The organism is Rhizobium tibeticum (assembly GCF_900110205.1).
GTDB classification, from domain to species: domain Bacteria; phylum Pseudomonadota; class Alphaproteobacteria; order Rhizobiales; family Rhizobiaceae; genus Rhizobium; species Rhizobium tibeticum.
Genome location: NZ_FOCV01000002.1, coordinates 111,648 through 222,103, shown reverse-complemented (window position 1 = coordinate 222,103; position 110,456 = coordinate 111,648). Strand labels below are relative to the sequence as shown.

Genomic DNA, 110,456 nt, shown 5'->3' with positions numbered 1-110,456 from the left:
CCGACCGCGATGCAGGCGCCCGCAAGCGCAGTGCCGACGAAAAGCAGCGGAACGGATGAAAGGCCGCGCAGGCCCGTCCCGAGCGCCAGCAGGACGAGGACCGCCAGAAGCGCGCGCTCCGCTCCGATCCGCTGGGCAAGCCGCGGCGCCAACGGCGAAAAGGCGCCGAGGCAGACGACGGGCAGGGTGGTCAGCAGGCTGGCGCCGAGGGACGAAATGCCGAGTTCGGTCTTGATTTCGGGCAGCAGTGCCGAGGCGCTGGAGAAGACAGGACGCAAATTGAAGGCGATGAGGACGAGGCTGACCCCGAGGAGAAAGCGTACCGCGGCGCTGCTGCCCGCCGGTGGCTGCGGCTGCGGTACGCTGTCCGCTTCGGCATCGATGAGCTGTTCATCCGCGAGGTCGTAGACGTGTGCGGAATCCTGAAGGGGCGTGGTCATGAAAGGAGCATCCGGTCGAGAGCGCTGATGATCGGGGCCATGAAGCGGCGGACTGCCGCATCGGCCTGTTGCGGATCTCCGGTCGCGATCGCGTCGATGATATCGGCATGCGCCCGCATGTCCGGCTCGGGAATCTCGTCGTCCAATGTCGCCGCGATCGTCTCTGCAATGGAGGCGGAAAAGAACTGATAGATTTCGATCATCGCGCGGTTGGCGGAAGCCGCAATGATCGCCTTGTGGAAGGCAAGATCGCGTTCGACGAAGACGCTTCTGTCGCCGCCTTCGAAATTGCCTCGCTTGGCCAGAAGCGCCCGCAACTCCGCAATGATCTCAGGGGTTTGCCGTAGTGAGGCAAGCCGCGCCGCTTCGACATCGAGCGCGCACCGGGCTTCGAAGAGATCGCGCAGACCGGCGCGACGCGCCATTGTGAGCGGCAGCCGTGTGTCGGTGGTCGAGAGCACGTAGGTTCCCGAGCCCTGCCGAGTTTCGAGGAGGCCTTGCGACACCAGCACCCGGACGGCTTCCCGTATGGTGCCTCGGCTAACGCAGAGCATTGATGACAGCGTTGCCTCGTTGGGCAATTTCTCGCCAACGCCCCATCGCTTTCCCAGTATCTCGGTGCGGATCGCCTCAATGGCCGTGTCCGCAAGTTTCGTTTTTGCAAGTGGTTGCATTGCTCATATTCATAAAGTCATCAGATGACTTTATGAATAATCCGGGAACATCGCCTTCGTCAATCCTGTGATGAAAAATGAAAAGGGCCGCTTGAGGCGACCCTTTCCATGAGTTTTGGCCTGCAATTGGCCGGACCGTCAAAGCGATCCCAGGAAGGTGGGCTTAGAGCGAGGGCTGCCTCGCTTTCATCACCACTTCCATGCCTTTTACGAGGTCCGAAATCTCATTAGACATTGGATCACCTTCCTTTCGTTCTGTTGAAGATGGGTAAAAGGTAGGATGATTCGCCGGAGATGCAAGAAAAAACGAGAGCCCAAGTGCTCTGTATCTTCCTTGGAAGCGGTGTCTAACTTTACGGCCACCGGCAATACGCCAATATTTACAACGATGTCCTATGCACTGCCGCAGCGCGCAAACATTGCGGCAGGCAACTGTGGATTAAGCCGGCTCAGTGTGCGGCCTTGATGAAGGTGCCGTTCTGCAGCTCTCGCATCGCCTGCATGATCTCCTCTCGAGAGTTCATGACGATCGGCCCATGCCAGGCGACCGGCTCCTCGATCGGCTTGCCCGAAACGAGCAGGAAGCGGATGCCTTCGTCGCCGGCCTGTACGGTGACTTCATCACCGCTGTCGAAGACGACGAGCGTCCGGTTACCGGACATGTCGCGAATGTTGACCTCCTCGCCATTCACTTCCTTCTCGACACGGACGCCGAACGGCTTGGAGGCGTCGCGGAACGTGCCGGAGCCTGCGAAGATATAGGCAAAGGCGTTGCGATAGGTGTTGACGGGCAGGCGCTTCTTCTTCCCGGGCGGCACCGAAACATCGAGATAGATCGGTTCGGCCGCTACCCCGTCGACGGGGCCCGCTTTGCCCCAGAAATCGCCGCAGATCACGCGAACGGCCGTACCGTCGTCATCGACCACGACGGGAATGTCGGCGGATTTGACGTCCTGATAGCGTGGCGCCGTCATCTTCAGCGACGAGGGTAGGTTGGCCCAGAGTTGGAAGCCGTGCATGCGTCCGGCAAAATCGCCCTTCGGCATTTCCTGGTGCATGATGCCACTGCCGGCCGTCATCCACTGGATGTCCCCGGCGCCGAGCAGGCCTTGATTGCCTAGGCTGTCGCCGTGCTCGACCGTGCCGGCGAGCACATAGGTGATCGTCTCGATGCCGCGGTGCGGATGCCAGGGAAAGCCGCGGATATACTCGGCCGGATTGTCGTTGCGGAAATCGTCCATCATCAGGAACGGATCGGTCATAGACGGATCCCCGAAACCGAAGACACGATGCAGCTTGACGCCGGCGCCTTCCATGGTCGGAGTTGCGGTGCTCATATGCTTTACGGGACGGATCGACATGGCATCCTCTCGAAGGGTTCGACTTGCCGGGACTATACCGGCGAGCCCGCATGCGCGAAATCAGCCGCCGCGCGAACGCACTGTTCACAAAAGAAGATGTCGCATTGCGCAATTTGATCGCCGTGACCGTCAGAAATTTGTCATCTTCCGCCTGCAAGCCTGAAAATCGTTCAGGTCGTATTAACCATCGGATTCGACAATCAACGTCGCGTTTCAGCATTCTCCCGCCTCCAACAACGCGGGTTCCGGAGTGGAAAGAGCATGTGTCGCTGGGCAGCCTATCGCGGAGACCCCCTCTATCTGGAGGAGCTGGTGTCCTCGCCCGCACACTCCCTGATCGAGCAGTCACATTGCGCCACCCGCGCCAAGACGCCGACCAACGGTGACGGCTTCGGCATCGCCTGGTATGGCGACCGTCCGGAGCCGGGGCGCTATCGCGACACCTTGCCGGCTTGGTCGGACTGCAATCTCAAGAGTTTGGCGCGGCAGATCCGCTCGCCGTTATTTCTCGCGCATGTGCGGGCGGCCACGGGCGGCGGCACCCGGCGCGACAACTGTCATCCCTTCACCTTCGGCAACTGGTCCTTCATGCACAACGGTCAGATCTCAGGCTTCGAACGCCTGCGCCGCCCCATGGAAGCCATGCTTGACGACGAACTCTTCAACGCACGCGGAGGGACGACCGATTCCGAACTGATGTTCCTGCTTGCCCTGCAGTTCGGCCTGCAGCAGACGCCAATGGCTGCGATGGCGGAGATGATCCGCTTTGTCGAAAGCCTTGCCGAAAACCTTCTCGGATCGGTGCTGTTGCGCTACACGGCGGCCTTCTCGGATGGGAAGGCGCTCTACGCGATCCGCTATGCGACCGACCGCAAGGCGCCGACGCTTTATGCATCACCCCTTGGCAAGGGTTACTGCCTGGTGTCCGAGCCGCTCAACGACGACGTCGATGCCTGGGCTGAGATCCCGGACGGGAGCGCCATCACGCTCGGCGAAAATGGCCTCGATATTGCGCCGTTTCGTCCGGTGCAGGCAGTCGCAAAAACCGTCCCGGTTGCAATCACTGCTTGAGCCGCTCGGCGACCATCGCCGCGAGCCTCGTCGCAACCTCTTCCTTCGCTAGATCCGGCCACTGCTCGATGCCGCTGTGGGCGACGATCCTCACCCGGTTGCGAACGCCGCCCATGATGCCCGTTGCCGGCGAAACATCGTTGGCGACGATGATATCGGCACCCTTGCGGTCAAGCTTCGCCTTGGCGTTGCTTTCGACATCCTGCGTCTCTGCCGCGAAGCCGATCACCAGCTTCGGCCGCATCGTATGATGGCCGACCGTCTTCAGAATATCGGGGTTCTCCGTCAGTGCGAGGGTCGGAATGGATTCGCCGGGATGTTTCTTGATTTTCTGGTCGGCAGCCGATGCCACGCGCCAGTCGGCGACGGCCGCAACCATCACGGCGACATCGGCGGGAAGTGCGGCAAGAACGGCGTCCCGCATCTGGTCCGCCCGCTCGACATGAATGACCTTGACGCCAAAAGGATCCGGAATGGAGACCGGCCCGGAAACGAGTGTCACGTCCGCCCCAAGCGCGGCAAGCGCCGCGGCGATCGCGTGTCCCTGGCGGCCGGAGGAGCGATTGGCGATGTAGCGCACAGGGTCGATCGGCTCATGCGTCGGCCCGGAGGTGACGATCGCCTTGCGGCCGGCAAGCGGCTTCGGCCGATCATGGAGCAAGGCTTCCGCGGCGGCGACGATCTCGAGCGGTTCGGCCATCCGCCCGATGCCGGCTTCGCGGCTCTCGGCCATTTCGCCGGACATCGGTCCGATGAAACGGATGCGGTCGCCGCGCAGCGTCTCGATGTTGCGCCTCGTTGCCGGATGCGCCCACATATGCGGGTTCATGGCAGGGGCTGCGAGCACGGGCCGATCGGTCGCAAGCAGCACGGTCGAGGCAAGGTCGTCGGCAAGTCCGTTCGCCATCTTGGCAAGCAGGTCTGCTGTCGCCGGCGCGATCAGGACGAGGTCGCAATCGCGCGCCAGCCGGATATGGCCGACATCGTGCTCGTCCTGACGCGAGAAAAGATCGGTGAACACATGGTCGGCGGCGAGCGCCCCGACGGCAAGCGGCGTCACGAATTCCTGCGCACCCTTGGTCATCAGCGGGCGCACCGATGCGCCTCGCTCCCTGAGCCGTCGGATCAGATCCAGGCTTTTATAGGCAGCGATCCCGCCTGAAATGATGAGGAGGATGCGTTTGCCGCTGAGAACCATGGCGTTCGTCCATCGAATATCTGATTGCAAGAAACCCTAAGCCTTTGGGGAATAATAAGCAATCGGCAGCGCCGGCCGATCGGTCGCAGTGACAACGCCGTGCTGCTGTGGCAAGGAGCGAAGCATGGGGACCATGCGTAGCATCTTGCGGGATCAGGTGTCGGCCAGCGCTGTCGCGCTGCTGGTCGCTTGTCTGCTGCTGATGCAAGGGCTGCTGACTGGCACTGCGCAGGGCGCCAGGGCGGCATCCGCCGTCGATCCCTTCGAGATCATTTGCTCTTCGAGCGGACACGGTTCCGTCGATGATGCCGGACATGACAATTTGCCGGCCAAGAAAGCGCCGGAGTGCCCGTGCGGCGCGCTCTGCCGTTTGGCATCGGCTTCCACGCCGGCCATTCTTCTTGGGCAGGCGGGACCGCTTTACGTCGCAGTCGAGACTGCGATCGACACAACGATCCGAACCGATGCTGTCTTTTCGCCTGCCTTACGCGGGCGGATCGCCGAACCCCGTGCACCTCCCGTCACTGCCTGACGTCCTCGTTTCGCCGTCGCGCGTATTGCGCAGAGGCCCGATTCTTACGTTGGGAGACATTCATGTCCGATCTTACCATCGGTCGCGAGAGCGTCGGCGCTTCGGTGCGCTCCGCCTCCGACCTCTACCGCGCCGTCTGGCGCTGGCATTTCTACGCAGGCCTTCTCGTCCTGCCTTTCATGATCACGCTGGCGATCACCGGTGGCCTCTACCTCTTCAAGGATGAGATCGATGCGGTGATCCATTCCGATCTCAAGCGCGTCGAGGTGCAGCAAGGCGCAAGCCGGGCTGCGCCTTCGGCAATCGTGGCCGCCGCCCTTGCCGCCCACCCGGGAACGCCGATCAAGTTCACCGACCCGGCCACGCCGGATGCCACTGCTGAAATCACGGTCGGGACGGAGAAGGAAGGCAAACTTGCCGTCTACGTCAATCCTTACACGGCGCAGGTGCTGGGCGAGCTGCCGGATCGGGGCACAGTCACGTGGACTATCCGCTACCTTCACAGCCTCAAATACTTCGGCAACTACGCGCGCATGCTGATCGAGGTCGCCGCCGGCTGGTCCATCCTGCTCGTCGCCACCGGCATCTTTCTCTGGTGGCCGCGCCGGCAGACCGGCGGCGTTCTCTCCGTTCGCGGCACGCCAAAGCGGCGGGTGTTCTGGCGGGACCTGCATGCTGTAACCGGGATCTTCGTCGGCTTCTTCATCGTCTTCCTGGCCATCACCGGAATGCCCTGGTCCGGTGTCTGGGGTGGAAAGGTCAACGAATGGGCGAACGGCAACAACTTCGGCTATCCCGCAGGTGTGCGGGTTGCCGTGCCGATGTCTGGCGAACATCTCGATCATGTCGCCAAGACCTCCTGGTCGCTGGAACAGGCGCAGGTGCCACAGTCTGCTGCTGGGAACGCGCATCATTCACAGACGATTGGTCTCGATGATGCCGTCGCCACCTTCGACCGTCTTGGCCTACATCGAGGCTACGCCGTCAACATACCAACCACAGCAGATGGTGTGTTCTCCGGCTCGGTCTATCCCGACGATCTCTCGCAGCAGCGCGTCGTGCATCTCGACCAATATACCGGGAAGCCGCTGATCGATATGAGTTATGCCGACTATGGTCCGCTGGGGAAATCGCTTGAGTGGGGCATCAACACCCATCTCGGCCAGCAATTCGGGCTCGCGAACCAGCTGGTGCTGCTCGCCGCCTGCTTGGCGGTCATCCTGCTTGCGGTTTCGGCCGCCGTCATGTGGTGGAAGCGACGCCCGGCGAGATCGCTCGGCGTTCCGCCGATGCCTGTAGACAAGCGCGTGTTCTGCGGCCTGATCGCGATCCTTGCCCTCGGTGGGATCGTTTTCCCGCTGGTCGGCCTGTCGTTGATCGTCATGCTGGCGGCCGATTGGGTCTATCTCAGAACCAGGAAGCAGCGCTCGGTCTGAGCCAGCAGAGGCGCTCGGCCGGGCGCCTCTGCTCTATCCGATGATCTCGATGCAGAAGTCGATGAAGGCTCTGACCTTGGCAGGCACATGCCGGCGCGAGGGATAGAAGGCATAGAGCGGGAATGTCTCGTCTGACCAGTCGGGAAAGAGGTTCACGAGCTGTCCATTGTTCAGATAGCGTGTCATCCCGAGCGAAAAGACCTGGGCGATACCGATCCCGGCGAGGCAGGTCGCCAAGGTCGTGCCGGCATCGTTCACCAGAATGCGGCTGCGGGTCTCGATCGAGACGGCTTCGTCACCGCGCCGAAGCTCCCATCCGAAAGGCCTACCGGTTGACGGGTCCTGGAACTGGATACAGGTATGCTCGCTCAAATCGCGAGGGCGCTGCGGCCGACCGTAACGCTCGATATAGGCGGGAGCGGCGATCGTGATCACGCGCGTCTGCATCAACAGGCGCGAAATCAGCGACCTCTGTGCGGGCTCACCGAAGCGCACCGCGACGTCAATGCCGTCAGCGACAAGATCTCCGATTTCATTGCGGGTGATGATCTCGATCTCGATATCCGGGTAACGATCGAGGAAAGTGCCTAGCTGCGGACCAAGTACGAGACGTGAGAAATATGGGTCGACATTGACGCGCAGTCGGCCGCGCATCGCCTGTCGGGCACCAGCAGCCGTCTGCGCGGCCTCTTCGATACCGCTTAAAAGCGGAGCCACTTGTTCGTAGAAGCGTGCGCCGTCGTCCGTCAGCCGCATCGTGCGTGTCGTTCGGTCGAGCAGCCGCAAGCCGATCCGTCCCTCAAGCCGGGCAATGGCGCGGCTGACGCCCGATGGGGATAGGCCCATGGCCTCGGCCGCCCGTGCGAAGCTGCCACTCTCGATTACGGCGGCGAGTACGCTCACGCCATTCAATAGTCGTCCGTCAAACATCGCCCGTCCGTGATTTTGAGTCACCAATCATGTGACAGAAACGCGCTTCAGTCAAAGACCGTCAAAAGACATGATCGGCGCGAACAGACCACCGGCCAAATGGTGGTGAAGACATCAAAGGAGTTTAGCCATGTTTGTGATCACCGGAGTAACAGGGCAGGTCGGAGGCCTCGTGGCCCGGCATTTCCTGGAGGCGGGGTTGCCGGTGCGCGCCGTCGCGCGCAATGCGGAGAAAGCCGCGGAATGGAAGGATAAAGGCGCGGAACTGGCACTGGCCGAGATGACCGACGCCGATACGCTCGCCAAGGCTTTTGCCGGCGCCGACGGCGTCTTCCTGCTCATCCCGCCGATCTTCGATCCGACGCCCGGCTTTGCGGAGGTGCGCGCTGTCATTGCAGCTCTGAAGGCCGCGCTTCTCAGCTCTCGTCCTGCCAAGGTCGTCTGCCTCTCCACCATCGGCGCGCAAGCCACCGAGCCCAACCTCTTGAGCCAGGTCGGTCTCGTCGAACAAGAACTATCCGCTCTGCCAATGCCGACCGCCTTTCTGCGTGCAGGGTGGTTCATGGAGAATGCGGCCTGGGATGTCGCGACGGCGCGGGAGACCGGCGTCGTCCCGAGTTTCCTTCAGCCGCTTGATCATCCATATCCGATGGTTTCGGTCTTCGATGTCGGCGCCAAGGCGGCGGAATTGCTGCTGCAGGAGTGGGCGGGCAAGCAGGTCATCGAGCTGATGGGGCCAAAGCGCGTCACGCCGAACGATATCGCCGCCGTCTTCTCGTCGGTCCTCGGCAAACCCGTCCGCATGGAGCCGGTCGCCCGCGACACCTGGCAGCAGCTCTTCATCAAACAGGGCATGAAGAACCCAATCCCGCGCATGCGCATGATCGATGGCTTCAACCAGGGCTGGATCCGGTTCGAGGGCGAGCCGGCGAAGGGCACGACGACGCTGGAGATGGCCATCCGCCGCCTCGTTGACGCTGGCCGATGAACAGCCGAAAGGCCGCGGAGGAGAGGACCCGCGGCCTTTCTCATGCATCCTCTGGTGGGTTTCGGTCCTCAGAGGTTGCTCATTCCGCCATCGATGACGAGCTCGCTGCCGACGATGTAGGCAGCCTCATCGGAGGCGAGGAAGATGATTGTCTTGGCAACTTCGCCGGCATCGCCGAACCGGCCGACCGGGATCTGCGACTGGATCTGTGCGGCCATCGCCTTGGAATCGGCTTCCGACATGCCAAGCTTGTCGTAAAGCGGGGTTGCGATCGGGCCGGGGCTAACGGCGTTGACGCGAATGCCGCGGCCGATGAGTTCTCCCGAAAGCGTCTTTGCCAGCGTCAGCAGCGCACCCTTGGTAAGGGCGTAGACACTCGAATTCGGCATGCCGATATGGGCGTTGATCGAAGTGTTGAGCACGATCGAAGCCTGCTTCGAAAAGACCGGGAGCAGCGCCTGAATGAGGAAGAACGGGCCCTTGACGTTGATCGCGAGCGACTTGTCGAAGGCTTCCTCGCTCCACTGCTCGAGCGGGCCGAATTCGGCCACGCCGGCATTGACGAAAAGAATGTCGAGATGGCCGAAGGCGTCCTTGATTGCGTTCGCGACAGCCTTCTGGCCGGCGGCGTTGCCGGCATCCGCCTGGATGACCAGCACCTTGTCGCCGAACTCGGCGCGGGCTGCCTCGACGCTCTTGGCGCTGCTGCCGGTGATGGCCACACGAGCGCCTTCGGCGATGAATTGACGGGCGGTTTCGAGGCCGATGCCGCTGGTGCCGCCAGTGATGAGGGCTGTCTTCTTCTGTAAGCGTGCCATTGTCGTGGTGTCCTTGTGATCGCGGGTTGGGCCAGCGCCCTTTGATGTCTTGGAGAATGCGATGAAAAGTCGGCTGCGATACTCGGCTCTTTTCCGGAAAGCTACTTAGTCAGAGCGGATGATCTTCGACGTCAGGTGCGGGTGATCGAAGCACCGCCATCGACGAGCGAGGCCGTGCCGGTGACGAAGCTTGAGTCGTCGGAGGCGAGGTAGAGCACCGAGCGGGCAAGCTCATTGGGGGCTGCAACGCGCTTCAGCGCATGCAGGTTTGTGATGAAGTTCTGCTTGTCCGAGGTATCGTTCATCTCACGATACATGTCGGTATCGACGGCGCCCGGCAGGACCGCGTTGACGCGGACGTTCTGCTTTCCGAATTCGGCGGCGAGGGCCTGGGTCAGGCCGATGAGGCCGGACTTGCTGGCGGCATAGGCGGCAACACCCGGGAAGGCGAAGCTGTAGCCGACGAAGGTCGAGGTGAAGATCACCGAGCCGCCGCCATTCTTTTCCATCTGGCCGATCTGGTGCTTGGCGGCAAGGAACGAGGCCGTCAGGTTGATCGTCAGTGCTTCGGCAAAACCGGCTTCGGAAACACCGGTGCTTGGGCCAGCCTCGCCAAGCGTGCCGGCATTGTTGAAGGCAACGTCGAGCTTGCCGTAGCGATCGACGGCGGTTGCGACCAGCGCCTTGTGGTAGTCTTCCGAGCGGACATCGCCGGCAACAGCAGCGGCCTGCCCGCCAGCTGCCTTGATCTCTTCCACCAGGCTTTCGAGTTCGGCCTGGCGGCGGGCGCCGACCACGACCTTTGCGCCTTCGGCGGCGAACAGCTTGGCCGTTGCGCGACCGATGCCTGAGCTTGCGCCGGTGACGATGGCGACTTTTCCGTTCAAGCGGTTCATTGTTCCATCCCCAGTGTTGGGTTGGGGTGGCGTTTGCCGCCCCGTTCGATGAGTGGAAGATGGCATTTTCCTTTCGTTCGGATTAGTCTCCAGATAACGGAACTTGAATTCGGAATTGCCGAACGATGATCAGGGTTGAGGGAATAACGGCCTTCGTGGCCGTCGTGGAATCGGGCTCCGTCAGCGAGGCCGCCCGGCGCTTGCGGCTCTCAAAGTCGGTTGTCAGCGAACGGCTGGCGGAACTTGAAAGGTCGCTCGGGGGCGTGCTCCTGCATCGCACCACGCGGAAGCTCACGCTGACGCAAGACGGCGCGGCCTTCCTGCTGCGGGCGACGCGGATCGTTCAGGAGATCGAGGAAGCCACCGCCGAGATGGCCGTGCGCCGCGGCACGCTGTCCGGCCCACTGCGCATCGCCGCCCCGGTCACCTTCGGGCGGATGCATCTTGGTCCGGCCCTATACCCCTTTCTGGCCGAGCATCCGGAGATCCAGCTGGTGCTCGACATTGACGACCGCCGCGTCGATGTCTCCTCGGAAGGCTATGACGCGGTGGTTCGTCATGGCCCGATTGTCGATTCCCGACTGGTGGTGTGGAAGCTCAGCCGCAGCCGCCGGATTCTGGTCGCTTCTCCAGCCTATCTCGACCGCCATGGCACGCCGAAGACCCTCGCCGATCTCGACGAGCACAAGGGTATCTTCTACACTAATCGCGGCGTCGCCGACTGGCGCTTCCAAACGCCGGATGGTGCGATCGTCGTGCGCGCCAGCCAGGCTGTCGGCATGAACAACGGCGACATGATCCGCGATGCGGCGATTGCGGGCCTTGGCATCGCGCTCCTGCCGGCCTTCATCGCCGGCCCGGCAATCGGCGAGGGAAAGCTTGTAGCGATCGATGTCGGCTACAGGCCGGAGGCGGAGTTCATCTACATGGCCCATCCCGAGGGTCGCAATCCTTCGGCCAAGCTGCGCGCCGTGGCGCAGCATCTGCGCAAGACCTTCGGCGACCCTCCTTACTGGGACCCGGTAGACTGATCAGATTAGGCTCATCAGGTTGGCCGCCACGAGGGAGCGCTGTGCCTTGAGCATCGCAAGCCCCAGGCGCGCCACCAGCGGTGGCCCCTCGATTGGCCGGTAGGCGACCCCGTCGAGCGCCAGATGGGCAATCGAGGCAGGCACGATCGACACGCCGAGATCGGCGGCAACAAGATTGACGACCGACGGAATCTGCGGCGCCTCCTGCGTCACCACGAGCTCGAAGCCGGCATCCCGGCAACCACGCACGATATCGTCGTAGAGGCTGAGGCCGACCGTGCGTGGAAACAGGATGAAGGGCTCGCCTGCAAGCGCCGAGAGCGGCACCTTTTCGTATGTCGCAAGCGGATGGTGCGCGGGAAGCGCGATCAGCATCGGCTCGTCCGCCAGCCGTTTCAGCCTGACGTCCTTGGGATCCTCCAGCCCTGGCCTGATGAAGGCGACGTCGATCTCCTGCCGCATCAGCTTCTCCATCAGCCAGTTGCTGTTCATCTCCGTCAGCGACAGGCTGACATCGGGCCATTGCCTGCGAAAGCGGCGGATCGTGCCGCTGACAGCTGTGTTGAAGGCCGAAGATGCCGTGAAACCGAGTGCGAGCCGGCCGGTCTCGCCCCGGGTTGCGCGCTGGGCGGCAAGCTTCGCCTTCTCGGCAGCCACAACGGCAGCCCGTCCTTCCGGCAAAAAGGCGGTGCCTGCCTCGGTCAGCTCCGCGCCATGCGGTACGCGATGAAACAGCGCCGCCCCGATCTCGTTTTCGAGATCGCGTATCTGCTGGCTGAGCGGCGGCTGGCCGATGCCGAGCTTGGCGGCCGCGCGGGTAAAATTCCCCTCTTCGGCCACGGCCAGGAAATAGCGGATATGGCGCAGCTCCATCGGTATCTCCAAAACCTATCAAGAAGGTCAGTTTCATATATTGGACAAATGATGAGGCGCTGGCTAGATCAAAAGGCGTGAAAGGTTGGTGCCCCATGCCACGCGCCGCAGACAAGCCGCTTGACGCCCCCGAAATCCGCTCTCATCCAAATCTCCATGTCGTGCGAACGACGGCGGAAGCGCAGGACGAGCAGTTCCTGCTGCGTGGCACGTCCTCCTATCGGCGCGCTAGCCTCGCACTTTTCCTCTCGGGCTTTGCAACGTTCTCGCTGCTTTATTGCGTGCAGCCACTGATGCCGATCTTTGCAGAGGATTTCGGCATCAGCCCGGCCGCTAGCTCGCTGTCACTTTCCCTATCGACCGGCTTCCTTGCCTTCGCGATCGTCTGTGCGGCGACCGTCTCCGAAAGCTTTGGCCGCCGCAGCCTGATGTTCGCCTCGCTGCTCGGGGCGGCCATTTGCACCATCGCTTGCGCGCTCGTGCCGAGCTGGCACGCCCTGCTTGTCATCCGTGCTCTGGAAGGGCTGCTGCTTGGCGGCGTGCCCGCCGTCGCCATGGCCTACCTCTCGGAAGAAATCGATCCGCGCGGCCTTGGTGCCTCGATGGGTCTTTACATCGCTGGCAATGCGTTCGGCGGCATGGCCGGACGCGTCGTCACCGGCACGCTTGCCGAGTTCTTCTCCTGGCGCGTCGCGCTGGGCGCGCTTGGCATACTGGGTCTCGCCGCCGCAATCGGCTTCTTCCTACTGTTGCCCGCATCGCGCAATTTCACGCCGCGCAAGGGTTTCGACGCCCGCTTTCACCTGAAGGCCTGGGTCGGCCATATCAGCAATCCGGCCTTACCATTGCTCTTCGCCATCGGCTTTCTCGCCATGGGCACATTCGTTACGGTTTACAATTACATCGGCTTCCGCCTCGTTCAGGCGCCCTACAATCTTAACCAGACCGAACTCGGCCTGATCTTCACCGTCTATCTGTTCGGTATTGCCGCATCCTGGATCGCCGGCTTGCTGGGAGATCGCATTGGCCATTTCGTCGTCCTGCCTGCCGGTATTGCGGTCGCAGCCGCCGGCATCGCCGTCACTTTGTCATCCTCTTTACCGTTGATCGTCCTCGGCATCGTGCTGCTGACATCAGGCTTCTTCGTTGCGCACTCCGTGGCGAGCGCCCTTGTCGGTCGTCTTGCCCGTGGCACCAAGGGTCACGCCTCCTCGCTCTATCTGCTGTCCTACTACTTCGGCTCCAGCGTTGCAGGTTCCGTAGGCGGCTACTTCTGGGGCGCTGATGGCTGGAATGCTGTCGTGCTCTTCGCACTGGCGCTGCTCGCCTTGGGTATGATTGCAGCCCTCGTTGCCGCACGGCTGGCAAAACGGTAGGATTAGGCATGATCCGCATTGATCACCTCGATCACCTGGTTCTGACGGTCGCCGATATCGACGCGACCTGCGGATTTTACGCGCAGGCGCTCGGCATGACCGTCGAAACCTTCGGCGACGGGCGCAAGGCGTTGACGTTCGGCAGCCAGAAGATCAACCTTCACCAGCATGGCCACGAATTCGAGCCCAAGGCGAAGCAGCCGACCCCGGGCTCGGCCGACCTTTGCGTCATCGCCACCACACCACTGGCCGATGTCATCGCGCATCTTCAATCAAAGGGTGTGACAATCGTCGAAGGACCTGTCGATCGCACCGGTGCGGCCGGGCCGATCCGCTCCGTCTATATCAGGGATCCGGATGGCAATCTGATCGAAGTGTCGAATCCGAAATCTGAGGCGTGAAATAATAAGTCGGCTATACGTTTTTCAGTGTACGCCGGGGCTGAAACCCTCTCATGCCGCTCCACAAATACCAGAAAACGGAGATCAGGATGATCACGCCCCCGATAATCGTCGAGATATCAGGCGTCTCGGAGAAGGCGAGCCAGACCCAGAGCGGGCCGAGCACGACGTCCAACAGCCCGATCAACCCGGCCTCGCTGGATGGAATATAGCGGCCGCCGGTCATGAAGAGCCGATAGGCGATCCCCGATGTCGTCGACCCGAAAACGGCAAGCACAAGGATTTCCTGCAGGCTCGGCATCGCATGAGACATCAAGGGCAGGCAGAACAGCACGCAGAAGCCGGATCCGAGCGCATTGACCGGCGCCAGCCGCAGCGCTGGGTAGCGTCTTGCCGCAACAAGCAGGATGCTGAAGGTCACCGTCATCAGAAACGCCAGGGCGTTGCCGGCGATGTCCTGAGGTCTCGCGCCGAAGCCCGCGACGATCAGGACGCCGACGAAGGCGATGAGGCTGGCGATGAGTACACGCCTGCTGATCGTCTCCTTCAGCCAGACATAGGCGATCCCCGCCGCGACGAACGGAACGGTTGCGTAGATCGCCAGCACGTTGGCAACGGTCGTCAGCTTCAGCGCGCTGACGTAGCCGTACATCGAAGTGGCGGCCATGAGCCCGTAGAGCGGATAGAAATAGAACGGCACCTTGCCCGGCTCAGCGCTGATCCGCTTCTTTGCAAAAATGATGACCGTCAGCGCCAGCCCGCCAAACAGAGAGCGCCAGCCGAGCACGGTCCAGATATCGAGATCGAGCGCCCGGACGAAGAGCCCCGCGGTGCTCCACATGATCGTAGCGATGCCGACGAGGAGCATACCATAGGTGCGGGGCTGCATGGCGAGGTCCGTTCGTTGGATGGGCAGCGTCGAATCGACATCCGATGTCTATCAGATACGCACGACCGGCGATCGATCCGTTGCGCCACGCCATAGCGTAATCCGGCACGTCCGACGCCGGCGCCGCAAGCCTATCCCAGCCGAATGTATGGAATGTCCTTCTTCGCCACTTCGTCCAGCGCCTCCTCGTAGCCCGCATCCGCATATCGCATGACGCCGAGCGCCGTGTCGTTGGTGAGCGCATGATCCAGGCGTTCGTCGGCGGCATCAGTGCCGTCGGCAACGACGGTGACGCCGCAGCTCGTCATGTAGCCGGCATAGCCGCCGCCGCCGGAATGAACCGCCACGAGATCCGCCATCGAGGAGCAGAGCATCATCGCATCGATCAGCGGCCAGTCGGCAATCGCGTCGGAGCCATCCTTCATCCGCTCGGTCATGATGTTTGGATGCGCCATCGCCCCCGCATCGAGATGGTCGCGCGAAAAGGCGACCGGTCCCTTCAGCTCACCGCTTGCGACCAGTTCGTTGACGCGGCGGGCAAGCGTCGTGCGTTCGCCGTGCCCGAGCCAGGCAATGCGCGCCGGCAGTCCCTCGAAGGGCACATGCTCGCGCGCCAGCCGGATCCAGTTGGTGATGATCTTGTTCTCGGGGAAGATTTCGAGCAGCAGATCGTCGATGCGGGCGATGTCGCTCTCCTCGCCCGACAGCGCCATCCAGCGGAAGGGGCCGATGGCGCGCGCAAAGAGCGGCCGCAGATAGGCCTCGGTGAAGATCGGAATTTCGAAGGCGTTGGCGACACCACCCTCCATCGCCTGCGTACGGATCAGGTTGCCGTTGTCGAAGACCTCGGAACCCCTCTCCTGGAAATCCAGCATCGCCGTCACGTGCTGCACGATCGAGGCGCGGCTTGCCGCCATCAACTGGCCTTGGCCGTCGTCGCGCAGTTCGCGAACCTGCGTAAGGCTCATGCCTTTCGGCACGTAGCCATAGACGAGATCGTGCGCGGAGGTTTGGTCGGTGACGATATCGGGCACGATACCGCGCCGCGCGATTTCGGGATAGATCTCGGCGGCATTGCCGACGAGGCCGACCGATAGCGCACGTTTCTCCTTCACGGCGGCATCGATCATCGCAAGGGCAGTGTCGAGATCCGGCGCGATCTCCTGCAGGTAGCCGATCTCCTGTCGCTTCTTCGCGCGCTCGGGGTCGATGTCGACGCAGAGGATCGCCGCGCCCGCCATGCGGCCGGCAAGCGGCTGCGCGCCGCCCATACCGCCGAGCCCCGCCGTCAGCACGAAGCGCCCCTGGAGATCGCCGCCGAACCGGCGCTCGGCAATGCGCATGAAAATCTCATAGGTTCCCTGGATGACGCCCTGACTGCCGATGTACTGCCAGGCGCCGGCGGTCAACCCGCCCCAGCAGATCAGTCCCTTGCGCTGTAGCTCGTAAAAGACCTCGGCCTTCGCCCATTGCCCGACGATGTTGCAGTTCGCCATGATGACCAGCGGCGCCTTTGCATGCGTCTTGACGAGACCGATCGGCTTGCCGGACTGGATGAGCAGGGTCTGGTCCTCGTCCATTTCGGTCAGTGCCTTGACGATCCCCTTGTGCGCCGCCCAGTTGCGGGCCGCCTTGCCGAGTGCGGCATAGACGACGAGATTGTCGGGATCCTCACCGACAGAGAGAACATTCTCCAGAAGCCGCAGCAGCGCCTCCTGCCGCCAGCCCTTGGCGCGCAGCTCCGGGCCGCCCGGGATCGGAAATTTCGGATGGCGTGGATTGGACTTCGGCATCTGGTCGTTCCTCTCATGTCAGTCTTCTTCGGGGCTTGCGGGCACTTGCGTCGCGTTCACTTGGCGGGGAGTGAGCGCACAAACGTCATAGCGGCCTCCAGAAGACGGTGCCGCATATCGTCATCGCCATAGACGTCGGCTCCGACCCTGACCCAACCCTGCATGGTGCGGCCGCGGAGAGCATCTGCGCTGCGCCGGGCAAGCCGAGCGCCCAGCCGTCTTTGCCTTTACCGAGACGGACCAGCATGCCGTCCTCGCGGGCGCCGCAGAGCAGGTTGCCGTCGAGCAGGAAGGCTCGGCCGCCGAACATCGGCTTCTCGCTGAGGCCGGAAATAGTGCCCAGTTCCTCCCTCAGCAATTCCTCCAGCCCGACGTCCCGCGCCATGGCGTCACGCCTTTGCCGCGAGCGCGTAGCGAGCAAGCTCGATGCCCATCGCTTTTTCCACCGGCGGATAGACGGTCGGATCGAGGACGCTGGCCGACAGCGGAATGATGCTCATCGGCACATGCAGGATGAAGACATGCATGCCGTCCTTCAACTGGCCGACGCTCAACGGCTCGCCCTCGGGAGAGAGCGTTGTGATGACCGAGGGGAACGTCGCGATACGCTTGCCTTCGATGTCGTCGACGGCCATGTACTCGTTCATCACATGCATGGTCACCGCCTTGTCGCCGGAGCCGACGACGATCGTGCCGATGTCGAAGGCCTCCTTGGTGTAGACGACGTCCTTCTTGGTGATGATGCCTTCGGCGAGGACATGGCCGCCGGTCGTCTTGCAGATGGCGTCGATCACAGCCGACCCACCGATCTTCTCGGCTGCGATGATCGCTTCACCCAGCGCCAGCGCCATCGAAATACCGCCGAGCGCTGCATGGGTGCGGACGTAGGAGGCACGCAGCGGATTGCGGCAGCTGGCGATGAAGCCGCCCGACTGGTCGGAAGCCGCCCGCAGGATCGGTGAAATCTTCGCCGTGGCACCCTTGACGACAAGCTCGATGTAACGGTTCTCGGCGCGGTTCCCGCCGACCGCCGTCTGGATCATCCGTTCCGGCGAGCCTGCCATGCCGATCGAGCCCATGTCGCCGGTCGGATGTGCGCGGATATCGCCCACGGCATCCACGACCTTGGTTCCGAGAATGGCGGAGGGCAGCCAGCCGTTCAGCGTCGACGACCTGCCGTTTTGGCCGATGATCAGGCCGGACAGTTTCTCGCCTAGCTCTTCCTGCAGCAACTGCACGGCCTTCACATAATCGATGCCCTGCATTTCCCAAGGCGTCGTGGAGGCCGGCGCACCGATCGCGGCGGCCGTGGCGATCCAGTCGTCGTCCCGCAGTTCGTCGATCGACACGAGTTCCGGCTTGCCGACATTGACGGCGGCATAGCCTAGCATTCGGCCATGGTCGGCCCAGCCGCCGCCGCCGGCGGCATAGACGGAACCGCCCTTGACGGCCGCCTCGACGTCCTTCTCAACGAGTATGCGTCCCATCAGGCATCCTCCTGCTTCAAGCTCTTGTCCATGTCTATGACGGCTTCGAAAAGCACTGCCGCGCCAAGCGCGATGTCGTCGTTTTCCGCCCATTCGTCAGCCGAGTGGCTGCGCCCTTCCTTGCACGGCACGAAGATCATGGCGGCAGGCGCCACCTTTGCAATCCAGGCCGTGTCGTGACCCGCGCCGGATGCCATGCGTCGGTGCTTTGCGCCAACGCTCTCGCAGGCCCTTTCGAGCGTCTTCAACAGTCCGGCGTCGCTCGGCGTCGGATAATTATCCGAGACCCGCATTGGGCTCTTGATCGAAACTCCGTAAGTAAGGGCTAACTTTATGACGTGCGCATCCAGCCATTCGCAGAAGGCTTCCATGTCGTTGCGCACTTCCGCGCGTCCGTCGATCAAGAGCACGACCTTCGACGGAACGACATTGGCCGCATTCGGCTCGATCCGGAATTCGCCGACAGTCGCCGCAAAATGACCTGGCGTCTTCGCCCGCGCGGCCGCCGCATTGCGGATATCGAGAACCAATTGCGCAGCAGCGACCAACGCATCCGAACGGCTGTCCATCGGCGTCGTGCCAGCGTGGTCCGCGCGTCCCTCCACGACAATTTCGATCCGGGTGATACCGGCGATCGCGGTCACGATGCCGATATCCTTCTTCTCGTTCTCGAGCACCGGCCCTTGCTCGATATGCAGTTCGAGGAAGCCCTTGAGATCGGGTCGCTCCTGCGAGGGCAGCGTCGAGGCGTCGCCGCCAACCTCTGCGATTGCCGACGCCAGATCACGCCCTTCCGTCACGCGGGAAAGCCAAGCTTCCGGCAACTGTCCCGTCATGCCCCGGCTGCCGATGCAAGAGACGCCGAAGATGCTGACCTCCTCGGCAAGGAAATCGACGATCTCCAGGTCGTGATCGAGCTCGATGCCCTGATCGCTCAGCGCACGGGCGACTTCCAGCGCCGTCACCACCCCGGCAATGCCGTCGAAGCGGCCACCATCCGGTACGGTATCCGAATGCGAACCCACCATGATCGTGCCGAGTCCGCTGTGGGCACCCTGTCGTTTGCCGATCAGGTTGCCGGCGGCATCGATCCGGGTCTCAAGGCCAGCGGCCCGCATGCGCGCTGCGATGTAGGATCGCCCCTCGAGAAAAAGCGGCGAGAAGGCGCGGCGTGTCCAAGGCCGGCCAGGGTTGGTAATCTCGGCCAGAGCGTCGATATCCTCCGCGATCCGACCGGCATTGACGGGCAGGTTTCGGCTCATGGTGCGGCTCCGGCGATCACCTGCCTTGAGAGCGGACGTACAAATTGGCCGGTGCCCGGCTCGGCCAGCACGGTCGCGCCATCGGTGATCTTCCTGCCGCGCAGATAGGTCGCGGAGGCCGTCCAGGGGAGACGGATGCCGTTGTAAGGGCTCCAGCCGACCACGTTGTTGCCGCTCGCGGCTGCGTCATAAATTGCTTCACGTGGCTCAAGCACCACGATATCGGCATCCTTGCCGGGCGTCAGTGCGCCCTTGACGTGATCGAGGCGGAAATGCTTTGCCGGGTTTTGCGCCATCAACTTTGCCGCCCAGGTCAGCGGGATACCGCGCTCGCTCGCGCCCTTGATGAAGAGCGGCACCATCACTTCGAGCCCCGGCACGCCGGAGGCGTTTGCCAGCATATCGGGATTGGTCTTGCGGTTTTCGGACCAGCTCACGTGATCCGTCGAGACGAGCCAGACATTGCCCTCGGCGACCTTGCGCCATAGCGCCTCGACTTCGGCGCGCGGGCGGATTGGCGGGTTGATCTTTGCCTTGCCGCCGAGGCGTTTGACGTCGTTTTCCTCGTCCAGCGTGAGATAGTGGATACAGCACTCCACGGTCGCTTCGTAGCCGTCGCGGCGATAGGCCCGGGCAATGTCGTAGCCGCGCCCGAGCGAGCAATGCACCACGTGCGAGGGGCATCCCGTATTGGCGCCCGTCTCGAAAATCGTGTGCATGGCAAGCAGTTCGGTGATCGGCGGCCGGGAGAGCCCGTGCGCCCGCCAATCCGTGATCCCGCTCGCCTTCACGCGATCGATATAGGTGCGAACAGCCTCGTCATCCTCGTTGTGCACGCCGGCCGTCAGTCCTGTCGGCGTGATCGCGGCAAAGCATTCGTCCAGCAGGGCAGGGGGAATGCGCGGGAAGCGCTTCGGATCCGTGCCGAACGTCGAAAACTTGAAGGCGGCAACGCCAGCCTCCACCATCTCGGCGATGCGCTTGGCGCCGTCCTCAGGATCGACCGTGCCGTAAAGTGCAAAGTCAACGCGCGCCTGCGGGCCAGCATGCGCGATCTTCTTCTTCACGGCTTCCGCCGAGCAGACGAGATTGCCTTCGTCGTAAGGCATGTCGACGATCGTCGTCACGCCGCCGGCGGCGGCCGACCGCGTCGACCAGATGAAGTCTTCCTGACCCTTCTGCGACAGTGAGTGCACCTGCGCGTCGATTGCTCCGGGCAGGATTAATGCCTTGCCGAGGAGATGGCGCTCGCGCGCAGCTGGCGGTACACCGAGGCCGACTTCGGCAATCTTGCCATCGTGGACGGCAACGTAGCCGGCTTCCAGAATGCGTTCCGGCAAAACGACCGTGCCTTGCAGAACGAGATCGAAATCAGCCATGCCGCTTTCTCCGTGGCGAATATTGAAGGGATCAGATGGCGACCGGTTCCTGGGTCAGACGCTGCTCGATCCGCTCCAGCGAGCCGAGTGCAAAGAAATCGTCGAATGATGCGATCGGCACCTCTTCGATGAGCTTGGACATGAAGGCGCCGGAGCCAAGCTCTTCCTCGATCGCTTCCACCTCAGCAGAGAGCGGCCGGTCGACCGTGTAGAAATCCGCATGTTTGCGAACGACGTCGTAGAGCATCCCTCCGACGCCCTTCGGCTTGTCGCCGAGTATATCCACGGCCTGCGCCGAAAGCAGCGCCTCGAGGGCGGCAAGTCGCATCAGAGCGCGCATCTGGCGCTCAAAACGCTCGATCACGAGCGGCAGGAACGCTGCCTCGTCCTCAAGGCCGGCCGCGACCACCAGCGACTGCGCAGACACCGGGTTCGACATCGATAGCACGCGCGAGAAGATCTCGCCGGCCAGTTTGATGATCGGGCCGAAACCTGTTGCGATGCGGCCGGGCGGCACTAGATTGACGGGTAGATCGCGCCGCTGGCCGTTGCCGAGCAGGACACAGCGGTTGAAGGCATTGCGGGCCGCGTGCGCCATGCACAGAGCCGCCGATTCCAGCAGGATCGTCACATCGAGCGGCAGCGACCCGCCCGAGGTCATGACGCGGCCCTCGACGACGACAGGGTTGTCGTCGGAACGTCCGGTGGCGGCAAGGATCTTGTGTCCGGTCGTCAGCAGGTTCTCGATGACCGCACCGAATACCTGCGCGACCATGCGCAGGCTCAAAGGGTCCTGCACGTGGGTCTTGATCGGCCACTGCCAGGCGTCCGAAGCATTGCAGAGCCAGGAGCCGATCAAAGCTTCCCGGGAGGTGCCGACATGGCGAACGGAAAGCCACGGATCTCGGGAGGCCCCAAGGGCGCCTGACGCCATCATCCCGGAGGCCAGCAGCACGCGAATGGAGGCGGCGGCATTGCGTGTCGCATCCGCTGCAGCCGCGAAGCTCACGGCGTTGACGCTGAGCGAGGCAAGGCTGTCGCGCGGGGCCATGGTAAAGGGCTTCATACCAGCTGCCGCGAAGGCGTCGGCAGCCTGCATGCGCTTGCCGCGATAGACGGCTTCCCCGACGCCGGTCAAGACGGCGCCGATCTGTCCCATGAGGCCGATATCGGCGCAACCAATGGACCCGGTGCGGCGGACGACCGGAATGATGTCCACCGCGAGCATGCGCATGTATGCATTGACGAGTTCAGGTGTACACCCGACCTGCCCCGTCAGAGCGGTGTTGATGCGGATGGCCATCGCGTTGCGCACGACGGAGCATGAAAACGGCGTCCCGGTGCCGAAGTGATGCGCGCGCACGAGCCCGAGACTGAAGGCGTCCAGGTCCTCCGGGGACCACTCGACGTCTTTCATGGCACCGACGCCGGTGGTTGCCCCGTAGACGGGCATGCCAGCCTTGATCGCGTCCTCGACAATTCCACGGGCGATCTCGACGCGGGCCATACCCGTTGCCGAAGCGGAAAGCGCCACCTTGCCCGATCCGATCCTCACCATCTCAGCAAAGCTCAGCGGTTGTCCGGAAAGTTCGATGCGGGGGCGTTCATGCTTCATCTGCCGTATCTCCTTGAAAAGTGAGACTATGCGACGGCGCTATTCGATGGGATATCCCAAATATTGAACACAACATGCATTTGCATGCGATGATCAGGTGACCACCCAGGCTATATAGAGAAGGGCGAGCGCGATAATCCAGAGGGCGAACCGACCGGAGCGATTGTGACGGGCTTCGGATTTGCCGATCGCTTCGGCCGTTTCCGCATCGAAACGCAGTCCATGCTCGCTCATGTGCAGCAGTTGATGGTGAAACTTCTCGGTCTTGGCCGCAATCTCCGGCGCGGCTTCTGCAAGCTTGACCGCTGCCTTCAACCCGTCCCTGAGGTCGGTGACGATACGCTTCGGGCCGAGATTGTTGCGGATCCAGTCGCCGACGACTGGTTCGGATGCCTTCCACATGTTGAAGCGTGGATTGAGCATGCGCGACACGCCTTCGACGACGACCATGGTCTTCTGCAGCATGACCAGTTCCGGCCGCGTGGCCATGTCGAACAGTTCGGTCACCTCAAACAGCAGCGTTAGCAGCTTGCCCATCGAAATGGTTTCGGCCGGCTGTCCGTGGATCGGCTCGCCGATTGCGCGGATCGCCTGCGCGAAGCTCTCCACATTGTGATGGGCGGGGACATAGCCGGCCTCGAAATGGACTTCCGCGACCCTGACATAATCGCGGGTGATGAACCCGAAGAGAATTTCGGCAAGGAAGCGGCGCTCTTTTTTGCCCAATCGTCCCACGATTCCCATGTCGACGGCGACGATGTCTCCATGCGTATCGACAAAGAGATTCCCGGGATGCATGTCGGCATGGAAGAAGCCATCGCGCAGCGTGTGGCGCAGGAAGGACTGGATCAGCGTATCGGCAAGGCGATTGAGATCGTGGCCGGCGGCGCGCAAGCCGTCGACGTCGGACATCTTCACCCCATCGATCCACTCCATGGTGATCACGTCGCGGCCAGTGCGCTCCCAATCCACCTTCGGCACGCGGAATCCGGGGTCCTTTTCAGTATTCTCGGCGATTTCGGAAAGGGCCGCAGCCTCGAGCCGCAGGTCCATTTCGACCTTGGTGGTCTGCTCCAGGGTCTTCGTCACTTCCACCGGCCTGAGGCGGCGGCTTGAAGGCATGAAGCGCTCCTGCATGTGGGCGACGAGATACATCGCCTCGATGTCGTGCGAGAAGCGCTGACGCACGCCGGGGCGGACCACCTTTACGGCAACCTTCTTGCGACCGGACAGTGTATCGACCTCCGCCGGATGCACCTGGGCAATCGACGCTGCGGCAATCGGCTCGCCGAAGCTTGCGTAAAGGTCTTCGATCGGGCGGCCGAGCGAACTGGCGATGCTCGCCTTGGCCGCCGCCGGCGGGAAGAATGCCATGCGGTCCTGGAGTTGCGATAGGTCGTCTGCAAATTCGACGCCAACGACATCCGGGCGCGTCGCCAGGAACTGGCCGATCTTCACGTAGGAGGGGCCCAGCCGTTCGACGGCCTGCGCCAGCCTGTCGCTGCGCTTCTTCGATTTCGAGCGGTTGCGCGCGAACAGGCCAACAAAGGACTTGGCAAGGCCGATCGAGGGCGGAAGATCTTCTGACGGCAAGGCGGAAATGACGCCTTCGCGCACGAGAATCCAGCCGACGCGCCAGAGCCGGAAATATGCTCCCAGAGCACTCATGCCGGATTGCCTGCCTGCGAAAGCGCGCAGGTGAACGGTGTACCTCGAACCATTCGTCAGAGCTTCCAGCCGGAGTGGAGGGCTGCAATGCCGCCGGTATAGTTTGTGAAGCTGACGCGCGAGAAACCGGCGTTGCGGATCATCTCGGCGAAGTTCTCCTGGTTGGGGAATTTGCGGATGGATTCGACGAGATATTGGTAGGGCTCGGCCTCGCCGGTGATTACCTTACCGAACTTCGGAATGGCGTTGAAGGACCAGCTGTCATAGACGCGGTCCAGCAACGGCATGTCCACTTCCGAGAATTCGAGTACCAGCAACCGGCCGCCGCGCTTCAGCACGCGATGGGCTTCGCTCAGCGCCACATCGATGCGCGGCACGTTGCGGATGCCGAAGGCAATCGTGTAGGCGTCGAAGCTGTTCGGCTCGAACGGCAGATCCTCCGCGTTGGCTTCGACGAAAGTCAGATTGTCGGAGAGCTTCTTTTTGGCGGCGCGCTCGGCGCCGACGGCCAGCATGGAGCCGTTGATGTCGAGTACGGTCGCATGTGCCTGCCGGTTCGAGGCTTCGACGATGCGCAAGGCGATGTCGCCGGTGCCGCCGGCAACGTCCAGAACCCGGTAGCCTGGCTCCCTGCGTGGATTGAGCGCCGCAATCATCGCGTCCTTCCAGACGCGGTGCATGCCGACCGACATAACGTCGTTCATGATGTCGTAGCGCTTGGCGACTTTGTGAAAGACGTCGTTGACGAGACCCTGCTTCTCACCACCGGCCACGTCGCGGAAGCCGTAGGATGTTTCCATGCCGCCTTCGGCGGAGGTACGGCTTTCTGACATCGAAAATACTCCATCTATCTGAAATCGGCGCGGCAACCATAGCGAACTGACGCGCGCGACGCTATCTGTGGACCACGCTCAAAGCCGCGGTACCTTGGCGCTATAGCGCACAACGCCCGTGGTGGAAACATGTTAGATATAGATGGGTTAAGATGCCGGAATTGCCAGAAGTCGAAACCGTCAGACGCGGGCTTGCCCCCACCATGGAGGGCGCGCGAATCGCCCGCCTGGAGCTGCGACGCAAAGACCTGCGTTTCCCTTTTCCCGATGGTCTCGAGGCACGGGCGACGGGCCGCCGCATCGTCGCGCTCGGCCGCCGCGCCAAATATCTGCTGATCGATCTCGATGACGGCACCACGATCATTTCGCATCTCGGCATGTCGGGCTCCTTCCGCATCGAGGTGGGACAGCTTTCTGATATGCTGGGCGAATTCCATCGCCACGGCTCGAAGGATGAAAAGCACGATCACGCCATCTTCCACCTGGAGGGACCGAAAGGCGCCAGCCGCGTCATCTATAATGATCCGCGCCGTTTCGGCTTCATGGATGTGGCACAGCGTTGCGAACTTGATCTCAATCCCTTCCTCTTCGGCTTAGGACCGGAACCGACAGGCAACGAACTCAGTGCCGCCTATCTGGCGGAACGCTTCGCTGGCAAGGCGCAGCCTCTGAAAAGCGCGCTGCTCGATCAGAAGAATATTGCCGGGCTCGGCAATATCTATGTCTGCGAGGCGCTTTGGCGCGCGCACCTGCTGCCGACGCGTGCCGCGGCGTCCATCGTCACGAAATCGGGTAAGCCCAACAAGCAGATGGACTTGCTTGTCGCCTCGATCCGCGACGTCATCGCCGACGCCATCAAGGCGGGCGGCTCGTCGCTGCGCGACCATATCCAGACGGATGGCTCGCTCGGTTATTTCCAGCATTCCTTCGCTGTCTATGACCGCGAAAGTCTACCTTGCGGCAACCCGGGCTGCGGCGGTACCGTCGCCCGCATTGTCCAGGCAGGGCGCTCGACCTTCTATTGCCCGGCCTGTCAAAAGTAACGGGAGGATTGTCCATGGCCTACGAAACGCTGATCGTCGAAACCCGAGGTGCGATCGGGCTGATCACATTGAATCGCCCGCAGGCGCTGAACGCCCTGAACTCGATGGTGCTGAAGGAACTTCTTCAGGCCTACGAAGCCTTCCAGGCCGATGACGCCGTCGGCGCTATGGTCCTGACCGGTTCCGAGCGCGCATTCGCCGCCGGTGCCGATATTAAGGAAATGCAGCCGCTGGATTATGTCGATGTCTACGGCCGCGATCTGATGAGCGGATGGGACGACGTTGCCAAGGTGCGCAAGCCTGTAATCGCCGCCGTCAGCGGCTTTGCGCTCGGCGGCGGCTGCGAGCTTGCAATGATGTGCGATATCATCATCGCTTCGGAGACTGCCAAGTTCGGCCAACCCGAGATCACACTCGGCGTCATCCCTGGTATGGGCGGCTCGCAGCGGCTGACGCGCGCTGTCGGCAGATATAAGGCCATGGATCTGATCCTCACCGGCCGCCTGATGGACGCTGCCGAAGCCGAACGCGCAGGACTCGTTTCGCGCGTGGTTGCGCCCGAACGGCTGCTGGACGAGGCTCTGGAGGCTGCCGCCAAGATCGCCTCGCTGTCGCGTCCTTCCGTGCTGATGGCGAAGGAGGCCGTAAACCGCGCACTGGAGACCACCTTGGAGGAGGGTCTGCGCTTCGAGCGTCGCCTTTTCCATAGCCTCTTTTCCACCGAGGACCAGAAAGAAGGGATGACGGCCTTCATCGAAAAGCGTAAGCCTGCCTTCAAGAACCGCTGAGCCTTGGAGAAAGGCGGCGTTTCCTTGAAAATGCGCGTTGACGTGGGTCGGCTTTAGGGTTATATGCCCGCCCACGGTTCGGGAAGCCACTCCGGTTTTCCGATTATGCTCCCGCATTGCTGGATTGAGTGGCCGCAGGGCCCGCGGTGATGACGGAGTTTGTTCGAATTCTTAGAGAGGCATCCATGGCCAATACAACTTCGGCGAAAAAAGCGACCCGCAAGATCGCCCGCCGTACCGACGTCAATAAGGCTCGTCGCTCGCGCGTTCGTACGTTCGTTCGCAAGGTCGAAGAGGCAATCGCATCTGGTGATGCTGCCAAGGCAAAGGAAGCATTCCTCGCCGCGCAGCCGGAACTGGCTCGCGCTGCAGGCAAGGGCGTCCTGCACGCCAACACGGCTTCCCGAAAGGTTTCGCGCCTGGCGGCTCGTGTGAAGGCTCTGTCGGTTTCTGCGACCGCATAATCTTTCATTAACAGACGCACCATTATGATTAGCCCGGCAACTTTGTCGGGCTTTTTCGATTCCGCCGACTGGCTTCCGTATGGTTAATTCGGCGACGATTTCATGTCGAGCGTGTGACACGAAAAAGGCAATAAAAACAAACACTTGTTGTAGGATACTTCAGGTGCGCTCGACTCGGGCCCTACAATCTGCGGTCTGAGCAGAGTCAAGAAGCTTTTTTATTTTTTTCTTTTTATGCGTGTCAAAAATGCCCGCGGGACGAATCTCCTTGATTCAAAAGCGATTCTTTTTTGACACGGATGTGACGCCCAAAGACTGCCCCCCGAGTCAACGGCCCGCTCTTAATTTTGCGTAAAATTCATCGTTGATTCCCGCATTCGATCCTGCCTAAATGCCGATCAACAAGGGGTCCAGACATCACCTGTGAAGGCTTGGTCTGAAACTGCCACGTCGGCAGGACGATGAGCCTGTGCCACTTGTTACGGAAGCCTAAGCCTCCGGTTTTTCACGCAGTTGAGCATTTTTGACCGCGACGTGGCTGTCGCGGAACGGTGATTTTTTGTGTGTTGGTTGCACGCGTTGCGTGAAACCGGAATGGGGAAGAGAAGTCGTGGCAAGACGACTGGACGCCAGCTGACGAGGAGCGGCATCCAGTCCGACAGAAGGCAGTCGACGCCGCATGAGGCGGGCTCGCGCTTTCTCGGAAAGTCTTGTGAGTGGGGCAGTATTTGAGTGAACCGGCAGGCGAGTGGCTCATGAGGGTGCCACTTTCTGGTCATAGCGGGGAAATAATCGGGCGACGAACAAAGTCGGCCGACGAATGGAAGGCGGCATGATGCAGATGAATACAATGACGGCGGATGCCCTGGATAGCGGGGACAATGAACCGCAGGCGTTTGGCTCTATTTGCGCTGGAGCGGCAGGGGAAAAGGGAGACATGAAGCATGGTGTACTTTTCGAGCGTGTCAGCGCCCGCCTGAAGGCGCAAGTCGGTCCGGATGTCTACGCAAGCTGGTTTGCGCGGCTGAAGCTGCATTCGGTTTCCAAGAGCGTCGTGCGCCTGACGGTGCCGACAACTTTTCTGAAGTCCTGGATCAACAACCGGTATCTTGAGTTGATCACCAGCCTGTTTCAGGCCGAAGACTCCGAAATCCTGAAAGTCGAAATTCTCGTGCGCACGGCAACGCGTGGCGTTGGTAAACCGGCTGAAGCGCCGGTTTCCCCAGAGCCTGTTGCCGCCGCGCAGACGCGCCGCCCGGCGGCGCAGCATGCCGGCCAGATTGCGCAGCAGGCGGTATCGTCCGCAGCCGCTGCCCGTCCGGCAACTGCCGGCCAGCCGCTCTTCGGCTCGCCGCTGGACTCCCGCTTCACCTTCGACACCTTTGTTGAGGGCAGCTCCAACCGCGTAGCACTTGCTGCTGCCAGGACGATTGCGGAAGCCGGGCAGGGCGCTGTCCGCTTCAATCCGCTCTTCGTCCATTCCAGCGTCGGCCTCGGCAAGTCGCATCTTCTACAAGCGATCGCTAATGCCGCGGTTCAGAACCCGCGCGCCCTGCGCGTCGTCTATCTGACGGCAGAGTATTTCATGTGGCGCTTCGCAACAGCGATCCGTGACAATGATGCCTTGACCCTGAAGGACTCGTTGCGCAACATCGACCTTTTGATCATCGACGACATGCAGTTCCTGCAGGGCAAGATGATCCAGCACGAGTTCTGCCACCTGCTGAACATGCTGCTCGACAGTGCCAAGCAGGTCGTGGTCGCTGCCGACCGCGCTCCCTGGGAGCTAGAATCGCTCGATCCACGCGTCCGCTCGCGGTTGCAGGGCGGTGTGGCCATTGAGCTCGACGCGCCGGACTACGAGATGCGTCTCGAGATCCTGAAGCGTCGCCTCGCCGCTGCTCGCGTCGAGGACCCGTCTCTGGAAATCCCGGCCGAACTGCTGAACCATGTTGCGCGTAACATCACGGCAAGCGGCCGCGAGCTGGAAGGTGCTTTCAACCAGCTGCTTTTCCGCCGCTCCTTCGAGCCGAACCTGACGGTCGAGCGCGTCGACGAGCTTCTTGCTCATCTGGTTGGCTCGGGCGAGCCGCGCCGTGTCCGCATCGAGGACATCCAGCGCATCGTCGCACGGCACTATAACGTGTCGCGCCAGGAACTGGTCTCGAACCGCCGCACCCGCGTCATCGTCAAACCGCGCCAGATCGCCATGTATCTGTCAAAGACGCTGACGCCGCGGTCGTTCCCGGAAATCGGCCGTCGCTTCGGCGGTCGCGATCATACGACCGTGCTGCATGCCGTGCGCAAGATCGAGGAACTGATAGCCGGCGACACCAAGCTTTCGCATGAGATCGAGTTGCTGAAGCGCCTGATCAACGAATAGTCGGGCAATCTTCTGTGCACGTTTGACGGCCGGGCATTGCTCCGGCCGTTTTCTTTTGCGCACAATCTTCTGTACGCTGGAATGGCGCAAATGCGCCACGTGGCCACAGGGGGAGCCGATGAGTTTCGACAGGATCGCTGTTCTCGGACTGGGCAAGATCGGGCGGTTGGCTGCAACGCTTCTGCATGAAGGAGGGTTCGACGTTCTAGGCGTCGACCTGCAGGCGCCGACGGAAGGCCTGCCGTTCGAATGCAGGAGTGGCGACATCTCCGACCCCGCCGTCATCGGTGAACTGTTGTCCAGCGTTGAGGCCGTGCTTTCCTGCCTGCCCTATCACCTCAACATCGGCCTTGCGCGCGCCGCCCACCTCGCAGGGATCCACTACTTCGATCTGACCGAAGACGTGCCGACGACAAACTTCATCATCGAACTGTCCAAGACGGCACGTGGCCTGATGGCGCCGCAATGTGGCCTGGCCCCCGGTCTCGTCGGCATTGTCGGATCGAGCCTTGCGGAAGGCTTCGACAAGTGCCGTTCCATTCGAATGCGGGTCGGCGCTCTACCGCAGCACCCGACCGGTCTCCTCGGCTACGCGTTTAACTGGTCGCCCGAAGGGGTGGTCAACGAGTATCTGAACGACTGCGAAGTGATCGAGGGAGGCGTTCGCAAGCTCGTCTCGCCGATGGAATGGCACGAGACGATCTATGTCGAGGGCGTGAAGCTCGAAGCTTTCACGACGTCAGGAGGCCTCGGAACCATGTGCGATACGCTGCTCGGAAAGGTCGAGAACCTCGACTACAAGACGATGCGCTATCCCGGCCACATGGATCTGATGAACTTCTTCTTCCATGAGCTTTTGATGCGCGACAGGCGCAAGCTTGCCGGCGAAATCCTCACCAACGCCAAGCCTCCGGTCGAGGACGATGTTGTCTACGTCCACGTCGCAGCGGAGGGCACGGAGAACGGCAACCTCCGCCGCAAGGAATTTGTGCGCGCCTATTATCCGATCGAGATAGCCGGCACCCGCCGCACGGCGATCGCCTGGACGACGTCGGCCTCGGTGGTTGCCGTCATCGAGATGGTGCGCGACGACCTGCTGCCGTCCACGGGCTTCCTGCATCAGGAATACATTCCGCTGGAGATGTTCCTGAAAACTCCGACAGGCGGCCTCTTCGAGACCAGCGCGCCAGCTCGCTAAGTGGTTAGGCTGGTCCAATAGGCGCCCTCGAAGGGGACGGCCGCGAAGCGCTCGTTGAGCTCGGCGAGGCTGTCGGCCGGATCGACGTCGCCAAAGAGGTCGGGCCTTACCCAGGATGCGACGGCTTCGGCGGCGAGCACGTTCAGCGGCACGGCATTGAAGAAGTTCCACATGCCGTGCACATTTCCCTCGCGCACCGCTTTCAGCGGGGCAAGGCTTGGTGCCTTGACGGTCTCCTGGAGCGACTGCCGCGCTTCTGCGGGATCGACCCCGGGACCGATCGAAAAGACGGTGTAGGTGCCGCCCGGCGAGCCGGTGGCGACATAGACGTCCGGTTCCGCGGCGATGATATATTCTGCCGTCACGGGTCCGCCCTGTGGCGGCAGGTTCTTGTCGGCGATGTTGCGCCCGCCGGCAAGCGTGATCAATTCACCAAGGCCGGTGCGACCGACCGCCCAGCTGCCACGCGTTGTGCTTGGAAAGGCATCCATCAGCACGAGCGGCCCATCTTCGCCTTTCCCGACCGCCCTCGATTTGATGCGGTCCACCCTTTTTTCGAAGAACCGAGCATAGTTTTCCGCTTGCTGATCACATTCCAGAACGCGACCGAGGAGCCGAATGTCCCGCGGCGTGCTCTTCAGCGGATCGAGATTGAAATCGACAATGATCACGGGCACGCCGATCGATTGCAGATACTCGATGGCACGTTTGCCCTGCTCGCCTTCTGCCTGCCACATACCCATGACCGCAAGGTCGGCCTCCAAGGAGAGGGCGGCTTCGAAGGACATGCCATCCGCCTGCCCATTGCTGACAAGCGAGACCTTGTCGAGGGCCGGAAATTTCTTGCGAAAAGCATCGTAGATGAACGGGTTGTCCGTCTTCATGTCGGTCGCCCAGCCTGCCAGCAGGCTCACCGGATCCGGGTGGATCAGCGACAGCGCGAAAAGATTGAAACCCGTTCCGAGGATGATCGACTTCGGCTTCTTCGCAATCGTCACCATTCGACCGACGGCATCGGTCACGGTCAGTGGCCAGCGCGTCTCTGCCTTCAGAGCCGGCGCGCAAAGCGCAGCAGACGCCGCAGCGAGAAAGCCGCGTCGCGTGATCGTGGACGGGATCATTGCACGTTCCTCTGGCTGGGAAGAGCACAAAGTTTGCCACAGCTCTGGACGCCGGGCAGCATGTAGCGCAGGCAGCATATCTTCCGCCGGGCGACGCGCTCGCCGTCTTCCTCGACATATCGGACGCTGCCGCACAGAGGGTTGACGCCGCCGTCCGGCAGGCAGCCGCGGACGAACACCGCCAGATCGGGGCCTTCGGGCGGCCGCGTCAACCGCAGCGCGTAGTCGAGGTACACAGCGGCATTGTTCCAGCACAGCTTGGCCGAAATGCCGGAGGCGTTGAGCTTCGTCACGGCCTGTGGAAGATGCTGTTCCAACAACGGACCAATGGCTTCGAAACCGTCCTCCGCGCCATCCTCAGCATTCCGGCCCCGGTGCGGCACGCCGAATGCACGCGGCAGGCCATTCTCCTGCACTGCGATGGTCATCCCGTCGAAGGCGACCGGAAGCTCCTGCGCGGCGAGGCGACGGGCCAGCACATAGGGAATGGAAAGGGCGGAGAAGTAATATAACGACCACATCGACACGACGGCGCGCCTGTCGCTGTTGCCGCAGGTCTCGGCGTAGCGATCGATCGCCTGTTTGAACCCGCCGTCGCCGAAGAAGAGCGGCAGCGGTACCGCGTCCGGCAGGTCGGTGGAGAGCGCCATCTTCTCGTTGCACCACGCATGCTCGCCGGCAAAGGCCGGCGAGAGGACCGAGGCGCTGTCGCCCGGATCAACCACATGATGCTGCGCGCTCGCCATCAACTCACCATGCGTAGCGCAGGCTGCCGATCACGGCGCGGCCCTGGTCGCGGTAGCAGAAGCCGGCCGAGCAGACGGGCTCGCGGCGGTCGAACAGGTTGGTGGCGTTCACCTGCAGGCTCAGGCCCTCGTACTTCTTGTCGAGCGCGGCGAAGTCATAGCTCAGGGCAGCGTCGACAAGGATGCGGGAGACGTTCTGCGCCGTGTTGTTGTCGCTGGTGTAGCTCTTGCCGAGGTACCGGGCACCGAGGCCGACGCCGAGACCGTAGATCGGACTATCCTCCTGAAACCTGTAGTTTGCCCAGAGCGAAGCCATGTGCCTCGGCACCGACGAGACGTAGTTGCCGACTGTACCGGTCGTGCCTTCCAGAATCTCGGCGTCGGTGAAGGTGTAGGACGCAACCAGTGACAAGCCGGTGTCGAGACTCGTGTTCGCTTCGATCTCGAAGCCCCGGGAGCGAATCTTGCCGCGCTGCACCTGTATGTTTTCCGGCCCGGTCGGCAGGTTCACAACCTCGTAGTAGAGGCTGTTTTTCTGGTCGATATTGAACAGCGCTGCCGTGATCAGCGTATTGCTATCAGGCAGCAGGTACTTGACGCCAATCTCCTCCTGCTCGCTTTCCGTCGCCTGGAAGGGTTGGCCGGTCTCCTTGTTGATGCCAGCATTTGGTGCGAAAGCCGTCGAGTAGCTGGCATAGGGTACAACGCCGAAATCCGTTTGGTAGCCTAGGCCGATGCGGCCGGAGAATGCCCTGTCGTTTTGCGTGATCGTGGTCAGCGCATTGGTGTTGAGGTCGGTATTGTCGGTGTCCGTGGAGACCCAGTCGTAGCGACCACCGACGGTCAGTATCCACGCGTCATAGCGGATCTGGTCCTGCAGATAGGTGCCGACCTGCCACTGGTCCTGGATGGAGCGCGTATCGAAGTCGATAGGAGCAACATGAGCGCCTGCCGTCGGATTGGTGGTGTCGAGCGGTGGCGACACGCCACGGCCATCGAGCGAACGCCAGCGCAGCCTAGTCAGGTCTAGACCTGCAAGCACTGTGTGGTTGACCGCGCCCGTTTCGAACTGAGCTTCCAACTGATTGTCGATGGCGAAGGCCGTCAGCCGCTCGTCAAACGTGCCGGCGCTGCGCTCAAGCAGGTTCGGATTGACGGCGTTCGGCGCGTAGGCGAAGGCCCAGTCGGCGTCGATGCTCAGCGTCGAAATGCGGGCGTTCTGACGAAAGACGAAGACGTCGTTTACTCGATGCTCGAATTCGTAGCCGATACGAGCCTGGTTCTGGATCGAATCGTTGAAGGCCGGATTGCCCGCGAAATAGTCCGTTACCTTGCCGGTTGGATCGTTGTAATAGGCCGCCGTGCCGCCGGTCTTGGTTCGGGAATATTCGCCGAGGATGGTCAGTTTCGTGTCCTCGTCCGGCTTCCACATGAAGGCTGGCGCAATATAGACGCGGTCGTCGGGAACGCTGATCTGCTCCGTATTGGCGTCGCGATAGAGGCCCGTCAGGCGATAGTAGAAGGGGTCCTCATTGTTGACGGGGCCGGAGAGGTCGAACCGGCTCTGATAGCGCTGGTCGGTACCATACTGCAGCTGACTTCGTGAAAAGGCTCTTCCGTCGGCCGCTTGGTGATGAGGTTGTAGAGACCGCCGGCACCTGTTGCCCCATACAGTGCCGAAGATGGGCCACGCAGGATCGAGACTCCTTCGAGGCCGTACGGCTCGGTCTTGAAGAGTGACGAGCCTGCGCCCGGCTGACGAAGGTTGTCGCGGAAGATCCCGGTATAGGTCACGTCGAAGCCGCGCACCGAGAATGAATCGAAACGCGGGTCGAAGCCATAAGCGCCGACGCGTGTGCCCGGCGTGTACGCGACCGTATCCAAAAGAGATTGCGGGTCGCGATCCTTCAGCTGCTGTTCGGTCACTGAGGAAATCGACTGAGGCACCTCGATGAAGGGCGTGTCGGTTTTCGTGCCCGTCGCGCTGCTCTTGCCGACATAGCCATCCGCTGGATGACGCCGCCGCTGCCGCCATTGACGATAATATCCTCAAGAACCGTCGCGCCATCCTGCTGCTGTCCAGCCGCATCCTGCGCTGCGGCGGGTGCGAGAAAATGGACGATTGCCAAACCAGTCAATGCCGACGTGGACAGGATTCGCGAGGAAAATCGGAGACTATTCATTGGCTTACCATACCGGTCATACGCATTTCAGGATTTATGTGGAGTGTAATAGTCAAGAAAAATCCCAAAGGAAACCCGGTTTCATGATAAAAATACTCCACTTTTTGATCGGCATGGCAAATCCGCCACAGTCAGGTCAGCCTTGCGCCTCTGACAGCAGCCACCGGCGGAAGGCGGCCGCCGCCGGCCGTTCGAGCGCAAGCCCGGGATAGACGAGGTGGAAGGCAAGCCGGCTTGCAATGCCAAGCGGGAAGGGCGTGACCACCCTTTCTTCCTTCAGGTCCCGCTCCAGAAACGAGCGCCGCATCAGGGCAAAGCCCAGCCCGGCTATCATCGCGTCATAGGCTCCATTGCCATGCATGAAGACCGGTCCACGCGACGGGTCGACTCCTGTCGCGCCGGCTGCTTCCAGCCAGAGCTGCCAGTCATGGCGATAGACGTCATGGATCAGTTGGAAGCCGGCGAGCGCGTCCGGCGAGGGATTGTCGCCGAGCTCCACGGCAAGCCTTGGCGTGCAAACCGGCACCAGCTCGTCATCCACGAGGCGTTCGCTGATCAGGCCGTCATAGCCGCCGAGTCCGTGGCGGATTGCAAGGTCGATCCTGTCGCGCTGAAAATCGAGCACGCGGTGCGACGCGCTGATGCGGACGTCGATTTCGGGATGCATCGCCTCGAAGCGTCCGAGACGCGGCACGAGCCAGTAGGTTGCAAATCCCGCCGTGCAGGTGACGTTGAGGACGGCGCCGCGTCCGCGCGCCGTGATCGCCGCCGTCGCCTCCCTGACGAGGCGGAATGCTGCCCTGAGCGTCGAAAAATAGTCCGCACCCTCCACGGTCAGAGCTAGTGCGCGCGTCTTCCGCTCGAAGAGCTTGACGCCAAGCGAGGATTCCAGATCGCGGATCTGCAGACTGACGGCTCCCGGCGTCACGTTGAGCTCTTTGGCCGCCAACGTCATGCTGAGGTGTCGGGCGGCCGCTTCAAAGGCTCGAAGGGCCGAAAGGGAGGGAAGATAATCGCTCATGGTTTAGCTCAACTATATCATGGATCGAGAAAGACTCGTTTGTCGCAGGACTGGCATAGCAATAATATCAGTGTGAAAGCCGCCGTAAAAGCTCCGTCGAGCTGAGCGATGAACGAGAATAAATCAGGAAAAATGCGTGAGCGCCGCGCAACAATCGGGTGGCGGCAGCCTGTACTGACATGTAGACCGGTCGCAGGCTGATCAGGGAGAAGACGATGCAGCAGAAACAGATGGGCTTTGCCGAGTGGGGAATGTTGCTGGTGCTCTCCCTGCTGTGGGGCGGATCCTTCCTCTTCAACGGCATTCTGGTGAAGAGCCTGCCGCCCTTTACGATCGTCACGGGTCGGGTCCTGATCGCCGCGCTGGCACTGAACCTTATTGTGCGGGCGACCGGCCATGCCATGCCGCGTGACGCCAGGTCCTGGGCGCCCTTCTTCGGCATGGGCATCCTCAACAATATGATCCCGTTCTGTCTCATCGTCTGGGGCCAGACGCATATCGCAAGTGGCCTCGCCTCGATCCTGAATGCCACAACGCCGCTTTTTGGCGTCGTCGTCGCGCATTTCCTGACCGCGGATGAAAAGATGACCGGCAATCGCCTGCTCGGCGTTCTCGTCGGCTTTGCGGGCGTCGCCTATATGATCGGTTTCGACGTGCTGCGCGATCTCGGGTCGAACGTGCTGGCGCAGCTTGCGGTACTCGGCGCTGCGCTCTCCTATTCCTTTGCCGGGATCTTCGGCCGGCGCTTCCGCCAGATGGGCATGGCGCCGCTCATTCCCGCTGCAGGACAGGTCAGCGCCTCAACCGTCCTGATGCTGCCGATCGCGCTCATCGTCGACCAGCCGTGGACATTGGCCTCTCCTTCATCGGAAACCTGGATGGCGCTGTTCGGCCTGGCCTTGCTTTCGACGGCGATCGCCTATGTGCTGTTCTTCCGCATCCTGGCGACTGCCGGTGCAACGAACCTGATGCTCGTGACCTTCCTGATTCCGGTCAGTGCCATCCTGCTTGGCGCAGCCATTCTCGGCGAGCAATTGCAGGTCAAGCATCTGATCGGCACGGCGATGATCGCGATCGGCCTTGCGGCGATAGACGGGCGATTGTTCGCTCTTGGGCGAAAGCGACCGGCCTAGCAGGCGAGATCGGCGACCACGGAATCGAGGATCAGCATGCCTGAGGGCGTGCAGCGCAGGCGAGAGTTGCCGATCCGCTCGATAAAGCCATGCTCCAAAAGAAACTCTTCCCGCTTCGGGTCCAGGTCGCGGCCCGAAAGCTGCTGCCAGCGGGAAAGGTCCACGCCTTCCTTGAGACGCAATCCCATCAGCAGCAGTTCGTCGGCCTGCTCCTCATAGCCGAGTTGCTCCGTGTCCAGCATGCCGTGTCCATCGCGCTCGACCCGATCCAGCCAGCTCTCTGGCTTGCGCTCTGTCGCAGTGGCAATCTTCATGGAGCCACGCGTCAGTCGCCCATGGGCACCGGGGCCGATGCCGGCGTAATCGCCGTAACGCCAGTAGGTGAGGTTGTGCCGGCTCTCCGCGCCCGGACGCGCATGGTTGGAAACCTCGTAGGCGGGCAGCCCTTCGCCGGTGGTGATTTCCTGCGTCGCTTCATAGAGCAGCGCCGATTGGTCGCCGTCCGGAACGACAAGCTTGCCGGCCTTGTGAAGCCCGAAGAACGGAGTGCCTTCCTCGATCGTCAGTTGATAGAGCGAAAGGTGATCGACGGCGTAGGAAAACGCCTCCTTCAACTCGCGTTCCCATTCGTCGACGGTCTGGTTCGGGCGCGCATAGATCAGGTCGAAGGACATGCGCGGGAAGATGTCGCGCGCCAGCTTGATCGCCTTCAGCGCATCGGCAACGTCGTGCAGCCGTCCGAGAAACTTCAAATCGCGGTCGTTGAGTGCCTGGACGCCGAGCGACACGCGATTGACGCCGGCGGCACGATAGCCGCGGAAGCGTTCCGCCTCGACGCTGGAGGGGTTTGCCTCCATGGTGATCTCGATCCCATCGGGCACGTGCCAGTGCTTGGCGATACCGTCGAGAATGGCCGACACCGTGGATGGTTTCATCAACGATGGCGTGCCGCCGCCGAGGAAGATGCTGGTCACCGTCTTTGGCCCGCTCATCTGGCGCACCGTCGCCATCTCCTTCAGGAAGCCCGCGCTAAAGCGTTCCTGATCCACCGGCTGGTGGCGGACATGGCTGTTGAAATCACAGTAAGGGCACTTGGCGGCACAGAACGGCCAATGCACGTAGACGCCGAAGCCGGGTTCGCCGGTATCGGGCAGAAGAGCGGCATAGCGCATCAGATCAGGCTGTTCCAAAGTGTCCACTTGCCCTTAGGCTTCCAGGCAGGTTTCGACGAAGATCTTGAAGGCGCGGGCGCGGTGCGACAGTGCTTCTGCGTCGCCGGGCTTCCAGCCGTGCTTTTCTTCCGCGCTCATCTCGCCAAAGGTAGTCTCATAGCCCTCGGGTTGAAAGACCGGATCGTAGCCGAAGCCCTGACTGCCGCGCGCAGGCCAAACGACGGTGCCTTCGACTTCGCCGCGGAAAAGCTCCGTGTGGCCGTCCGGCCAGGCAAGGCAGAGTACGCTGACGAAACGCGCAGCGCGCTGCGCCGGCTTCGAAGCGCCGACCGTTTCCAAAGCCGCCTCGACCTTCTCCATCGCCATCGCGAAGTCACGCGTGCCGTCGGGTTTTTCCGCCCAGTTGGCGGTGTAGACGCCGGGATCGCCGCCGAGTGCATCGATAACGAGGCCGGAATCGTCCGACAGCGCCGGCAATCCAGAGGCTTCGGCGGAGGCGAGCGCCTTGATCGTCGCGTTTTCCTCGAAGGTCGTGCCGGTCTCGTCAGGCTCCACGAAATTCAACTCGGCGGCCGATTTCGCCGTGAAGCCGAACGGACCGATGAGGTCCTGGATTTCCCGGATCTTGCCGGCATTATGGCTGGCAACGACGATGGTCTTCGTTTCGAGCTTGCGCATGACTGTCCTATTCGATGCCCCAGATGCGGGCTTCGGCGCATTCGAGGCTGTTGCCCGCCGGGTCGCGGAAATAGATCGATCGGCCGCCCTGCGGCCAGGTGACTTCGGATTCGATGGCGACACCCCCGGACGTCAACCGGGCTGCAATCGCATCGAGATTTTCCCCGCAAACGCGGAAACAGGCGTGTCCTGCACCGGTCGTGCCGTGCGGGGGAACCTGCAGGGAGGTGGGCGAGGGAGGCTTGATGGTTTCCTGCGGGTTGAAGAGCAGCAACACCCCGGCACCGCAGCGAAAGAAGACATGTCGGTTGCCGCCCCGCGAGATCTTCGAAAGTCCGAGAATGCCTTCATAAAAGGCTTCGGCCTTGTCGAGATCGTCCGCATAGAGCGCCGTCTCCAGCATGCCTTCCAGCATGTCGTTCATCCGGCGACGGCCTGCTTCTGCATCGCGACGAGTTCGGCGATGCCGACCTTGGCGAGGGCCATCAGCGAGGCGAATTCCTCGTCTGTGAAGGGCGTGCCTTCAGCGGTGCCCTGGATTTCAACGATGCCGCCGTTGCCCGTCATCACGAAGTTCGCGTCGGTCTCAGCCGAGGAGTCCTCGAGATAGTCGAGGTCAATCACCGACTGGTTGGCGAAGATGCCGCAGGAAATGGCCGCGACGTGGTCCTTGAGGACGCGTTCGACCTTGAGCATGTTGCGGCTTTCCATCCACTTCAGGCAGTCGTAAAGCGCGATCCAGGCGCCGGTAATGGACGCCGTACGCGTTCCGCCATCTGCCTGGATGACGTCGCAGTCGAGCGTGATCTGGCGCTCGCCGAGTTCCTTGAGGTCGACGACAGCGCGCAGCGAACGACCGATCAGGCGCTGGATCTCCTGCGTACGGCCGCCCTGTTTGCCGGATGCGGCTTCGCGCTTCATACGCTCGCCGGTGGCGCGCGGCAGCATGCCGTATTCGGCCGTGACCCAACCCTTGCCGGTGTTGCGCAGCCATGCCGGAGGCTTCTCCTCGATGCTCGCCGTGCACAGCACATGCGTATCGCCGAACTTCACCAGACAGGAGCCTTCCGCGTGCTTGGAGAAATTGCGCTCGAACGAGACCTTGCGCATCTGGTCGGTTTTTCTTCCTGAGGGCCGCATACTATTCTCCTGAATCATGATGTCGAAGACCGCGAGCGGTTTTCGGAAGATCACGCGTGCTTATGTTGTTGAGAGCTTCTACGATCGGCAGCGTCCATTTGCAATTTCCCTTTTGCCGCTGCGGGGAGATTGGCTATATTTTGTCGGATCATCGTCAGCACGGGTACGCAAGGGTTCATGGAGTTCAGATCGACGTCGGTTTCAGATGCAGTGGCTGCGCTGGATGAACGCTCCAAGGAAATCTTTCGCCGCATTGTCGAGGGCTATCTGGAGACGGGTGAACCGCTCGGTTCGCGCAACCTGTCGCGTATCCTACCGATGTCGCTGTCACCCGCCTCCGTGCGCAACGTGATGAGCGATCTGGAAGAACTTGGCCTCATCTATTCGCCGCATGTCAGTGCCGGCCGTCTGCCGACACAGGTCGGCCTGCGCTTCTTCGTCGACGCCTTCATGCAGGTCGGGGATCTCTCGGCCGAGGATCGCGCCAACATCGATCGCCAGGTGCGCGCCGAAAGCCGCGACAATCCGATGGAATTGATGATGAACGAGGCAAGCCGCATGCTCTCGGGCATTTCGCGCGGCGCCGGGCTCGTCATCACCTCGAAGAGCGATCCTGTTCTCAAGCACGTCGAGTTCATCCGCCTTGAGCCGACCAAAGCGCTTGCGGTTCTCGTCGGCGATCACGATCAGGTCGAAAACCGCATTATCGAGCTTCCGGCAGGGGTGACGTCATCGCAATTGACCGAGGCCGCCAACTTCCTCAACGCACACATGACCGGCCAGACGCTGCCGGAACTGCGCAATCAATTGAGTCGACTGAAGGACGATGTCCGCCTCGAACTCGATGCGCTATCGCAGGATCTCGTCGAGCGCGGCATCGCCGTCTGGTCGGGCAGCGCCGACGAGGGCAAACCGGCCCAGCTGATCATTCGCGGCCGCGCCAATCTGCTCGCCGATCTCGCCGGCGCCGACGATCTCGACCGCCTGCGCATGCTGTTCGACGACCTCGAGAAGAAGGACAGCCTGCTGGAACTTCTCAACCTCGCCGAAAGCGGGCCGGGTGTACGCATTTTCATCGGCTCGGAGAACAAGCTCTTTTCACTTTCCGGTTCGTCGCTGATCGTCGCGCCCTATCGTGACGATGACGACCGCATTGTCGGCGCTGTCGGCGTCATCGGGCCGACGCGGCTCAACTACTCGCGCATCGTACCGATGGTCGACTATACCGCCCAGCTGATGACGCGGTTGTCACGCGGCTCGAAGTAGGAGGACTACTCCGGGAGCAGGTCGTCCGAGCCGCCCATCTCCGCAGGCATGTCTTTGTATTTTGGCAGGCCGTCACGGATATGCAGCACGCTTTCCTGATAGTTCAAGTGCAGCGCTGGAGCGTAGTCAAGATCGGGCAGAAGTGCCGCGTAAACGTCGGTGACGCCCCAGGTCGGGTGCTCGGTGTAGAGGTGCCCACCGCAAAGCTCGCAGAACTTCCGCACGCTCGTATCGGACCTCTGGTAGCCTTCCACGTGCTCTCCGCCTTTGGTGACATGGACGGCCTGCGGCTGCCAGAGCGTGAAGGCGTTGACGGGTCCCGCCGACCAATGCCGACAGGAGGCGCAGTGGCAGTAACCCATAGCCACCGGGTCTCCGGTGGCGACGATCTCCACCGCACCGCAAAAGCAGCGCCCCGAATACGTTTTCTGATCGCCCATGGTGGTCGCTCCCTGACCTGGATGAGGTCGAAGCACTATTGATTCAGTTGCGCCTAAAATGAAAGAACTTTAGCACGGCCAAGTCAAGCTGGGCCCCGTGGGGCAGACCCGGCAAGGTTGCCTACAAGTCATGCTTTTCGGTCACGCAGACTTGATTTTTGCCCGTCAAAGCTCGATATCGGGCACATCCTAAAAGACACCAATCACCGGAGAACGTCATGACTGACGAAACGACGAAGAACGGACCCGACGCCGCCGCGGCCGAAGCCGCCGCGGACGCCGCCGCAAACGTCGAGAACGAAGCCGCCGCCGAAGCCAGCGCAAAGCCCGATCCGCTGGAACTGCTAAAGTCCGAGAATACAGAGCTGCGCGACCGCTATCTGCGCCTTGCCGCCGAGATGGATAACCTGCGCCGGCGCACAGAGCGCGAAGTCAAGGACGCGAGGACTTATTCCGCCGCGGGCTTTGCGCGCGACATGCTGGCCGTTTCGGACAACCTGCGCCGCGCCATCGATGCGATCCCTGAAGAAGCCAGGGCTGCCGCCGATGCCGGCCTGACGACGCTGATCGAAGGTGTGGAGATGACGGAGCGCTCGATGTTGTCGGCGCTTGAGCGCCACGGCGTCCGCAAGCTGGAGCCGGTCGGCCAGAAGTTTGATCCGAACTTTCACCAGGCCATGTTCGAAGTGCCGAACCCCGATGTGCCGAACAACACCGTGGTTCAGGTCGTTCAGGCCGGTTACACCATTGGTGAGCGCGTTCTGCGCCCCGCCATGGTCGGCGTCGCCAAGGGCGGGCCGAAGCTCGTCGAACCCGAAACGAATTCCGTTTTCGACCAGAAGGACGCCTGATCTCTCAGGCGCCCGAAAGCCAATCTGAACATCAGATGCGGGCGAAACGTTCGATCAGCAGATCGAAGAAGCCGTCCGCATCGACATCGCGCATGACCTGCGCATTGCGCTTGCGGTCGGTCACGTGCCACCAGTCGACGACGGTCATGCCGGCCGTCAGCTCAGACTTCACCTCGATCTCGACATTGCAGGTTCGCCCCTTGAAAAGCTCCGGCTTCAAGAGGTAGGCGATAACCGTCGGGTCGTGCAACGGACCGCCGTCTGAGCCGTATTTCTCGACATCGAAGCGCTCGAAGAATTCCAGCATCTCGACCATGGCGATCGCCGGGCGCGTACCGAGATCGGCCATGCGCTTGACGCGATCCTTTCGGGTCAGAAGCTTATGCGTGACGTCGAGCGGCATCATGACGATGGGGATGCCAGAGCGCAAGACGATATCGGCTGCCTCGGGATCGACGTAGATGTTGAACTCGGCGGCCGGCGTGATGTTGCCGCCTTCGAAGAAGCCGCCGCCCATCATCACCAGTTCGCGGATGCGCGGGATGATGTCGGGCGCCTTCTGGAAGGCCATGCCGATGTTGGTGAGTGGCCCCAGCGTGCAGAGCGTCACCGTGCCCTCAGGCTCGTTGCGTAGCGTTTCGACGATGAAATCCACGGAATGCTGCGGCTGTAGCTGCATAGTAGGCTCATCGAGAACGGGACCATCAAGCCCGGTCTTGCCATGCACGTGCTCAGCGGTCACCAGCTTTCGCGCGATCGGTTTGGCGGCGCCGGCAAAGACCTTGGTATCGGTCCGGCCACAGAGCTCGCAGACGATGCGCGCATTGCGGCTGGTGTAAGAGAGCGGCACATTGCCGGCGACCGTGGTGATGCCGAGCACGTCGAGCTCTTGCGGGCTGCCGAAGGCCAGCATGATGGCCGCGGCGTCGTCCTGGCCGGGGTCGGTGTCGATGATGATCTTTCTAGGGTCTGCCATTGCGATCGCTCCGTCCTCGTGGTGCGCGTTTTCGTGGCATGCACCATTTGTTTATATTCCCGTCGCAAATCGGCGCAGCCGGTACGGGCAGGTTTTGATGCGAGGCGGCGCTTGCTTTGTCAAGGTCGGACCCCTTGCGGGCTCTCTGGGAGCGGGCGCCGATATCTGCCTTGCGCCCGCGTGAGGCAATTCCCATATTGGAAGCGTCCGGATGCTGTCTTTCAGGTCTGGCAAGGTCGCTTGAATCAAGGACTTGGAGACGATGAGCCGTATGACGCCTTTCGCGAGCCCTCTGCTTTTGGGCTTTGACGCCATGGAAAAGACGCTGGAGCGCCTTTCCAAGGCCAGCGACGGATACCCCCCCTACAATATCGAGCGCGTCGCCGCCGATCGCGCGTCCGGTGATCCGGAAAGGCTGCGCATAACTCTTGCCGTCGCCGGATTCAGCGAGGAGGAGCTCGACGTTTCTGTCGAGGAAAACCAGCTTTCCATCCATGGTCGCCAGATCGACCAGGGGGAGCGCGACTACCTCTATCGCGGCATCGCCGCGCGTCAATTCCAGCGGACTTTTGTTCTGGCCGATGGGATGCAGGTTTTGGGCGCTTGCCTCAAGAATGGGCTGCTCGCGGTGGATCTCATCCGTCCGGAGCCAAGCCGTATGGTGAAGAAAATTAACATTTCGGTCTCACAGTAGGACAACGGCGCAACTTGAGCCGTTGGTCCCTTCTCGTGGAGGTACAGGAATGTTGATGAAAGAAGCCAATTCGCATCTGACCAAAACCGAACTTGCCGGTATCGGCAACGGCGAGGTCGCCTACATCCGGAAAATGCGGTCTGAGGAAGTATCCAGATGCTTCCCCGAGGCACCGGATATCGATCCGAGCGTTGACCTCTGGGCGCTGTTCGGCGCCGATGGCACGCCGATCCTTTTGACGGACAACCGCTCCAGCACCTTCTTCAAGGCTGCCGAGGATGAGTTGAAGACGGTGAGCCTGCACTAGGGCAGGCTCAGACCCGCTTGAACGTTAGATAGGCGGAGGATCTGCCCTCGCGCCGCGCCTTGGCCTCGTAGCGCGTGCTCGGCCAGCCCTCATAGGGCGTCAGCCAGTCTGCAGCATTCTGTGCCAGCCATTCGAAACCGCCATGGTCTCGGCATTTCAGCAACGTCCAGTTAACGTAAGTGTCGATGTCGGAGGCGATGCAGAACAGCCCGTCTGGCTTCAGCACGCGGTGAAAGCGATCGAGATTGGTCTTCGACACGAAGCGGCGCTTCCAGTGCTTTCTCTTCGGCCACGGATCCGGGTACAGCAGATCGATCTGGTCGATCGAGGCGTCAGGCAGCCAGTCCAGCAATTGCGTCGCGTCGTCGTTGTAGACACGGACGTTCTTGGCGCCCGCCTTGTCGACGCTCGTCAGCAGCTTCTGCATGGAATTGATGAAAGGCTCGACACCGATAAAGCTGGTGGAGGGCATTTCCACGGCACGATGGATCAGATGTTCGCCGCCGCCGAAACCGATTTCCAGGCGCAGCCTGTCTGTCGGCACCGGAAAGAGGGTCTTCAGCGGCTCGGGCGGAGCCGCTGAAAGATCGATGAGGAACGCCGGAAGCAGGGTGTTCAGTCGCTCTGCCTGATGCTCGCGCAGAGCCTTTCCCTTGCGGCGACCGAAGAAGGCTTCGGTCGCGCGTCCGCGGCGTTCCATGTCGGTCATGCCGCTTCCTTGACCTTGACGGCGTCCTTGAGCGCCTTGACGAGGTCCGTGCGCTCCCAGGAGAACGAGCCGTCGCGGCCAGCCTTGCGGCCGAAGTGGCCATAAGCCGAGGTTTTGGCGTAGATCGGCTTGTTGAGGTCGAGGTGACGGCGGATGCCGGTCGGCGACAGATCCATGTTCTTGCGGATCGCGGCTTCGACCTGGTCTTCCGTCACGCCCTTGCCGGTTCCGTGCAGGTCGACATAGATCGACAGCGGCTGTGCGACGCCGATGGCGTAGGAGAGCTGGATCGTGCAGCGGTCGGAAAGACCGGCGGCAACGACGTTCTTCGCAAGATAGCGGGCCGCGTAGGCAGCCGAGCGGTCGACCTTGGTGGTGTCCTTGCCGGAGAACGCGCCGCCGCCGTGCGGAGCAGCGCCGCCGTAGGTGTCGACGATGATCTTGCGCCCGGTCAGACCAGCGTCGCCATCAGGGCCGCCAATCACGAACTTACCGGTCGGGTTAATGTACCACATGCAATCGTCGGCAATCGGCAGCTCGCCGAGAGCCTCGCGGATATAGGGCTCGACGACCGCGCGAACCTTCTTCGAATCCCAGCTTTCGTCGAGATGCTGGGTGGAGAGAACGATCGACGTGACTTCCGCAGGCTTGCCGTTGACGTAACGCACGGTCACCTGGCTCTTGGCATCGGGGCCGAGCTTTGCGACGTCGCCGTCGCCCTTCTTGCGGGCAGTTGCCAGTAGCTGCAGGATCTTGTGGGAGTAGTAGATCGGTGCCGGCATGAGATCCGGCGTTTCCTTGCAGGCGTAGCCGAACATGATGCCCTGGTCGCCGGCCCCTTCGTCGCCCTGCTGGTCGGCGGCATTGTCGACACCCTGGGCAATGTCGGCGGACTGCGAGTGCAGGAGCACGTCGATCTTGGCCGTCTTCCAGTGGAAGCCGTCCTGCTCGTAGCCGATGTCCTTGATGGCGCGGCGGGCGGCGGCCTTGAACTTCGAAGGGTTGATGACGTCTTTGCCGTCTTTGTCCTTCTTCATCAGGCTCGGCGGCAGGCGCACTTCACCGGCGATCACGACGCGGTTGGTGGTTGCCAGCGTCTCGCAGGCGATACGCACGCCCCAGGGGTTGACGCCGGTCTTGGCGGCTTCGCGGTAGACCAGATCCACGATCTCGTCGGAGATCCGGTCACACACCTTGTCCGGGTGACCTTCGGCAACTGACTCGCTGGTGAAAAGGTAATTCGCGCGCATTCCGGGATTCCCCTCAAAGAACAAAAGCTGCGTAGTAGGTACCCAGTTCGCGCGGGAAAAACAAGCGTAGAAGGACATAAATATATCTTTATATCTACGGGAAAGTGGCAAATTATGCCCAAAAAACGCCAAAAAGCGGCCGTTGCGACCGCTTTCGTTTTGCTCTGAATTTTGAAGTGGCTATTATTCGCTATCAGCTTCGGCAGCGAGTGCCTTCACCAGTTCGACGACTTTACGGCGAACCTTGGGGTCGGTGATCTTCACGAAGGCGCGGTTGAGTTGGAGCCCTTCGGACGACGAAAGAAAGTCGACAACGTAGTTCGAGCTCGAGGCTTCCGCCATGCCGGACAGGCCGGAGGATTGGTCGCCGGGTGCGTCTTCAAAGAAGAAGGAAACCGGAACGTTCAAAATGCTGGAGATGTTCTGGAGGCGGCTGGCACCGACGCGGTTGGTGCCTTTTTCGTATTTCTGGATCTGCTGAAAGGTGATGCCGAGGCTCTCGCCGAGCTTTTCCTGGCTCATTCCGAGCATCGTTCGGCGAAGGCGAATGCGACTACCAACATGGATGTCGATGGGGTTCGGCCTCTTCTTGTTCTCAATCATGGTCCTGCCCTAACAATAATTTTCAACCTTGTTCAAACCGGCATGCCCAAACCCATCCCCAAAACGCCACGTTGCAAAGTCTTCATCAACCACCTTGAAACATACGCTAAGAACGCCGATCCCAACCACTATGCAATTTTAGGGGTTTTCGGTCAATTCTGCTTGAAAACAAAACCTAAACGCGAAACCAACGCAATTGCAAACAGAAGTGTTTCCAGCAACCAGAAGTAAGTTTGGCGTGGGTAGCCTGGATCGCGATGCGCGCCGAAGCCCTCAATGGTTGCGTCGACGAAGCCCGTTTCGTTGAGGCCGAGACCGGCAATGACCTCGCCGCGGGCGTTCACGACGGCAGAAATACCACTGTTGCCGTTGCGAATCAGCGGCAGGCCGGTCTCCACGGCGCGCAACCTGGCCTGCTGAAAGTGCTGGTAGGGCCCGGGTGTCGCACCAAACCACGCATCGTTGGTGACATTGAGGATGGCATTGGCCACGCCAAGGTCGCCGGTCATCTCATCCGGGAAAATGATCTCGTAGCAGACGAGCGGATAGAACTTGATCCCGGTCGGCAAGGTCAGCAACTGCCGCGTGGCGGCCGGCGAAAAGCCGCCCGGCATCTCCACGACGTTCTGGATACCGAAATCGTCTAGTATGCTTTCGAACGGCACATACTCGCCAAACGGCACGAGATGCACCTTGTCCGCGGCGCCGGCGATCTGCCCACGGCCATCGATGACGTAGATCGAATTGTAGTAACGTGGCGGATTGCCGGGCCCCATGTCCTCGACCCGGACGGCGCCGGCAATCAGGATCTGGTTGTCGTCGAGCGCGTCCGCGATCCGGCTGAGCGCATCCTGGTTGTCGGTCAGGATGAAGGGAATGGACGTCTCCGGCCAGACGATGATGTCGGGCTTGCGACCGCCATCCTTCGGCGGCTCGACGGAGAGTTTCAGGTGCTTCTCGAAGATCGCGGCGCGGTCGGCGTCATTGTCCATCTTCGCCGTCTGTTCGATCATCGGCTGAACGAGGCGGATGACCGGGCTCTTGGAGTCCGGCGCCGATGCAGGCTGTGGGCCAAAGAGGATATAGGCGCCGTAGCCGATATGTGCGGCGAAAAGCAGGGCTGCCAGCGAGAGGCCGAGCTTCGCGCCCTGGCGGGTGCCGAGGAGCGCGGGAGCCGCGAAGATGAAGACCGAGAGCGAAGTAATGCCCATGATGCCGATGACATGCGCCGATTGCATCATGAGCGGCACGGGCGTCATTCCGTAGCCGACGGCGTTCCAGGGAAAACCGGTGAAAAGTATGCTCCGCAGCCACTCGAGCAATCCGAAGCTCGCGGCAAGCGCCGCAATCCGCCCCATGCCATCGGACCACATGGTACGCGCCAGGGCGGCAGCAACGCCATAGAAGATCGCGAGCACGGCAGGCAGGCCGAGGATCGCCAGCGGCAGCGCCCAGGCAAAAGCCTCGGCATCGATCATCAAGGCATGGCCAAGCCACCAGAGACCGGCGACGAAATAGCCGAAGCCGAAGAGCCAGCCGACGGCGAAGGAAGGCCATAGCCGGCCGATCAAGCCGCTCTCAGGAGCGGCAGCCGAGCCGTCGATCAGCCAGACGAGCAGCGTGAACGACACGAACATGGCAGCAAAGAAGCCGAATGGAGGCAGCGCCAGAACGCCGACAGCGCCTGCAAGGGCGGCCAGTGCAACCCTCTTGCCCCCCCAGGCCAGGATAACCCTGTCTGCAAGCCGCTCCATGCGCACTCCCATCAAGCTGCGAATCAACCCGACCGCAGTCTTTCAAAAAAGCCGCCGTTTGTCGTGCTTTGCGGCGATCAGTTTGTCGTGGGAGCGTCTGTTTGCCGCTCTTCGCTGTGATCCGCGCCGGAGGTGCCGTCGCCGTCGATCTTGATGCGGCGGCGGATGGCCTGGCGCTTACGGGTAATCCTTACGCGCTTGATACGGCGCGGATCGGCATCGAGAATATGGAACTCGAAACCGGGCATGGCCTGCACGACCTCGCCACGCACCGGAATGCGCCCAAGCTCGGAGAAGATCAGGCCGCCCAGCGTGTCGACTTCGTCGACCTGCTCAGTGATATCGAAGTCCGGTCCGATCGCTTCCGCGATCTCCTCCAACTCGACGCGAGCGTCTGCGACGAAGATGTCTTCGGACACGCGCTTGAACATGACTTCTTCGTCGTCGTGCTCGTCGTCGATGTCGCCGACGACCATTTCGACGATGTCCTCGTGCGACGCCAGACCATCGGTGCCGCCGTATTCGTCGATGACGAGCGCCATCTGCGTGCGATTGACCTGCATGCGGCGAAGGAGATCCGAAGCAAGCATCGACGGCGGAACGAACAGGATCTTGCGAATGATGCCGGCCTCTGAAAGCGTCTTCTGCAGGTCAACGCGGCTGAGGTCGAAATTCGGCTTCGCGGAGCGCGTCGGCTTCTGTAGGTGCTCGGGGGAAACCTCGACCAGAGGCTCTGCCGGCTTGAGGGTCTTGGTGCTGCCGCGGCGCTTGTTGCGCGCCTGCTTGGCAACGTAGGACAGAAGATCGCGGATATGCACCATCCCGCGCGGGTCGTCGAGCGTATCCGCATAGACCGGCATGCGCGAACGGCCGGATTCCTCGAACAGGATCATCAGTTCGCCGATGGTGATGTTCTGATCGACGGCTTCGATATCGGCGCGGGGCACCATAACGTCGGCGACACGCACCTCGCGGAAGCGAAGGATATTGTGCAGCATCGCCCGTTCGTCAGGCGAAAAGACGTCGCCGTCGGCCGCGTCGGTCATCAGCGCATCGGCAATGTCCTCGCGAAGGCGCGAGCCCTGCTGTGGTCTCAGGATGCGCGCTGCACGCGACCAGAAGGATTGGGATCGTCCGGACTGCCTACTACTACTGCCACCCTCGTCGGAAGAGGAGGATTGGTCGGCGTCCTTGGCCTCAGGGGCCGGTCTCGTCGTAAAGTCGCTCATGGTTCCATTTTAAGGTCTTGACCCTCGTATGGGTCAGATAGGCCGAGTACCGCCAAAATGCGAGTCTCGAGCCCCTCCATTATCTCGGCTTCAGCGTTATTATTATGATCGTAGCCGAAGAGATGCAAGAAACCATGCACCATCAGATGCGTTAGATGGTCGTCAAAGCTCTTTTCAAGTTCAGCTGCCTCTCGCTCGACGGTCTCTCTTGCGATGATGATGTCGCCGAGCATCGGCCCCGGCACCTTGCCCGGCTTCACCGGGAAGGCGGGAAACGAAAGCACGTTGGTCGCCTTGTCCTTGCCGCGCCATTCCGCGTTGATGTCCTGGATCGAGGCATCGTCGGTGAAAACCAGCGAGACTTCTGGGACCATCTTGGGAAACGGCTGCTTCTGGCCCTCGCGAAGATAGGTCGCGGCCGCTTCCAGTACGCGATCCGCCAATGCATGCAACGCATCTTCGGAGGGCCAGTTGCCCTCCTCGATGCTGATCTGGATATCGAGTTCCGCCATCAGCTCTGCCGGCTATCCTCTTCGGTATCCGTTGCATAGGTGGAATCGTAGGCCCTGACAATGCGCCCGACGAGCGGATGACGCACAACGTCCGTATCCTTGAAGCGTACGATCGAGATACCCTCGACGCCGTTCAGCAGTTGGAGCGCTTCCACGAGGCCAGATTTGACGCCCCGCGGCAAGTCGATCTGGCTCGGGTCGCCGGTGACGATCATCCGCGAATTCTCGCCGAGACGTGTCAGGAACATCTTCATCTGCATCGACGTGGTATTCTGCGCCTCGTCGAGGATAACGGCGGCATTTGCGAGCGTACGGCCACGCATGAAGGCGAGCGGCGCAATTTCGATGACGCCGGCGGTAATGGCGCGATCGACCTTGTCGGCCGGCATCATGTCGTAGAGTGCGTCATAGAGCGGACGAAGATAAGGATCGACCTTTTCCTTCATGTCGCCTGGCAGGAAGCCGAGACGTTCGCCGGCTTCGACCGCCGGGCGCGAAAGAATGATCTTCTCAACGACGCCGCGTTCCAGGAGTTGAGCGGCGTGGGCGACGGCGAGATAGGTCTTGCCGGTACCGGCCGGACCGCAGCCGAATACGAGTTCAGCGCGTTCCAGTGCCCGGAGATAGGCATCCTGGGTCGGCGTACGGGCGATGATGGTCTTCTTGCGCGTGGAAACCTGGGCCATCGTCAGCTTGGCCTTCTTCTCCATCGTCGGCAGGCTCAACTGATCGTCGGCGGCCACGGCCATACGGATCGCGCCTTCCACGTCGGAACGTTCGACGCTGCCGCCTTTCTGGAGTTTCTCGTAGAGATAATCGAGGGTGCGCCGCGCCTGGTTGGTGGCGACGATGTCTCCGGAAATGACGACGGAATTGCCCCGCGCTCGGGCGTCGATGTGCAGACGCTCTTCAAGGAGCTTGAGGTTCTGGTCGAACTGACCGAACAGTTCACTGGCGAACCGATTGTTCTCGAACGTCAGAATAAAGTGATTGGCGTCGCTCGCAATGCGTGGGTGGCGCGGTGAAGAAGAAACCAATTCTTGTCCGTTCAAGCGGTCAGGCTCCTTGGGTTAGACCTCAGCCTCTGCAATCTCGGCAAACAGGCTGTTGGTTCCGGTTCCGGTGATTCGCACATTAACAATGTCACCGATTTGCAATTCTTTTGCATCAACATTCACGGACTGAAGCCAGGGAGAACGGCCGATAAGCTGTCCTGGCATGCGACCGGGCTTTTCGAGCAACAGTTCGATCGTTTTTCCGACACAGGAAACGGCAAATTCCTGCTGCTGCTTCAGAAGAAGCGCCTGCAGGCGTTCCAGCCGGTCTGCCTTGATTTCCTCCGGCACCTGGTCCTTTAGTTCCGCGCCGGGCGTGCCCGGCCGTGTCGAGTACTTGAAGGAGAAAGCCTGCGCATAGCGCACCTCCTCCACCAGGCGTAGTGTATCTTCAAAATCCTGGTCTGTCTCCCCCGGAAAGCCGACGATGAAGTCGCCGGAGAGAGCGATATCAGGGCGGGCCGTGCGGATGCGGTCGACCAGCGTCAGATACTCGGCGGCCGTATGGCGTCGGTTCATCGCCTTCAGGATGCGGTCGGAGCCGGCCTGCACCGGCAGATGCAGGTACGGCATCAGCGCGCGCAGATCCCGGTGCGCCTCGATCAGCCGATCGTCCATGTCTCGCGGATGGCTGGTCGTGTAGCGCAGCCGCGCAAGCCCGGGGATCTCAGCCAACCGATAGAGCAGATCACCGAGGGTCCATTCCTGACCATTGGCGCCGACACCATGCCAGGCGTTGACGTTTTGGCCGAGCAGCGTGATCTCGCGCACGCCCCCTTCGACGAGCTTCTGCGCTTCCTCGACGATCTGGCTGACCGGCCGCGACACTTCCGAACCGCGCGTATAGGGCACGACACAGAAAGTGCAGAACTTGTCGCAACCTTCCTGAACGGTGAGGAAGGACGTTACGCCGCGCGAGCGGATTTTCTTGCTCTCGGCGATCGGCAAATGCTCGAACTTGTCTTCGAGCGCATATTCGGTATCGACGATGCGCTGCCCTTCCTTCGCCTTGCGCAGCGCTTCCGGCAGGCGATGATAGGTCTGCGGCCCGATCACGACATCGACGGCGGGCGCACGGCGCAGGATTTCCTCGCCCTCGGCCTGCGCCACGCAGCCGGCAACGCCGATCATGAACTCCCGGCCTTCCCTGTTGCGTTCCTTCTTCATATCGCGCAGACGCCCGAGCGCCGAGTAGACCTTTTCAGCAGCCTTCTCACGGATATGACAGGTATTCAGGAGAACGAGGTCGGCCTCTTCCATGTTTTCCGTGGGCTCGTATCCGTCGCGGGCGAGGGCGTCGCTCATGCGCGTCGAGTCATAGACGTTCATCTGACAGCCGTAGGTCTTGATGAATACCTTGCGGTTGTTGCTGCCATCGCGGAGATCGGTCTCCGGGGCCTGAAGAAGGGCGCTGTCCTGGGTCATGGGCGGCTATTTAGTGGTTTTTGCTGCGCTAGAAAAGGAAATCTTGTCTTACGCGGCGTCGCGGCCGCGCAGTGCCGCGCCAAGCATGGCGCGGATGCGTCGTGCAATCGTCGCGCTGACTTCCTTGCGGTTGCTGTCGCCGCGATATTCGACCGCGTCGCCGAAGCAGACGTCCACCTCAAAAGCGCCGCATCGCAGCATATCCTTCAGGTGCGGGAGCATCTCCACGTCGCCGGGCCAGGAGGCGAGCGGGCGATGATAACGCCCCATCGGCAAACCGTGGACGCCGGTATAGGCAACCGCGACCGGTTGGATTACGACAGCGCCCGTTGGCGAAGCTGGAATCGCCATCGCGGCTGCGCCGAACAACGAGGATTTGACCTCCAGAAGCCGGTTCCCATCCGAGGTCGTGCCCTCCGGAAACAGAACGACGATCTCGCCATTCGCCATGCGGGTCGCAATCTCATTCGCCTGGTGGCCGGTCTTACGCTTTTCCTCACGCACCACGAAGACGCTCTTCTGCAGCTTCGCCAGCGTGCCGAAAATCGGCCAGTCGCGCACTTCGATCTTGGCGATAAACGCAACGTCGGCGACAGCAGACAGCACCATGATGTCCATCCACGACGAATGGTTGGCGCAAAGCATCAACGGTCTGTGCGTTTCCATCTTGCCACGGACGCGAATGCGGATGCCAAGGCAGAAACAGAGAATGCGATGCCAGATGCGGGGCAGCCAGCGGCGCAGCTTCCAGTCGAAGCGCAGCGCCAAGAGCTGCCAGGGCATGAGCAGGATGCTGGCAAGGAGAATGACGATGCCGGCGAGGCCTATGCGCAGCCAGGCGATCAAAGCGAAGACTCCCCAGCTGCGATCATGGCCTCAGCGCTCGTCCTTCTTGAGCGGAATGCCGTAAAGTTCCAGCCGATGGTCGACCAGCTTGAAGCCGTGTTCGCGGGCGATGCGTTCCTGCAATGCCTCGATCTCGGGCGAGTGAAACTCGATGACGACACCCGACTTGAGGTCGATGAGGTGGTCGTGATGCTCTTCCGGCACCGTCTCGTAGCGCGAGCGGCCGTCTCGGAAGTCGTGGCGTTCTATGATGCCGGCGTCCTCGAACAGTTTCACGGTGCGATAGACCGTGGAGATCGAGATCTTGGCATCGACCTTCACCGAGCGCCGATAGAGTTCTTCCACGTCAGGGTGGTCGGCGGATTCTTCGAGAATGCGCGCGATCACCCGGCGCTGCTCGGTCATGCGCATGCCGCGTTCAGCGCAAAGCTCCTCGAGGGTCTTGGCGACGTCAGTCATGGGCTGCCTTCCGATAGTCAACGTTCAAGCAACGGACTAACGAAGAACGCGCTTCATGACAAGCGCTGTGGAAACCGCGCCCTTGGCATCCTTGTAGTATCCCCTGCGTTCGCCGACTTTCTCGAAACCGAGCTTGCGGTAAAGGCCGAGCGCCGCAGCATTGCCGTCATCGACCTCCAGGAAGATGCTCTCGCCGCCGCGCGCGTGTGCTTCGCGCATCGCGGCCTGCATCAGCCGCCAACCGAGGCCGGCGCGTGCGACCTTCGTCTGCACGGCGATCGCCAGGATTTCCGCCTCGCCGGCGACCTGGCGAGCCAGCACGAAACCGGGCAACGGCTTCTTGAGGAATGCATTGGTCTGGCGTGCCACGAAGCCGAAAACGGTGTTCTGGCTGAGCAGGCTGTAGAACTCGCCATCGCCCCATGGGCGGGCGAAACGTTCACCGTGCAGAGCCGCGACGGCGCGGCAATCATCGGCATCCATCGCGACGATTTCGAATTCCGGCTTCAGCGTCAAATAGGATTCCAACATGGTCATACTCGCGCAATTGCAAACCCGGCCTGGGGCTTGGCGTCGGGTCCGCGCAGATAAAGAGGCTTCGGTTTTCCCGCAGAAGGATCAGAGGCGGCGCCGAGGCGCGCCACGATGGAAATCGGGAAATGGTTGGCGTGATCGCCGGTCGTGTCCGGCTTCAGGAACGGCGTGGCGGAACCGATGATTTCGCCTTCGAATGTCGCGGCGAACGCCTGCGCTTCCTCGACGGTGACGGCACGCGCTTCATCAAGCGGCTCGCCGCCGGCATCGAAGGCCTGCAGGTAGATTTCATTTCGCTTGGCATCCATGGCGGCGAGCACCGGGTGCTTCGGCGTCTTCAGCCGCTGCGCTTCGGCCATCACCGCAAGCGTGGTGACGCCGACGGCCGGAACGCCGAGCGACAGCGCAAAGCCGCGCGCGGCGGCAACGCCGACACGAATGCCGGTGAAGGAGCCTGGACCGATGGTGACGGCAATGCGATCGACGGCCGAAAGCGCCGCGCCCGCTTCATTCAGCGCGCGATCGATGATCCCCATCAGATGCTCTGCGTGCCCCTTGCCGATCATGTCCGATGCCTCCCCCAGCATCGTATCCCTGCCGCTGTCATAGAGAGCGGCAGCGCAATCCACACCTGCGGTGTCGAGCGCCAGTATGATCATGGCATCAATTTCCGAATAAAGCGTTCCTGAGCGTCCATACATCCACCCTGCCGCGCTTGCAAATGCTGCGCCAGAATGAATGCCGGAACGGGAGTGTCGTCGTCAGGCGGCGACCACTTCCTCGACTTCCGGAACGAAATGGCGAAGCAGGTTCTGCACGCCATGCTTCAGCGTCGCCGTCGACGACGGGCAGCCGGAGCAGGAGCCCTTCATGTTGAGATAGACCTTGCCGTCCTTGAAGCCACGGAAGGTGATGTCGCCACCATCCTGCGCAACGGCCGGACGCACGCGCGTGTCCAGCAGCTCCTTGATCGTGAGGACAATCGACTCGTCGGCTTCGTCGAAGAACTCGCCGCCGGCATCGAGGTCCTCGGAAAGAACCGAGGCGTCGCCCATGACAGGCTTGCCCGACATGAAATGTTCCATGATCGAACCGAGGATCGCCGGCTTCAGGTGCTGCCACTCGGCATCGTCCTTAGAGACGGAAATGAAGTCGTAGCCAAAATAGACACCGGTCACGCCCGCAATCTCGAACAGCCGAGCAGCAAGCGGCGAAGCCTGCGCTTCGTCGGCGCTACGGAATTCGGCCGTGCCGTTTTCCATCACGACCCGGCCCGGCAGAAACTTCTGCGTGGCGGGATTCGGCGTGGCTTCGGTCTGAATAAACATCTCGCTCTCCTGCGGCGGGCAGTAGCCTAAGCCGTCTTTAGAATTCTTCAAAAGAGAAAATAAGCCGATTGGCAACTCTATTCAAGAGACTGGTACTCAAGAAATCGCTTTATGCGAGAGCATCCAGTTCCTCGTCGGTCAATGTATCAGGCAGGACCGTGACAGGGATGGGAAATGTCGCGCCACGCCCGGCGATCGACGACACCAGCGGTCCTGGACCTTCCTTGGCCGAGCTTGCGGCAAGCACCAGGATCGCAATATCGCGGTCTTCCTCGATCACGGCGTTGATCTGCTCGGTGGCGCTTCCCTCGCGGATGACGATCTCAGGGTCGATGCCGATCGTTTCGCGAACCACATGCGCCGCCTTGGCGACCACAGCCTCGGCCTCCTCGCGCGCCTCGGCGCGCATGATCTCCTCCACCCCCAGCCACTGCTGGAAGTCGCCCTCCGGAATCACGTACATCAGCACAAGGCCGCCATTCGAGTTCTTGGCGCGCCGGCCCGCATAATGGACGGCGCGGGAGCATTCGGGCGTATCGTCAATGACCGCGATGAATTTGCGGCGATGACCTTCGAGCCGGGAGAGTCGTTTCGATACCATGGCGCGGACTCTGACACCTGAACCCGAAAATTTGCAAGCCCTCGTTTTTGATCCTGGAAGGATCGCCTGCGCGCGGGCCGCGTCAGGCCGGAACCAGTCCATAGAGGCGCATGATTGCCTTCACATGTTCGATATCGGGCTTTCCCTGAACGTTGATGGCCAGGGCCATCTCCTCGAAATACCGCCTGCCGATCAAGCCGGGCGTCATGGTGATCAAAGCCTTGGCGGTTTCTCCGTGCAGGTTCTCGTGGGTGTGGACATAGCCGCGCGGAATGAACAGGGTTTGCCCCGGTGCGATGTCGTGTTTGCGCCCGTCCAGCGTCGTCGTCATCGTGCCGGACAATCCGTGGATCACTTCGTCGACGTCGCGGTGATAATGAGCGGCCGGGACACGTGCCTGAGGCGGGACCGTGAATTCGAACATCACCAGACTGCCGGCACTCTGATCCTCGTCGATCAGAAGCCGGATCTCCATGGCGCCGATCTGGATGAGGTTGCGATCTCGCATCGAAGCCTCCTGGCGGTCCGTTTCCAAAAGATTACGCCGCAGGTCCGGGTTCGACAAGTCCGGGGCTGCAAGCCGCCCCGGAAAGGCTCGTGAGGCCGTATCTCAGTACAGGAAGCCGACGATGTCGCGCACTTCCTTCATCGTCACCTCGGCGCGTGCCCGTGCCCGTTCGCCGCCGTTGCGCAGGATCGCGTCGATGTGGCTGGTGTCCGACATCAGGCGGCGCATCTCGGCGGTGATCGGCGAGAGCACGTTGACGGCGAGATCGACGAGCGCCGGCTTGAAGACCGAGAACTGCTGGCCGCCGAATTCGGCAAGCACGTCAGCCTTCGACCTGTCGGCGAGTGCTGCATAGATGCCGACAAGATTGTCGGCTTCCGGCCGACCCTTGAGACCGTCGATCTCGCCAGGCAAGCCTTCCGGATCGGTCTTGGCCTTGCGGATCTTCTTCGAGATCGCGTCCTCGTCGTCCATCAGGTTGATGCGCGAAAGATCGGATGGATCCGACTTCGACATCTTCTTGGTGCCATCGCGAAGCGACATGACGCGCGGCGCCGGGCCATCGATCAGCGGCTCGACCATCGGGAAATAGGCATGCACCGGCTCATTGCCGACGGTGATGTCAATGCCGTAGTCCGTCTTGCGGATGTGCCCCGCATAGTCGAGGTTGAACTTCATGGCGATGTCGCGGGCGAGTTCAAGGTGCTGCTTCTGGTCGTCGCCAACCGGGACATGCGTGCCGCGGTAAACGAGAATGTCAGCGGCCATCAGGCTCGGATAGGCGTAGAGGCCGAGCGAGGCCTGCTCGCGGTCCTTGCCGGCCTTGTCCTTGAACTGCGTCATACGGTTCATCCAACCGAGGCGCGCGACGCAATTGAAGATCCAGGCGAGCTCGGCGTGCTGCGGCACGGCCGACTGGTTGAAAACGATGTGCCTTTCCGGATCGATGCCGGACGCGATAAAGGCGGCGGCGATCGAACGGATCTGGTTCGGCATGTCCTCATGGACGAGCTGGGCCGTCAACGCGTGCATATCCACGACACAGTAGATGCAGTCGTTGCCCTCCTGCAGCGCCACGAATTTGCGGATCGCACCGAGATAGTTGCCAAGATGGAGATTGCCGGTCGGCTGGACGCCGGAGAAAACGACTTTCTTGAATTCGCTCATTATGTCCTCGATTAGGCTGGTGGAGGGCCCCAGGGTTTGTAACCCATGTTGCTAACGGGCGCGCTTATGCACGCGGAAGACAGGGCAATCAAGGGGTTCAGCCTGCGGCGTGTTCGATCAGGTCGAAGGTGTTGCCGTAAGGATCCGAAAACACGGCGACCGTCCCATAAACCTCGTGCCGCGGCGCCTCGAGAAAGTGCACGCCCTTGGCCAGCATCGATGCATGGTCGCGGGCAAAATCGTCGCTCTTGAGAAAGAAGCCGACGCGCCCGCCGGTCTGGTTGCCGATCGCCGCCTTCTGCTGGGCGTTGGCAGCCTGCGCAAGCAAGAAGGCTGCGCCGTCGCCGCCCTTCGGCTTGACCACCACCCACCGCTTGCCCTCGGGCTGTCTATCGTCCTGAAGGCAATCGAAGCCGAGCGCGCCGCAATAGAAATCCTTGGCGCGGTCGTAATCGTCGACGACAAGGGTCACGAGGAAAAGCGATTGGGACATTGTGGCTCCGATTTGTGGCGTCGTGTTGTTGCCAAGGGCGGGTGATCGGTCAAGGGGCGGTTTGGTGAACACGTCTTTACCTTCATACGGTCGTTCCGGCCCGTGGTTCGATCCTGCATTGCACTCGGACCGGGCTCTGGAAATTGCGTCGCCAGAGGAAAAAGCATATGGCCGCTTCCCAACCCCGGATGAAGGAGCTTGCGTTCTCCATCATCCAGCGCCGGTCCCGTCCCGCCGCAACACCTTGCCGTGTGACCGAAGATGGCACGGCACGATTGCAGGAAAGCGCCGTAGGGCGGGGAAAACCGGTGACGAATTTCCTCTATGCGAATTTCCTCTATGAATGTCTCTCGCAAATTTACGAAAGGGAACTTTATACTACTTTTGAGGTACTTCTCACCTGCCAATTAGCAGTAGAATATGGTGATGTTCCGTAACGGAAGGTAAACAATTTCACAAAAAGGCCATTTTTAGGGAGAGCGTTCCATCCGCCAAAGGCTGCGCCGGCTGCTCCGGCGTATTTCGAGGGGAGGGAACCATGCAGTCCGCATTTTCCATCGCACTCGCCGGCCTGTTCTGTCTGTCGTGTTTCGACAGTGCCGACGCCCAGAATGTCAGAAGAGTGACGATACCGCCGCTCAAGCATAAGGAAACGCTCGCCTACTCTCTGCAGACCGTCAGCGTTCAGGCGAACTGCTTCCCGCCGCAACTCCGCGGCATTCTTGCCTATATCGCCACTAAGACCGGCCGCCGCCCGATCGTAACCTCGGGGTTGCGGGCGCGCGGGCGATCACACTCCCAACATCGCCATTGCGCGGCCGCCGATATCCGAATCCCCGGCGTATCGGAGCGAACGATCATTGCGATCGCTGCGTCGGCGCCAGGGATCGGCGGGATTGGCCGTTACTGCAACGGCATCGTCCATGTGGACATAGGTCCCAAACGACGATGGACCTACTGCTGAGGTCTAGCGCTAGCCGTCCACTTTTGCGGCGGGCTTGCGGTTCAGGTTGCGCCGGATCATGCCGAGGTTTGCGCCACCGATCAGGAACGCCGTCGCGAAGTAAACGGCCATGGCGATGATGATCAGAAGGCCGAGTGTGCCGACCTTCGTCGCCAGGTGTGCGCCTGAGGCAAGCCACGGCTCCCACCGGTGCTGCAGGTACATGATCACGCCCCCCATCACGGCTGCGGACACGACGAGCAGCGCCGTGCGTCGCGCCAAGGCCCATTCCCAGGTGAGGTGACCGCGGCGCAGCAGCGTGGTGAAGAGAAGTACGGTGCTGATCCAGCCTGCCGTCGCTTCTGCAACCGCAATGCCGGGAGCGCCGAGAAACGGAAAGAGCGTCAGCGCCGTCGCGCAGTTGACGCCAACGGCAACAGCGGAAAAGCGCATCGGCGTCTTGGTGTCCTCGCGCGCATAGAAGCCCGGCTGCAACGCCTTGATCAGCACGAAGGCAGGTAGGCCGATGCCGTAAACGGCGAGGATGGAGCCGACGATCGCGGTGTTTTCCTGATGGAAGGCGCCGCGCTCATAAAGCACGCGGATGATCTCATCGGAGAGAATCCAGAGTGCAAAGGCGGCCGGGATGGTCAGGAACAGCACGAATTCGATCGACCGGTTCTGCAGGTTTCCGGCCTCGCGCAGATGGCCGCCCTTCAAGGCACGCGCCAATTCCGGCAGCAGCACCACGCCGACCGCGACACCGACGACGCCGAGCGGCAGCTGGTAGATGCGGTCCGCATATTGAAGTGCGGCGATCGCGCCTTCGCGTGCGGAAGCGATCGCCTGCCCGATCATCTGGTTGATCTGGGTAATGCCGCCGGTGACGGCGGCAGGGACTGCGAGGATCAGCAGCCGCTTGACGTTTGGCGTGATGCGGGGAAAGCGAAGGCCGATGCTCATGCCGGCATGCAGGACGCCGAGATAGACGACGACGAGTTGCAGGATGCCAGCTACGAGCACGCCCCATGAGAGGTACCAGGCGGTCTGAAGCGGTTCGGCGCCGATATAGAGCGAATAGAACAGCGCGCCAATCATCACCACGTTGAGGAAAATGGGCGCAATGGCTGCGGCGAAGAAATGATGCAGCGAGTTCAGCATCCCACTCATCATTGCCGTCAGCGACATGCACATGAGATAGGGGAACATCACCGCCGCCATGCGCACGGTGATCGAGAATTTTTCCGCATCGTCGGCAAAGCCCGGCGCGATGACGAAGCGCACGAGCAGCGGCATGCAGAGCTCCATGACGATGGTGATGAGCAGCAGCACGGAAAACAGCACGCCGAAGACTTCCTCGGAGAAGCGCTTGGCGCCGTCGATGCCGTGCGCCTCGATCTCCTTGGCAAAGAGCGGCACGAAGGCGGCGTTGAACGCGCCTTCGGCAAACAGGCGACGGAAGAGGTTCGGAAAGCGGAAGGCGGCGTAGAAGACGTCGGCCATCGGACCCGTGCCGAGCGCGGCCGCCATCAGCGTTTCACGGGCAAAGCCGAAGATGCGGCTGCCGAGCGTGGCGCCGCCGACGGTGGCAAATTTCTTGACGAGGCTCATGCGTTTGGGCTCATGCGGGCGAATCCGCCTTCTTTTCTGTTTGCGTCGCGGCGCGAGCCGTGGTCGGCGGCGCGATGATGCCGGAGGGCATGCGCTCGCGCAGCTCGTCCTGCTCCTCGGCCATCACCGCCTTGAGGCGCGCGGTGATGTTCGAGCGCTTGCTGTCGCCCGAAATCTTCTGGCCGACGAGGTCGGTCACGTAGAAGGTATCGATGACCTTCTCGCCGAAGGTGGTGATGCGGGCCGACTGAATATCGAGCGAAAGATCCGAGAGAACCGCCGTGATTTCCGACAGCAGGCCTGTCCGGTCGAGGCATTCGACCTCGATGACGGTGAATTTGTTCGACAGGCTGTTGGAGATGTTGACCGACGGGGGAATGACGAAGGCCTTGCTCTTTTTGCGGTTCTTGGTGCGGGTCGCGATCACTTCTGGCAGGCGCTTGCGGCCGGAAAGCACGTCCTCGATCATCCGCCCGATGGTGCCGGCGCGACGCAGCTCGTCGGCATCGTCCTTGAATTCGCGGCTGACATGGATTGTGTCGAGCGCGCGGCCGTCCGAGGTCGTGAAGATCTGCGCATCGACGATGTTGGCGCCGGCCGCAGCGCAAGCGCCGGCGATGACGGCGAGCAGCCGCGGATGGTCAGGCGATAGCACGGTTATCTCGGTGATCGCATGGAAGCTGTCTGTGCGCACCATGGTCGCCAGCGCCTGACCGGCCTTGTCGGCCTGGCGGATGAAGCCGGCATGACGCACCTGGTCCTCCAGGGGAACGGAGAGCAGATAGGGCTGATAGTGCAGCTTGCTGTAGATCTTGCGGTCCTTCTGGCTCCAGTCGGAGAGCGCGTTGAAGAGTGCTTCGGCTGCGAAGTTGGCGCGCTCCTTGCGAGACACCTCCGAGAAGCCACCGGCAAGCAGCAGTTCGGTTTCATAGTAGAGCGTGCGCAGCAGCTGACCCTTCCAGCCGTTCCACACGCCCGGTCCGACGGCGCGGATGTCGCAGATCGTCAGGATCAGCAGCATCTTCAGGCGTTCGAGCGACTGCACGACATCGGCAAAGTCGATAATCGTCTTGCGGTCGGTGAGGTCGCGGGTCTGGGCGACCATCGACATCGCCAGATGTTCCTGGATCAGCCAGACGACCATCTCCGTCTGCTTCTGCGACAGGCCGAAGCGGGCGCAGAGCTTGCGAGCGACACGGGCGCCGGCGATCGAGTGGTCTTCCTGGCGGCCCTTGGCTATGTCGTGCAGCAGCACGGCGACATAAAGCGCCTCGCGGTCCTCGATGCCGGGCATCAGCTTGTTGGCGAGCGGATGCAGGTCGTCGGCCTTGCCCTTGTCGATCTCTGACAGCACGTCGAGGGTGCGGATCAGATGCTCGTCCACCGTATAGTGATGGTACATGTTGAACTGCATCATTGCGACGATCTTGCCGAATTCTGGGATGAAGCGGCCGAGCACGCCGGCTTCGTTCATCCGGCGAAGGATCAGCGCCGGATCGCGTTTCGAGGTCAGGATCGACATGAAGAGGCGGTTTGCCTCGTCGTTTTCGCGCAGATTGTTGTCGATCAGGCTGAGCGAGCGGGTGACGCGCTTCAGCGCATCGGGATGGAATTCCAGGCCGTTGATGTCGGCGACGTGGAAGAGGCGGATGATGCTGATCGGGTCGCGCTTGAAGACATCGGGGCTGGCAAGTGCGATGCGGCCGCGATCCTCGACGAACTCGGTGCTGCCGGCGATCTTGCGGCTGCGATGCGCAAAGCGGCTGATGACGCCGGTCAGCCCCGGCGTCGACTTCGCCTGCTGGTCTTCGAGTGCCGCGCAGAGAATACGCGTCAGATCGCCGACATCCTTGGCGACGAGGAAGTAGTGTTTCATGAAGCGCTCGACGGCCGAAAGGCCGGGCCGCGAGTGATATCCGAGTGCCTCGGCAATCTCGCGCTGGATGTCGAAGGACAGCCGTTCCTCTGCTTTTCCGGTCAGGAAATGCATGTGGCAGCGCACCGCCCAAAGGAAGTCGTCCGCCTTCTGGAAGACGTGGTACTCGTGCCTGGAGAGAACGCCGAGCGGCACAAGCTCGGCCGTGTCGCGGACATGGTAGTAGTATTTCGAGATCCAGAAGAGCGTATGGAGGTCGCGCAGGCCACCCTTGCCCTCCTTGACGTTGGGCTCGACGAGATAGCGCGTGTCGCCGGCCTTGCGATGCCGTTCGTCGCGCTCTGCAAGTTTGGCGGCGATGAATTCCGGGCCGGTGCCGGTGACGATTTCCTTGTCGAAGCGCGACTCCAGTTGCGTTTCCAGCGCGCGCAGGCCGCAGATATAGCGCATCTCGAGGATCGCCGTGCGAATCGTCATGTCGGACTTCGACAGCGCGATGCACTCTTCCAGGGTACGCGTGGCGTGGCCGACCTTGAGGCCCATGTCCCAGAGGACGTAGAGCATGAATTCGACCGCCTTGTGTGTCTCCTCCGCCGGTTTCGGCTGGAACAGGAACAGGAGGTCGATGTCGGAACCCGGGGCCAGCGTATCGCGGCCATAGCCGCCGACAGCGGTGACGGCGAACTTGTCCTTCTGCTGTGGGAAGACATGGGTGCAGACGAATTCGTAGAGAACCGTGATGATTTGGTCCTGTAGCCAGGAGATGCGGCGGGCGCAATTGATGCCGCTGCCGTCGGCCAAGAGCAGGGTGCGTGCCTTCTGACGACCCTCCCCGCTTGCCTTCTTGAGAATGGCCAACAGATCGGATCGCATGACGTCAGGCCGCGTTTTGTTGGCCTCCGTCACAGCGTCGCACATCGTCAGCAGATAGTCGGTGTCGAGGATATCGGAGAAATCGATGTCGTTCGTCGTCGCCATGCGCGGGGCGGCTTCCTGTTCGCGCGGCACAGCTGCTTCTTGCTGCGCCTCTCGTTTCGTCTGCATGCGCTATAGCCTCTTTGCCCGCCGATGACACGGGCTTTCATACTGCAGAACCTTTAATTTTGGCGAAAAGGTGTTGCCGCGTCCGAAACCGCCTGCATGCGGCAATCAGGCCGCCACCTGCGCCTGCACCGAATAGAGCACCTTGCGCGTCTCGCTGGCGATCTCCTCTAGCGTCTCGCGGTCACATTCTCGGTAGCCAGCCTTTGCGACACAGGAGGAAAGCTCCAGAATCCCGGCACAACAGCGGATGATCTGGAGCAGGCCAAAGGGTGAGGCCCAGCCGCGTGGATTGCCGCGCTCGTCCGCAAGCCGCAATGCTTCGAGTGCGCTGAAAATCGCCGCAAGCCTCTGCGTCTCGTTGAATAGCCGGTCCATGAACATCGGCTAGCTCCGCTGCAGCTTCTTCTTGAGGTCGTAGAGTGCCTCCATCGCCTCGCGCGGGGTCATGTCATCGAGGCTCATGCCCTTCAACGCTTCTTCCACCTTCGACGGGCCGCGACTAGCGTCCTCGCGACGCACCGCCACCTGAAACAGCGGCAGGTCGTCGATCAACTGGCTTGCCGGGTTCTTGCGGTCGGCGTCCTCCAGGCGCGTCAGCACGTCGCGGGCGCGCGCCACGACGGAAGCCGGCAGGCCGGCAAGCCGGGCGACCTGGATACCGTAGGAGCGATCGGCAGCACCCGGACCGACCTCGTGCAGGAAGATCACGTCGCCATCCCATTCCTTCACCCGCATCGTCGCGTTCGATAGCCGGGCAAGTTTTTCGGACAGCACGGTCAGCTCATGGAAGTGGGTGGCGAAGAGGCCGCGGCAGCGATTGGCCTCATGCAGATGCTCGACGGCTGCCCAGGCGATGGAAAGACCATCGAACGTTGCCGTGCCGCGGCCGATTTCGTCGAGGATCACAAGCGAGCGGTCGGTCGCCTGATTGAGGATCGCCGCCGTTTCGACCATCTCGACCATGAAGGTCGAGCGGCCGCGGGCAAGGTCGTCGGAGGCGCCGACGCGGGAGAATAGACGGTCGACGATGCCGATATGGGCGGAGGTCGCCGGCACGAAGGAGCCCATCTGCGCGAGGACCGAAATCAACGCGTTCTGGCGCAGGAAGGTCGATTTACCGCCCATGTTCGGGCCGGTCAGCAACCAGATCGCGCCATCCTTGCCGTCGGCGACAGGCGACAGATCGCAATTATTGGCAACGAACGGGCCCGACGATTGGCGTCGCAGCGCCTGCTCGACGACGGGGTGGCGTCCGCCCTCGATCGCAAACATCTTCGAGGCATCAACCAGCGGCCGGCTATAGGCCTGCTCGTCGGCAAGGAGGGCAAGGCCGCTGGCGACGTCGATGATTGCCAGCGCCCGGGCTCCCGCCTTGATTGCTTCCGCTTCGGCGACGACGGCGAATGTCATGTGGTCGAAGGCGGCGAGCTCGATTGCGAGCGCCTTGTCGGCAGCGTTTGCAATCCGACTTTCGAGGTCGGCAAGCTCGGTTGTGGTGAACCGCATCGCATTCGCCATCGTCTGGCGGTGGATGAACCGGCCCTTGGCTTCGGGTGTATCGGTCAGCGGTCCGGCATTGCCGGCGGTGACCTCGATGAAGTAGCCGAGGATGTTGTTGTGCTTGATCTTCAGCGACTTGATGCCGGTTTCCTCGGCATATTGCAGCTGCAGGCCGGCGATGACACGGCGGGACTGGTCACGCAGCGCCCTGACCTCGTCGAGCTCGGCATTGGCGCCATCGCGCAGGAAGCCGCCGTCGCGCTTCAACAGCGGCAACGCGTCGCCGAGCGTTTCCGAAAGCAGCGCTGCGAGACTGGAGGGGAGGACCTGGAGGCTCGAAAGCGCAAGTCTCAGCTCTTCCGGCAGCAGGGCTTCGGCCAGCAATCGGGCGAGATCGCCCGCCGCACTCAGGCCCTGGCGGATGGCGGCGAGGTCGCGCGGCCCGCCACGGTCGAGCGCGAGGCGCGAGAGCGCGCGCGGCATATCGGGCACATGCTTGAGGTGGTGGCGCAGGTCGCCACAGAGCGACGGCTCCTCCATCAGGAAGCCGATCGAATCCAGTCGCTCGTTGATGCGCGCAGGGTCGGTCAGCGGCGACATCAGCCGCTCGGCAAGCAGCCGCGCACCGCCGCCGGTCACGGTGCGGTCGATTGCTTTCAACAGAGAACCATTGCGATCGCCTGACAGCGTGCGGGCAAGTTCCAGGTTGGCGCGGGTCGCCGGATCGATGAAGAGCGTGGAAGCGGCGCTCTCGCGCTCCGGCCGCCCAAGCGGCGGCCGTTCGGCGATCTGCGTCTTCTCGACATAGGCGACGGCTGCAGCGGCAGCGGCAAGCTCGGCGCGCGAGAAGGTGCCGAAGCCGTCGAGCGTCGAGACACCAAAATAACGTGCAATCCGCCCTTCCGCTGTGGCGCTGTCGAACAGCACGGCCGGCTGCGGAACGGCGGTGCGGCCGAGCACGTCGAAGACAGGCTTCAGCTCGGGATCGTGAAAGATCGTGTCCGGCACGATGAGTTCGCGTGGATCGATGCGCAGGATATCGGCAAGCAGCCGTGAGCCTTCGGTCTCGGCGAGCCGGAAAATGCCCGTCGAGATATCGATCCAGGCAAGCGCCAGCAACGGCTCGGCGCTGCCGCGAATCCGGGTGAGTGCCATCAGATAGTTCGATTCCGACGGCGAGAGCAGTTTTTCCTCGGTGATCGTGCCCGGCGTGACAAGGCGAACGACGTCGCGCTTCACCACCGATTTCGAACCGCGTTTCTTGGCTTCGGCGGGGTCTTCGACTTGCTCGCAGACGGCGACGCGGAAGCCGAGGGCGATCAGCTTCTGCAGGTAGTCGTCGGCTGCATGCACCGGCACGCCGCACATGGCAATATCCTGCCCCATATGCTGGCCGCGCTTGGTGAGCGTGATGCCGAGCGCGCGGGATGCTTCCAGCGCATCCTCGAAGAACAGCTCATAGAAATCGCCCATGCGATAGAACAGCAGCGAGTCAGGGGTGTTCGCCTTGATCTCGATGAATTGCTCCATCATCGGCGTCGCCGATGCACGGCTTTCTTCCGTAGCAAGCTCGGCAGCCGAAAAGGCTTCTCTTTCAGTGTCTATTCGTTCGTTCACGGAGATGCAGTTTTTTTCCAAAAAAGAGGTGCCAACCCTAGCCGCCCGCCGCTATAGATGACAACCGCGATTGAGGAAGAGCAAGGCGTCACCCACAAGACGTTGGAGGAAAAATGCCCGATACCGAGAAGAAGCAGCGGCCGGTTACATCAGTGACCGACAACGAGGCTCTTGAATTCCATGCCATGGGACGGCCCGGAAAGCTGGAGATCAACGCCACGAAGCCGATGGCGACCCAGCGCGATCTGTCGCTTGCCTATTCGCCGGGCGTTGCCGTTCCGGTGAAGGCGATCGCCGCCGATCCGGCCACGGCCTACGACTACACCACGCGCGGCAACATGGTCGCGGTGATCTCCAACGGTACGGCTATCCTCGGTCTCGGCAATCTCGGTGCAGTGGCCTCCAAGCCGGTCATGGAGGGAAAGGCGGTGCTCTTCAAGCGCTTCGCCGACGTCGATTCCATCGATCTTGAAGTCGATACCGAAAATGTCGACGAGTTCATCAACTGCGTGCGCTTCCTCGGTCCGTCCTTTGGCGGCATCAATCTCGAAGACATCAAGGCGCCAGACTGTTTCATCATCGAGCAGCGCCTGCGCGAGCTGATGGACATCCCGGTTTTTCATGACGACCAGCACGGCACGGCGATCATTGCTGCCGCCGGTCTTATCAACGCGCTGGAGTTGACCGGTCGCGACCTGAAGACGACGAAGCTCGTCTGCAATGGCGCGGGTGCGGCCGCGATCGCCTGCGTCGAGCTCATCAAGGCCATGGGCTTCGTGGCTGAGAACATCGTCCTTTGCGACACCAAAGGCGTGATCTACCAGGGCCGCACCGAAGGCATGAACCAGTGGAAGTCGGCGCATGCGGTCAAGACCAAAGCGCGCACGCTCGAAGAGGCCATGAAAGGCGCGGATGTCGTGCTCGGCCTTTCGCAGAAGGGCGCCTTCTCCGAAAAGATGATCCGCTCGATGGCGGACCGGCCGATCATTTTCGCCATGGCCAATCCGGATCCGGAGATCACCCCGGAAGAGGTCGCCCGCATCCGCGACGACGCCATCATGGCGACCGGTCGCTCCGATTATCCGAACCAGGTCAACAACGTCCTGGGCTTCCCCTACATTTTCCGCGGCGCTCTGGATGTTCGCGCCACCACGATCAACGATGCCATGAAAATCGCCGCCGTCCAGGCGCTCGCGAACCTGGCCCGCGAAGACGTGCCGGATGATGTCGTTGCCGCCTACCAGGGCAACCGCCCGCGCTTCGGCGCCCAGTACATCATTCCGGTGCCGTTCGATCCGCGCTTGATCTCTGCGATCCCGGTTGCCGTGGCACAGGCCGCCATTGACAGCGGCGTCGCCCGCAGGCCGATCGCCGACATGGCCACCTACGCCCGCGAACTTTCTGCCCGTCGCGATCCCATCGCCTCGACGCTTGCAAGCCTTTACGAGCGCGTTCGCCGCCGTCCGAAACGGGTGGTCTTTGCCGAAGCCGAAGAAGAACAGGTCATGCGTGCGGCAATGTCCTATGCCAACCAGCAGCTCGGTACAGCGATCCTGCTCGGCCGTGAGGACCTGATTCACGCGACCGCCGAACGCGCCGGCATCGATCTCAACCGGCCGGGACTGGAAATCGTCAATGCGCGTATTTCCACCCGCGTCGACGTCTATATCGACTATCTCTATGCGCGCCTGCAGCGTAAGGGCTACCTGCATCGCGACGCCCAGCGCCTGATACACCAGGATCGCAACCACTTCGCCGCGTGCATGGTGGCGCTTGGCGATGCGGACGGGATGGTCACCGGCATCACCCGTAACTATTCGACCGCGCTCGAAGATGTGCGCCGCTGCATCAACATGAAGCCGGGGCATCAGGTGATCGGTGTGTCGGTTGCACTTTGCCGAGGCCGCACCGTCTTCGTTGCGGATACTGCCGTCCACGACATGCCGTCGGCGGCAGAACTTGCCGACATCGCCGTGGAAGCGGCAGGCTTCGCGCGCCGCATGGGTTATCAGCCGCGCGTCGCCATGCTTGCCTATTCGACCTTCGGCCATCCATCCGGCGAGCGCTCGGAGCGCGTGCGCGAGGCCGTGAAGATCCTCGACAAGCGCCGCGTCGATTTTGAGTATGACGGCGAAATGGCCGCCGATGTGGCGCTGAACCGCAAGGTGATGGAGCAGTATCCGTTCTGCCGCCTGTCCGGCCCGGCCAACGTACTCGTGATGCCGGCCTTCCACTCGGCCTCGATCTCCACGAAGATGCTGCAGGAACTCGGCGGTTCGACTGTGATCGGCCCGATCCTCGTCGGCCTCGACAAGGCGGTTCAGATCACCTCGATGGGCGCGAAGGATTCCGACATCGTCAATATGGCCGCGATCGCAGCTTATACGGCAGGATCGTAAACGGAGGCGGAGCGGGAGGCAGCCTCTCGCTCCATCTTTCCGTCGGTGGAAAATCAGCTCGCGAACCGCCCGGCATCGGCGCCGTAATAGTTCAGGTAGCGATCGGAAATGCTGGCGATCGGCAGGACGATCAGAACGTCTGTCGTATTGAAGGCCTTGTCGACCACGGCAGTCGAACCGACCATCGCGCCGAGGCGGAGATAACCCTTGATCAGCGGCGGTAGCGCCATCAGCGCCCGCTTCGGGTTGACCGCTTCTGCCGGCATCAGATCCATGTCACGGGCAAGGTGCGGAAGCGCGGTTACGGCCCACTCATCCTTGGCGGCAACGTTGTGATGTAGGAAGGACAGCGCCAGAGCATGGCTTTCCGGGTGGATGCCCGGGAAGGAGGCGCAGCCGAACATGGCACTCATGCCATGCTTCAGCGCATAGGCCCAGTTCCCCTGCCACAGGAGCTCGACGGTGCGCTTGGTGCGGTAGTCGGGCAGCACGCAGGAGCGGCCGAGTTCCATGAACCGCTTATCCGGGTGGCGGGCAAGCAGCTCGTCGATGGCGAATTCCGAAGCCGAGTAAAAGCCGCCGTTCGCCATCGCGACTTCCTGTCGCAGCAGGCGATAGGTGCCAACGATCTGGTCCTCGCTGTCGCCCTCGATCGAGCGATCGAGCACGAGCAGATGATCGCAGAACGCGTCGTAGGCATCGAAATCGCGCTTGCGGCGCATGGCTTCCGGCGAAAGCTGTGCACCCATCTCTTCGACGAAGACTCGGAAGCGGACGGCCTGGGCGGCATCGATCTCGCTGGCCGTGCGGGCAAGGCGGGTCTCAAGACTGCCGATACGGCCGAGGATATCGCCTTCCTTCGGCGCAAGCGGGCTCGACGGCCGATGGACCTCGGCGACGGCACTATTGAAAGCGTCTACTGACATGGCGATTCTCCCGTTGCCGGCTTTTGACACGCCATAAAACACTTATATGCGACAGGAAAGTGACATCATACAACCGCCACACGCAAGAAGCGTGCCGGTTGTTTGATGGCTACCGCGCTTCCGCGCGGCGGGCCGAAAGCGCAGCAACAGCTTGGACTTCCGTCAGCAACCTTATCGGGTCAACCGGCTTTACCATGACGCGGTTTGCACCATTCAGCAAGACTTGTCTACGGGATTCGTCGCGCTTGTCGGCGGTCAGTACAATGATCGGGACGGGCGGAACATCGAGTCGGCGCTCATGGCCGCGTAGCCGGCCAAGCATATCGATACCGTCGCCGCCCGGCATGGAAAGATCGCTGATCACGATATCGGGGCGCACGCTTCGCTCTGATAGCGCACGGTCGAGAAGCGTTTCGAAATGTTCGACGTGCTCGACGGTATGGCCGGCCTTTTCGAGCATTGCCCGAATGAGCATAGCGTTGATCGGGTCATCTTCCGCGAGCAGAATGCGCAGCCCGCCCTGGAGCCCGGCTTCGGGGATGGAGACGCTGAACCCGGGCTGGTTGTCGTTCAACGCATCGCGCTTTTCCATCCCGCGCATCCGCCCACGCAGCACGTCGATCAGCGACTGTTCGCGCAGCGGCCGTATCAGCCAGGCGTCGAACAGGTCGAGGGGATGGGCGTTGCGCTCTTCGGGGTTGACCAGGAAGATCTTGCGCAGACCGAGTGCCGCGATCTCGGCACGGTCGGCGAGGTGGTCGGCGAACTCTGCCGACATGCGGTGGTCGACGATGATGTCAGTCGGCCGGCGGCCGCGCGACGCCATGGCGAGCAACATGTCATGCGCGCTCGTGCCATCTGTCACCAGGTGGCAATCGCCGCCGAGCGTTGCGATCGTCTCTGATATCGCCATGCGCGCCGCACCGGCAGGCGCCAGCAGCAGCACGACGCTGCCGGCAAGCACGGCGTTGTGGCGACCACGGCCTTCCTCCGGAATGTCGATCGGGAACCGGATGCTGAATTCGCTGCCGGTTCCTTTCTCGCTGGCCACCGTAAGCGAGCCGCCGAACTCGCGCATGATACGGGCGGAAATCGAGAGGCCAAGACCCGTCCCGGCGCTCTTCTCGATCGGCGTTCCACCCTGCTCGAACTCGCCGAAGATGCGGTTCTGTTCTTCCGCGGTCATGCCGGGCCCGGTGTCGGTGACGCTGATCAGGACGTCGTTGCCCTGCAGCGATGCCCGCACGAAAACGCCGCCCGCCTGCGTGAATTTCACGGCGTTGCCGATGACGTTGAAGAGGACCTGACGCAGGCGCGCCGGATCGAAGCTCATGAGTTCCGGCAACTCGGAAGAAACCGTCGCCCCGATCTCGATACCTTTTTCATGGGCGCGGTGGGCGAGCATTTCGACGACGCTCTCAAGCAGCTTGCGAAGCGATTCCGCCCGCGGACGCAGCTGGAAACGACCAACCTCGATAGTCGAGAAGTCAAGAAGGTCTTCGACCAGCTGTGTCAATGCATAGCCGGATTGGCGGATGCCTGTGAGATAGTTCTGCTGTTCCTGCGTCAGTCGGGTTTCGGTCAGCAGATGCGTCATGCCGAGGATGCCGGATAGCGGCGTGCGGATCTCATGGCTGACGGTGGCAAGCAGGCGCGATTTGGCGGCACTGTTGTATTCGGCTTTCTGCCGGGCCTCCTCGCGGGCTTGTGCCGTCAGCCGTTCTTCGGTGACATCGCGAGCGATACTCTGGAGCAGCAGCCGTCCGTCGGCCGGGTCGCGGGTAACGACATCACGCCAGAAGTAGATGCGCTGGCCCTCGGGTGTCGAAATCTCCACCTCGAAGCGATGCGGCGCCGTGCCGGGACGAAAGGCGATGCCGATTTCCTCACAGGTTAGCCCCTCGGGATTGAGCCGGCCCGTCAGCCGACGAAACGCCTCATTGGTGCCGACGATGCGCCGATCCATGTGGCGCGTGACGGTAATGTCGCCAAGCGCGTCATGGATATCGGCAAAGAGAGCCGCACCCTGGGTCCATGCAGAGGAGACGCCGGTGGGGTACTTCCTCGAACTTCTCTGCCTGGCGGTCGAAAGGATTGCGAGAAGCACGATAAAGGCAAGTGCGGCGACGCCGAGGCCGATCGAAAGCAGCAACGGCCCCCCCGCCTGCGCCATGGCGACAAGGACAGAGCCGGCAACAAGTCCAAGGCCGCCCAACCACCATGACAGAAGCTTGCGGCCCACGCGGTTGCGTTGGACTTGCGGAGAAACGAACTCGGTTTGATAAGCAGCAGCATCCGAACCCCGCTCACCTTCGCGATGAGCGGTAGGCCACCCGAACGCGGCGGCAAGCCTTTCGTGCAATTGACCGAGACCTTGCATGGCCGCCGGATAACATGGCGGCGGTTCCAAATGCCTTCAGCAAACCGCTAAGATTTTAACGGTCTGCGTTTTTAGGTTGTATCAGCTCATCCAGAATCACGCATCCCGCGCCGATGGTGATAAAACTGTCGGCCAGGTTGAAGACGGCGAACGACCATGTTTCGGTATGAAACAGGATGTAGTCGATCACGTGACCGTAGAGGAAACGATCGATCAGGTTGCCAAGCGCGCCGGCGATGATCAGCGCATAGCCGAGATGGGCGAAGGTGCGTTGCTTGCCGGTGCGATGCCAGAGCCAGATGACGAAAGCGACGATGATCAGGCGCATGCCGACGATAAACCAGCCATCCATGCCCGACAGCATGGAGAAGGCGACGCCGAGATTGTAGGTCCGGTAGAGGGCCAACATCGGGATGAGATGCACCGGCTCCTGCAGCGGCAGCGTATGGTCGACGACGATCTTGACGATCTGGTCGAGCACGACGGCGATGATGATGAAGACCAGGATCGGCAACGGGCGGGCAAACAGTGTGGGGCGTTCTAGCGTCTGTTCGGTCATTTGGCCTCGTCGAGTGAGAGGAGATGGCGCCGCGCCTCGAACAGCATGACGGCGCTCGCGACGGCAAGATTGAGCGAGTCGGCGCGGCCCTGCTGCGGAATGCGTGCAAGCGCGTCGGCTTCCTTGGCAAGATGCTCTGGCAGGCCGGACTGCTCGTTGCCCATCAGGATCACGATGGGCCTCTTCTTGTAGTCGATCGTCCGGTAGTCGACCGAGCCTGCCAGGTGCGTCGCGACGACGGAGACGCCGGCATGTTTCTTCCACGAAATGAATTCTTCCGGTGTCGCGCGGGCGACGGGAACGGCAAACACCGAGCCCATGGTGGCGCGCACCGTTTCCAGCGAGAAGGGATCGGTCGTCTCGCCGACAAGGATCACGCCGGAGGCACCAGCAGCATCGGCTGTGCGGATGATCGTGCCGAGATTGCCGGGGTCGCGCACGCGGTCGAGGGCGATCCAGGTCTCACCCTGCTTCGGGTGGATCTCGCGGAGGGGCTTCCAGCGGCTTTCGAAGATGCCGACCACCATCTGCGGATTGTCGCGCCGGGTGATCGAGGAGATCACCTTCTCGCTGACCTCCAGCACCAGCCCGCCGGAGGCGACGGTCTTTGTCGCCATCTGCTCGACCAGCGGTTTGCCCTTGGCGGCCTTGGCGTAAACCAGCGTGCGGATCGTCCAGCCGAGCTCAATCGCATCGATCACCAGCTTCAGTCCCTCGGCCATGAAGGTGCCGCTCTCTTCGCGCGACTTCTTGTTCGTCAGCGCCTTGATGTCTTTGATGATCGGATTGGCGAGCGAAGTGACCTCTTTGACGTGCCCGACCTTATGCGGGCCGTGGCCCCGGTGTTCATGGCTCATTTCGGCACCCAGCGGGAGAAGAGGGAGGTGGAGAGTGCGCGTCCCGGCGCTTTGCCGTCCAGTCCGGCCTCGCGAATGACGAGCTCGCCGGATTCGACGGCCCCGCCGGCGCCGCGCATCGTCTCGCGCATCAGTTCATGGATCGAATAGAAGCTCGCCCGGATCGAATAGGCCGTGAGCACCAGCCCAACCGCCTTCGCAGACAGGATCTCGCGGCAGATATCGAGCATCAGCGGCAGATGCTCGAAGAGATGCCAAACCTCGCCATTCGGTCCGCGGCCGAATTTCGGCGGGTCGGTCAGGATGATGTCGTAGCTGTTACCACGGCGTTCCTCGCGCAGGATGAACTTCATCGCGTCCTCGCAGATCCAGCGGATCGGCGCCTTCTCCAGCCGGCTCAGCGCCTGGTTTTCGCGCGCCCAACCGATTGCCTTCTTGGAAGCGTCCACATGCGTGACCTCCGCTCCGGCGGCTGCCGCAACCAGGGAGGCGACACCGGTGTAGCCGAAGAGGTTCAGCACCTTCAGCGGCCGCCCGGCGGCCTCCACCTGCTGCTTCATCCAGGTCCAGTGGACGATCTGCTCGGGAAAGACGCCGACGTGGCGGAACGACGTGAAGCGGCCGTAGAAATCCACACCGAGCAGATTGAGCGGCCAGGTCTCGCCGAGCGCTTCCTTGGGAAAGCGCCAGCGCCCTGTGCCTTCCTCGTCGGTATCGCCGGTGAAGACGGCATCGACCTTTTCCCAGACCTGCTTTGGCAACGATGGCTGCCACAGCGCCTGGCCTTCCGGGCGCACGATCCGGTAGGGACCGTATTGCTCCAGCTTTTCGCCGTTGCCGCTGTCGATCAGATGGAAGTCGCCTGCGCCAAGGGATTCGAGGATGACGGGCACGCGTTCGGCCGGACGCTCGCCCGTACGCGCCATCAGCGGCCGGTCGATGGCGACAGGCACGGAGGCCGGTTCGCGCACCTTCTCACGGGCTGGCGCGGGCTTCGCCGGGCGTGTGCCTCGATCGTCGGCGCGGCGTGCGCCGGAGGGGCCGGCGGCGGATTTCAGGCCCGGCCGGCGTTCTTTCTGTCTCACGTGATCTTCCGCGTGTTTCAATTTGATAGAGCCCGTGCAAATAGCATTCCGTTTCACCTTGGCAAAGCGCTTTCCGGCTGTGATAAATTGAGGCAGGTCGAAATGGGAGGATTTCGGATGGACTTGACCGGCGAAGAACGGATTACCGCTCCTCGGGATGTCGTATGGGCAGCGCTCAACGACCCTGAGGTATTGAAGCAGTGCATTCCGGGCTGTCAGAGCCTGGAGATGAAATCTCCGACCGAGCTGACAGCGGTGGTGAAGGTCAAAATCGGTCCGGTTTCTGCAACGTTCAACGGCGAGGTCTTGTTATCCAACATCAAGGCGCCGCAAAGCTATACGATCTCGGGCGAGGGCAAAGGCGGTATTGCCGGTTTCGCCAAGGGGGGCGCCGATGTGGTGCTGAAGGACGACGGCGGCGAGACGGTCCTGCAGTATGAGGCAAAAGCCCAGGTTGGTGGCAAGATCGCGCAGCTCGGCGCGCGATTGATCGACTCGACATCCACGAAGCTGGCGCAGCAATTCTTTTCCAGTTTCAACGCTGCCGTCAGTGCCAAGGCCGCAGAATAAGGGTCCGAATTGACAGATTTCTCCGTCCAGACGAAGCCACAATCCGTAGAGTGGACCATCAGATCGCCACGTCAGTCGGATTTGGAGCGACTTGCCGACATATATCTGGCTGTCCGCCGCGAGACCTTCGTGTGGGTTGATCCCGCCAGCTTCCGCCACGAGGACTTCAAAGCCCACATGCAGGGCGAACATCTGTGGCTCGCAGAGGCACCGAACGGCGAGGCCGCAGGTTTCATGACACTGTGGGCGCCGGACGATTTCATTCACATGCTTTATGTCAGCAAATTCTGGCGAGGGCAGGGGATCGGCGCTGCCCTGCTTGCGGCGCTGCCGGGTTGGCCACATAAAAAGTATCGGCTGAAATGCCTGGTCAAAAACGATCGCGCGAACGCCTTTTATCGCTCCAAGGGTTTCATCGTCACGGGATCGGGCACGTCAGCGGAGGGCGACTATGAAGAGATGAGTTTCTATCCGGCCGTCTAGCATCGTTCTTCAGCTTGGCAGGCCTATTGCAGTTGCGGCTTCCTCAGAAAAGCGTTGCGATCGGCGGACCTGATGCGCAGCCACGCCTCACGGCCGTCGCGCAGCACCCGCATCGGGATTTCCGCGCCGGCCGGGCCGCTGCTCCAGACCTTGCGGTAGAAATCGGCAAGGCCATCGACTTCGCCATCGCGGATCTCGGAAATGATGTCGCCTCGCCGCAAGCCGGCCTGAGCCGCCGGGCTTCCGTCAGCCACGCTCATCACAACCACATCGCCGTTGCTCTCCGCGGAAAAGGCTCCGAGCCACGGTCGCGGCGGCTTGTTGACGCGGCCGCGCGTCATGAGGTCATCGAGAATTGGCGGAAGCAGGTTGATCGGCACGATCATGTTGATATCGGCAATCTCGTCGTTCTGGCTCATCTGCAGGCGCAGTGAACCGATCCCGAGCAGCTTTCCTTCGGCATCAATGAGTGCGGCCCCGCCCCAGGACGGGTGGGCGGGTGTGGTAAAGATTGCCTCATCGAGCAGATATTCCCAATAGCCGGCGAACTCCTGCTTTGCCACGATCCTGGCTTCCACGAACTGGCCGATGCCATCCGCCAGCACGACAGGGTCGCCGAGGCTGGCTCCGGCGCCATCACCGAATTCCAATGCCGGTAGGCCGATATCCCCCAGCGCCTGAAGCAGGCCGAACCCGGTCTCCTGGTCATAGGCGAGCGGATGGGCTGCGATGACGCGCCCGTCAAGCGTGGTCAGCCAAACTTCCTCGGCCTCGGTGATCAGGTAGCCGATGGTGAGGACCAGTCCGGATGGCTTGATGACGACGCCGCTGCCTTCCCGGCGGGTGCCGAGCGTGCCGGCTGTAAAGGCATCTTCCGGAATTGAGGAGCGAACGGCCACGACTGACCGCAGGATTTCGTCGATATTCATGGTCTCATCCTCGCAAGGCGCGGGGCGTGTGTCGCGAAACGACTGTGCCTAGCAGATGTGCACTGGGTTCTATTTTATATAGCTATGAAGCTGGGTCTATGGCTGCAAGTGCTTGCTCGGCCTTATTTCAGCCTGTGCGCCACGCTCCGGTTTGTCGACGCGCTCCAACCTTTAGGCCCTGGCTGGCGCGTCACCTCGACGGCAGCTGCCCCGCAATTTCCTCGGCCCGCGTCTTGTGGCGGTCCGCCTCGGTCTGCCAGCGAACGGCTTCCTTGGCTTCGGTGCGCGCACGCTTGCGGTATTTTCCCTGGGTGAGCCAGGTCGCAGCAGACCCGACCAACATGCCGATGATCAGCGTTATGAAAATGAACACGAAGAACGGCGCCGACAGGGAAAGGACCTGGTCATCCGGCCGGAACGGATTGAAGGCGAGCGTCACGATTTGCCTGTTGGCGACGCAGAAGATGATGAAGATGATTCCAAGTGGCAGAAAAATCAAAAGGTTGGTGATCTTCTTCGCCATGCTCGGCCTCCGTATTTCAGCGCGCGCCGTCGTCGACGCGGCGCTTTGATCTGGTCAGCAGGATAGTGGGCCAAGAGCCAAGTTCAAGTGCGGGCTTGCCGCAGGCTGCCATGCAGGCGAGGATCAATCCTCTTCGTCGGCCTGTCCCGGGTTGAGGCGCTCGCGCAGTTCCTTGCCGGTCTTGAAGAAGGGAACCCACTTCTCCTCGACGAAAACGGTATCGCCGGTACGTGGGTTGCGGCCTGAGCGGGACGGGCGGTTCTTTACCGAGAACGCACCGAATCCGCGCAGCTCGACGCGGTTGCCCGCCGCAAGCGCGTCGGTGATCTCGTCGAGCACCGCGTTGACGATATTCTCGACGTCGCGATGGTAAAGATGCGGGTTGCGGGCTGCAACTATCTGCACCAGTTCGGACTTGATCACTTTCGCCCCCTTAAATTATTGATTTCTTATCAGTCATGGCCAACCTGCCAAACTGAAAGGAGCCCGTCAAGGAGCAACTTTTGCGGCAGGATTCCACCGAGATCGCGAGCCTTGGCAAGATCGTCGTAGCCAAGCAGCGTCAGGATCTGAGACGCGCTGTCTGCGAGCAGGAATGACGTGCTGCTCTTCTTGTCCCAATCGACCTCAGGCAAGCTCTTGCTGACCTTGCGTGTCTCAAGGTAGGCCCTGATATCGTCAGCCCCGCCGATCTGGTCGATCAGCTTGACCTTGAGTGCCTGGCGGCCCGTGAAAATGGTGCCATCGGCAAGCTTCTGCACGTCCTCGCGCGGCAGCTTGCGGCGCTCGGCGACCAGATCGACGAACCACCCATAGCTGTCAACAATCATATTGTTGATCATGGCCTTGGCCTCGTCGCTCGCCGGATGGAATGGCGAGGGCTCGGCCTTTAACGGTGAGGATTTGATCTCCTCGATTGAAACGCCGATCTTGTCGAGCAGCGGCTTGACCTGCGGATATTGGAAGATCACCCCGATCGAACCGGTGATCGAGCTGTCTCCGGCAATAATCATGTCGCCGGCGGTCGCGATCATGTAGCCGGCGGAAGCAGCCAGCGTGCGCACGTCGGATACAACAGGTTTCTTGGCGGCAATGGCGCGGATCGCCTTGAAGACCCTCTCGCCGCCATAGGTCGTGCCGCCGGGTGAGGAAATGGAGACGACGACGGCCTTCACCGCGTCGTTCTTTTCAATCTTTTTCAGCCGCTCCAGCAGCTCGTCATCATCGGTGATCAGCCCGGAAATGGTCACATGGGCGACGTGCGGCCGGCTGGTTGCTATGTCGCCAAGGAATACCCGGTAAGCAGCGAAGCCCAATACCACGAGCAGCAATACCGCGACGACGCGCCAGAAACCGACCTTGCGGCGAAGCCTGCGGCGATCGGCGATCATCGAACTGTCCATTCATTCCTCCAGGGGGTGGCGAGCACGCGCGATCCCGTAAATCTAGGGCTCCTGCGCCGTTCGGACACGTCGATTTACCATGCGTCGGCGCCTTTGTTGCTTGTTGCAGAAAAAAATCCATATTGGCAAGTCAGTGTAATAATGCGAAACGAACTGTGATCGGGCGCGGCAATGCCTATATACGCTGCCCGATCACCGACACGGACCAGGTTTATGCTCAATACATTGAACACCAGCGGAAGGGCTGACTACGTGAGGCCGCAGCAAAGCGCCTATGGCGCTGCGCGCTTCCATTCCGCACGTGTACGCCGCCTGAAGATCATACTTCCGATCGCAGCCGTTGCGGTGTCGCTGGTCTTCATTGGTGTTTCCGTAATTCGCACCTACCTGCCGGAGAACATCAAGATCGAGGGTGCCAAGATCGAGAACGGCAAGGTGGTGATGGAGAAACCCGCGATCTCGGGCCGCAATTCGGATGGAATCAACTATTCGATGTTGGCCGAGCGGGCGCTTCAGGATATCAAGAATCCCAACCTGATGACGCTTGAGAAGATCAAGGCCGCAGTACCGATGAAGGACGATCTGATCGCCCGCGTCGAAGCGACGGCTGCAGACTACGACCGTGCGACCGACAATCTCGATGTCAAATCCCCCTTTGTCATCCTTTTGAGCAACGGGCTGACGGCCAACTTCCAGAGCGCCAAGGTTGACATCAAAGGCGGGAAGCTCACGAGCGAGGATCCCGTAAGTATTCAGAAAGATACTGCTTCTATTGTTGCGCAGTCGATCAAGATGACGGATAAGGGGCGGACGATCACATTCGAGGGGAATGTACGCATGAATGTCGATCCCTCCACCATTCACAAACAGGGCACTTAACAGCCGGGTCACCATGACAAACGATTGTCGCATTTCTACCCGCAAGGCGGGAGCAGTATTCCTCAATGGCGCGGTGGCGCTGCTGCTGTTGGCCGGAGGCGCATTGGCGCAGGCAACGACCAGCCAGATGGACGGCCTGAAGCTGAACAGGGACGAGCCGATCCAGATCGAGAGCGACAAGCTGGAGATCCACGATCAGGAACACACGGCCGATTTCACGGGCAATGTGAAAGTGGTGCAGGGCAAGACGACGCTGCAGGCCGGACATATGACGGTCTACTACAAGCCGAAGGGCGGCGACGCGAATGCGGCCCCCGCAGCCGGCGCCAAGGACGCTTCAGCGTCGATTTCATCGGGCAACACTGATATCGATCACATCATCGTGACGGACAAGGTGTTCCTGAACTCGGGCACGCAGACAGCCACCGCCGATAACGGTTCTTTCGACATGGCCAAGCAGCTTTTCATCCTCAAGGGCGAAAAGGTTGTCCTTACCGATGGACCGAACGTCTTTACTGGTTGCCAGCTGACGGTGCACATGGAGACGGGACAGGCACAGCTGGATAGCTGCGGGGGGCGCGTCCAGATTCAGCTTGATCCGAAGTCACAGAAACAGAACTGACCCCGGCCTTACCACGTGAAGTTATTCTCGCTATCGACCATGTCCGGCAGGTCCGGCCCCCAAGCGGCTGCTGAGACCCCCGCCGGTGACAAAAGCCGTTACCAGGGCACGCTGATTGCGCGCGGTCTGACCAAGACCTACAGCACCCGGCGTGTCGTGAACGGCGTGTCGCTGGTCGTTCGACGCGGCGAGGCCGTTGGCCTGCTGGGTCCGAACGGCGCCGGCAAGACGACCTGTTTCTATATGATCACCGGGCTTGTGCCCGTTGACGAGGGTACGATCGAGATCGACGGCAATGACGTTACGACGATGCCGATGTATCGCCGTTCGCGACTGGGCGTTGGCTACCTGCCTCAGGAAGCCTCGATCTTCCGCGGTCTGACTGTTGAAGAAAACATTCGCGCGGTTCTGGAAGTGCATATCAACAATAGGGCTGCGCGCGAGAAGAAGCTCGATGAACTGCTCGACGAGTTTCACATTCGTAAGCTGCGCAAGAGTGCGGCCGTGTCGCTTTCCGGTGGGGAGCGTCGCCGCCTCGAAATCGCCCGCGCGCTGGCGACCGATCCTACCTTCATGCTCCTCGACGAGCCGTTCGCGGGCGTCGATCCGATCTCCGTCGCGGACATCCAGCATCTCGTTCATCATCTGACGGCGCGCGGCATCGGCGTGCTGATCACCGATCACAATGTGCGCGAGACTTTGGGGCTGATCGACCGCGCTTATATCATCCATGCTGGCGAAGTCCTGACGCATGGTCGTGCCAACGACATCGTCAACAATCCGGAAGTGCGCCGCCTCTACCTGGGCGACAATTTCAGCCTTTGACGCGCTCCGGCGCCGCGGAAATTCACCTTCTGTGACAGTTCCGCTTGACCAAATAGAATAAAAAAGCAATTTTTGGGCCAACTTGGATTTCCGTGGCCTGAGCCCGTGACAGGACGCGGTTTCCCGGAGGAGACGAACGGGAGTTTCGCGTCCGCTATGGCACTGTCGGCCAATCTTTTCCTGCGCCAGAACCAGTCGCTGGTGATGACACCGCAACTGATGCAGTCCATTCAGTTGCTGCAAATGACGCATTTCGAGCTGACGCAGTTCATTGCCCAGGAAGTCGAAAAGAACCCACTATTGGAACTTCCGTCAAACGACGCGGACGCAATCACCGAGCGCGGAGGCGCGGAGGATGAGGCCTATGCACCGCAGGTGGAAGAACCCGGCGATGGCGGCTACGACAGCCGAACCGAGGTTTTGTCGGGCGACTGGTACGAGAGCGGCAATACCGGCGGTGCAAGTCGCCTCAGCGACGAACTCGATGCCAACTATGCCAACGTCTTTCCCGATGACGGCGTCCCGCAGCGCGCCGACGCTCCAGAGTTGATCAGCCAGTGGAAGTCAATGCCCGGCAACGGCGAAGGGGCAGAAAGCTACGATCTCGATGATTTCGTTGCCGGTCAGATCTCGTTGCGCGATCACCTTGCCCAGCAATTGCCCTTTATCTTGCCCGATATGTCCGATCGCCTGATCGCCCAGTACCTCGTCGATCAGCTGGACGAGGCAGGCTATCTCCAGGGCGATGCGATGGAAGCTGCCGATAGGCTGGGCGCGAGCGTCGACGATGTCGAGCGCGTGATCGCCGCCTTGCAGACCCTCGATCCGCCCGGCGTTTTCGCGCGCAACCTGGCCGAATGCCTGGCGATCCAGCTTCGGCAGAAGGACCGCTTCGACCCCGCCATGCAGGCGCTGGTCTGCAATCTCGAGCTTTTGGGGCGGCGCGATTTCGCCACGCTGAAGCGGCTTTGCGGCGTGGATGAAGAAGATCTGCTCGATATGTTGGGCGAGATCCGCCAGCTCAATCCGAAGCCAGGCGCGGGCTTCGAAGCCGGAATGTCGGAGGCGATCATGCCCGACGTCGTCGTGCGCGCAGGCTCCGACGGCGGCTGGTTGGTCGAGCTTAATCCCGACACGCTGCCGCGCGTTCTGGTCAATCAAGCGTATTTTTCCAAAGTCACGAAGAGTGGTGACGATTACGCCTTTCTGTCGGAATGTCTGCAGACCGCCAACTGGCTGACCCGGAGCCTCGATCAGCGTGCCAAGACGATCATGAAGGTCGCAAGCGAGATCGTTCGGCAGCAGGATGCCTTCCTGATGGACGGTGTCGATCACCTGCGACCGCTCAACCTTAAGACGGTGGCCGACGCGATCAAGATGCACGAATCCACCGTTAGCCGCGTGACATCGAACAAGTATATGCTGACGCCGCGGGGTCTCTTCGAGCTCAAATATTTCTTCAGCGTCTCCATCAGTGCCGTCGAAGGCGGCGACAGCCATTCGGCCGAGGCTGTGCGCCACAAGATTCGCGCCCTTATCATGCAGGAAAGCCCGGATGCCGTGCTCTCCGATGACGATATAGTGGATATCCTGAGGAAGGGCGGCGTCGATCTTGCCCGCCGAACGGTCGCGAAGTACCGTGAGGCAATGAATATCGCTTCGTCCGTCCAGCGCAGGCGGGAGAAGCGGGCCTTGGCCAAGGTCGCGGGCTTTTGATTGTCGTGTGCGGCGACCAATGCGTGTATTTCCGAGTTCTAATGAATGTGTCTGTTGACATTTTGGTAACTTCTGGCTAGAAGCGCGCCGCAATTGGCGCTGTGGACAGCGTTGGAAGTTATCCCCATCATCCTCAGGGCGCCTGAAGCCGGGAACTTCGGCCGATCTTGCTTGGGATCGCGCGAAGTGCTTGGATGAGGGTGAGCCTTGGCGTAAACTGGTACTCGCAAACCACTATAAGAAGGGAAACTCCATGAGTGTGCGTGTATCCGGTAAACATATGGAAATTGGTGACTCGTTCCGTCAGCGGATTGAGGACCAAATCGGTGTAGCCGTCACGAAATACTTCGACGGAGGGTATTCTGGTCAGGTGATCGTGCAAAAGGCCAACGCCCGGTTTTCCGCCGACTGCAAGCTCCATCTCGATAGCGGAGTTGTGTTGCATGCCGCCGGAGAGGCGATGGATCCGCAGTTGGCCTTCGATGCCGCTTCCGAACGGATCGAGAAGCGTCTTCGCCGCTACAAACGCAAGCTGAAGGATCACCACTCCGGAAATCACCAGAATGGTTCTGCAGAAGTCGCGTACACCGTCATGGATGGGATGTCGGACCAGGACGACGAGATTCCAGACGACTTCGCGCCGGCGATTGTCGCTGAAAGTAGCAAGCAACTGAAAACAATGTCGGTAGCGACCGCCGTGATGGCGCTCGACATGACGGACGAGCCGCTGTTGCTGTTCCGTAGCCCCGGCAAGGAACAACTAAACATCGTTTATCGTCGCCATGACGGTAACATTGGCTGGATTGATGCAGCCAGCATCAAAAGCTGAGATCAGGCGATGGGCGGCAGTTAGGCTGCCGCTCTCCCTTTCTTGGCGCAGAAGGAAAATAAAATGGCTTTGGCAGATTTGCTGCAGCAAAATGCGATCATTCCCGCCCTCAGGGTAAATTCCAAGAAACAACTCCTCCAGGAATTGGCTGCAAAGGCGTCGAAAGTCACAGGACTTTCGGAGCGGGAAATTTTCGATGTTGTCCTGCAGCGCGAGCGCCTGGGCTCGACCGGCGTCGGAAACGGCATCGCCATACCGCACGGCAAACTCGCAAGCGTCCACTCCATCGTCGGCATCTTCGCACGTCTCGATCAGCCGGTGGATTTTGAGGCCCTGGACGATCAGCCCGTCGATCTGGTGTTTCTGCTCCTCGCACCGGAAGGCGCAGGCGCCGATCACCTCAAGGCTCTGTCGCGCATCGCCCGCGTGCTGCGCGACCACGATCTCGTCGCCAAGCTGCGTGCGACCGACTCTGCTTCGGCGATTTATGCGTTCCTCAACGAGGAACAGACCTCCAACGCAGCTTGAGCATTCAATATTCCAGTAAAAAGGCGGCTGATTGCTCAGGCGCCTTTTTTCGTTTCAAGCCATCGGACTCGGCTTAGAACTCTTCCCAATTGTCCTGGGCGAGCGCGGCCGCACCGTGCGCCTGAGGAACCGCGCGGCGTGGTGCTGGCGCGGCTGCCGGGCGATAGGCTGGTGCCGCGCTCGGCGCGCGCATCTGCTGAGCTGTGGAGCGAAGCGCCGAAGCCTGGCCCATGCCGGATACGCGAAAGCGCGTCACGAGTTGCTTCAGGGTCTGGGCTTCATCGTTGAGCGTCACGCTGGCGGCCGTCGACTCCTCGACCATGGCGGCGTTCTGCTGGGTAACCTGGTCCATCTGGTTCATGGCCTGGTTGATCTCCTTCAGGCCAATCGCCTGTTCGCTGGCTGATGCCGAGATCTGGCGGATAAGGCCATTGATGCCCATGACCTGCTCGGAGATCTTGTGCAGCGTATCGCCGGCGCGACCGACCAGATCGACGCCTTCCTTGACCTGCACGGCCGAGGTGTTGATGAGCGTCTTGATCTCCTTGGCGGCATTGGCGGAACGCTGTGCCAGCTCACGGACTTCCTGTGCGACAACGGCGAAACCCTTGCCGGCTTCACCGGCACGCGCGGCTTCGACGCCAGCATTCAGCGCCAGCAGGTTGGTCTGGAAGGCGATCTCGTCGATGACGCCGATGATCCGCGAAACCTCGGTGGACGACTGCTCGATACCCTTCATCGAAGCGATCGCCTTGCGCACCACTTCGCCCGACTTTTCCGCATCCTCGCAGGCGAGGTTGACGTTGTCGGCAGCTGTGCGGGCGTTCTCCGCGCTGGAATTGACCTGCGCGGTGAGCTCGTTGAGGGCGGCTGCGGTCTCCTCCAGGCTTGCTGCCTGCTGCTCGGTGCGCTTGGCGAGATCGGAGGCGCTGCCACTGATTTCGCTCGTGCCCGAGCCGATGTTCACGACGCTGAGGTTCATCGTGTTGATGGTTTCTTCGAGGCTTTCCAGCGCCGCGTTGAAATCCTGCTTCAGCTTGGCGTATTCGCCCGGGAAGTCCTCGGTAATGCGGTGGCCGAGATTGCCCTCTGACAGTTCCGACAGGCCGGAGCCGACGATCGAGACGATGTGACGCTGCAACGTAATCGACTGATGCCGCTCGGTTTCCGACCGACCGCGCTCAGCTTCGGCTGCATCACGCTGGCTGTTTGCCTCGGCTTCGAGGCGCTGCGTGTCGGCGAGCGCAAAGCGGAAGCCTTCAAGGGCCTTGGCCACGGAGCCGATCTCGTCGGCGCGGTCCTGACCGGCGACCGGCTGTTCGTAACGGCCGTCGCTGAGTGCCTTGACGCTGGCAACGAGACTGCCGATCGGGCGCTGAACGAGGAAGCGGACGGCGAGATAGAGCGCGAGCATGACGGCTGCGAGCACGAGGATGCCGGCGGCGACCATCATGAAGGTCTGATCCTGAACGGGCGCGTTGATGGCCGTGTGCGGCACGTCGACGAGGATGACCCAGGCCGTGTTCACATCGGGCAGGGCGAAGGGATAGACGACGCGGTCGAACGGCTCGTAGCCATCAAAGGTCAGATTTTTAACGACCGATGGCTGCAGCGTCGAGAGCGCGCTCTTCACCGCATCCGCGCCTTCGCCGTCATAGTCCTTCATGGAAAGCTCGGCGATTGGCGCGACGATCCATTTGCCGGTCTGTGAAAGCAGCGTGACGCGGCCAGAGCCGAAGGGATGAAGTGTCGAGAGCTTGTCCCGGAGCGCCTTCAGGGAGATATCGACGCCACTGACGCCGATCAGCTTGCCGCCCGACATGACCGGGTAGGCAATCGAGGTCATGGCCGTATTCTCGCCGGTCGTCGTCTCGGCATAAGGCGGCGACAGCGCGCCCTTCTTGCTTTCCGCGGCGAGCGCATACCAGGCGGCCTTGTAGTCGGACTCGAAGGTCGAGAAGGTGAAGCCACCGTCCTTGCTCTTCGTCCAGTACGGGTTGAAGGTGCCATCCTTGGCTGCGCCGAAATCGACCTTGCCGGCCATCAAAGGCGACTGGCCGTCGAAGGTGTTCGGCTCTTCGGCAAACCAACTGCCGAAGGCGAACTGGTTGCGCTCGACGTTTGCCTTCAGCATGTCTAAAACGGCCTTGCGGTCGAGATACTTGCCTTCCTGACCGCGGCCGATCGTGCCGGCCATTGAGCGTGCAGCCCCTGCCAATTCGCCAACGGAGGAGGCGACCTCGTTGGCGATCGCCTTCGCCTCCAGATTAGCCTGATCCATGGTGAGCGTCTGGACACGGTTGCGCGTCTCACCGATGAGGAAGAAGTTCGAAACGAGGAGGACAAGGGCGATGGCAATGCCGGTAATGAGAATAAGCTTGGCTGCAAGCGACTTCATGCGAAAGATGAACATGGATTCCTCGGGGAGCAAGGATGTGCCGAACGGGGCATTCATCGGCACAGGGGACGAAGGCGTCGCCCCCTCATGGAGCAGCCGTTGCAGAAGCCGGCCCTGAGAGAGGTCCGGTGATGGCTGAAACATCGCCGGAAATCTCTTAAATTTGAATGAAATCCAAAGAAAATCGAAGGTATCCGCGCCAAGCTGCCCAGGCATGCCGCCGTGAGAATTGCTTTATAGCTTGTTTGCGACTTCGGCGCTGGACGGTATCGATGGCTGCGCACCTTGCTTGAGGCAGGCGAGCGAACCGGCGACCGCTGCTCGGCGTAGCGATGCCTCGAAATCGAGACCTTCGTCGAGGCTTGCGGCGAAGTAGCCACAGAAGGTGTCGCCGGCGCCGACCGTATCGATCGGCTCGATCTTCAGCCCCTTGGCACGCGAGATAGCGCCATCGCGGATTGCGATGACTCCGTCTGCACCGAGCGTCACGATCAGGGTTTGCCCGGTTTCGGCATTCAGACGCTTCAGCGCGGCCTCGCGATCGTCGGGCCCCATGGTTTCCTGGCCGGCAAGGCGCTCGAACTCTGTTTCATTCGCAATCACGATGTCGGCAAGACGGCCGAGGCGTGCAGCGTCGTCGATCAGCGGCGCAAGGTTGAGCACCGTCGTGACCCCCTTCGCCTGGGCGCCGGCCAACGCGCGCTCCACGGCTGGAACCGGCACCTCGAGCTGCAGCATCAGAATGTCGCCTTTGTTCATCGCTGCTATCGCTGCGTCGGCGTCGGCTGGCGTCATTGTGCCGTTCGCACCGGGCACCACCGCAATCATGTTCTCGCCGTCGCCGCCGACGAGGATCAGCGCGGTTCCGGTCGGCCCGTCGGCCTGCTTGACGGTTTCAAGCCCCGTGCCGGCCTCCTTCAGCAATGTGAGCGCCGCCTCTGCAAAGCCGTCCCGACCGACAGCCCCTGCCATATGAACGGTGCGCCCGGCGCGTCGCGCGGCAAGCGCCTGGTTGGCGCCCTTGCCGCCCGCCGCCGTCGAGAATCCATTGCCAGCGACCGTTTCGCCGGGTTTAGGCAAGCGCGCAGTGGTGGCGATGAGGTCCATATTGATGGAGCCGAAAACTGTGATCATGGGTGTCCCGTCCAATGCTTTCTTGGGCGCGACACTGCCCGAAGGCCTTACTCGTCGTCAACCACCCTGAGCTTGAGAAGCCCACTGCGGCTGTCGACGGATTTCGGCGCGGGGTCATTGTCTCGTGCCGTGGTCTTGCTGTTGCTGTCCTCACCGCCCTCGAACTCCAGGGCCTCGATCTTCAATCCACGCTTGTTTAGCTTGTCGGCGGACGTGACGATCAGGTCGACGTCCTTCTGCGCCATCGCGAAATGCCCCTGCAGCTTGCGGACGCGCTCGTCGAGGCGACCGAGATCGTCCATCAGGTTTGCGACCTCACCCTGGATGACGTGTGCCTGGGCCCGCATCCGTTGATCCTTTAAGACGGCCTGAATGACCTGGATGGAGAGCATCAGCAGCGAAGGTGACACGATGACGATGCGCGATCGGTGCGCCTTCTGCACGACTGCTTCGAAATTCTCGTGGATCTCGGCGAAGATCGATTCAGACGGCACGAACATAAAGGCCGTGTCCTGCGTCTCTCCCTGGATCAGGTATTTCTCAGAGATATCGCGGATATGCGTTTCCATGTCGCGACGGAACTGCTGCGAGGCGACCTTGGCTCCATCCGGTCCGCCCGCGTCTCGGATCGCGTTCCAGGCTTCAAGCGGGAATTTCGCATCGATCACCAGCGGCGGCGCGCCGTTGGGCATCCGGATGGTGCAGTCGGGACGCGAGCCGTTGGACAGCGTTTGCTGGAATCCATAGGCGCCCATCGGCAGGCCATCGGCGACAATCGTCTCCATGCGTGATTGGCCGAAAGCACCGCGTGTCTGCTTATTGGAGAGGATCGCTTGCAGGCTGACGACGTCCTTCGCCAGCGTTTGTATGTTGTTTTGGGCAGCATCGATGACGGCGAGACGCTCCTGCAGCCGTTGCAGGTTCTCGTGCGTCGACTTGGTCTGTTCGGTGATCGTCGTGCTGACGCGCTGCGACATTCCGTCCAGGCGCTGGCTGATCGCCTGGTTCAGCTCAGATTGCCTCGAGCCGAACACTTCGGCCATCGTCGACATGCGCCCGTGCATTTCCGCCTGGATCTTCAAAAGCTCGGCCATGCGGGCATCCGCCTCGGCGGCGCGCAAGCTCGCCACCTCTGCCTGCTCTCTTCGCACCTGCCCGCTGCGGGCGACAAGGACGATCAAAAGCAGGATCAGCGCGGCAATCGCGCCTCCGGCGAGCGCCAGCATGGCGGGGCTTATCTGCGACAGGGCGAGGAGAAACGACTCAGAGTTGGTGTTCATGCTGGCAACAATAGCAAACTCAAATGAGATATCTAGATCAAAACGTGAACATCCCACAAGTGTGCCGGCAGGCGAAATGACCGGAGAGAACAAACGACGGCTGACGAATCGCAAGCGCATTTAACCATTGCTCAACCATATTGCGCAAAAGCTCTGCTCAAATTTCCTTTCAGCATCAATCGCAAAGCAGAGACATCATGACCAGCCAGCAGTCGGACAGCGCGCTCAAGCAACGCCTCGATTTCATCGAACTGGATGATGGAGCCCGCACGGCGCTGCGCGAGATGCGCCCGGCAATCTCGGAGCTGCTCGGCGGCGCCCTCGACAAGTTCTACGCAAAGCTGGCGAAGACATCGGAGGTTGCGAGCTTCTTTGCCGACAAGGCACATATGGGACACGCCAAGAAGCGTCAGGAAGAGCATTGGGCCAACCTGGCGGGCGGCAACTTCGACGAAAGCTACGTGAAGGGCGTGGTCGCGGTTGGCAAGACACACGCCCGCATCGGCCTCGAGCCGCGCTGGTACATCGGCGGCTATGCCTTGCTGATGAGCGAACTCGTGAAGGGCCTTATGGCCAAGCAGTGGCCCTCGATGTTTGCCAAGCAGCAGGGCAAGGTGCTGGCCGAGAAGCTTGCCGCCGTTATCAAGGCGGCGATGTTGGATATGGATTACTCGATCTCGGTTTACCTCGAAGCGCTTGAAGAGAGGCGCCGCAAGCTGGAGGAAGAGCGGGCGAAAGCCGAACAGGATCAGGCAATTGCGCTCGACCATCTTCGCCGCGGCCTGGAGGCCCTCTCGAACGGCGACCTCGAGGCGACCCTACCTCCTGACCTGCCCGGCAACTTCAGGGCGATGGCCGACGATTATAACCGCGCGGTCGCGGCTCTTCGAACGTCCTTTGCCTCGGTGCGGGCAACCTCGGGCGAAATCCTGAGGGGTACTGATGTGATCGCCAAGGCCACAGATGACCTTGCCGTGCGCACGGCCCAGCAAGCCGCCGGCGTCGAGGAAAGCTCGGCGGCGCTGCAGCAGCTCTCGGTCAGCGTCGGTCAGACAGCCGCAAACGCCGAAAAGGCGTCCGGCGCTGTTCGCGAGACGCAACAGAAGGCCAAGAATTCGGGCGAGCTCGTCACCAGCGCCGTTACGGCGATGGCCGGCATCGAAAAATCGTCGACCGAGATCGCGAAGATCATCGGCGTGATCGATGAGATTGCGTTCCAAACCAATCTGCTGGCGCTGAATGCCGGCGTTGAAGCTGCGCGTGCTGGCGATGCGGGCAAGGGTTTTGCCGTAGTGGCGCAGGAGGTTCGCCAGCTCGCACAGCGCACGGCAGACGCGGCCAAGGCGATCAAGAATCTGATCTCGGAAAGCTCGACACAGGTGAACGAAGGGGTGGACATCGTCAGCAGCACCGGAGAGGCACTAAACGACATGATCAACCGCATCGATATCATCAACCGCTTCGTTGCCGATATCGCCGCTGCCGCACGCGATCAGGCAACCGGGGTCAACGAGGTCAGCCTCGCCATCCGCAACATGGACACGATCACGCAGCAGAACTCAGGAATGGTCGAGAACACCTCGTCCGAGACTCGGCGCCTGCGCGGCGAAGTCGACAAATTGATCGCGCTGCTGCAGCGCTTCCGTACCGGCGTCGAGCATCGTTCGATGGCCGTTCCGCGCCGCGCCGCCTGATAGCAACGCGGCGAAATTCCGGGCTGGGGCGTAAAAAAGCGCTCCACCTGCCTGCCGGATAATTCCATCCTGGAAAAAGATGCGTTATGGGAACGCCATGACCATCAAGCCACTCATCATTCTTCCCGATCCGCTGCTTCGTCAGGTTTCCAAGCCGATCGAGCGCGTCGATGCCGATTTTCAGCGCCTCGCCGACGACATGCTTGAAACCATGTACGATGCGCCGGGTATCGGCCTTGCTGCCATCCAGATCGGCGTGCCGCGCCGCATGCTGGTGATTGATGTTTCCCGCGAAGGCGAGGAGAAGCAACCGCTGGTTTTCGTCAACCCAGAAGTCGTCGCCTCCTCCGATGAACGTTCGGTGTATGAGGAGGGATGCCTCTCCATTCCCGACTACTACGCTGAAGTCGAGCGGCCTGCGACCGTGACGGTCAAGTACCTCGACCGCGACGGCAAGGAGCAGACGGTGGAGGCCGACGGCCTGCTCGCCACCTGCCTGCAGCACGAGATCGACCACTTGAACGGCGTGCTTTTCATCGACCACATTTCCCGTCTGAAGCGCGACATGGTCGTCAAGAAGTTCACCAAGGCGGCGAAGTCGACGAAGGCTCTCTAACCCGGACGTCCGTTGGTGCGGCCCTGCTTGAGAGGCGCGCCGATCCGACGAAGACGGGCAAATGCATGGCGCCCCGCGGGCCAGCAATGTCGCGGGCAGGTGCCTGAAGGGGCTTGATCTCAAGCGCGTAAACCCGTTTGAAGACGGCCGACCGGAAACAAGGCGAGATAGAAATGTCGCTTCGCATCATCTTCATGGGCACGCCCGAATTTTCTGTCCCGACCCTGCGACAGCTGGTCGACGCCGGGCACACGATCCTTGCCGTCTACACCCAACCGCCAAGGCCAGGCGGACGGCGCGGGCTGGACCTGCAGAAGTCGCCGGTGCAGCAGGCGGCCGAACTGCTCGGCATTCCGGTCTTTACCCCGGTGAATTTCAAGGATCCGGAAGAGCGCGAGCGCTTCAGGGCCCATGATGCCGACGTCGCTGTGGTCGTTGCCTATGGCCTGCTGCTGCCGGAGGCGGTCCTGACCGGCACGCGCTACGGCTGCTACAATGGTCATGCCTCGCTACTGCCGCGTTGGCGGGGCGCCGCCCCGATCCAGCGGGCAATCATGGCCGGCGACGAAAAGACCGGCATGATGGTGATGAAGATGGACAAAGGCCTGGATACCGGGCCAGTGGCTCTCACCAGCGAAGTCGAGATCGGTGCCAACATGACGGCCGGAGAGTTGCACGACAAGCTGATGCATCTCGGTGCCAAGGCGATGGCCGAGGCGATGGTCAAGCTCGAGATGGGCGATCTTCCCCTGACGCCGCAGCCGTCGGAGGGCGTGCGCTACGCCGCCAAGATCGACAAGGGTGAGACGCGGATCGACTTCTCCAAGGGTTTTGCCGAAGTCCATAATCACATTCGCAGTCTGGCGCCGTTTCCCGGCGCATGGTTCGAAGTTGCAATCGGCGGCAAGCCTGAGCGGGTGAAGGTGCTGGCCTCGGAGCTTGCGCAAGGCAGCGGCAGCGCCGGTGAACTGCTGACAGACGATCTGGTCGTTGCCTGCGAAACCGGCGCCGTTCGCCTGACCAAATTGCAAAAGGCCGGTGGCAAGCCGTTGCTGGCTGCCGACTTCCTGCGTGGAACGCCACTTGCATCAGGCACGAGGCTCCCTTGATGCACCGCTACCGCATGATCGTCGAATATGACGGTGGTCCTTACGTCGGCTGGCAGCGGCAGGAAAACGGGCCGTCCGTCCAGGGTGCGATCGAGAAGGCGATCCGATCGGCGAGCGGTGAGACGGTGTCGATTCGTGGGGCAGGCCGCACCGATTCCGGTGTTCATGCCACGGGTCAGGTGGTTCATGCCGACCTTGCCAGGGAATGGTCGGGCTTCAAGCTTCAGAACGCACTCAACGCCCATCTCAAGCTGGCCGGCGAGCGCGTCGCGATCATCAGCGTGGAAGCGGCGAGTGAGTTCTTCGATGCACGGTTCTCGGCGCTGCGGCGCCACTATCTCTATCGCATCATCAGCCGCCGGGCGCCGCTGGCGCTTGAGGCCGGCAAGGCATGGTGGGTCCCGAAGACCCTTGATCACGAGGCCATGCATGCCGCCGCGCAGACACTTGTCGGCAAGCATGATTTCTCCACGTTCCGCTCCGCCCATTGCCAGGCCAACAGCCCGATCCGCACACTCGATCGGCTGGACGTGACAAGAAGCGGCGAATTGATCGAGATCCGCGCGACGGCCCAAAGCTTCCTGCATAACCAGATCCGGTCATTTGCGGGAACACTGAAGCTCGCCGGTGAGGGCAAATGGACGCCGAACGATGTCCGCGCTGCGTTGAATGCCCGCGACCGCAAGGCGTGTGGCCCCGTTGCGCCCCCCGACGGGCTCTATTTCATGCAGGTCGATTATCCAGAAGTCATTACCGACCGCCACCGCAGGCTGGAGGGCAGCGATGACGGTGACGATCTATCATGACCTGGCTTACAGGGCTTGATAGATGGCCGTGCCGATATCGAATGGGAAAGCGCCGAACAAGCCTTCGAGCGCCGTGTTCGTAAGCGCCACCACCGTCAGGCTCCTTTCCGGATCGATGAACCAGGAGTGGCCGTAGACGCCGCCCCACTGGATCGCTCCCCGCGCCAGCGGCAGCCCGGCGCGGTCGGGATCGGTGACGACAGCCCAGCCGTAGCCGAAACCCAGCCCGGGTCGTTGAAGTCCGGTCAGGCCGTTCGTCTGGTCGCGGATCATCGCGGAAACGGTGCTCGCATCAAGCAGCGGCGCTCCGCCGCGTCTTATGGTTTCGAGTATGGCGAGGATATCGCCGGCTGTGCCTGCCATGCCGCCGCTGGCGGAATGATAGATATCGGGATCGAAGATGCGCCCCGGCGAGTAGCCGAACACGCCGGAAGGGGTGATGATCGAATCCTCCCGTCCCATCGGCTCGGGTTGTGGCGCTGCATTCTTGTAGGGGACGGCAAGGCGGCCGCGGTCGGTGACATGAAACGCAGTGTCGGAAAGTCCAAGCGGCTCCGTGACGAGCGCGGCGACTGCCTCGCCTAGCGGCGCGCTGGTCTCCTTCTCGATGATGCCACCGAGAACATCCATCGAGATCGAATAGCGCCACCGCTTGCCGGGCTCGTAGAGCAACGGTTGGGTTGCAAGATGGCGAAGCTTTTCTTCGAGCGCGATGCTGGGGTGTCTGCCCGCGATATCGGCGCCGAGGGGCTTCCGCTTGCTTGCATCCCCATTGAAGCCGTCGCCGAGACCTGCCGTATGCGTCAACAGATGATGGATGGTGATGACGGATGCGGATCCGTCCGCCAGCGGGGGACAGAAATAGGGCAGCCAGCGGGCGACGGGATCGGCCGGATCGATGCGCCCCTCTTCGACAAGCCGCATGGCGGCGATGGCGACGATCGGCTTGGTCACCGAAGAAAGCCGGAAGATCGTGTCTGTGCTCATCGGCTGGCCGCTCTCCCGGTTCGCCATGCCGGCGGCACGGCTGTAGACAATGCGGCCCTCCCGCGCGACCAGGACGACGGTGCCGACAAGCCGCTTCTCGTCCAGCGCGGAGTCGATTGCGCTGTCGAGTAGCCGCGTCATTTTCGGGTCTGGCCTGACGATTGCGTAGCAAGACATGTTTTTCCTCTCGAAGAAACGGCGGGCGCACTCGGCCGCCCCACGGACGGTTGGAAGATTTGGACGAGCCTTGGTGCCCGCCTCGTCGCATTGACGATGGGAGACCTTAATGCTTGCGTCCGACTGCAATAATCGTCTCTATATCCGCGAGAGCTTTGCGTGGAGGACAAAGATGACGGGTTTCGCGGATCGGCTGGATGTCTTTCTCAGGGTTGTTGCCGGTGGGAGCTTTTCCGCCGCAGGCCGGGACATGAATATGCAGGCATCGTCGATATCGCGGCAGATCGACATGCTGGAAGGCGAGCTTGGGGTGGAGCTGTTCTACCGGTCCACACGCCGGCTCGCATTGACATCGGCAGGTGAGACGCTTTGCCACCGCGCCCGGCAGGTACTCGGCCAGCTCGAGGAGACCCGAAGCATCGTCGCGGCGATGGCGAACGAGCCGCAGGGATGGCTGATGATCTCGGCGCCGGTCTGCTTCGGCCAGCGTCACGTCGTTCCGCTGGTGCCGGTCTATCTGGAGCGGTTCCCGAAGGTGCATCTCGAACTGTCGTTGGAGGATCGGGCCGTGAATCCTCTCGAGGATGGCATCGATCTTGCCGTCCGCATTGGCAAGCTGCAGGATTCCGCGCTTCTCGTGACGAAGCTTGCGATAACGGAGAGCGTCGTCTGTGCCGCGCCGTCCTATCTTCAGCGGCACGGTGTTCCCGCGGTGCCGGCAGACCTCGTGCATCACGCCTGCCTAACCACACCGAAGCCAATGAAGGCCGGGATGTGGCATTTCGGCGAAACCAGCTCCGAAGACCGACTTGAGGTTTCGGGTCGTTTTGTTTGCGGCGACATGGACGGGCTTCTTGCAAGCGCCATCGCCGGGCTTGGGATCATCCACCTGCAGACATGGCTGGTGGCCGAGCCGTTGAGAGACGGCAGGCTGGTGCGGCTCTTCCCGACGATCCTGCCGAGGCCAGATGGCAGCGGCATCTACGCACTCCGGCCGCCGGGCGCGCTGACGATGAAGGTGAAAGGGATGGTCGACCTCCTGAAGGCACGCATGATTGCCCTGTCGGAATAGGTCGATCCCGGCCGATTTATACCGGATAAATGCCGAGAAAGCGCTGCAGGTATTCCGACAGCATGAGCGATGGCACGAGCAGCACCAGCGTGAGTGCCCCGATCATCAGGCCCTGGCCGTAGAAGATCATCCTGAGAATGCGTGCGATCGCAAACACCTGCGCCAGCATGAAGGCAAGCAGCAGCAGCGAGACGACGCCGACAAGTTGTGGCAGGAAGAAGACCAGTGCGAGCAGCAGCCCGTTGATGTAGGAGAGCGGGACGCCCAGCCAATTGACGCTGACGATGACGGGCGCGAAACGCTCGCCCTTCTTGAAGGCCAGCAGCAGCAAGCCTGCAAAGACCAGGGGAACGAACCAATTGGCGGCTTCAACGAGCCCGAGCCGGAAATAGAAAAGCGCGCCGACATCGGTATGCGGCGGCATCGTCTGCAGGAAGGCCTGGCGCCACCAGAGCCACGAGATTCCCATCGGCGGCAGGCACCACAGGATTGCCCAGAACGAGCGGTTGACGCCGCGCTCCGACATGTCGAGGAAGCGGAACCCACGCGGATCCATGCGGATCAGCAGCCAGATCCCCGCCAGATAATATTGAACCTCTCTAAAGCCCGGCATTCGCGAACCAGTGCTCGATGAAGGTTTCATAGATTACTGTCAGTCGCTCGAGGTCGCAAACAGCGACACGTTCATCGACCATGTGCATGGTCTGGCCAACAAGACCGAACTCCACGACGGGGCAGTAGTCCTTGATGAAACGGGCGTCCGACGTGCCGCCTGTGGTGGAGAGTTTCGGCGACTGGCCGGTCACACTCTCGACCGCGGAGGAAAGCGAGGCGATCAGCGCGTTGTTGCGCGTTAGGAAGACGTGGCTCGGCCGCTCTGCCCAGACGATATCGTACTTCAGCGGCGCGCGACCGGGACGCAACACGCCGTCGGCGGCGGCTGCGTCAAGGCGGCGCAGGATCTCCTGCTGCAGGCTCTGGGCCGTCCACGTGTCATTGAAACGGATGTTAAAGCTCGCCGTCGCCTTGGCCGGTACGACGTTCGTCGCAGGATTGCCGACATCAATGGTCGTCACCTCAAGGTTGGACGGCTGGAAATTGTCGGTACCGCCGTCGAACGGCGGGTCCATCAGCGCCTGAGTCAACTGTAAGATACCCCGCACGGCATTGTCGGCCAGATGTGGATAAGCGGCATGGCCCTGGACACCGTGCACCGTGATCTTGCCGGAGAGCGAGCCACGCCGGCCGATCTTGATCATGTCGCCGAGCTTGTCCGGGTTGGTCGGTTCGCCGACGAGGCAGGCATCCCAGCGTTCGCCGCGCTCGGCAGCCCATTGCAGTAGTTTGATCGTGCCGTTGATCGCCGGGCCTTCCTCGTCGCCGGTGATCAGGAAGGAGACCGAACCCTTCGGCGCTCCATGCCTCTCGATATGGCGTGCGATGGCCGCAACGAAGCAGGCAACCCCGCCCTTCATGTCGACGGCACCGCGGCCGAAGAGCTCGCCACCTGATATCTCGGCGGCAAAGGGCGGGTGCGACCATGCCTGCTCGTCGCCAACCGGAACCACGTCGGTATGGCCGGCAAACATCAGATGCGGGCCGTCATCGCCAAGGCGCGCGTAGAGGTTCTCGATGTCGGATGTTCCCGGTGCTGTCGCCTTCACCTTGTCCACCTTGAAGCCGAGCGGCGACAGCATGGCATCGAGCGCCGAAAGCGCACCGCCCTCGGCTGGCGTGACAGACGGGCAGCGAATCAGAACCTGGAGATTGGCGACGGGATCGGTAGCGGTCATGGGTGTGGAACTATCCAGCGGGAGTGGCAAAGAAAAGGCAAGGCGGCGATACCGCCTTGCTGAAATGTGCCGTCCATTTTGCCGGATCGATGTCCGGATGTCAGCGTTTGGGCGGCGCGTATCTCCCAAGACGCGCGGGCCGCCGGAACGTCACGACTTGTCAGTCGCGCAACAGTTCGTTGATGCCGGTCTTCGAGCGGGTCTTTTCATCGACGCGTTTGACGATGACGGCACAATAGAGGTGCGGTGCCGGCAGGCCATTGGCCATCGTGGCGTTGCCCGACGGCATCGAGCCCGCGACAACGACGGAGTAGGGCGGCACTTCGCCGTACATGACTTCGCCTGTCGCGCGGTCGACAATCTTGGTCGACTTGCCGATATAGACGCCCATACCGAGAACCGAGCCCTCGCGGATGATGCAGCCCTCGACGACTTCCGAACGCGCGCCGATGAAGCAGTTGTCTTCGATGATGGTCGGGCCTGCCTGCATGGGCTCGAGCACGCCGCCGATGCCGACGCCGCCCGACAGGTGGACGTGCTTGCCGATCTGCGCGCAGGAACCGACGGTCGCCCAGGTGTCGACCATCGTGCCTTCATCGACAAAGGCGCCGAGATTGACGAAGGAGGGCATTAGCACGACGTTTTTGGCGATGTAGGCCGAGCGGCGCACGACGCAGTTCGGCACGGCGCGGAAGCCCGCGGCGCGATACTGGTTCTCGCCCCATCCCTCGAACTTGGATGGCACCTTGTCCCACCAGGTCGAGTTGCCCGAACCGCCCTTGACGACTTCCATGTCGTTCAGACGGAACGACAGGAGCACGGCCTTCTTCAGCCACTGATTGACCTTCCAGGCGCCGTCGCTACCGCGCTCGGCAACGCGTGCCTTGCCGCCGTCGAGGAGTTCGAGCGCTGCCTCGACGGCATCGCGGACCTCGCCCTTCGTGGACGTATTGACGTTGTCGCGGTTATCGAAAGCAGCTTCGATGGTCTTTTCGAGGGAAGAAAGCTCGGTGGCGCTCATGGGAATTCCTTAAACTTCGATCTCTATCGTGGAGACCGAAGCCTCCGGGAATTGTGATTGGCGGGATGCGATCTGCTCTATCCCATGCAAGGGTAAAATGGAATGATTTTTCGGGGCATGGTAATTCTCCCGATTCACGCATGAAACGACCTACCGGCAGTATTTGCCGGCTGTACTGAAAGGCATTTCGACATGGCAAAGGCAAGAAACGGCAGGCTGCGGCGCAAGGATGGCGTCTGGGACCCGCTGAAGACGAGCGCAACCGACAAGCACCGCGCCGAGGCCGTGCCGAAGACGCCGCAGACGCTGTCGCCCGCCTACCGTCTTGCTTATGCCGATGAGGACTTTCTGTGCCGCGAGGAGCTGCGGCCGATCCGCCTGCAGCTGGAATTGATGAAGCCGGAAATGCTGCTGACGGAGCGCGGCATCAAGTCGACCGTTGTCATGTTCGGCGGTGCGCGCATTCCGGCTCCCGGCCAGAGCGCCTGGGCGGCAAGAAACGAGACGCAGCGCGCCAATCTGGAAGCAGCGTCGGTGTACTACGACGAAGCACGCAAGTTCGCGCGGCTGTGCTCGAAATATTCGGCGGGCTTCGATTTTCATGAGTATGTCGTCGTCACGGGCGGCGGTCCGGGTGTGATGGAAGCCGGCAATCGCGGCGCCGCTGACGAGGGCGCTCCCTCGATCGGCCTCAACATCGTGCTCCCGCACGAGCAGGCGCCGAATGTCTACGTCACGCCGGAACTGAGCTTCAATTTCCATTATTTCGCGATCCGCAAGATGCACTTCATGGTGCGCGCCAAGGCGATCGCGGTCTTTCCCGGCGGCTTTGGCACGCTCGACGAGTTCTTCGAATGCCTGACGCTGATCCAGACGGGCCGCATGGAAAAGATGCCGCTCATCCTGTTTGGGGAAAAGTTCTGGCGCAGTATTATCGATTTCGAGGCGTTGGCCGAGTTTGGCACGATCGCGCCCGACGATGTCGATCTGATCAGCTTCGTCGACACTGCGGACGCCGCGTGGAAGATCATCGAGGATTTCTACGAGCGCCACGAATAGAAAGGCCCGCCGGAGCGGCAGGCCTCTCTATCGGTAAGCCTTTGCTTACGGGAGCGGCCGATCCGGCATGTCATCGAGCGAGATCACGCCGTTCTTGTCGCGGTCCATCCAGGTGAAGAACTTGTCGAAGGCGGCTTCGGCTTCCTGCTTGGAAATTTGGCCATTCTCGTCGGTATCGATGCGCTGCATCATCATCATGCCGCGCATCATCGCGCCATGCATGCCGCGGCGATCGGGGCCGCCGTCGGGTTCGGGCTGCGGTGGTGCCGGCTGCGCGTTGTCGGCATCGGTCGGCGGTGCAGCATCGTCATCCGCGCCATCGTCAGCCGGAGCTTTCGCCTTGGCCATCTTGGCTTCGTGGTACTTGCGGATCTCGCCCGGCGTCAGCGAGCCGTCCTTGTCGGTATCGATGGCAACGAAGATTGCCTCCATGCCATCCTTGGCTTCCTGCTTGGAAATCTGACCGTCCTTGTTCGTGTCGAAGTGCTTCAGCATCCGAACGAAGATGACTTCACGGATCGCGCCCATGCGCGGTCCCATCATCATGCCCATGCCGTGTTGCGGGCGAGGCGGACGATGCTTCTTGTCGTGTGACGCAGCAAAACTGGTGCCGGCTGCGGCACCGACGATCATGACGGAGGAGAGTGCGGCCAGTATCAGCTTGTTCCGAGACATTTCAATTCCTTTCAATCTGCAATCTTAATGGGGATTACAGATGAAAGGGTAGGGCCGGTGCGGCAAACTGCCCAATTAAAGATCGGTAAGCTGGATGAAACTTTGGTAATCTAGCCGGCAATCTTCGCAAGAAAATCAGTAAGATCGTCAGTCACGAAGTCGATGTGATCGTCCTCGCCGCTGGTCTTTTCCCACCATTCGACAACCGTATCCTCGAGGTTGTTCGGCACCAGCAGGACGGTCTGCATGCCAAGCGTCTTTGGAACCTTGAGATTGCGGGGCAGGTCCTCGAACATCGCCGCCTTGCCGGTCTCGATGCGCTTGAGCGCCGCGAACTTGTCATAGGTCGCCTGCGCTGGCTTCGGCACAAAGTCCGCCGCCACAATGTCGAAGATATCGTCGAAATGCTCGAGGATGCCGAGCGCGCCGGCCGCCATCTCGGCATGCTTGACGCTGCCGTTGGTGAAGATGAACTTGCGACCCGGAAGGGCCTTGATTGCCGCACCCAGTTCGGGCTGCGCCGTCAGGCTCGAATAGTCGATCGCATGCGCCTTCTCGAGGAAGTCATTCGGGTCGACGCCGTGGTGGATCATCAAACCCTGCAGCGTCGTGCCATGATCGAGATAGTATTGCTTCTGCAGCTTGCGCGCCTCGTCCCGCTCCATCTGCAGCAGCGTCGAGACGTAGGTCGTCATATTCTTGTCGATCTGCGCGAAAAGGTTGACATGGTGCGGGTAGAGCGTGTTGTCGAGGTCGAAAACCCACTCGCTCACATGCGAGAAGTCGGCCTTGGTTGGCGTGCGATCTATCTTGGTCATGGGGGCGTTATGGCATGGCCTGCGGCCTGTGCCAAAGTCTTTCGGCGCAAATCTTCGCAAAAATGCCTTCGGAAGTTCTCAACTTTAAGGCGAGATTCGCTGAATTTTGCCATCGTGTGGGTATGGGTCTGTTCTGCAGCTTCTGCAACCCGGGACAGCCAAGTGAAAATCACCCTGATAAATCCGCCGCATGCCGCAATCGGCAGCCGTATCCCTGATGATCATCTTCCGCCGCTTGGCCCACTCTCGATCGGCGGTCCGCTGATCGATGCCGGGCATGAGGTCACTTTGATCGACGCCGAGTTCGGGCCGCTGCAAATTGCCGAGATCATCCGCCAGCTCTTGCAGCAATCGCCGGACGTTGGCCGACGCTGGAGGCCTTCTGGGGAGCACCGCAGGATGCGGAGGAGGAATCAATGCTGTTGCCGGCGCGTTCGCCCAGGCGGTCGATACCAGCCGTCATTGATGCCGCAAAATAAAATCGACGCCCGATTTGCGGCGGACGCGGCCCGCAAGGGATGGTAGAACGCCTCATGCTCTTCGATCTTCCTAGTGACGATGCGCTCTATGATGCGCTGATTGCCCGTAGCCCGGCCTACGAAGGCCTTGCCTACGTCTGCGTCAAGACAACAGGTATCTTCTGCCGGCTGACCTGCCCGGCTCGCAAGCCCAAACGGGAAAACACGCTGTTCTATGATACCGTCGCCACTTGCATGCAATCGGGATTCCGACCCTGCCAACGGTGCCGACCGCTGGAAGAGGCGGGCCGGGAGCCGCTCGTCGACGAACTGCTCAATGTACTCGACGGCGATCCGGCAGCGCGTTGGACGGAGGATGACCTGATCGGTCGCGGCTACGATCCTTCGACCGTACGGAGGGCTTTCAAGCGGTCGCTCGGCATGACTTTTCTCGATATCGCCCGCTACCGGCGTCTCGGCGAGGCGGCAAAACAACTGGCGAACGGCGCGCGGGTCATCGATGCTCAGATCGAGGCTGGATATGAGTCCGGCAGTGGGTTCCGCGCCGCATTTCAGCGGCTGATCGGCAAAGCGCCTGTCATGTCGCAGAATCGCGATCTTCTGGTTGCCGACTGGATTGAAACGCCGCTCGGCCCCATGGTGGCTGTGGCCGACCAGACGCATCTGCATCTTCTCGAGTTCCATGACCGCAAGGCGTTGCCAGCAGAACTGGCGAAGCTGCAGCGCAAGACGCGCTCCTCGGTTGCATCTGGCCGCACGCCGGCGATCGAGCAGATCGATGCCGAGCTGAAAGCCTATTTCGCTGGCCGGTTCACGGCGTTCCAGACGCCGCTTGCGCTGGGATTCGGCACGGCTTTCGAGCGCCGGGTCTGGTCGAAGCTGATGGAAATACCGATTGGCGAGACACGCGCCTACGGCGACATTGCACGTGGCATGGAGAACCCGCAGATGGTGCGTGCCGTCGGCCGCGCCAACGGGGCGAACCAGATGGCGATTGTCATCCCCTGCCACCGGCTGATCGGTGCCGACGGGTCGCTGACCGGTTATGGCGGCGGGCTCTGGCGCAAGCAATGGCTTTTGCGGCACGAAGATAAGATGAAGCCCAAGAGGCTGTTTGTGGAGGAAATTCAATGAACCAGGCTGAAAAAGCAAGGGCGTTCGGCGGGCTGCACCAAAAGGGCAATCCGGTCGTCCTTTACAACATATGGGACGCTGGAACGGCGAAGGCCGTGACCGAGGCTGGGGCCAAAGCGCTGGCGACGGGAAGCTGGTCGGTTGCCGCAGCACAAGGCTATGGGGATGGTGAGAAGATTCCGCTGGACGCCTTGGTAGCCACGGTTCGCCAGATCACGGCGGTCAACGACCTGCCGCTCTCCGTCGATTTCGAAGGGGCGTACTCGACCGAGGCTGCCGGAGCGGCCGCCAATGTCGCCACGCTGATCGACGCGGGCGCCGTCGGCATCAATTTCGAAGACCAAGTGGTTGGCGGAGAGGGGCTGCATCCTGTGGATAAGCAGACTGCCCGCATCCGCTTTATTCGCGAGATGGCGCACGGCCGTGGCATTGCATTCTTCATCAATGCACGCACCGATCTGTTCCTGCGCGAAGGCGACCAATCCAAGCATGCGGGCCTCGTCGACGAAGCAATCGAGCGCGGCAAGGCTTACGCTGCAGCCGGTGCCAGCGGCTTCTTCGTGCCTTGGCTGATTGATCCAGTGTTGATCGAGAAAATCTGCGGCGCGTCAACACTGCCGGTCAACGTCATGATGAGGCCGGGGGCGCCGGATGTGAAGACGCTCGCAAGACTCGGCGTTTCTCGCGTCAGCTACGGACCGGGACCATATCGTGCGATGATGGAGAAGCTGAAGGAAGCTGCCGCGGCGGTCTATGCCGCCGCGGGTTAAATGCGACTAGGGAACGATCAGGGTTCCGGCGCCATGCTCGGTGAAGATCTCGAGCAGCACGGAATGGGCCGTCTTGCCGTTCAGGATGACGACGCCCTGGACGCCTGCCTTGATCGCATCGATGCAGGTCTCGACCTTCGGGATCATGCCGCCTGAGATCGTTCCGTCGGCGATAAGCGCGTGCGCCTGCGCAACGGAAAGTTCTTTGATCAGGTTGCCCTGCTTGTCGAGAACGCCGGGAACATCCGTCAGGAAAAGCAGGCGGGTGGCATTCAGCGCACCGGCGATCGCCCCGGCAAACGTGTCGGCGTTGATGTTGTAGGTTGCCCCGTCGCGACCGGGAGCCACCGGAGCGATGACAGGGATCATCTCGGAGCGGGCAAGCAGGTCGAGCAGCGTGCGGTCCACTTCGACCACCTCACCGACGAAGCCGAGGTCGAGCACGCGCTCGATGTTCGAATCCGGATCCTTGACCTTCTTCTGCGCCTTTTCGGCAAAGACCATGTTGCCGTCCTTGCCGCAAAGGCCGATCGCCCATTCACCGGTCTGGTTGATGAGCGCGACGATCTCCTTGTTGATCGAGCCGGCGAGAACCATCTCGACGATCTCGACCGTCTTGGCGTCGGTGACGCGCAGCCCGCCTTCGAATTTCGATTCGATGCCCATCTTGGTCAGCATCGCGCCGATCTGCGGTCCGCCGCCATGGACGACGATCGGGTTGACACCCGATTGTTTCAGCAGTGCGATATCGCTCGCGAAAGCCTTGCCGAGTTCGGGATTGCCCATGGCATGGCCGCCGTATTTCACGACGATCGTCTTGTTTTCGTAACGCTGCATGAAGGGCAGGGCCTGTGCAAGGAGGCGTGCCTGGGTTTCGCTTTCGGACTGGTTCATGGGATACCCCGCGGAATTGATCGCGGCCTTTTATCTCAAGTTTTTGACAGATGGAATAATCTAGAGCCCATTAGTTTTCCGTATGTGGTGGCGAGCGGGTTCGAGGAGGCGGGGCGTTTGGCAAGAGGCATGGGATGACCAGCGACGAAATCGCATATTTGATAAGCCTCGTTGCGATCGGCGATCGCAAGGCCTTTGCGACGCTCTATCGCGAGACGAGTCCGAAACTCCTTTCCATCTGCCTGCGTATCTTGAGAGACAGGACCGAGGCCGAGGAGGCGCTGCAGGAAGTCTACGTCAAGATCTGGCAACACGCCGGCGTCTTTGCCGCTGGCTCCGGGACGCCGTCCTCCTGGCTTGCGGCAATTGCCCGCAATCAGGCGATCGATATCATGCGTGCGCGCAAGCCGGTCGCCGACGAACTGGACAGCGCATACGACCTCGCGGATGACGATCCTTCCCCAGAGATACAGACTGTGATCAAGGATGAGGGAAGGCGGATTGACACCTGCATGGAAGAGTTGGAAGCTGATCGGGCAATGGCGGTGAAGAAAGCTTACGTCGAAGGACAAAGCTATCAGGAACTGGCCGATCAGTTTGGCGTCCCTTTGAACACGATGCGCACATGGCTGCGTCGCAGCCTTTTGAAACTGAGAGGGTGCATGGAACGATGACATCGCCGGATCAGAGCAAGGGAGGTCGCTCCCGCGACGAGGTACTCGCCGGTGAGTATGTTCTTGGTGTTCTTTCTTTCAAGGATCGGCGGGTCGTGGAGGAGCGGATGCGCCGCGATAGACAATTCGCAGCCATCGTCAGCCGCTGGGAGACCAACCTCTCCGCTTTCAACGATGATTACGACGTCGTCAGCCCCGGTCAGGAAACGTTCAAGCGGATCGAAGAGCGGCTGTTCGGCTCGCCAGAGGCGGCCGCGGCTCCTGCACGCGGTCTGTGGGCCTCCATCGTCTTCTGGCGCTGTCTTGCGCTCGTCTCGCTGCTGATGACGGTGGGCGCGCTGACGATTGCGACCGTCGTTGTCGCTCCGCCGCAGACTTCCGCGCCGCTTGTGGCTGAGCTGACCGCCGCCAACAGCCAGGTCAACCTCTTGGCCTCTTATGAGCGGCGGAGCGGAAAACTGAAGATCGTACCCGTGGCGACCGGCAAGCCTGAAGAGAAGTCCCTGGAGCTTTGGCTCGTTCCGGCAAGCGGCGCGCCAAGATCGCTTGGCCTGTTTCCTCCAGATCAGGCAGGCGAGTTGGTCATATCCGCTGATATGCGTGGCAGTATAGACGAGGGTGCGACCCTCGCCGTTAGCCTCGAACCCTTTGGCGGGTCGCCGACGGGGCAGGTCACGGGGCCGATCGTGGCGAGCGGCACGGCGCATCGCCGCTGATGTTTCTCAGCAGGCGCACTGAAACTCTTTCTGCGAGCCTTTCGTAGATCCTCATGTCCGCAACGGAACGCCGGCATTCGGCCGGTCGTGTGCGCGGACGTTAGAGAAGAACAATCATGATGAAGTCCGCACTGCGCTTGAGTGTGCTTGCTGCTGCCGTTTCCGCATTTGCTTTCGCTGCGCAGGCCAAGAACCCGATGGTCGGCGGCGCTGCCATGTATCCGACGAAGGACATCGTCCAAAATGCGATGAATTCGAAGGATCACACGACACTGGTTGCTGCCGTCAAGGCAGCTGGCCTCGTATCGACGCTGGAAAGCAAGGGACCTTTCACCGTCTTCGCTCCGACCAACGAAGCCTTTGCGGAATTGCCCGCCGGCACCGTTGATACGCTGCTGAAGCCTGAGAACAAGGCCCAGCTGACGAAAGTTCTGACTTGCCACGTCGTCGCCGCTGATGCGATGGCCAAGACGGTTGCCAAGATGATCAAGGCCGACGGCGGCGAACACGACATCAAGACGGTCGGCGGCTGCGTGCTGAAGGCCAAGGAAAGCATGGGCAAGATCACGCTCACCGATGAAAACGGCGATGTCGCCCACGTCACGATCGCCGACGTGAAGCAGTCCAACGGCGTCATCCACGTCGTTGACAAGGTTCTGCTGCCGAAGATGTAAGTAAGTTCAGGCAGGTTCTAGAGGCGCCCAATTCCACCCCGGGGCGCCTCCTTCATTTCCAGTTGGCGATGCCGACCGTTTGTGCGATCGCCTCGCGCAGGTCATCAAGCCCCTCGCTCTTTTCCGATGACGTGGCAATGACTCCGGGATAAGCGGCTGGCCGCTTCTTGATCTTTTCCGTCGTCTCCGCGAGCAGCTTGGTCACCGCCGGCGGCTTGATCTTGTCCGTCTTGGTGAGAACGATCTGGTAAGAGACGGCCGCCTTGTCGAGCAGATCGAGAACCTCGTCGTCGTTCTTCTTCACTCCGTGGCGGCTGTCGATCAGCACGTAAACGCGCTTCAACGTCGCGCGCCCGCGCAGGTAGTCGAAGACGAGCTTCGTCCAGGCATCGACCTGATCTTTCGGCGCCTGTGCGTAGCCGTAGCCCGGCATGTCGACCAGCGCCATCGGCGGCAGGTCGCCGCCTTCACCCGAATAGCCCTCCGGCACGAAGTAGTTGAGTTCCTGCGTGCGGCCAGGCGTATTGGAGGTGCGCGCCAGACCCTTGTGACTGACGAGCGCGTTGATCAAAGAAGACTTGCCGACGTTCGAGCGGCCGGCAAAGGCCACTTCCAGCGGCCCTTCTGGCGGCAGGAATTTCAGGGATGGAACGCCCCGGATAAAGGTCCAGGGGCGCCCGAAGAGCGGCTTGTCGTTCTTGTTGTCGGTCATTCGGCCTTTTCCAGTCCAAATCCAGTGAGACTATGGCATTCAGGTTTCGGGCGATTTTGTCAACCGCCGGTCCGCCAGTTGCCGGGACACGGCGGCGATGTCAGCACAAATGAAAAGCCCCGCCGAAGCGGGGCTTTCGTCATTTTTCTGTCGGTGCCGGCTTTCGTTTGAAGAGGCCCTTCAGATTGCTGAAGAGTTCGATCTTCACGCCGTGGCGGCGCATGATCACCGACTGCTGGATGACCGAAAGCGTGTTGTTCCAGGCCCAGTAGATGACCAGACCGGCCGGGAAGCTCGCCAGCATGAACGTGAAGACCAGCGGCATCCAGTTGAAGATCATCGCCTGCGTCGGATCCGGAGGCGTCGGGTTCATGCGCATCTGCAGGAACATCGTCACGCCCATGATCAGCGGCCAGACGCCGAGATGCAGGAAGGTCGGCGCCGCAAACGGCAGCAGGCCGAAAAGGTTGATGAACGAGGTCGGATCGGGCGCTGAAAGATCCTGGATCCAGCCGAAGAACGGCGCGTGGCGCATCTCGATGGTGATGTAGATCACCTTATAGAGCGAGAAGAAGATCGGGATCTGCAACGCGATCGGCCAGCAACCGGCGATCGGATTGATCTTCTCGTCCTTGTAGAGCTGCATCGTTGCCTGCTGCAGAGCCATGCGGTCGTCGCCCAACTTCGCCTTCAGCTCTTCCATCTTCGGCTGCACGCGCTTCATGTTCGCCATCGAAGCGTATTGCTTGCTGGCGAGTGGGAAGAACAGCGCCTTGACGACGATGGTGGTCATCAGGATGGCGACACCAAAGTTGCCGAAGTAGCGGAAGAAGAAGTCCATCAGCCTGAACATCGGCTTCGTCAGGAAGTAGAACCAGCCCCAGTCGATGAGCCGATCAAATTTCGGGATCGAATAGGTCTTTTCGTAGCCGTCGATAACAGGAACTTCCTTGGCGCCGGCAAAGACGAGGTTCCTCAACTCGAGCGACTGGCCCGGTGCCACCGTGACGGCGTTCTGCTTGTAGTCGGCCTGGAAGCGCGGCTGGCCATCCGTGAAGTGCGTGAAGCGCGCATCGTATGGTGTCTGCTGCGGCGGAATGATCGTCGCTGCCCAGTACTTGTCTGTGATGCCGAGCCAGCCACCAGTTGCCGTTGCCGGCGTGACCGCTTCCTTCTCGACGGCTGCGTATTTGCTTTCGATCAGGCTGTCGCCGATGACGCCGATGAAGCCTTCGTGCAGAACGTAGGTCGAGGCGACTGCCGGCTTGTTGTAGCGCGTGACGCGGCCATAGGATGACAATGCAGCTGCCGCCTGGCCGGCGTTGGTGATCTTGTCGGTGACGGTGAACATATAGTGCTCATCGACCGAGATCGTGCGGGCGAAGGTGATGCCCTTGTCGTTGGTGTAGGTGAGCGTAACCGGCGTCTTCTCGGTCAGTTTTGCGCCTTCCGGTGCCGTCCAGACCGTCGTGGGGCCGGGAACCGCACCGGTGGCAGCATCGCCGATGTAGCCGAGTTCTGCAAAATAGCCGTCCTTGGTTTCAGACGGGCTGAACAGCGTGATGATCGGGCTCGAGTCGTCGACGGTCTCGTGGTAGCCCTTGAGCTTCAGGTCGTCGAGACGAGCACCAACGAGATTGATGGAGCCTGCAAGAGCGGCGGTATCGATCGTAACGCGCGGCGACTTTGCCAGCGCGTCGATCAGGGACGGGGGCGTCGTTGCAGTCGGAGCCGTCCCATTCGGTTGGGCCGGATTGGCGCCGCCAGCTGCCGGCGTCTGCATCTGTTCGGTCTTCTGCTGCGCCTTTTGAGCGAGTTCTGCCTTGCGCTGCGCTTCGATGCGCGGATTCATATAGAGGAATTGCCACCCGAGAACGATCAGCACGGAGAGAGCGATCGCAATGAAGTAGTTGCGGTTGTTTTGCATCATGCGTTCCTGGGGCGGCCGTCTCCGGACCGCTTGTGTTTCGGCTTGGTCTCGACGCGAGCTTTGAGCTCTGCGGCTAATTCTCTGAAGGGCGCTTTGAGCACGTCCCTTCGCGCGACAACCACATAGTCGTGTCCGGGCTGCATTGCAAACCCTGCATGAAGTCGCACCGCCTCTTTCAGGCGCCGCCGCATGCGGTTTCGCTCGACTGCATTGCCGTGTTTCTTGGTGACGGTGAAGCCGACGCGGGCTTCGGTCTCGGGTTCCTTCCGGTCGAGCACCTCGAGCAGAAAGAAACCGCCCTTGCGTTTTTCGCCTTGGCGGACAGCAAGAAACTGCGGGCGGCTTTGCAGTCGCCCGGCAGTCATTTTCTTATTGTTGGTCGTCAATTCGCCCGCCATCTCTTATCGGGCAATTCCGGCCTTAGGCCGAAAGACGCTTGCGGCCGCGTGCGCGGCGAGCAACGATAACCTTGCGGCCGCCCTTGGTGGCCATACGTGCACGGAAACCGTGGCGGCGCTTGCGAACAAGCTTGGATGGTTGGTACGTACGCTTCATTTATTTAAACACCGCGGAGTGCGGCCCTTCTTGAATTTGCATAATGCAAGGAGCGTTGTTTTTCGAACGGGCGAGGCTAACGAGAGCCTTAAATGACCGGACGTGCGGCGGCTTATACGGATGAAGGCCGCCAAAGTCAATTATCGC

At 61.5% G+C, this 110,456-nt stretch carries 109 protein-coding genes and 3 pseudogenes (2 of these 112 cut by a window edge); 41 read left to right on the top strand and 71 right to left on the bottom strand.

What is annotated here, in order from left to right; translation table 11 throughout:
* The 3 genes from BSG20_RS03015 to BSG20_RS03005 all read right to left on the bottom strand — a co-directional run.
* Window positions 1-440, bottom strand: the 5' portion of a protein-coding gene (locus tag BSG20_RS03015) for a CynX/NimT family MFS transporter (protein WP_072371622.1). It extends 853 nt beyond the left edge of the window; the window shows 440 of its 1,293 coding nt (coding positions 1-440); the start codon lies at window positions 438-440; the stop codon falls past the left edge of the window.
* A complete protein-coding gene (locus BSG20_RS03010; RefSeq protein WP_072371619.1) occupies window positions 437-1,114 on the bottom strand; it encodes a FadR/GntR family transcriptional regulator in 678 nt (225 codons plus the stop codon). Before BSG20_RS03010 ends, BSG20_RS03015 begins: the two co-directional genes overlap by 4 nt.
* A 449-nt stretch (window positions 1,115-1,563) precedes the next feature.
* Window positions 1,564-2,475 carry a pirin family protein gene (locus BSG20_RS03005; protein ID WP_072371616.1) on the bottom strand — a complete coding sequence of 304 codons (912 nt, stop codon included), beginning with the start codon at window positions 2,473-2,475 and terminating at the stop codon, window positions 1,564-1,566.
* A 261-nt stretch (window positions 2,476-2,736) separates the two neighbouring features.
* On the opposite strand from BSG20_RS03005, the gene BSG20_RS03000 reads away from it, so the two are divergent.
* On the top strand, window positions 2,737-3,546 hold the full coding sequence (locus tag BSG20_RS03000; RefSeq protein WP_072371613.1) for a class II glutamine amidotransferase: 810 nt from the start codon (window positions 2,737-2,739) through the stop codon (window positions 3,544-3,546).
* Here the strand turns inward: BSG20_RS03000 and coaBC are convergent.
* Complete coding sequence (gene coaBC / locus BSG20_RS02995) at window positions 3,536-4,744, bottom strand: bifunctional phosphopantothenoylcysteine decarboxylase/phosphopantothenate--cysteine ligase CoaBC (protein WP_072371610.1); 1,209 nt, start codon at window positions 4,742-4,744, stop codon at window positions 3,536-3,538. The genes BSG20_RS03000 and coaBC overlap by 11 nt on opposite strands.
* Before the next feature lie 124 nt (window positions 4,745-4,868).
* On the opposite strand from coaBC, the gene BSG20_RS02990 reads away from it, so the two are divergent.
* Window positions 4,869-5,276 carry a DUF2946 family protein gene (locus tag BSG20_RS02990; protein ID WP_072371607.1) on the top strand — a complete coding sequence of 136 codons (408 nt, stop codon included), beginning with the start codon at window positions 4,869-4,871 and terminating at the stop codon, window positions 5,274-5,276.
* A gap of 62 nt (window positions 5,277-5,338) precedes the next feature.
* A complete protein-coding gene (locus BSG20_RS02985; protein ID WP_072371604.1) occupies window positions 5,339-6,712 on the top strand; it encodes a PepSY-associated TM helix domain-containing protein in 1,374 nt (457 codons plus the stop codon).
* A gap of 33 nt (window positions 6,713-6,745) precedes the next feature.
* Here the strand turns inward: BSG20_RS02985 and BSG20_RS02980 are convergent, their stop codons facing one another.
* The gene (locus BSG20_RS02980; protein WP_072371601.1) at window positions 6,746-7,642 is read right to left on the bottom strand and encodes a LysR family transcriptional regulator; all 897 of its coding nucleotides are present in this window, start codon (window positions 7,640-7,642) and stop codon (window positions 6,746-6,748) included.
* Between the two features lie 130 nt (window positions 7,643-7,772).
* On the opposite strand from BSG20_RS02980, the gene BSG20_RS02975 reads away from it, so the two are divergent.
* Window positions 7,773-8,630, top strand: a complete 858-nt coding sequence (locus BSG20_RS02975) for an NmrA family NAD(P)-binding protein (protein WP_072371598.1) — start codon at window positions 7,773-7,775, stop codon at window positions 8,628-8,630.
* Between the two features lie 68 nt (window positions 8,631-8,698).
* Here the strand turns inward: BSG20_RS02975 and BSG20_RS02970 are convergent, their stop codons facing one another.
* Both BSG20_RS02970 and BSG20_RS02965 read right to left on the bottom strand, forming a co-directional pair.
* Entirely contained in the window at window positions 8,699-9,448 is a 750-nt protein-coding gene (locus BSG20_RS02970; protein WP_072371595.1) for an SDR family oxidoreductase, read from the bottom strand.
* 131 nt (window positions 9,449-9,579) lie between these two features.
* A complete protein-coding gene (locus BSG20_RS02965) occupies window positions 9,580-10,344 on the bottom strand; it encodes an SDR family oxidoreductase (RefSeq protein WP_072371592.1) in 765 nt (254 codons plus the stop codon).
* A 125-nt stretch (window positions 10,345-10,469) separates the two neighbouring features.
* Between BSG20_RS02965 and BSG20_RS02960 the strand changes: the two genes are divergently transcribed.
* On the top strand, window positions 10,470-11,375 hold the full coding sequence (locus BSG20_RS02960) for a LysR family transcriptional regulator (protein ID WP_072371589.1): 906 nt from the start codon (window positions 10,470-10,472) through the stop codon (window positions 11,373-11,375).
* Here the strand turns inward: BSG20_RS02960 and BSG20_RS02955 are convergent, their stop codons facing one another.
* Window positions 11,376-12,248 carry a LysR family transcriptional regulator gene (locus BSG20_RS02955; RefSeq protein ID WP_072371586.1) on the bottom strand — a complete coding sequence of 291 codons (873 nt, stop codon included), beginning with the start codon at window positions 12,246-12,248 and terminating at the stop codon, window positions 11,376-11,378. It lies immediately after the preceding gene.
* Window positions 12,249-12,343: 95 nt separating this feature from the next.
* On the opposite strand from BSG20_RS02955, the gene BSG20_RS02950 reads away from it, so the two are divergent.
* The gene (locus tag BSG20_RS02950) at window positions 12,344-13,624 is read left to right on the top strand and encodes an MFS transporter (RefSeq protein ID WP_072371583.1); all 1,281 of its coding nucleotides are present in this window, start codon (window positions 12,344-12,346) and stop codon (window positions 13,622-13,624) included.
* 8 nt (window positions 13,625-13,632) lie between these two features.
* On the top strand, window positions 13,633-14,025 hold the full coding sequence (locus BSG20_RS02945; protein ID WP_072371580.1) for a VOC family protein: 393 nt from the start codon (window positions 13,633-13,635) through the stop codon (window positions 14,023-14,025).
* Window positions 14,026-14,038: 13 nt separating this feature from the next.
* Here the strand turns inward: BSG20_RS02945 and BSG20_RS02940 are convergent, their stop codons facing one another.
* The 9 genes and pseudogenes from BSG20_RS02940 to ubiE form a co-directional block, all read right to left on the bottom strand.
* Window positions 14,039-14,914, bottom strand: coding sequence for a DMT family transporter (locus tag BSG20_RS02940; protein WP_072371577.1), 876 nt, complete (start codon window positions 14,912-14,914; stop codon window positions 14,039-14,041).
* Between the two features lie 131 nt (window positions 14,915-15,045).
* The gene (locus BSG20_RS02935; protein WP_072371575.1) at window positions 15,046-16,707 is read right to left on the bottom strand and encodes a urocanate hydratase; all 1,662 of its coding nucleotides are present in this window, start codon (window positions 16,705-16,707) and stop codon (window positions 15,046-15,048) included.
* A gap of 56 nt (window positions 16,708-16,763) precedes the next feature.
* Window positions 16,764-17,092 (bottom strand): annotated as a pseudogene (locus tag BSG20_RS02930) (TfoX/Sxy family protein).
* 4 nt (window positions 17,093-17,096) lie between these two features.
* Complete coding sequence (locus BSG20_RS02925) at window positions 17,097-18,194, bottom strand: DUF917 domain-containing protein (RefSeq protein ID WP_072371572.1); 1,098 nt, start codon at window positions 18,192-18,194, stop codon at window positions 17,097-17,099.
* Window positions 18,194-19,456 carry a Zn-dependent hydrolase gene (locus BSG20_RS02920; protein WP_072371569.1) on the bottom strand — a complete coding sequence of 421 codons (1,263 nt, stop codon included), beginning with the start codon at window positions 19,454-19,456 and terminating at the stop codon, window positions 18,194-18,196. The genes BSG20_RS02925 and BSG20_RS02920 overlap by 1 nt, the downstream gene beginning before the upstream one ends.
* Window positions 19,453-20,835, bottom strand: a complete 1,383-nt coding sequence (locus BSG20_RS02915) for a dihydroorotase (RefSeq protein ID WP_072371566.1) — start codon at window positions 20,833-20,835, stop codon at window positions 19,453-19,455. The genes BSG20_RS02920 and BSG20_RS02915 overlap by 4 nt, the downstream gene beginning before the upstream one ends.
* 31 nt (window positions 20,836-20,866) lie before the next feature.
* Window positions 20,867-22,450: an aromatic amino acid lyase gene (locus BSG20_RS02910; protein ID WP_072371563.1), complete on the bottom strand. Its 1,584-nt coding sequence runs from the start codon at window positions 22,448-22,450 to the stop codon at window positions 20,867-20,869.
* Window positions 22,451-22,543: 93 nt separating this feature from the next.
* Window positions 22,544-24,118: a 2-polyprenylphenol 6-hydroxylase gene (gene ubiB / locus BSG20_RS02905; RefSeq protein WP_072371560.1), complete on the bottom strand. Its 1,575-nt coding sequence runs from the start codon at window positions 24,116-24,118 to the stop codon at window positions 22,544-22,546.
* Window positions 24,119-24,174: 56 nt separating this feature from the next.
* Window positions 24,175-24,951, bottom strand: coding sequence for a bifunctional demethylmenaquinone methyltransferase/2-methoxy-6-polyprenyl-1,4-benzoquinol methylase UbiE (gene ubiE, locus BSG20_RS02900; RefSeq protein ID WP_072371557.1), 777 nt, complete (start codon window positions 24,949-24,951; stop codon window positions 24,175-24,177).
* 152 nt (window positions 24,952-25,103) lie between these two features.
* Between ubiE and mutM the strand changes: the two genes are divergently transcribed.
* The 5 genes from mutM to BSG20_RS02875 all read left to right on the top strand — a co-directional run bounded on the left by mutM (window position 25,104) and on the right by BSG20_RS02875 (window position 30,827).
* On the top strand, window positions 25,104-25,994 hold the full coding sequence (mutM, locus tag BSG20_RS02895) for a bifunctional DNA-formamidopyrimidine glycosylase/DNA-(apurinic or apyrimidinic site) lyase (protein WP_072371554.1): 891 nt from the start codon (window positions 25,104-25,106) through the stop codon (window positions 25,992-25,994).
* A gap of 14 nt (window positions 25,995-26,008) precedes the next feature.
* Entirely contained in the window at window positions 26,009-26,782 is a 774-nt protein-coding gene (locus BSG20_RS02890; RefSeq protein WP_072371551.1) for an enoyl-CoA hydratase, read from the top strand.
* Window positions 26,783-26,967: 185 nt separating this feature from the next.
* A complete protein-coding gene (gene rpsT, locus BSG20_RS02885; protein ID WP_007799616.1) occupies window positions 26,968-27,246 on the top strand; it encodes a 30S ribosomal protein S20 in 279 nt (92 codons plus the stop codon).
* A gap of 835 nt (window positions 27,247-28,081) precedes the next feature.
* Window positions 28,082-29,629, top strand: a complete 1,548-nt coding sequence (gene dnaA / locus BSG20_RS02880) for a chromosomal replication initiator protein DnaA (RefSeq protein WP_072371985.1) — start codon at window positions 28,082-28,084, stop codon at window positions 29,627-29,629.
* A gap of 118 nt (window positions 29,630-29,747) precedes the next feature.
* Window positions 29,748-30,827 (top strand): saccharopine dehydrogenase family protein, encoded by a 1,080-nt coding sequence (locus tag BSG20_RS02875; RefSeq protein WP_072371548.1) that lies wholly within the window; start codon window positions 29,748-29,750, stop codon window positions 30,825-30,827.
* Here the strand turns inward: BSG20_RS02875 and BSG20_RS02870 are convergent.
* The 4 genes and pseudogenes from BSG20_RS02870 to gcvA form a co-directional block, all read right to left on the bottom strand.
* Entirely contained in the window at window positions 30,824-31,948 is a 1,125-nt protein-coding gene (locus tag BSG20_RS02870) for an ABC transporter substrate-binding protein (RefSeq protein ID WP_072371545.1), read from the bottom strand. The genes BSG20_RS02875 and BSG20_RS02870 overlap by 4 nt on opposite strands.
* Window positions 31,945-32,694 carry a siderophore-iron reductase FhuF gene (fhuF, locus tag BSG20_RS02865; RefSeq protein ID WP_072371543.1) on the bottom strand — a complete coding sequence of 250 codons (750 nt, stop codon included), beginning with the start codon at window positions 32,692-32,694 and terminating at the stop codon, window positions 31,945-31,947. Before fhuF ends, BSG20_RS02870 begins: the two co-directional genes overlap by 4 nt.
* Window positions 32,695-32,698: 4 nt before the next feature.
* Window positions 32,699-34,877, bottom strand: a pseudogene (locus BSG20_RS02860) (TonB-dependent siderophore receptor).
* 136 nt (window positions 34,878-35,013) lie between these two features.
* Window positions 35,014-35,898 (bottom strand): transcriptional regulator GcvA, encoded by an 885-nt coding sequence (gcvA, locus tag BSG20_RS02855; RefSeq protein ID WP_072371540.1) that lies wholly within the window; start codon window positions 35,896-35,898, stop codon window positions 35,014-35,016.
* Between the two features lie 215 nt (window positions 35,899-36,113).
* On the opposite strand from gcvA, the gene BSG20_RS02850 reads away from it, so the two are divergent.
* Window positions 36,114-37,031 (top strand): DMT family transporter, encoded by a 918-nt coding sequence (locus tag BSG20_RS02850; RefSeq protein ID WP_072371537.1) that lies wholly within the window; start codon window positions 36,114-36,116, stop codon window positions 37,029-37,031.
* On the opposite strand, the gene hemW is transcribed toward BSG20_RS02850, so the two are convergent.
* The 4 genes from hemW to rph are packed head-to-tail and all read right to left on the bottom strand — an operon-like array spanning window position 37,028 to window position 40,021.
* Window positions 37,028-38,203, bottom strand: a complete 1,176-nt coding sequence (hemW, locus tag BSG20_RS02845) for a radical SAM family heme chaperone HemW (RefSeq protein WP_093041021.1) — start codon at window positions 38,201-38,203, stop codon at window positions 37,028-37,030. The two genes, BSG20_RS02850 and hemW, sit on opposite strands and share 4 nt — an antisense overlap.
* A 33-nt stretch (window positions 38,204-38,236) precedes the next feature.
* On the bottom strand, window positions 38,237-38,881 hold the full coding sequence (gene rdgB, locus BSG20_RS02840; RefSeq protein WP_072371531.1) for an RdgB/HAM1 family non-canonical purine NTP pyrophosphatase: 645 nt from the start codon (window positions 38,879-38,881) through the stop codon (window positions 38,237-38,239).
* 7 nt (window positions 38,882-38,888) lie between these two features.
* The gene (locus BSG20_RS02835) at window positions 38,889-39,305 is read right to left on the bottom strand and encodes a VOC family protein (protein WP_072371528.1); all 417 of its coding nucleotides are present in this window, start codon (window positions 39,303-39,305) and stop codon (window positions 38,889-38,891) included.
* The gene (gene rph, locus BSG20_RS02830) at window positions 39,302-40,021 is read right to left on the bottom strand and encodes a ribonuclease PH (protein ID WP_024314502.1); all 720 of its coding nucleotides are present in this window, start codon (window positions 40,019-40,021) and stop codon (window positions 39,302-39,304) included. Before rph ends, BSG20_RS02835 begins: the two co-directional genes overlap by 4 nt.
* 177 nt (window positions 40,022-40,198) lie before the next feature.
* Between rph and hrcA the strand changes: the two genes are divergently transcribed.
* Entirely contained in the window at window positions 40,199-41,287 is a 1,089-nt protein-coding gene (gene hrcA, locus BSG20_RS02825) for a heat-inducible transcriptional repressor HrcA (RefSeq protein WP_072371525.1), read from the top strand.
* 5 nt (window positions 41,288-41,292) lie between these two features.
* Here hrcA and BSG20_RS02820 read toward each other — a convergent pair whose 3' ends face one another.
* Window positions 41,293-41,727 (bottom strand): GFA family protein, encoded by a 435-nt coding sequence (locus BSG20_RS02820; RefSeq protein WP_072371522.1) that lies wholly within the window; start codon window positions 41,725-41,727, stop codon window positions 41,293-41,295.
* A gap of 218 nt (window positions 41,728-41,945) precedes the next feature.
* Between BSG20_RS02820 and grpE the strand changes: the two genes are divergently transcribed.
* The gene (gene grpE, locus BSG20_RS02815) at window positions 41,946-42,578 is read left to right on the top strand and encodes a nucleotide exchange factor GrpE (RefSeq protein ID WP_024314505.1); all 633 of its coding nucleotides are present in this window, start codon (window positions 41,946-41,948) and stop codon (window positions 42,576-42,578) included.
* A gap of 31 nt (window positions 42,579-42,609) precedes the next feature.
* Here the strand turns inward: grpE and BSG20_RS02810 are convergent, their stop codons facing one another.
* Entirely contained in the window at window positions 42,610-43,554 is a 945-nt protein-coding gene (locus tag BSG20_RS02810; protein ID WP_072371519.1) for a nucleoside hydrolase, read from the bottom strand.
* Window positions 43,555-43,816: 262 nt separating this feature from the next.
* Between BSG20_RS02810 and BSG20_RS02805 the strand changes: the two genes are divergently transcribed.
* Entirely contained in the window at window positions 43,817-44,248 is a 432-nt protein-coding gene (locus tag BSG20_RS02805) for an Hsp20 family protein (protein ID WP_072371517.1), read from the top strand.
* A gap of 49 nt (window positions 44,249-44,297) precedes the next feature.
* Entirely contained in the window at window positions 44,298-44,555 is a 258-nt protein-coding gene (locus tag BSG20_RS02800) for a BQ00720 family protein (protein ID WP_024314508.1), read from the top strand.
* 7 nt (window positions 44,556-44,562) lie between these two features.
* On the opposite strand, the gene trmB is transcribed toward BSG20_RS02800, so the two are convergent.
* From trmB to BSG20_RS02715, 17 genes are all read right to left on the bottom strand, one after another.
* Window positions 44,563-45,264: a tRNA (guanine(46)-N(7))-methyltransferase TrmB gene (gene trmB, locus BSG20_RS02795; RefSeq protein ID WP_072371514.1), complete on the bottom strand. Its 702-nt coding sequence runs from the start codon at window positions 45,262-45,264 to the stop codon at window positions 44,563-44,565.
* Complete coding sequence (gene metK, locus BSG20_RS02790) at window positions 45,261-46,514, bottom strand: methionine adenosyltransferase (protein ID WP_024314510.1); 1,254 nt, start codon at window positions 46,512-46,514, stop codon at window positions 45,261-45,263. Before metK ends, trmB begins: the two co-directional genes overlap by 4 nt.
* A 183-nt stretch (window positions 46,515-46,697) precedes the next feature.
* The gene (locus tag BSG20_RS02785) at window positions 46,698-47,117 is read right to left on the bottom strand and encodes a helix-turn-helix domain-containing protein (protein WP_007789368.1); all 420 of its coding nucleotides are present in this window, start codon (window positions 47,115-47,117) and stop codon (window positions 46,698-46,700) included.
* Window positions 47,118-47,269: 152 nt separating this feature from the next.
* On the bottom strand, window positions 47,270-48,871 hold the full coding sequence (gene lnt, locus BSG20_RS02780) for an apolipoprotein N-acyltransferase (RefSeq protein ID WP_072371982.1): 1,602 nt from the start codon (window positions 48,869-48,871) through the stop codon (window positions 47,270-47,272).
* Window positions 48,872-48,948: 77 nt separating this feature from the next.
* Entirely contained in the window at window positions 48,949-50,100 is a 1,152-nt protein-coding gene (locus tag BSG20_RS02775) for a hemolysin family protein (RefSeq protein ID WP_072371511.1), read from the bottom strand.
* Window positions 50,097-50,612 carry an rRNA maturation RNase YbeY gene (ybeY, locus tag BSG20_RS02770; protein ID WP_072371508.1) on the bottom strand — a complete coding sequence of 172 codons (516 nt, stop codon included), beginning with the start codon at window positions 50,610-50,612 and terminating at the stop codon, window positions 50,097-50,099. The genes BSG20_RS02775 and ybeY overlap by 4 nt, the downstream gene beginning before the upstream one ends.
* Complete coding sequence (locus BSG20_RS02765) at window positions 50,612-51,664, bottom strand: PhoH family protein (RefSeq protein ID WP_072371505.1); 1,053 nt, start codon at window positions 51,662-51,664, stop codon at window positions 50,612-50,614. The genes ybeY and BSG20_RS02765 overlap by 1 nt, the downstream gene beginning before the upstream one ends.
* Window positions 51,665-51,682: 18 nt before the next feature.
* Window positions 51,683-53,092 carry a tRNA (N6-isopentenyl adenosine(37)-C2)-methylthiotransferase MiaB gene (miaB, locus tag BSG20_RS02760; protein WP_072371502.1) on the bottom strand — a complete coding sequence of 470 codons (1,410 nt, stop codon included), beginning with the start codon at window positions 53,090-53,092 and terminating at the stop codon, window positions 51,683-51,685.
* A 48-nt stretch (window positions 53,093-53,140) separates the two neighbouring features.
* Window positions 53,141-53,938: a lyso-ornithine lipid O-acyltransferase gene (olsA, locus tag BSG20_RS02755; protein WP_072371499.1), complete on the bottom strand. Its 798-nt coding sequence runs from the start codon at window positions 53,936-53,938 to the stop codon at window positions 53,141-53,143.
* A gap of 30 nt (window positions 53,939-53,968) precedes the next feature.
* Window positions 53,969-54,397, bottom strand: coding sequence for a Fur family transcriptional regulator (locus BSG20_RS02750; protein WP_024314517.1), 429 nt, complete (start codon window positions 54,395-54,397; stop codon window positions 53,969-53,971).
* Between the two features lie 36 nt (window positions 54,398-54,433).
* Entirely contained in the window at window positions 54,434-54,934 is a 501-nt protein-coding gene (locus BSG20_RS02745; protein ID WP_176703582.1) for a GNAT family N-acetyltransferase, read from the bottom strand.
* A complete protein-coding gene (tsaB, locus tag BSG20_RS02740; protein WP_072371979.1) occupies window positions 54,931-55,590 on the bottom strand; it encodes a tRNA (adenosine(37)-N6)-threonylcarbamoyltransferase complex dimerization subunit type 1 TsaB in 660 nt (219 codons plus the stop codon). Before tsaB ends, BSG20_RS02745 begins: the two co-directional genes overlap by 4 nt.
* Before the next feature lie 102 nt (window positions 55,591-55,692).
* Window positions 55,693-56,259, bottom strand: a complete 567-nt coding sequence (locus BSG20_RS02735; protein ID WP_072371496.1) for a NifU family protein — start codon at window positions 56,257-56,259, stop codon at window positions 55,693-55,695.
* Window positions 56,260-56,368: 109 nt separating this feature from the next.
* Window positions 56,369-56,860, bottom strand: a complete 492-nt coding sequence (locus BSG20_RS02730; RefSeq protein WP_007529542.1) for a universal stress protein — start codon at window positions 56,858-56,860, stop codon at window positions 56,369-56,371.
* 82 nt (window positions 56,861-56,942) lie between these two features.
* Window positions 56,943-57,368 (bottom strand): cupin domain-containing protein, encoded by a 426-nt coding sequence (locus BSG20_RS02725; RefSeq protein WP_072371493.1) that lies wholly within the window; start codon window positions 57,366-57,368, stop codon window positions 56,943-56,945.
* A 102-nt stretch (window positions 57,369-57,470) separates the two neighbouring features.
* A complete protein-coding gene (gene trpS, locus BSG20_RS02720) occupies window positions 57,471-58,535 on the bottom strand; it encodes a tryptophan--tRNA ligase (RefSeq protein ID WP_072371490.1) in 1,065 nt (354 codons plus the stop codon).
* Window positions 58,536-58,632: 97 nt separating this feature from the next.
* Window positions 58,633-59,028 (bottom strand): VOC family protein, encoded by a 396-nt coding sequence (locus tag BSG20_RS02715; protein WP_072371488.1) that lies wholly within the window; start codon window positions 59,026-59,028, stop codon window positions 58,633-58,635.
* A 167-nt stretch (window positions 59,029-59,195) separates the two neighbouring features.
* Here BSG20_RS02715 and BSG20_RS02710 point away from each other — a divergent pair, with 167 nt between their 5' ends.
* Together BSG20_RS02710 and BSG20_RS02705 are read left to right on the top strand one after the other, a co-directional pair.
* Window positions 59,196-59,465, top strand: a complete 270-nt coding sequence (locus BSG20_RS02710; protein WP_072371485.1) for a hypothetical protein — start codon at window positions 59,196-59,198, stop codon at window positions 59,463-59,465.
* Between the two features lie 101 nt (window positions 59,466-59,566).
* Window positions 59,567-59,992, top strand: coding sequence for a YcbK family protein (locus BSG20_RS02705; RefSeq protein ID WP_072371482.1), 426 nt, complete (start codon window positions 59,567-59,569; stop codon window positions 59,990-59,992).
* Between the two features lie 9 nt (window positions 59,993-60,001).
* Here BSG20_RS02705 and murJ read toward each other — a convergent pair whose 3' ends face one another.
* From murJ to mutS, 4 genes are all read right to left on the bottom strand, one after another.
* Window positions 60,002-61,582: a murein biosynthesis integral membrane protein MurJ gene (gene murJ, locus BSG20_RS02700; RefSeq protein WP_024314524.1), complete on the bottom strand. Its 1,581-nt coding sequence runs from the start codon at window positions 61,580-61,582 to the stop codon at window positions 60,002-60,004.
* 10 nt (window positions 61,583-61,592) lie between these two features.
* On the bottom strand, window positions 61,593-64,502 hold the full coding sequence (locus tag BSG20_RS02695) for a [protein-PII] uridylyltransferase (RefSeq protein ID WP_072371479.1): 2,910 nt from the start codon (window positions 64,500-64,502) through the stop codon (window positions 61,593-61,595).
* Between the two features lie 105 nt (window positions 64,503-64,607).
* A complete protein-coding gene (locus BSG20_RS02690; protein ID WP_072371476.1) occupies window positions 64,608-64,883 on the bottom strand; it encodes a hypothetical protein in 276 nt (91 codons plus the stop codon).
* Window positions 64,884-64,886: 3 nt separating this feature from the next.
* Window positions 64,887-67,619 carry a DNA mismatch repair protein MutS gene (mutS, locus tag BSG20_RS02685; RefSeq protein WP_072371473.1) on the bottom strand — a complete coding sequence of 911 codons (2,733 nt, stop codon included), beginning with the start codon at window positions 67,617-67,619 and terminating at the stop codon, window positions 64,887-64,889.
* Window positions 67,620-67,732: 113 nt separating this feature from the next.
* On the opposite strand from mutS, the gene BSG20_RS02680 reads away from it, so the two are divergent.
* Window positions 67,733-70,018: an NADP-dependent malic enzyme gene (locus BSG20_RS02680; RefSeq protein ID WP_072371470.1), complete on the top strand. Its 2,286-nt coding sequence runs from the start codon at window positions 67,733-67,735 to the stop codon at window positions 70,016-70,018.
* Between the two features lie 53 nt (window positions 70,019-70,071).
* On the opposite strand, the gene olsB is transcribed toward BSG20_RS02680, so the two are convergent.
* From olsB to BSG20_RS02655, 5 genes are all read right to left on the bottom strand, one after another.
* A complete protein-coding gene (gene olsB / locus BSG20_RS02675) occupies window positions 70,072-70,944 on the bottom strand; it encodes a l-ornithine N(alpha)-acyltransferase (RefSeq protein ID WP_072371467.1) in 873 nt (290 codons plus the stop codon).
* 109 nt (window positions 70,945-71,053) lie between these two features.
* Window positions 71,054-73,324, bottom strand: coding sequence for a hybrid sensor histidine kinase/response regulator (locus BSG20_RS02670; RefSeq protein WP_072371464.1), 2,271 nt, complete (start codon window positions 73,322-73,324; stop codon window positions 71,054-71,056).
* A 55-nt stretch (window positions 73,325-73,379) separates the two neighbouring features.
* Complete coding sequence (gene lspA / locus BSG20_RS02665; protein WP_024314531.1) at window positions 73,380-73,883, bottom strand: signal peptidase II; 504 nt, start codon at window positions 73,881-73,883, stop codon at window positions 73,380-73,382.
* Window positions 73,880-74,740, bottom strand: coding sequence for a TrmH family RNA methyltransferase (locus BSG20_RS02660; protein ID WP_072371461.1), 861 nt, complete (start codon window positions 74,738-74,740; stop codon window positions 73,880-73,882). The genes lspA and BSG20_RS02660 overlap by 4 nt, the downstream gene beginning before the upstream one ends.
* Window positions 74,737-75,825, bottom strand: a complete 1,089-nt coding sequence (locus BSG20_RS02655; RefSeq protein WP_072371459.1) for a class I SAM-dependent methyltransferase — start codon at window positions 75,823-75,825, stop codon at window positions 74,737-74,739. Before BSG20_RS02655 ends, BSG20_RS02660 begins: the two co-directional genes overlap by 4 nt.
* A gap of 117 nt (window positions 75,826-75,942) precedes the next feature.
* On the opposite strand from BSG20_RS02655, the gene BSG20_RS02650 reads away from it, so the two are divergent.
* Together BSG20_RS02650 and BSG20_RS02645 are read left to right on the top strand one after the other, a co-directional pair.
* Complete coding sequence (locus BSG20_RS02650; RefSeq protein WP_072371457.1) at window positions 75,943-76,395, top strand: SRPBCC family protein; 453 nt, start codon at window positions 75,943-75,945, stop codon at window positions 76,393-76,395.
* Between the two features lie 9 nt (window positions 76,396-76,404).
* Window positions 76,405-76,878: a GNAT family N-acetyltransferase gene (locus BSG20_RS02645; RefSeq protein WP_072371455.1), complete on the top strand. Its 474-nt coding sequence runs from the start codon at window positions 76,405-76,407 to the stop codon at window positions 76,876-76,878.
* 23 nt (window positions 76,879-76,901) lie between these two features.
* Here BSG20_RS02645 and BSG20_RS02640 read toward each other — a convergent pair whose 3' ends face one another.
* The 4 genes from BSG20_RS02640 to sppA all read right to left on the bottom strand — a co-directional run bounded on the left by BSG20_RS02640 (window position 76,902) and on the right by sppA (window position 79,733).
* Window positions 76,902-77,807: a S1C family serine protease gene (locus BSG20_RS02640; protein WP_024314536.1), complete on the bottom strand. Its 906-nt coding sequence runs from the start codon at window positions 77,805-77,807 to the stop codon at window positions 76,902-76,904.
* A 190-nt stretch (window positions 77,808-77,997) separates the two neighbouring features.
* Window positions 77,998-78,330: a LapA family protein gene (locus BSG20_RS02635; RefSeq protein ID WP_072371451.1), complete on the bottom strand. Its 333-nt coding sequence runs from the start codon at window positions 78,328-78,330 to the stop codon at window positions 77,998-78,000.
* 123 nt (window positions 78,331-78,453) lie between these two features.
* Entirely contained in the window at window positions 78,454-78,753 is a 300-nt protein-coding gene (locus BSG20_RS02630) for an integration host factor subunit beta (RefSeq protein ID WP_003544934.1), read from the bottom strand.
* Between the two features lie 29 nt (window positions 78,754-78,782).
* Entirely contained in the window at window positions 78,783-79,733 is a 951-nt protein-coding gene (gene sppA, locus BSG20_RS02625; protein ID WP_072371448.1) for a signal peptide peptidase SppA, read from the bottom strand.
* Window positions 79,734-79,946: 213 nt separating this feature from the next.
* Here sppA and lptC point away from each other — a divergent pair, with 213 nt between their 5' ends.
* The 6 genes from lptC (at window position 79,947) to ptsN (ending at window position 85,132) form a co-directional block, all read left to right on the top strand.
* Window positions 79,947-80,612 (top strand): LPS export ABC transporter periplasmic protein LptC, encoded by a 666-nt coding sequence (gene lptC / locus BSG20_RS02620; RefSeq protein WP_072371445.1) that lies wholly within the window; start codon window positions 79,947-79,949, stop codon window positions 80,610-80,612.
* A 13-nt stretch (window positions 80,613-80,625) separates the two neighbouring features.
* On the top strand, window positions 80,626-81,234 hold the full coding sequence (locus BSG20_RS02615; protein ID WP_177309801.1) for an LptA/OstA family protein: 609 nt from the start codon (window positions 80,626-80,628) through the stop codon (window positions 81,232-81,234).
* A gap of 39 nt (window positions 81,235-81,273) precedes the next feature.
* Entirely contained in the window at window positions 81,274-82,059 is a 786-nt protein-coding gene (gene lptB, locus BSG20_RS02610) for an LPS export ABC transporter ATP-binding protein (protein ID WP_024314541.1), read from the top strand.
* Between the two features lie 156 nt (window positions 82,060-82,215).
* Window positions 82,216-83,775, top strand: coding sequence for an RNA polymerase factor sigma-54 (rpoN, locus tag BSG20_RS02605; protein ID WP_072371439.1), 1,560 nt, complete (start codon window positions 82,216-82,218; stop codon window positions 83,773-83,775).
* A 253-nt stretch (window positions 83,776-84,028) separates the two neighbouring features.
* Window positions 84,029-84,604, top strand: coding sequence for a ribosome hibernation-promoting factor, HPF/YfiA family (gene hpf / locus BSG20_RS02600; RefSeq protein ID WP_072371436.1), 576 nt, complete (start codon window positions 84,029-84,031; stop codon window positions 84,602-84,604).
* A 63-nt stretch (window positions 84,605-84,667) separates the two neighbouring features.
* Window positions 84,668-85,132, top strand: coding sequence for a PTS IIA-like nitrogen regulatory protein PtsN (ptsN, locus tag BSG20_RS02595; protein ID WP_007529605.1), 465 nt, complete (start codon window positions 84,668-84,670; stop codon window positions 85,130-85,132).
* A 73-nt stretch (window positions 85,133-85,205) separates the two neighbouring features.
* Here the strand turns inward: ptsN and BSG20_RS02590 are convergent, their stop codons facing one another.
* The 3 genes from BSG20_RS02590 to BSG20_RS02580 all read right to left on the bottom strand — a co-directional run bounded on the left by BSG20_RS02590 (window position 85,206) and on the right by BSG20_RS02580 (window position 89,944).
* Entirely contained in the window at window positions 85,206-87,545 is a 2,340-nt protein-coding gene (locus BSG20_RS02590; RefSeq protein WP_072371976.1) for a methyl-accepting chemotaxis protein, read from the bottom strand.
* Window positions 87,546-87,764: 219 nt separating this feature from the next.
* On the bottom strand, window positions 87,765-88,664 hold the full coding sequence (locus tag BSG20_RS02585) for a ribokinase (RefSeq protein WP_072371433.1): 900 nt from the start codon (window positions 88,662-88,664) through the stop codon (window positions 87,765-87,767).
* Window positions 88,665-88,711: 47 nt separating this feature from the next.
* On the bottom strand, window positions 88,712-89,944 hold the full coding sequence (locus BSG20_RS02580; protein ID WP_072371973.1) for a DNA recombination protein RmuC: 1,233 nt from the start codon (window positions 89,942-89,944) through the stop codon (window positions 88,712-88,714).
* Window positions 89,945-90,141: 197 nt separating this feature from the next.
* Here BSG20_RS02580 and BSG20_RS02575 point away from each other — a divergent pair, with 197 nt between their 5' ends.
* From BSG20_RS02575 to truA, 4 genes are all read left to right on the top strand, one after another.
* The gene (locus BSG20_RS02575) at window positions 90,142-91,638 is read left to right on the top strand and encodes a globin-coupled sensor protein (protein WP_072371430.1); all 1,497 of its coding nucleotides are present in this window, start codon (window positions 90,142-90,144) and stop codon (window positions 91,636-91,638) included.
* 97 nt (window positions 91,639-91,735) lie between these two features.
* Complete coding sequence (gene def, locus BSG20_RS02570) at window positions 91,736-92,254, top strand: peptide deformylase (RefSeq protein ID WP_072371970.1); 519 nt, start codon at window positions 91,736-91,738, stop codon at window positions 92,252-92,254.
* Window positions 92,255-92,427: 173 nt separating this feature from the next.
* Window positions 92,428-93,363 carry a methionyl-tRNA formyltransferase gene (gene fmt, locus BSG20_RS02565; protein WP_072371427.1) on the top strand — a complete coding sequence of 312 codons (936 nt, stop codon included), beginning with the start codon at window positions 92,428-92,430 and terminating at the stop codon, window positions 93,361-93,363.
* Window positions 93,363-94,169, top strand: coding sequence for a tRNA pseudouridine(38-40) synthase TruA (gene truA, locus BSG20_RS02560; protein WP_072371424.1), 807 nt, complete (start codon window positions 93,363-93,365; stop codon window positions 94,167-94,169). The genes fmt and truA overlap by 1 nt, the downstream gene beginning before the upstream one ends.
* Before the next feature lie 6 nt (window positions 94,170-94,175).
* Here the strand turns inward: truA and BSG20_RS02555 are convergent, their stop codons facing one another.
* Window positions 94,176-95,333: a serine hydrolase domain-containing protein gene (locus BSG20_RS02555; RefSeq protein WP_072371421.1), complete on the bottom strand. Its 1,158-nt coding sequence runs from the start codon at window positions 95,331-95,333 to the stop codon at window positions 94,176-94,178.
* A gap of 172 nt (window positions 95,334-95,505) precedes the next feature.
* On the opposite strand from BSG20_RS02555, the gene BSG20_RS02550 reads away from it, so the two are divergent.
* Complete coding sequence (locus BSG20_RS02550) at window positions 95,506-96,405, top strand: LysR family transcriptional regulator (RefSeq protein ID WP_072371967.1); 900 nt, start codon at window positions 95,506-95,508, stop codon at window positions 96,403-96,405.
* 16 nt (window positions 96,406-96,421) lie between these two features.
* On the opposite strand, the gene BSG20_RS02545 is transcribed toward BSG20_RS02550, so the two are convergent.
* The 3 genes from BSG20_RS02545 to dapD all read right to left on the bottom strand — a co-directional run bounded on the left by BSG20_RS02545 (window position 96,422) and on the right by dapD (window position 99,219).
* Window positions 96,422-97,018, bottom strand: a complete 597-nt coding sequence (locus BSG20_RS02545; RefSeq protein ID WP_072371417.1) for a hypothetical protein — start codon at window positions 97,016-97,018, stop codon at window positions 96,422-96,424.
* Window positions 97,005-98,198, bottom strand: coding sequence for a succinyl-diaminopimelate desuccinylase (gene dapE, locus BSG20_RS02540; protein ID WP_072371414.1), 1,194 nt, complete (start codon window positions 98,196-98,198; stop codon window positions 97,005-97,007). The genes BSG20_RS02545 and dapE overlap by 14 nt, the downstream gene beginning before the upstream one ends.
* Before the next feature lie 160 nt (window positions 98,199-98,358).
* A complete protein-coding gene (gene dapD, locus BSG20_RS02535; RefSeq protein ID WP_072371411.1) occupies window positions 98,359-99,219 on the bottom strand; it encodes a 2,3,4,5-tetrahydropyridine-2,6-dicarboxylate N-succinyltransferase in 861 nt (286 codons plus the stop codon).
* A gap of 192 nt (window positions 99,220-99,411) precedes the next feature.
* Between dapD and BSG20_RS02530 the strand changes: the two genes are divergently transcribed.
* Complete coding sequence (locus BSG20_RS02530) at window positions 99,412-100,278, top strand: LOG family protein (RefSeq protein ID WP_072371408.1); 867 nt, start codon at window positions 99,412-99,414, stop codon at window positions 100,276-100,278.
* A 45-nt stretch (window positions 100,279-100,323) separates the two neighbouring features.
* On the opposite strand, the gene BSG20_RS02525 is transcribed toward BSG20_RS02530, so the two are convergent.
* Together BSG20_RS02525 and BSG20_RS02520 are read right to left on the bottom strand one after the other, a co-directional pair.
* Window positions 100,324-100,953 (bottom strand): EF-hand domain-containing protein, encoded by a 630-nt coding sequence (locus tag BSG20_RS02525; RefSeq protein ID WP_072371405.1) that lies wholly within the window; start codon window positions 100,951-100,953, stop codon window positions 100,324-100,326.
* 110 nt (window positions 100,954-101,063) lie between these two features.
* A complete protein-coding gene (locus BSG20_RS02520; RefSeq protein WP_072371402.1) occupies window positions 101,064-101,771 on the bottom strand; it encodes a pyrimidine 5'-nucleotidase in 708 nt (235 codons plus the stop codon).
* 162 nt (window positions 101,772-101,933) lie between these two features.
* On the opposite strand from BSG20_RS02520, the pseudogene BSG20_RS02515 reads away from it, so the two are divergent.
* The 3 genes and pseudogenes from BSG20_RS02515 to BSG20_RS02505 all read left to right on the top strand — a co-directional run.
* Window positions 101,934-102,134: pseudogene (locus BSG20_RS02515) on the top strand (magnesium-protoporphyrin IX monomethyl ester cyclase); the annotation flags it as partial.
* A gap of 170 nt (window positions 102,135-102,304) precedes the next feature.
* A complete protein-coding gene (locus tag BSG20_RS02510; RefSeq protein ID WP_072371964.1) occupies window positions 102,305-103,384 on the top strand; it encodes a bifunctional transcriptional activator/DNA repair enzyme AdaA in 1,080 nt (359 codons plus the stop codon).
* Window positions 103,381-104,154, top strand: a complete 774-nt coding sequence (locus BSG20_RS02505) for an isocitrate lyase/PEP mutase family protein (RefSeq protein ID WP_072371399.1) — start codon at window positions 103,381-103,383, stop codon at window positions 104,152-104,154. The genes BSG20_RS02510 and BSG20_RS02505 overlap by 4 nt, the downstream gene beginning before the upstream one ends.
* Window positions 104,155-104,160: 6 nt before the next feature.
* Here BSG20_RS02505 and argB read toward each other — a convergent pair whose 3' ends face one another.
* Window positions 104,161-105,048, bottom strand: a complete 888-nt coding sequence (gene argB / locus BSG20_RS02500) for an acetylglutamate kinase (protein WP_007529633.1) — start codon at window positions 105,046-105,048, stop codon at window positions 104,161-104,163.
* Between the two features lie 134 nt (window positions 105,049-105,182).
* On the opposite strand from argB, the gene BSG20_RS02495 reads away from it, so the two are divergent.
* From BSG20_RS02495 to BSG20_RS02485, 3 genes are all read left to right on the top strand, one after another.
* The gene (locus BSG20_RS02495) at window positions 105,183-105,722 is read left to right on the top strand and encodes a sigma-70 family RNA polymerase sigma factor (protein WP_072371396.1); all 540 of its coding nucleotides are present in this window, start codon (window positions 105,183-105,185) and stop codon (window positions 105,720-105,722) included.
* The gene (locus BSG20_RS02490; protein WP_072371393.1) at window positions 105,719-106,438 is read left to right on the top strand and encodes an anti-sigma factor; all 720 of its coding nucleotides are present in this window, start codon (window positions 105,719-105,721) and stop codon (window positions 106,436-106,438) included. Before BSG20_RS02495 ends, BSG20_RS02490 begins: the two co-directional genes overlap by 4 nt.
* 116 nt (window positions 106,439-106,554) lie before the next feature.
* On the top strand, window positions 106,555-107,112 hold the full coding sequence (locus tag BSG20_RS02485) for a fasciclin domain-containing protein (RefSeq protein ID WP_072371389.1): 558 nt from the start codon (window positions 106,555-106,557) through the stop codon (window positions 107,110-107,112).
* A 52-nt stretch (window positions 107,113-107,164) separates the two neighbouring features.
* Here the strand turns inward: BSG20_RS02485 and yihA are convergent, their stop codons facing one another.
* From yihA to rpmH, 4 genes are all read right to left on the bottom strand, one after another.
* Window positions 107,165-107,824, bottom strand: coding sequence for a ribosome biogenesis GTP-binding protein YihA/YsxC (yihA, locus tag BSG20_RS02480; protein WP_072371386.1), 660 nt, complete (start codon window positions 107,822-107,824; stop codon window positions 107,165-107,167).
* A gap of 139 nt (window positions 107,825-107,963) precedes the next feature.
* Window positions 107,964-109,751 (bottom strand): membrane protein insertase YidC, encoded by a 1,788-nt coding sequence (gene yidC, locus BSG20_RS02475; protein WP_072371961.1) that lies wholly within the window; start codon window positions 109,749-109,751, stop codon window positions 107,964-107,966.
* Window positions 109,751-110,152 (bottom strand): ribonuclease P protein component, encoded by a 402-nt coding sequence (gene rnpA, locus BSG20_RS02470; protein WP_024316742.1) that lies wholly within the window; start codon window positions 110,150-110,152, stop codon window positions 109,751-109,753. The genes yidC and rnpA overlap by 1 nt, the downstream gene beginning before the upstream one ends.
* 22 nt (window positions 110,153-110,174) lie before the next feature.
* On the bottom strand, window positions 110,175-110,309 hold the full coding sequence (gene rpmH / locus BSG20_RS02465) for a 50S ribosomal protein L34 (protein WP_016552555.1): 135 nt from the start codon (window positions 110,307-110,309) through the stop codon (window positions 110,175-110,177).
* 92 nt (window positions 110,310-110,401) lie between these two features.
* Between rpmH and BSG20_RS35455 the strand changes: the two genes are divergently transcribed.
* Window positions 110,402-110,456, top strand: partial view of a hypothetical protein gene (locus BSG20_RS35455; RefSeq protein WP_143147459.1) — the 5' end (the start) only. The gene runs 137 nt beyond the window's last position; 55 of the gene's 192 nt are visible here — the first part of the coding sequence; the start codon lies at window positions 110,402-110,404; its stop codon lies off the right edge, out of view.

What these genes read in the sequence shown, in the direction of transcription:
- dnaA (WP_072371985.1), top strand. Translation starts at nt 28,082, where the DNA reads ATGCAGATGAATACAATGACGGCGGATGCCCTGGATAGCGGGGACAAT.
- BSG20_RS02985 (WP_072371604.1), top strand. Translation starts at nt 5,339, where the DNA reads ATGTCCGATCTTACCATCGGTCGCGAGAGCGTCGGCGCTTCGGTGCGC.
- gcvA (WP_072371540.1), bottom strand. Translation starts at nt 35,898, where the DNA reads ATGAGCGATTATCTTCCCTCCCTTTCGGCCCTTCGAGCCTTTGAAGCG.
- BSG20_RS03005 (WP_072371616.1), bottom strand. Translation starts at nt 2,475, where the DNA reads ATGTCGATCCGTCCCGTAAAGCATATGAGCACCGCAACTCCGACCATG.
- BSG20_RS02725 (WP_072371493.1), bottom strand. Translation starts at nt 57,368, where the DNA reads ATGCGAGATCGCAACCTCATCCAGATCGGCGCCATGGAGATCCGGCTT.
- lspA (WP_024314531.1), bottom strand. Translation starts at nt 73,883, where the DNA reads ATGACCGAACAGACGCTAGAACGCCCCACACTGTTTGCCCGCCCGTTG.
- lnt (WP_072371982.1), bottom strand. Translation starts at nt 48,871, where the DNA reads ATGGAGCGGCTTGCAGACAGGGTTATCCTGGCCTGGGGGGGCAAGAGG.
- sppA (WP_072371448.1), bottom strand. Translation starts at nt 79,733, where the DNA reads ATGGACAGTTCGATGATCGCCGATCGCCGCAGGCTTCGCCGCAAGGTC.
- BSG20_RS02530 (WP_072371408.1), top strand. Translation starts at nt 99,412, where the DNA reads ATGGCAAAGGCAAGAAACGGCAGGCTGCGGCGCAAGGATGGCGTCTGG.
- BSG20_RS02640 (WP_024314536.1), bottom strand. Translation starts at nt 77,807, where the DNA reads ATGAATATCGACGAAATCCTGCGGTCAGTCGTGGCCGTTCGCTCCTCA.
- BSG20_RS02965 (WP_072371592.1), bottom strand. Translation starts at nt 10,344, where the DNA reads ATGAACCGCTTGAACGGAAAAGTCGCCATCGTCACCGGCGCAAGCTCA.
- BSG20_RS02990 (WP_072371607.1), top strand. Translation starts at nt 4,869, where the DNA reads ATGGGGACCATGCGTAGCATCTTGCGGGATCAGGTGTCGGCCAGCGCT.
- BSG20_RS02875 (WP_072371548.1), top strand. Translation starts at nt 29,748, where the DNA reads ATGAGTTTCGACAGGATCGCTGTTCTCGGACTGGGCAAGATCGGGCGG.
- rnpA (WP_024316742.1), bottom strand. Translation starts at nt 110,152, where the DNA reads ATGGCGGGCGAATTGACGACCAACAATAAGAAAATGACTGCCGGGCGA.
- ybeY (WP_072371508.1), bottom strand. Translation starts at nt 50,612, where the DNA reads ATGGCGGAACTCGATATCCAGATCAGCATCGAGGAGGGCAACTGGCCC.
- rpoN (WP_072371439.1), top strand. Translation starts at nt 82,216, where the DNA reads ATGGCACTGTCGGCCAATCTTTTCCTGCGCCAGAACCAGTCGCTGGTG.
- BSG20_RS02950 (WP_072371583.1), top strand. Translation starts at nt 12,344, where the DNA reads ATGCCACGCGCCGCAGACAAGCCGCTTGACGCCCCCGAAATCCGCTCT.
- BSG20_RS02550 (WP_072371967.1), top strand. Translation starts at nt 95,506, where the DNA reads ATGACGGGTTTCGCGGATCGGCTGGATGTCTTTCTCAGGGTTGTTGCC.
- BSG20_RS03000 (WP_072371613.1), top strand. Translation starts at nt 2,737, where the DNA reads ATGTGTCGCTGGGCAGCCTATCGCGGAGACCCCCTCTATCTGGAGGAG.
- BSG20_RS03010 (WP_072371619.1), bottom strand. Translation starts at nt 1,114, where the DNA reads ATGCAACCACTTGCAAAAACGAAACTTGCGGACACGGCCATTGAGGCG.
- BSG20_RS02915 (WP_072371566.1), bottom strand. Translation starts at nt 20,835, where the DNA reads ATGGCTGATTTCGATCTCGTTCTGCAAGGCACGGTCGTTTTGCCGGAA.
- rph (WP_024314502.1), bottom strand. Translation starts at nt 40,021, where the DNA reads ATGCGGCCCTCAGGAAGAAAAACCGACCAGATGCGCAAGGTCTCGTTC.
- argB (WP_007529633.1), bottom strand. Translation starts at nt 105,048, where the DNA reads ATGAACCAGTCCGAAAGCGAAACCCAGGCACGCCTCCTTGCACAGGCC.
- ptsN (WP_007529605.1), top strand. Translation starts at nt 84,668, where the DNA reads ATGGCTTTGGCAGATTTGCTGCAGCAAAATGCGATCATTCCCGCCCTC.
- rdgB (WP_072371531.1), bottom strand. Translation starts at nt 38,881, where the DNA reads ATGCGCAAGCTCGAAACGAAGACCATCGTCGTTGCCAGCCATAATGCC.
- BSG20_RS02680 (WP_072371470.1), top strand. Translation starts at nt 67,733, where the DNA reads ATGCCCGATACCGAGAAGAAGCAGCGGCCGGTTACATCAGTGACCGAC.
- BSG20_RS02510 (WP_072371964.1), top strand. Translation starts at nt 102,305, where the DNA reads ATGCTCTTCGATCTTCCTAGTGACGATGCGCTCTATGATGCGCTGATT.
- BSG20_RS02650 (WP_072371457.1), top strand. Translation starts at nt 75,943, where the DNA reads ATGGACTTGACCGGCGAAGAACGGATTACCGCTCCTCGGGATGTCGTA.
- ubiB (WP_072371560.1), bottom strand. Translation starts at nt 24,118, where the DNA reads ATGAGTGCTCTGGGAGCATATTTCCGGCTCTGGCGCGTCGGCTGGATT.
- BSG20_RS02960 (WP_072371589.1), top strand. Translation starts at nt 10,470, where the DNA reads ATGATCAGGGTTGAGGGAATAACGGCCTTCGTGGCCGTCGTGGAATCG.
- dapE (WP_072371414.1), bottom strand. Translation starts at nt 98,198, where the DNA reads ATGACCGCTACCGATCCCGTCGCCAATCTCCAGGTTCTGATTCGCTGC.
- BSG20_RS02890 (WP_072371551.1), top strand. Translation starts at nt 26,009, where the DNA reads ATGGCCTACGAAACGCTGATCGTCGAAACCCGAGGTGCGATCGGGCTG.
- tsaB (WP_072371979.1), bottom strand. Translation starts at nt 55,590, where the DNA reads ATGATCATACTGGCGCTCGACACCGCAGGTGTGGATTGCGCTGCCGCT.
- BSG20_RS02585 (WP_072371433.1), bottom strand. Translation starts at nt 88,664, where the DNA reads ATGATCACAGTTTTCGGCTCCATCAATATGGACCTCATCGCCACCACT.
- olsB (WP_072371467.1), bottom strand. Translation starts at nt 70,944, where the DNA reads ATGTCAGTAGACGCTTTCAATAGTGCCGTCGCCGAGGTCCATCGGCCG.
- BSG20_RS02800 (WP_024314508.1), top strand. Translation starts at nt 44,298, where the DNA reads ATGTTGATGAAAGAAGCCAATTCGCATCTGACCAAAACCGAACTTGCC.
- lptB (WP_024314541.1), top strand. Translation starts at nt 81,274, where the DNA reads ATGTCCGGCAGGTCCGGCCCCCAAGCGGCTGCTGAGACCCCCGCCGGT.
- BSG20_RS02935 (WP_072371575.1), bottom strand. Translation starts at nt 16,707, where the DNA reads ATGCCGAAGTCCAATCCACGCCATCCGAAATTTCCGATCCCGGGCGGC.
- BSG20_RS02660 (WP_072371461.1), bottom strand. Translation starts at nt 74,740, where the DNA reads ATGAGCCATGAACACCGGGGCCACGGCCCGCATAAGGTCGGGCACGTC.
- BSG20_RS02850 (WP_072371537.1), top strand. Translation starts at nt 36,114, where the DNA reads ATGCAGCAGAAACAGATGGGCTTTGCCGAGTGGGGAATGTTGCTGGTG.
- BSG20_RS02805 (WP_072371517.1), top strand. Translation starts at nt 43,817, where the DNA reads ATGAGCCGTATGACGCCTTTCGCGAGCCCTCTGCTTTTGGGCTTTGAC.
- lptC (WP_072371445.1), top strand. Translation starts at nt 79,947, where the DNA reads ATGCTCAATACATTGAACACCAGCGGAAGGGCTGACTACGTGAGGCCG.
- BSG20_RS02785 (WP_007789368.1), bottom strand. Translation starts at nt 47,117, where the DNA reads ATGATTGAGAACAAGAAGAGGCCGAACCCCATCGACATCCATGTTGGT.
- BSG20_RS02615 (WP_177309801.1), top strand. Translation starts at nt 80,626, where the DNA reads ATGACAAACGATTGTCGCATTTCTACCCGCAAGGCGGGAGCAGTATTC.
- BSG20_RS02870 (WP_072371545.1), bottom strand. Translation starts at nt 31,948, where the DNA reads ATGATCCCGTCCACGATCACGCGACGCGGCTTTCTCGCTGCGGCGTCT.
- BSG20_RS02980 (WP_072371601.1), bottom strand. Translation starts at nt 7,642, where the DNA reads ATGTTTGACGGACGACTATTGAATGGCGTGAGCGTACTCGCCGCCGTA.
- BSG20_RS02695 (WP_072371479.1), bottom strand. Translation starts at nt 64,502, where the DNA reads ATGCAGACGAAACGAGAGGCGCAGCAAGAAGCAGCTGTGCCGCGCGAA.
- hrcA (WP_072371525.1), top strand. Translation starts at nt 40,199, where the DNA reads ATGGAGTTCAGATCGACGTCGGTTTCAGATGCAGTGGCTGCGCTGGAT.
- trpS (WP_072371490.1), bottom strand. Translation starts at nt 58,535, where the DNA reads ATGAGCGAATTCAAGAAAGTCGTTTTCTCCGGCGTCCAGCCGACCGGC.
- BSG20_RS02920 (WP_072371569.1), bottom strand. Translation starts at nt 19,456, where the DNA reads ATGAGCCGAAACCTGCCCGTCAATGCCGGTCGGATCGCGGAGGATATC.
- BSG20_RS02925 (WP_072371572.1), bottom strand. Translation starts at nt 18,194, where the DNA reads ATGGGACGCATACTCGTTGAGAAGGACGTCGAGGCGGCCGTCAAGGGC.
- BSG20_RS02690 (WP_072371476.1), bottom strand. Translation starts at nt 64,883, where the DNA reads ATGTTCATGGACCGGCTATTCAACGAGACGCAGAGGCTTGCGGCGATT.
- hpf (WP_072371436.1), top strand. Translation starts at nt 84,029, where the DNA reads ATGAGTGTGCGTGTATCCGGTAAACATATGGAAATTGGTGACTCGTTC.
- BSG20_RS02520 (WP_072371402.1), bottom strand. Translation starts at nt 101,771, where the DNA reads ATGACCAAGATAGATCGCACGCCAACCAAGGCCGACTTCTCGCATGTG.
- BSG20_RS02940 (WP_072371577.1), bottom strand. Translation starts at nt 14,914, where the DNA reads ATGCAGCCCCGCACCTATGGTATGCTCCTCGTCGGCATCGCTACGATC.
- BSG20_RS02820 (WP_072371522.1), bottom strand. Translation starts at nt 41,727, where the DNA reads ATGGGCGATCAGAAAACGTATTCGGGGCGCTGCTTTTGCGGTGCGGTG.
- BSG20_RS02750 (WP_024314517.1), bottom strand. Translation starts at nt 54,397, where the DNA reads ATGACTGACGTCGCCAAGACCCTCGAGGAGCTTTGCGCTGAACGCGGC.
- BSG20_RS02580 (WP_072371973.1), bottom strand. Translation starts at nt 89,944, where the DNA reads ATGAACACCAACTCTGAGTCGTTTCTCCTCGCCCTGTCGCAGATAAGC.
- BSG20_RS02730 (WP_007529542.1), bottom strand. Translation starts at nt 56,860, where the DNA reads ATGGTATCGAAACGACTCTCCCGGCTCGAAGGTCATCGCCGCAAATTC.
- BSG20_RS02670 (WP_072371464.1), bottom strand. Translation starts at nt 73,324, where the DNA reads ATGCAAGGTCTCGGTCAATTGCACGAAAGGCTTGCCGCCGCGTTCGGG.
- BSG20_RS02525 (WP_072371405.1), bottom strand. Translation starts at nt 100,953, where the DNA reads ATGTCTCGGAACAAGCTGATACTGGCCGCACTCTCCTCCGTCATGATC.
- fmt (WP_072371427.1), top strand. Translation starts at nt 92,428, where the DNA reads ATGTCGCTTCGCATCATCTTCATGGGCACGCCCGAATTTTCTGTCCCG.
- BSG20_RS02555 (WP_072371421.1), bottom strand. Translation starts at nt 95,333, where the DNA reads ATGTCTTGCTACGCAATCGTCAGGCCAGACCCGAAAATGACGCGGCTA.
- BSG20_RS02505 (WP_072371399.1), top strand. Translation starts at nt 103,381, where the DNA reads ATGAACCAGGCTGAAAAAGCAAGGGCGTTCGGCGGGCTGCACCAAAAG.
- miaB (WP_072371502.1), bottom strand. Translation starts at nt 53,092, where the DNA reads ATGACCCAGGACAGCGCCCTTCTTCAGGCCCCGGAGACCGATCTCCGC.
- BSG20_RS02590 (WP_072371976.1), bottom strand. Translation starts at nt 87,545, where the DNA reads ATGTTCATCTTTCGCATGAAGTCGCTTGCAGCCAAGCTTATTCTCATT.
- ubiE (WP_072371557.1), bottom strand. Translation starts at nt 24,951, where the DNA reads ATGTCAGAAAGCCGTACCTCCGCCGAAGGCGGCATGGAAACATCCTAC.
- BSG20_RS02910 (WP_072371563.1), bottom strand. Translation starts at nt 22,450, where the DNA reads ATGAAGCATGAACGCCCCCGCATCGAACTTTCCGGACAACCGCTGAGC.
- yidC (WP_072371961.1), bottom strand. Translation starts at nt 109,751, where the DNA reads ATGCAAAACAACCGCAACTACTTCATTGCGATCGCTCTCTCCGTGCTG.
- BSG20_RS02945 (WP_072371580.1), top strand. Translation starts at nt 13,633, where the DNA reads ATGATCCGCATTGATCACCTCGATCACCTGGTTCTGACGGTCGCCGAT.
- BSG20_RS02835 (WP_072371528.1), bottom strand. Translation starts at nt 39,305, where the DNA reads ATGAACGACATGCTGGAAGGCATGCTGGAGACGGCGCTCTATGCGGAC.
- BSG20_RS02575 (WP_072371430.1), top strand. Translation starts at nt 90,142, where the DNA reads ATGACCAGCCAGCAGTCGGACAGCGCGCTCAAGCAACGCCTCGATTTC.
- BSG20_RS02735 (WP_072371496.1), bottom strand. Translation starts at nt 56,259, where the DNA reads ATGTTTATTCAGACCGAAGCCACGCCGAATCCCGCCACGCAGAAGTTT.
- BSG20_RS02490 (WP_072371393.1), top strand. Translation starts at nt 105,719, where the DNA reads ATGACATCGCCGGATCAGAGCAAGGGAGGTCGCTCCCGCGACGAGGTA.
- BSG20_RS02775 (WP_072371511.1), bottom strand. Translation starts at nt 50,100, where the DNA reads ATGAGCGACTTTACGACGAGACCGGCCCCTGAGGCCAAGGACGCCGAC.
- BSG20_RS02810 (WP_072371519.1), bottom strand. Translation starts at nt 43,554, where the DNA reads ATGGCAGACCCTAGAAAGATCATCATCGACACCGACCCCGGCCAGGAC.
- BSG20_RS02715 (WP_072371488.1), bottom strand. Translation starts at nt 59,028, where the DNA reads ATGTCCCAATCGCTTTTCCTCGTGACCCTTGTCGTCGACGATTACGAC.
- BSG20_RS02495 (WP_072371396.1), top strand. Translation starts at nt 105,183, where the DNA reads ATGACCAGCGACGAAATCGCATATTTGATAAGCCTCGTTGCGATCGGC.
- rpsT (WP_007799616.1), top strand. Translation starts at nt 26,968, where the DNA reads ATGGCCAATACAACTTCGGCGAAAAAAGCGACCCGCAAGATCGCCCGC.
- BSG20_RS02970 (WP_072371595.1), bottom strand. Translation starts at nt 9,448, where the DNA reads ATGGCACGCTTACAGAAGAAGACAGCCCTCATCACTGGCGGCACCAGC.
- BSG20_RS02705 (WP_072371482.1), top strand. Translation starts at nt 59,567, where the DNA reads ATGCAGTCCGCATTTTCCATCGCACTCGCCGGCCTGTTCTGTCTGTCG.
- mutM (WP_072371554.1), top strand. Translation starts at nt 25,104, where the DNA reads ATGCCGGAATTGCCAGAAGTCGAAACCGTCAGACGCGGGCTTGCCCCC.
- truA (WP_072371424.1), top strand. Translation starts at nt 93,363, where the DNA reads ATGCACCGCTACCGCATGATCGTCGAATATGACGGTGGTCCTTACGTC.
- BSG20_RS02955 (WP_072371586.1), bottom strand. Translation starts at nt 12,248, where the DNA reads ATGGAGCTGCGCCATATCCGCTATTTCCTGGCCGTGGCCGAAGAGGGG.
- trmB (WP_072371514.1), bottom strand. Translation starts at nt 45,264, where the DNA reads ATGACCGACATGGAACGCCGCGGACGCGCGACCGAAGCCTTCTTCGGT.
- BSG20_RS02545 (WP_072371417.1), bottom strand. Translation starts at nt 97,018, where the DNA reads ATGCCGGGCTTTAGAGAGGTTCAATATTATCTGGCGGGGATCTGGCTG.
- rpmH (WP_016552555.1), bottom strand. Translation starts at nt 110,309, where the DNA reads ATGAAGCGTACGTACCAACCATCCAAGCTTGTTCGCAAGCGCCGCCAC.
- coaBC (WP_072371610.1), bottom strand. Translation starts at nt 4,744, where the DNA reads ATGGTTCTCAGCGGCAAACGCATCCTCCTCATCATTTCAGGCGGGATC.
- dapD (WP_072371411.1), bottom strand. Translation starts at nt 99,219, where the DNA reads ATGAGCGCCACCGAGCTTTCTTCCCTCGAAAAGACCATCGAAGCTGCT.
- grpE (WP_024314505.1), top strand. Translation starts at nt 41,946, where the DNA reads ATGACTGACGAAACGACGAAGAACGGACCCGACGCCGCCGCGGCCGAA.
- murJ (WP_024314524.1), bottom strand. Translation starts at nt 61,582, where the DNA reads ATGAGCCTCGTCAAGAAATTTGCCACCGTCGGCGGCGCCACGCTCGGC.
- fhuF (WP_072371543.1), bottom strand. Translation starts at nt 32,694, where the DNA reads ATGGCGAGCGCGCAGCATCATGTGGTTGATCCGGGCGACAGCGCCTCG.
- BSG20_RS02745 (WP_176703582.1), bottom strand. Translation starts at nt 54,934, where the DNA reads ATGACCATGTTGGAATCCTATTTGACGCTGAAGCCGGAATTCGAAATC.
- def (WP_072371970.1), top strand. Translation starts at nt 91,736, where the DNA reads ATGACCATCAAGCCACTCATCATTCTTCCCGATCCGCTGCTTCGTCAG.
- yihA (WP_072371386.1), bottom strand. Translation starts at nt 107,824, where the DNA reads ATGACCGACAACAAGAACGACAAGCCGCTCTTCGGGCGCCCCTGGACC.
- hemW (WP_093041021.1), bottom strand. Translation starts at nt 38,203, where the DNA reads ATGCGCTATGCCGCTCTTCTGCCCGATACCGGCGAACCCGGCTTCGGC.
- BSG20_RS02710 (WP_072371485.1), top strand. Translation starts at nt 59,196, where the DNA reads ATGGCCGCTTCCCAACCCCGGATGAAGGAGCTTGCGTTCTCCATCATC.
- metK (WP_024314510.1), bottom strand. Translation starts at nt 46,514, where the DNA reads ATGCGCGCGAATTACCTTTTCACCAGCGAGTCAGTTGCCGAAGGTCAC.
- BSG20_RS02485 (WP_072371389.1), top strand. Translation starts at nt 106,555, where the DNA reads ATGATGAAGTCCGCACTGCGCTTGAGTGTGCTTGCTGCTGCCGTTTCC.
- BSG20_RS02635 (WP_072371451.1), bottom strand. Translation starts at nt 78,330, where the DNA reads ATGGCGAAGAAGATCACCAACCTTTTGATTTTTCTGCCACTTGGAATC.
- BSG20_RS02975 (WP_072371598.1), top strand. Translation starts at nt 7,773, where the DNA reads ATGTTTGTGATCACCGGAGTAACAGGGCAGGTCGGAGGCCTCGTGGCC.